General features: G+C 68.2%; 106 protein-coding genes and 2 pseudogenes (1 of these 108 only partly in view). 45 read left to right on the top strand and 63 right to left on the bottom strand.

The window, feature by feature from the left end; translation table 11 throughout:
• Positions 1-31: the 5' portion of a DNA polymerase III subunit beta gene (dnaN, locus tag A3ES_RS0116860; protein WP_020388017.1), read on the bottom strand. 1,121 nt of this gene lie to the left of the window's left edge; only the first 31 of its 1,152 coding nucleotides appear in the window; its start codon is at positions 29-31; its stop codon lies beyond the left edge, outside the window.
• A gap of 260 nt (positions 32-291) precedes the next feature.
• On the opposite strand from dnaN, the gene metG reads away from it, so the two are divergent.
• Positions 292-1,773: a methionine--tRNA ligase gene (gene metG / locus A3ES_RS0116855; RefSeq protein ID WP_020388016.1), complete on the top strand. Its 1,482-nt coding sequence runs from the start codon at positions 292-294 to the stop codon at positions 1,771-1,773.
• Here the strand turns inward: metG and A3ES_RS0116850 are convergent.
• From A3ES_RS0116850 to A3ES_RS47430, 3 genes are all read right to left on the bottom strand, one after another.
• Positions 1,766-3,007: an MFS transporter gene (locus A3ES_RS0116850; RefSeq protein ID WP_020388015.1), complete on the bottom strand. Its 1,242-nt coding sequence runs from the start codon at positions 3,005-3,007 to the stop codon at positions 1,766-1,768. The genes metG and A3ES_RS0116850 overlap by 8 nt on opposite strands.
• 147 nt (positions 3,008-3,154) lie before the next feature.
• A complete protein-coding gene (locus A3ES_RS0116845) occupies positions 3,155-3,403 on the bottom strand; it encodes a hypothetical protein (protein ID WP_020388014.1) in 249 nt (82 codons plus the stop codon).
• A 600-nt stretch (positions 3,404-4,003) separates the two neighbouring features.
• On the bottom strand, positions 4,004-5,458 hold the full coding sequence (locus A3ES_RS47430) for an amidohydrolase family protein (RefSeq protein WP_040454850.1): 1,455 nt from the start codon (positions 5,456-5,458) through the stop codon (positions 4,004-4,006).
• A 65-nt stretch (positions 5,459-5,523) separates the two neighbouring features.
• Here A3ES_RS47430 and A3ES_RS47425 point away from each other — a divergent pair, with 65 nt between their 5' ends.
• A complete protein-coding gene (locus A3ES_RS47425) occupies positions 5,524-6,048 on the top strand; it encodes a MarR family winged helix-turn-helix transcriptional regulator (protein WP_020388011.1) in 525 nt (174 codons plus the stop codon).
• Between the two features lie 206 nt (positions 6,049-6,254).
• Here the strand turns inward: A3ES_RS47425 and A3ES_RS0116825 are convergent, their stop codons facing one another.
• Positions 6,255-6,470: a helix-turn-helix domain-containing protein gene (locus A3ES_RS0116825; protein ID WP_020388010.1), complete on the bottom strand. Its 216-nt coding sequence runs from the start codon at positions 6,468-6,470 to the stop codon at positions 6,255-6,257.
• A 168-nt stretch (positions 6,471-6,638) separates the two neighbouring features.
• Positions 6,639-7,814, bottom strand: a complete 1,176-nt coding sequence (locus A3ES_RS0116820) for an acetoin utilization protein AcuC (RefSeq protein ID WP_020388009.1) — start codon at positions 7,812-7,814, stop codon at positions 6,639-6,641.
• An 823-nt stretch (positions 7,815-8,637) separates the two neighbouring features.
• Between A3ES_RS0116820 and trpS the strand changes: the two genes are divergently transcribed.
• Positions 8,638-9,606 carry a tryptophan--tRNA ligase gene (gene trpS, locus A3ES_RS0116815; protein ID WP_020388008.1) on the top strand — a complete coding sequence of 323 codons (969 nt, stop codon included), beginning with the start codon at positions 8,638-8,640 and terminating at the stop codon, positions 9,604-9,606.
• Entirely contained in the window at positions 9,603-10,358 is a 756-nt protein-coding gene (locus A3ES_RS0116810) for an endonuclease/exonuclease/phosphatase family protein (RefSeq protein WP_020388007.1), read from the top strand. Before trpS ends, A3ES_RS0116810 begins: the two co-directional genes overlap by 4 nt.
• Here the strand turns inward: A3ES_RS0116810 and A3ES_RS0116805 are convergent.
• Positions 10,355-11,257, bottom strand: coding sequence for a TIGR03560 family F420-dependent LLM class oxidoreductase (locus A3ES_RS0116805; RefSeq protein ID WP_020388006.1), 903 nt, complete (start codon positions 11,255-11,257; stop codon positions 10,355-10,357). The two genes, A3ES_RS0116810 and A3ES_RS0116805, sit on opposite strands and share 4 nt — an antisense overlap.
• 114 nt (positions 11,258-11,371) lie before the next feature.
• On the opposite strand from A3ES_RS0116805, the gene A3ES_RS54065 reads away from it, so the two are divergent.
• On the top strand, positions 11,372-11,581 hold the full coding sequence (locus A3ES_RS54065; RefSeq protein ID WP_157630567.1) for a hypothetical protein: 210 nt from the start codon (positions 11,372-11,374) through the stop codon (positions 11,579-11,581).
• On the opposite strand, the gene A3ES_RS0116795 is transcribed toward A3ES_RS54065, so the two are convergent.
• The 3 genes from A3ES_RS0116795 to proC are packed head-to-tail and all read right to left on the bottom strand — an operon-like array spanning position 11,578 to position 13,632.
• The gene (locus A3ES_RS0116795; protein ID WP_020388004.1) at positions 11,578-12,192 is read right to left on the bottom strand and encodes a hypothetical protein; all 615 of its coding nucleotides are present in this window, start codon (positions 12,190-12,192) and stop codon (positions 11,578-11,580) included. The two genes, A3ES_RS54065 and A3ES_RS0116795, sit on opposite strands and share 4 nt — an antisense overlap.
• Positions 12,193-12,242: 50 nt before the next feature.
• Positions 12,243-12,836, bottom strand: a complete 594-nt coding sequence (locus A3ES_RS0116790; protein WP_020388003.1) for a PH domain-containing protein — start codon at positions 12,834-12,836, stop codon at positions 12,243-12,245.
• Positions 12,823-13,632, bottom strand: coding sequence for a pyrroline-5-carboxylate reductase (proC, locus tag A3ES_RS0116785; RefSeq protein ID WP_026162936.1), 810 nt, complete (start codon positions 13,630-13,632; stop codon positions 12,823-12,825). The genes A3ES_RS0116790 and proC overlap by 14 nt, the downstream gene beginning before the upstream one ends.
• A 149-nt stretch (positions 13,633-13,781) precedes the next feature.
• Between proC and A3ES_RS54060 the strand changes: the two genes are divergently transcribed.
• Complete coding sequence (locus A3ES_RS54060; protein ID WP_157630566.1) at positions 13,782-13,961, top strand: hypothetical protein; 180 nt, start codon at positions 13,782-13,784, stop codon at positions 13,959-13,961.
• A 42-nt stretch (positions 13,962-14,003) separates the two neighbouring features.
• On the top strand, positions 14,004-14,237 hold the full coding sequence (locus A3ES_RS0116775) for a hypothetical protein (protein WP_020388000.1): 234 nt from the start codon (positions 14,004-14,006) through the stop codon (positions 14,235-14,237).
• On the opposite strand, the gene A3ES_RS0116770 is transcribed toward A3ES_RS0116775, so the two are convergent.
• Entirely contained in the window at positions 14,234-16,636 is a 2,403-nt protein-coding gene (locus A3ES_RS0116770) for a tetratricopeptide repeat protein (RefSeq protein ID WP_157630565.1), read from the bottom strand. The two genes, A3ES_RS0116775 and A3ES_RS0116770, sit on opposite strands and share 4 nt — an antisense overlap.
• Positions 16,637-16,931: 295 nt before the next feature.
• Between A3ES_RS0116770 and A3ES_RS57085 the strand changes: the two are divergent.
• Positions 16,932-17,309, top strand: a pseudogene (locus A3ES_RS57085) (class I SAM-dependent methyltransferase); the annotation flags it as partial.
• A 516-nt stretch (positions 17,310-17,825) separates the two neighbouring features.
• On the opposite strand, the gene A3ES_RS0116760 reads toward A3ES_RS57085, so the two are convergent.
• On the bottom strand, positions 17,826-18,755 hold the full coding sequence (locus A3ES_RS0116760) for a proline dehydrogenase family protein (protein ID WP_020387997.1): 930 nt from the start codon (positions 18,753-18,755) through the stop codon (positions 17,826-17,828).
• Between the two features lie 194 nt (positions 18,756-18,949).
• Between A3ES_RS0116760 and A3ES_RS0116755 the strand changes: the two genes are divergently transcribed.
• Together A3ES_RS0116755 and A3ES_RS0116750 are read left to right on the top strand one after the other, a co-directional pair.
• Complete coding sequence (locus tag A3ES_RS0116755) at positions 18,950-19,984, top strand: DUF695 domain-containing protein (RefSeq protein ID WP_020387996.1); 1,035 nt, start codon at positions 18,950-18,952, stop codon at positions 19,982-19,984.
• A 112-nt stretch (positions 19,985-20,096) separates the two neighbouring features.
• Positions 20,097-21,029, top strand: a complete 933-nt coding sequence (locus A3ES_RS0116750; RefSeq protein WP_020387995.1) for a hypothetical protein — start codon at positions 20,097-20,099, stop codon at positions 21,027-21,029.
• A 21-nt stretch (positions 21,030-21,050) separates the two neighbouring features.
• Here the strand turns inward: A3ES_RS0116750 and A3ES_RS0116745 are convergent, their stop codons facing one another.
• Genes A3ES_RS0116745 through A3ES_RS0116720 form a run of 6 tightly spaced genes read right to left on the bottom strand, consistent with a single transcriptional unit; the run spans position 21,051 to position 25,531 of the window.
• Positions 21,051-21,788, bottom strand: coding sequence for an ABC transporter permease (locus A3ES_RS0116745; protein WP_026162934.1), 738 nt, complete (start codon positions 21,786-21,788; stop codon positions 21,051-21,053).
• Positions 21,785-22,513, bottom strand: coding sequence for an ABC transporter ATP-binding protein (locus A3ES_RS0116740; RefSeq protein ID WP_026162933.1), 729 nt, complete (start codon positions 22,511-22,513; stop codon positions 21,785-21,787). The genes A3ES_RS0116745 and A3ES_RS0116740 overlap by 4 nt, the downstream gene beginning before the upstream one ends.
• Before the next feature lie 48 nt (positions 22,514-22,561).
• Positions 22,562-23,107 (bottom strand): HD domain-containing protein, encoded by a 546-nt coding sequence (locus A3ES_RS0116735; protein WP_020387992.1) that lies wholly within the window; start codon positions 23,105-23,107, stop codon positions 22,562-22,564.
• A complete protein-coding gene (locus tag A3ES_RS0116730; RefSeq protein ID WP_026162932.1) occupies positions 23,104-23,715 on the bottom strand; it encodes a TetR/AcrR family transcriptional regulator in 612 nt (203 codons plus the stop codon). Before A3ES_RS0116730 ends, A3ES_RS0116735 begins: the two co-directional genes overlap by 4 nt.
• Positions 23,712-24,575 (bottom strand): sugar phosphate isomerase/epimerase family protein, encoded by an 864-nt coding sequence (locus A3ES_RS0116725; protein ID WP_020387990.1) that lies wholly within the window; start codon positions 24,573-24,575, stop codon positions 23,712-23,714. Before A3ES_RS0116725 ends, A3ES_RS0116730 begins: the two co-directional genes overlap by 4 nt.
• Before the next feature lie 23 nt (positions 24,576-24,598).
• Positions 24,599-25,531: a Ppx/GppA family phosphatase gene (locus A3ES_RS0116720; protein WP_020387989.1), complete on the bottom strand. Its 933-nt coding sequence runs from the start codon at positions 25,529-25,531 to the stop codon at positions 24,599-24,601.
• Positions 25,532-25,666: 135 nt separating this feature from the next.
• Here A3ES_RS0116720 and A3ES_RS0116715 point away from each other — a divergent pair, with 135 nt between their 5' ends.
• From A3ES_RS0116715 to A3ES_RS0116705, 3 genes are all read left to right on the top strand, one after another.
• Positions 25,667-26,419: a DUF3109 family protein gene (locus A3ES_RS0116715; RefSeq protein WP_020387988.1), complete on the top strand. Its 753-nt coding sequence runs from the start codon at positions 25,667-25,669 to the stop codon at positions 26,417-26,419.
• A gap of 98 nt (positions 26,420-26,517) precedes the next feature.
• Positions 26,518-27,150 carry a VOC family protein gene (locus A3ES_RS0116710; protein WP_020387987.1) on the top strand — a complete coding sequence of 211 codons (633 nt, stop codon included), beginning with the start codon at positions 26,518-26,520 and terminating at the stop codon, positions 27,148-27,150.
• A complete protein-coding gene (locus A3ES_RS0116705; RefSeq protein ID WP_020387986.1) occupies positions 27,147-27,866 on the top strand; it encodes a Type 1 glutamine amidotransferase-like domain-containing protein in 720 nt (239 codons plus the stop codon). Before A3ES_RS0116710 ends, A3ES_RS0116705 begins: the two co-directional genes overlap by 4 nt.
• Before the next feature lie 323 nt (positions 27,867-28,189).
• Here the strand turns inward: A3ES_RS0116705 and A3ES_RS0116700 are convergent, their stop codons facing one another.
• Complete coding sequence (locus A3ES_RS0116700; RefSeq protein ID WP_020387985.1) at positions 28,190-29,668, bottom strand: WS/DGAT/MGAT family O-acyltransferase; 1,479 nt, start codon at positions 29,666-29,668, stop codon at positions 28,190-28,192.
• A 126-nt stretch (positions 29,669-29,794) separates the two neighbouring features.
• Positions 29,795-31,219 (bottom strand): beta-N-acetylhexosaminidase, encoded by a 1,425-nt coding sequence (locus tag A3ES_RS0116695; RefSeq protein WP_020387984.1) that lies wholly within the window; start codon positions 31,217-31,219, stop codon positions 29,795-29,797.
• Positions 31,220-31,427: 208 nt separating this feature from the next.
• Between A3ES_RS0116695 and A3ES_RS0116690 the strand changes: the two genes are divergently transcribed.
• The 10 genes from A3ES_RS0116690 (at position 31,428) to A3ES_RS0116645 (ending at position 44,080) form a co-directional block, all read left to right on the top strand.
• Positions 31,428-32,750 carry an MFS transporter gene (locus A3ES_RS0116690; protein WP_020387983.1) on the top strand — a complete coding sequence of 441 codons (1,323 nt, stop codon included), beginning with the start codon at positions 31,428-31,430 and terminating at the stop codon, positions 32,748-32,750.
• Between the two features lie 89 nt (positions 32,751-32,839).
• Entirely contained in the window at positions 32,840-33,538 is a 699-nt protein-coding gene (locus tag A3ES_RS0116685) for a class I SAM-dependent methyltransferase (RefSeq protein WP_157630564.1), read from the top strand.
• 97 nt (positions 33,539-33,635) lie between these two features.
• Positions 33,636-34,184: a P-loop NTPase family protein gene (locus A3ES_RS0116680; RefSeq protein WP_020387981.1), complete on the top strand. Its 549-nt coding sequence runs from the start codon at positions 33,636-33,638 to the stop codon at positions 34,182-34,184.
• Entirely contained in the window at positions 34,174-35,427 is a 1,254-nt protein-coding gene (locus A3ES_RS0116675; RefSeq protein ID WP_020387980.1) for an ABC transporter substrate-binding protein, read from the top strand. The genes A3ES_RS0116680 and A3ES_RS0116675 overlap by 11 nt, the downstream gene beginning before the upstream one ends.
• Positions 35,427-37,202: a hypothetical protein gene (locus A3ES_RS0116670; protein ID WP_020387979.1), complete on the top strand. Its 1,776-nt coding sequence runs from the start codon at positions 35,427-35,429 to the stop codon at positions 37,200-37,202. The genes A3ES_RS0116675 and A3ES_RS0116670 overlap by 1 nt, the downstream gene beginning before the upstream one ends.
• Positions 37,199-38,515 carry a hypothetical protein gene (locus tag A3ES_RS0116665; RefSeq protein ID WP_020387978.1) on the top strand — a complete coding sequence of 439 codons (1,317 nt, stop codon included), beginning with the start codon at positions 37,199-37,201 and terminating at the stop codon, positions 38,513-38,515. The genes A3ES_RS0116670 and A3ES_RS0116665 overlap by 4 nt, the downstream gene beginning before the upstream one ends.
• 184 nt (positions 38,516-38,699) lie before the next feature.
• Positions 38,700-40,112, top strand: coding sequence for a DNA repair protein RadA (radA, locus tag A3ES_RS0116660; RefSeq protein WP_026162930.1), 1,413 nt, complete (start codon positions 38,700-38,702; stop codon positions 40,110-40,112).
• Between the two features lie 138 nt (positions 40,113-40,250).
• Positions 40,251-41,189, top strand: a complete 939-nt coding sequence (locus A3ES_RS0116655) for a beta-ketoacyl-ACP synthase III (RefSeq protein WP_020387976.1) — start codon at positions 40,251-40,253, stop codon at positions 41,187-41,189.
• Positions 41,190-41,465: 276 nt separating this feature from the next.
• Positions 41,466-42,560, top strand: coding sequence for a DNA integrity scanning diadenylate cyclase DisA (gene disA / locus A3ES_RS0116650; protein ID WP_237744977.1), 1,095 nt, complete (start codon positions 41,466-41,468; stop codon positions 42,558-42,560).
• 17 nt (positions 42,561-42,577) lie between these two features.
• Positions 42,578-44,080 carry a DHA2 family efflux MFS transporter permease subunit gene (locus A3ES_RS0116645; protein ID WP_020387974.1) on the top strand — a complete coding sequence of 501 codons (1,503 nt, stop codon included), beginning with the start codon at positions 42,578-42,580 and terminating at the stop codon, positions 44,078-44,080.
• On the opposite strand, the gene A3ES_RS0116640 is transcribed toward A3ES_RS0116645, so the two are convergent.
• Positions 44,077-44,733, bottom strand: a complete 657-nt coding sequence (locus tag A3ES_RS0116640; RefSeq protein ID WP_020387973.1) for a hypothetical protein — start codon at positions 44,731-44,733, stop codon at positions 44,077-44,079. The two genes, A3ES_RS0116645 and A3ES_RS0116640, sit on opposite strands and share 4 nt — an antisense overlap.
• Positions 44,734-44,765: 32 nt before the next feature.
• Here A3ES_RS0116640 and A3ES_RS0116635 point away from each other — a divergent pair, with 32 nt between their 5' ends.
• A complete protein-coding gene (locus A3ES_RS0116635) occupies positions 44,766-45,671 on the top strand; it encodes an HhH-GPD family protein (RefSeq protein ID WP_020387972.1) in 906 nt (301 codons plus the stop codon).
• Positions 45,672-45,718: 47 nt separating this feature from the next.
• On the opposite strand, the gene A3ES_RS0116630 is transcribed toward A3ES_RS0116635, so the two are convergent.
• Both A3ES_RS0116630 and A3ES_RS0116625 read right to left on the bottom strand, forming a co-directional pair.
• Positions 45,719-46,672 carry a DivIVA domain-containing protein gene (locus A3ES_RS0116630; RefSeq protein WP_020387971.1) on the bottom strand — a complete coding sequence of 318 codons (954 nt, stop codon included), beginning with the start codon at positions 46,670-46,672 and terminating at the stop codon, positions 45,719-45,721.
• Positions 46,673-46,744: 72 nt separating this feature from the next.
• Positions 46,745-48,661, bottom strand: a complete 1,917-nt coding sequence (locus A3ES_RS0116625) for a coiled-coil domain-containing protein (protein ID WP_020387970.1) — start codon at positions 48,659-48,661, stop codon at positions 46,745-46,747.
• 420 nt (positions 48,662-49,081) lie between these two features.
• Between A3ES_RS0116625 and A3ES_RS0116620 the strand changes: the two genes are divergently transcribed.
• The 3 genes from A3ES_RS0116620 (at position 49,082) to A3ES_RS0116610 (ending at position 53,883) form a co-directional block, all read left to right on the top strand.
• A complete protein-coding gene (locus tag A3ES_RS0116620) occupies positions 49,082-50,050 on the top strand; it encodes a glycosyltransferase (RefSeq protein ID WP_157630562.1) in 969 nt (322 codons plus the stop codon).
• Entirely contained in the window at positions 50,047-52,590 is a 2,544-nt protein-coding gene (locus A3ES_RS0116615; protein WP_020387968.1) for a YfhO family protein, read from the top strand. Before A3ES_RS0116620 ends, A3ES_RS0116615 begins: the two co-directional genes overlap by 4 nt.
• Positions 52,591-52,707: 117 nt before the next feature.
• Positions 52,708-53,883, top strand: a complete 1,176-nt coding sequence (locus A3ES_RS0116610; protein ID WP_237744976.1) for a hypothetical protein — start codon at positions 52,708-52,710, stop codon at positions 53,881-53,883.
• A 1-nt stretch (position 53,884) separates the two neighbouring features.
• Here A3ES_RS0116610 and A3ES_RS0116605 read toward each other — a convergent pair whose 3' ends face one another.
• The 5 genes from A3ES_RS0116605 to lysS form a co-directional block, all read right to left on the bottom strand.
• Positions 53,885-54,994: a CU044_5270 family protein gene (locus A3ES_RS0116605; protein WP_020387966.1), complete on the bottom strand. Its 1,110-nt coding sequence runs from the start codon at positions 54,992-54,994 to the stop codon at positions 53,885-53,887.
• A complete protein-coding gene (locus A3ES_RS0116600) occupies positions 54,991-55,518 on the bottom strand; it encodes a SigE family RNA polymerase sigma factor (protein WP_020387965.1) in 528 nt (175 codons plus the stop codon). Before A3ES_RS0116600 ends, A3ES_RS0116605 begins: the two co-directional genes overlap by 4 nt.
• 148 nt (positions 55,519-55,666) lie before the next feature.
• The gene (locus A3ES_RS0116595; RefSeq protein WP_026162928.1) at positions 55,667-58,204 is read right to left on the bottom strand and encodes an ATP-dependent Clp protease ATP-binding subunit; all 2,538 of its coding nucleotides are present in this window, start codon (positions 58,202-58,204) and stop codon (positions 55,667-55,669) included.
• A 334-nt stretch (positions 58,205-58,538) separates the two neighbouring features.
• Positions 58,539-58,868, bottom strand: coding sequence for a histone-like nucleoid-structuring protein Lsr2 (locus tag A3ES_RS0116590; protein WP_026162927.1), 330 nt, complete (start codon positions 58,866-58,868; stop codon positions 58,539-58,541).
• A 274-nt stretch (positions 58,869-59,142) separates the two neighbouring features.
• On the bottom strand, positions 59,143-60,663 hold the full coding sequence (gene lysS / locus A3ES_RS0116585) for a lysine--tRNA ligase (RefSeq protein ID WP_020387962.1): 1,521 nt from the start codon (positions 60,661-60,663) through the stop codon (positions 59,143-59,145).
• A gap of 161 nt (positions 60,664-60,824) precedes the next feature.
• Between lysS and A3ES_RS0116580 the strand changes: the two genes are divergently transcribed.
• The 3 genes from A3ES_RS0116580 to A3ES_RS0116570 are packed head-to-tail and all read left to right on the top strand — an operon-like array spanning position 60,825 to position 62,825.
• Positions 60,825-61,271 carry an NfeD family protein gene (locus A3ES_RS0116580; protein ID WP_020387961.1) on the top strand — a complete coding sequence of 149 codons (447 nt, stop codon included), beginning with the start codon at positions 60,825-60,827 and terminating at the stop codon, positions 61,269-61,271.
• The gene (locus A3ES_RS0116575; protein ID WP_020387960.1) at positions 61,259-62,113 is read left to right on the top strand and encodes an SPFH domain-containing protein; all 855 of its coding nucleotides are present in this window, start codon (positions 61,259-61,261) and stop codon (positions 62,111-62,113) included. The genes A3ES_RS0116580 and A3ES_RS0116575 overlap by 13 nt, the downstream gene beginning before the upstream one ends.
• A gap of 46 nt (positions 62,114-62,159) precedes the next feature.
• Positions 62,160-62,825: a DedA family protein gene (locus A3ES_RS0116570; protein WP_020387959.1), complete on the top strand. Its 666-nt coding sequence runs from the start codon at positions 62,160-62,162 to the stop codon at positions 62,823-62,825.
• Here the strand turns inward: A3ES_RS0116570 and A3ES_RS0116565 are convergent.
• Positions 62,811-64,115: a fibronectin type III domain-containing protein gene (locus tag A3ES_RS0116565; protein ID WP_020387958.1), complete on the bottom strand. Its 1,305-nt coding sequence runs from the start codon at positions 64,113-64,115 to the stop codon at positions 62,811-62,813. The two genes, A3ES_RS0116570 and A3ES_RS0116565, sit on opposite strands and share 15 nt — an antisense overlap.
• An 84-nt stretch (positions 64,116-64,199) precedes the next feature.
• Here A3ES_RS0116565 and A3ES_RS0116560 point away from each other — a divergent pair, with 84 nt between their 5' ends.
• A complete protein-coding gene (locus A3ES_RS0116560; RefSeq protein WP_020387957.1) occupies positions 64,200-64,607 on the top strand; it encodes a TIGR03668 family PPOX class F420-dependent oxidoreductase in 408 nt (135 codons plus the stop codon).
• Between the two features lie 472 nt (positions 64,608-65,079).
• Here A3ES_RS0116560 and A3ES_RS0116555 read toward each other — a convergent pair whose 3' ends face one another.
• The 5 genes from A3ES_RS0116555 to A3ES_RS47420 are packed head-to-tail and all read right to left on the bottom strand — an operon-like array spanning position 65,080 to position 70,066.
• Positions 65,080-65,838 carry a type III pantothenate kinase gene (locus A3ES_RS0116555; protein ID WP_020387956.1) on the bottom strand — a complete coding sequence of 253 codons (759 nt, stop codon included), beginning with the start codon at positions 65,836-65,838 and terminating at the stop codon, positions 65,080-65,082.
• Positions 65,838-66,692 (bottom strand): carboxylating nicotinate-nucleotide diphosphorylase, encoded by an 855-nt coding sequence (nadC, locus tag A3ES_RS0116550; RefSeq protein WP_020387955.1) that lies wholly within the window; start codon positions 66,690-66,692, stop codon positions 65,838-65,840. Before nadC ends, A3ES_RS0116555 begins: the two co-directional genes overlap by 1 nt.
• A gap of 2 nt (positions 66,693-66,694) precedes the next feature.
• On the bottom strand, positions 66,695-68,353 hold the full coding sequence (locus A3ES_RS0116545) for an L-aspartate oxidase (RefSeq protein ID WP_026162926.1): 1,659 nt from the start codon (positions 68,351-68,353) through the stop codon (positions 66,695-66,697).
• Between the two features lie 22 nt (positions 68,354-68,375).
• The gene (panC, locus tag A3ES_RS0116540; protein ID WP_020387953.1) at positions 68,376-69,203 is read right to left on the bottom strand and encodes a pantoate--beta-alanine ligase; all 828 of its coding nucleotides are present in this window, start codon (positions 69,201-69,203) and stop codon (positions 68,376-68,378) included.
• Positions 69,200-70,066 (bottom strand): Rossmann-like and DUF2520 domain-containing protein, encoded by an 867-nt coding sequence (locus tag A3ES_RS47420; protein ID WP_020387952.1) that lies wholly within the window; start codon positions 70,064-70,066, stop codon positions 69,200-69,202. The genes panC and A3ES_RS47420 overlap by 4 nt, the downstream gene beginning before the upstream one ends.
• 121 nt (positions 70,067-70,187) lie before the next feature.
• On the opposite strand from A3ES_RS47420, the gene A3ES_RS0116530 reads away from it, so the two are divergent.
• A complete protein-coding gene (locus A3ES_RS0116530; RefSeq protein WP_157630561.1) occupies positions 70,188-70,769 on the top strand; it encodes a 2'-5' RNA ligase family protein in 582 nt (193 codons plus the stop codon).
• Positions 70,766-71,419 (top strand): annotated as a pseudogene (locus tag A3ES_RS55505) (SAM-dependent methyltransferase); the annotation flags it as partial. The gene A3ES_RS0116530 and the pseudogene A3ES_RS55505, both read left to right, overlap by 4 nt.
• A 98-nt stretch (positions 71,420-71,517) precedes the next feature.
• Here the strand turns inward: A3ES_RS55505 and A3ES_RS0116520 are convergent.
• Both A3ES_RS0116520 and A3ES_RS0116515 read right to left on the bottom strand, forming a co-directional pair.
• Positions 71,518-72,936, bottom strand: coding sequence for a PH domain-containing protein (locus tag A3ES_RS0116520; RefSeq protein ID WP_020387949.1), 1,419 nt, complete (start codon positions 72,934-72,936; stop codon positions 71,518-71,520).
• Complete coding sequence (locus A3ES_RS0116515; protein ID WP_020387948.1) at positions 72,933-73,421, bottom strand: PH domain-containing protein; 489 nt, start codon at positions 73,419-73,421, stop codon at positions 72,933-72,935. Before A3ES_RS0116515 ends, A3ES_RS0116520 begins: the two co-directional genes overlap by 4 nt.
• 190 nt (positions 73,422-73,611) lie before the next feature.
• Between A3ES_RS0116515 and A3ES_RS0116510 the strand changes: the two genes are divergently transcribed.
• Positions 73,612-74,817, top strand: a complete 1,206-nt coding sequence (locus A3ES_RS0116510; RefSeq protein ID WP_026162925.1) for an NADH-quinone oxidoreductase subunit D — start codon at positions 73,612-73,614, stop codon at positions 74,815-74,817.
• A 235-nt stretch (positions 74,818-75,052) separates the two neighbouring features.
• Here A3ES_RS0116510 and A3ES_RS47415 read toward each other — a convergent pair whose 3' ends face one another.
• The 15 genes from A3ES_RS47415 to dacB form a co-directional block, all read right to left on the bottom strand.
• Complete coding sequence (locus tag A3ES_RS47415) at positions 75,053-75,808, bottom strand: nucleotidyl transferase AbiEii/AbiGii toxin family protein (protein ID WP_020387946.1); 756 nt, start codon at positions 75,806-75,808, stop codon at positions 75,053-75,055.
• Positions 75,805-76,488 (bottom strand): helix-turn-helix domain-containing protein, encoded by a 684-nt coding sequence (locus tag A3ES_RS0116500; RefSeq protein WP_020387945.1) that lies wholly within the window; start codon positions 76,486-76,488, stop codon positions 75,805-75,807. Before A3ES_RS0116500 ends, A3ES_RS47415 begins: the two co-directional genes overlap by 4 nt.
• Positions 76,489-76,712: 224 nt before the next feature.
• Positions 76,713-77,153, bottom strand: a complete 441-nt coding sequence (locus A3ES_RS0116495) for a hypothetical protein (protein ID WP_051084732.1) — start codon at positions 77,151-77,153, stop codon at positions 76,713-76,715.
• Between the two features lie 11 nt (positions 77,154-77,164).
• Complete coding sequence (locus A3ES_RS0116490; protein ID WP_237744975.1) at positions 77,165-77,683, bottom strand: DUF3180 domain-containing protein; 519 nt, start codon at positions 77,681-77,683, stop codon at positions 77,165-77,167.
• 2 nt (positions 77,684-77,685) lie between these two features.
• Entirely contained in the window at positions 77,686-78,252 is a 567-nt protein-coding gene (gene folK, locus A3ES_RS0116485) for a 2-amino-4-hydroxy-6-hydroxymethyldihydropteridine diphosphokinase (RefSeq protein WP_026162924.1), read from the bottom strand.
• A complete protein-coding gene (gene folB, locus A3ES_RS0116480; protein ID WP_020387941.1) occupies positions 78,249-78,653 on the bottom strand; it encodes a dihydroneopterin aldolase in 405 nt (134 codons plus the stop codon). The genes folK and folB overlap by 4 nt, the downstream gene beginning before the upstream one ends.
• The gene (locus A3ES_RS0116475) at positions 78,650-79,114 is read right to left on the bottom strand and encodes a nuclear transport factor 2 family protein (protein WP_020387940.1); all 465 of its coding nucleotides are present in this window, start codon (positions 79,112-79,114) and stop codon (positions 78,650-78,652) included. The genes folB and A3ES_RS0116475 overlap by 4 nt, the downstream gene beginning before the upstream one ends.
• Entirely contained in the window at positions 79,111-79,908 is a 798-nt protein-coding gene (folP, locus tag A3ES_RS0116470) for a dihydropteroate synthase (protein ID WP_020387939.1), read from the bottom strand. Before folP ends, A3ES_RS0116475 begins: the two co-directional genes overlap by 4 nt.
• A gap of 141 nt (positions 79,909-80,049) precedes the next feature.
• On the bottom strand, positions 80,050-81,183 hold the full coding sequence (locus A3ES_RS0116465) for a S1 family peptidase (protein ID WP_020387938.1): 1,134 nt from the start codon (positions 81,181-81,183) through the stop codon (positions 80,050-80,052).
• A 138-nt stretch (positions 81,184-81,321) separates the two neighbouring features.
• Positions 81,322-81,894: a GTP cyclohydrolase I FolE gene (folE, locus tag A3ES_RS0116460; RefSeq protein ID WP_020387937.1), complete on the bottom strand. Its 573-nt coding sequence runs from the start codon at positions 81,892-81,894 to the stop codon at positions 81,322-81,324.
• A 3-nt stretch (positions 81,895-81,897) separates the two neighbouring features.
• Complete coding sequence (ftsH, locus tag A3ES_RS0116455; RefSeq protein WP_020387936.1) at positions 81,898-83,928, bottom strand: ATP-dependent zinc metalloprotease FtsH; 2,031 nt, start codon at positions 83,926-83,928, stop codon at positions 81,898-81,900.
• Positions 83,929-84,111: 183 nt separating this feature from the next.
• Positions 84,112-84,663, bottom strand: a complete 552-nt coding sequence (gene hpt / locus A3ES_RS0116450) for a hypoxanthine phosphoribosyltransferase (RefSeq protein WP_020387935.1) — start codon at positions 84,661-84,663, stop codon at positions 84,112-84,114.
• A gap of 4 nt (positions 84,664-84,667) precedes the next feature.
• Entirely contained in the window at positions 84,668-85,717 is a 1,050-nt protein-coding gene (tilS, locus tag A3ES_RS0116445; protein ID WP_026162921.1) for a tRNA lysidine(34) synthetase TilS, read from the bottom strand.
• A complete protein-coding gene (locus A3ES_RS0116440; protein WP_026162920.1) occupies positions 85,689-86,783 on the bottom strand; it encodes a zinc-dependent metalloprotease in 1,095 nt (364 codons plus the stop codon). Before A3ES_RS0116440 ends, tilS begins: the two co-directional genes overlap by 29 nt.
• Positions 86,784-86,856: 73 nt before the next feature.
• Positions 86,857-88,209 carry a D-alanyl-D-alanine carboxypeptidase/D-alanyl-D-alanine endopeptidase gene (gene dacB, locus A3ES_RS0116435; protein ID WP_020387932.1) on the bottom strand — a complete coding sequence of 451 codons (1,353 nt, stop codon included), beginning with the start codon at positions 88,207-88,209 and terminating at the stop codon, positions 86,857-86,859.
• 50 nt (positions 88,210-88,259) lie between these two features.
• Between dacB and A3ES_RS0116430 the strand changes: the two genes are divergently transcribed.
• Both A3ES_RS0116430 and A3ES_RS0116425 read left to right on the top strand, forming a co-directional pair.
• Complete coding sequence (locus tag A3ES_RS0116430; protein WP_020387931.1) at positions 88,260-88,748, top strand: inorganic diphosphatase; 489 nt, start codon at positions 88,260-88,262, stop codon at positions 88,746-88,748.
• 92 nt (positions 88,749-88,840) lie between these two features.
• Positions 88,841-90,448 (top strand): alpha/beta hydrolase, encoded by a 1,608-nt coding sequence (locus A3ES_RS0116425; protein WP_020387930.1) that lies wholly within the window; start codon positions 88,841-88,843, stop codon positions 90,446-90,448.
• Between the two features lie 601 nt (positions 90,449-91,049).
• On the opposite strand, the gene A3ES_RS54055 is transcribed toward A3ES_RS0116425, so the two are convergent.
• The 4 genes from A3ES_RS54055 to A3ES_RS0116400 form a co-directional block, all read right to left on the bottom strand.
• Positions 91,050-91,247, bottom strand: a complete 198-nt coding sequence (locus A3ES_RS54055) for a hypothetical protein (protein ID WP_157630560.1) — start codon at positions 91,245-91,247, stop codon at positions 91,050-91,052.
• A 107-nt stretch (positions 91,248-91,354) separates the two neighbouring features.
• Entirely contained in the window at positions 91,355-92,779 is a 1,425-nt protein-coding gene (locus tag A3ES_RS0116410) for a C40 family peptidase (RefSeq protein WP_020387927.1), read from the bottom strand.
• A gap of 234 nt (positions 92,780-93,013) precedes the next feature.
• Positions 93,014-93,844: an endonuclease/exonuclease/phosphatase family protein gene (locus A3ES_RS0116405; protein WP_020387926.1), complete on the bottom strand. Its 831-nt coding sequence runs from the start codon at positions 93,842-93,844 to the stop codon at positions 93,014-93,016.
• Between the two features lie 69 nt (positions 93,845-93,913).
• Positions 93,914-94,993: a WD40/YVTN/BNR-like repeat-containing protein gene (locus A3ES_RS0116400; RefSeq protein WP_020387925.1), complete on the bottom strand. Its 1,080-nt coding sequence runs from the start codon at positions 94,991-94,993 to the stop codon at positions 93,914-93,916.
• 88 nt (positions 94,994-95,081) lie between these two features.
• On the opposite strand from A3ES_RS0116400, the gene A3ES_RS0116395 reads away from it, so the two are divergent.
• Positions 95,082-95,969 (top strand): bile acid:sodium symporter family protein, encoded by an 888-nt coding sequence (locus A3ES_RS0116395; protein ID WP_020387924.1) that lies wholly within the window; start codon positions 95,082-95,084, stop codon positions 95,967-95,969.
• Positions 95,970-96,111: 142 nt separating this feature from the next.
• Here A3ES_RS0116395 and A3ES_RS0116385 read toward each other — a convergent pair whose 3' ends face one another.
• Positions 96,112-96,981, bottom strand: a complete 870-nt coding sequence (locus A3ES_RS0116385) for a helix-turn-helix transcriptional regulator (protein ID WP_020387922.1) — start codon at positions 96,979-96,981, stop codon at positions 96,112-96,114.
• A gap of 99 nt (positions 96,982-97,080) precedes the next feature.
• Here A3ES_RS0116385 and A3ES_RS0116380 point away from each other — a divergent pair, with 99 nt between their 5' ends.
• Complete coding sequence (locus tag A3ES_RS0116380) at positions 97,081-97,824, top strand: SDR family oxidoreductase (protein WP_020387921.1); 744 nt, start codon at positions 97,081-97,083, stop codon at positions 97,822-97,824.
• Here A3ES_RS0116380 and A3ES_RS0116375 read toward each other — a convergent pair whose 3' ends face one another.
• The 3 genes from A3ES_RS0116375 to A3ES_RS0116365 are packed head-to-tail and all read right to left on the bottom strand — an operon-like array spanning position 97,825 to position 100,428.
• Positions 97,825-98,124: a thiamine-binding protein gene (locus A3ES_RS0116375; RefSeq protein WP_020387920.1), complete on the bottom strand. Its 300-nt coding sequence runs from the start codon at positions 98,122-98,124 to the stop codon at positions 97,825-97,827.
• Between the two features lie 23 nt (positions 98,125-98,147).
• Entirely contained in the window at positions 98,148-99,731 is a 1,584-nt protein-coding gene (locus A3ES_RS0116370) for an MDR family MFS transporter (protein WP_020387919.1), read from the bottom strand.
• Between the two features lie 55 nt (positions 99,732-99,786).
• Positions 99,787-100,428: a TetR/AcrR family transcriptional regulator gene (locus tag A3ES_RS0116365; RefSeq protein ID WP_020387918.1), complete on the bottom strand. Its 642-nt coding sequence runs from the start codon at positions 100,426-100,428 to the stop codon at positions 99,787-99,789.
• Positions 100,429-100,563: 135 nt separating this feature from the next.
• Here A3ES_RS0116365 and A3ES_RS0116360 point away from each other — a divergent pair, with 135 nt between their 5' ends.
• The gene (locus A3ES_RS0116360; protein WP_157630559.1) at positions 100,564-102,192 is read left to right on the top strand and encodes a GMC oxidoreductase; all 1,629 of its coding nucleotides are present in this window, start codon (positions 100,564-100,566) and stop codon (positions 102,190-102,192) included.
• 23 nt (positions 102,193-102,215) lie between these two features.
• Positions 102,216-102,920: a transporter substrate-binding domain-containing protein gene (locus A3ES_RS0116355; RefSeq protein ID WP_020387916.1), complete on the top strand. Its 705-nt coding sequence runs from the start codon at positions 102,216-102,218 to the stop codon at positions 102,918-102,920.
• Here the strand turns inward: A3ES_RS0116355 and A3ES_RS0116350 are convergent.
• Positions 102,904-103,365 carry a methyltransferase family protein gene (locus tag A3ES_RS0116350; protein WP_020387915.1) on the bottom strand — a complete coding sequence of 154 codons (462 nt, stop codon included), beginning with the start codon at positions 103,363-103,365 and terminating at the stop codon, positions 102,904-102,906. The genes A3ES_RS0116355 and A3ES_RS0116350 overlap by 17 nt on opposite strands.
• Positions 103,358-103,837, bottom strand: coding sequence for a MarR family winged helix-turn-helix transcriptional regulator (locus A3ES_RS0116345; protein WP_020387914.1), 480 nt, complete (start codon positions 103,835-103,837; stop codon positions 103,358-103,360). Before A3ES_RS0116345 ends, A3ES_RS0116350 begins: the two co-directional genes overlap by 8 nt.
• A gap of 40 nt (positions 103,838-103,877) precedes the next feature.
• Between A3ES_RS0116345 and A3ES_RS0116340 the strand changes: the two genes are divergently transcribed.
• The 5 genes from A3ES_RS0116340 (at position 103,878) to A3ES_RS0116320 (ending at position 110,587) form a co-directional block, all read left to right on the top strand.
• Positions 103,878-105,134: a glycosyltransferase gene (locus A3ES_RS0116340; protein ID WP_020387913.1), complete on the top strand. Its 1,257-nt coding sequence runs from the start codon at positions 103,878-103,880 to the stop codon at positions 105,132-105,134.
• A gap of 3 nt (positions 105,135-105,137) precedes the next feature.
• Positions 105,138-105,458 carry a hypothetical protein gene (locus tag A3ES_RS55500; RefSeq protein WP_026162917.1) on the top strand — a complete coding sequence of 107 codons (321 nt, stop codon included), beginning with the start codon at positions 105,138-105,140 and terminating at the stop codon, positions 105,456-105,458.
• Between the two features lie 3 nt (positions 105,459-105,461).
• On the top strand, positions 105,462-107,918 hold the full coding sequence (locus A3ES_RS0116330; protein ID WP_020387912.1) for a GH116 family glycosyl-hydrolase: 2,457 nt from the start codon (positions 105,462-105,464) through the stop codon (positions 107,916-107,918).
• A gap of 1,593 nt (positions 107,919-109,511) precedes the next feature.
• Positions 109,512-110,063: a TetR/AcrR family transcriptional regulator gene (locus tag A3ES_RS0116325; RefSeq protein WP_020387911.1), complete on the top strand. Its 552-nt coding sequence runs from the start codon at positions 109,512-109,514 to the stop codon at positions 110,061-110,063.
• Between the two features lie 11 nt (positions 110,064-110,074).
• The gene (locus A3ES_RS0116320) at positions 110,075-110,587 is read left to right on the top strand and encodes a DUF2867 domain-containing protein (protein WP_020387910.1); all 513 of its coding nucleotides are present in this window, start codon (positions 110,075-110,077) and stop codon (positions 110,585-110,587) included.
• Here the strand turns inward: A3ES_RS0116320 and A3ES_RS0116315 are convergent.
• Positions 110,570-112,444, bottom strand: coding sequence for an FtsX-like permease family protein (locus A3ES_RS0116315; RefSeq protein WP_026162915.1), 1,875 nt, complete (start codon positions 112,442-112,444; stop codon positions 110,570-110,572). The two genes, A3ES_RS0116320 and A3ES_RS0116315, sit on opposite strands and share 18 nt — an antisense overlap.
• Positions 112,445-112,612: 168 nt before the next feature.
• Positions 112,613-112,911: hypothetical protein (locus tag A3ES_RS55050; protein ID WP_040454843.1), on the bottom strand; the 299-nt coding region annotated here is incomplete at its 5' end.

The following is a 112,911-nucleotide window of genomic DNA, read 5'->3' as shown; positions in this document are numbered from 1 at the left end:
CCAGCAGATCCCGCTCCACCCGTACCTTCATGCCAACCGCCTCCCAGCGCCTCACTGCCTCGCGCGCAACTACAGCTACTCAAGCACCCGCCACCGACAGTTTTGCGTGGGGTGAAACAGCAGAGACCTTCAGGTAGCCTGAAGGTATGAACAGCTTCTCGTCGCAGCAGATGATGCCCCGCTAGCCGGGGTGTAGCGACGGACGTTCGATCGATCCGAGGCCCCGAGTCGGGGCCTCGTTCGCGTTCACCGGGCGGCGTTCCGGCTCTCCTACTTTCCACAGGAGTTCCGATGACGCGTTCCTACCTGACCACCACCATTCCGTTCGTCAATGCCCGGCCACACCTGGGGTTCGCCCTCGAGCTGGTCCAGGCCGACGTGCTCGCCCGGCATCGCCGCCATCGTGGCGAAGAGGTCCGCTTCCTCACCGGTACGGACGAGAACTCCCTCAAGAACGTCCTCGCGGCCGAGGCGGAGGGCATCGCAGTACAAGAGCTGGTCGATCGCAACGCAAGAGCCTTCGAGGACCTCAAAGAGCCACTCGACCTGTCGTTCGACGACTTCATCCGGACCAGCAGCGACCCTCGGCACCGAGCCGGCGTCGAGCGGCTCTGGCAACGCTGCGCCGACGCGGGCGACCTCTACCTCAAGCACTACGAGGGCCTGTACTGCATCGGCTGCGAACAATTCTACCAACCGGAAGACCTCGCCGACGGCCGCTGTCCCGACCACGGCACCGAACCACAACTGGTCGCCGAGGAGAACTGGTTCTTCCGCCTCTCCCGGTACGCCGAACCGCTGCGCGAGCTGATCACGAGCGGCAAGCTCCGGATCGAGCCGGCCACCCGGCGCAACGAAGTACTGGGCCTGATCGACAGCGGGCTGCACGACTTCTCCGTCTCGCGCTCGCAGCGGCGGGCTCGCGGCTGGGGCATCCCTGTGCCCGGGGATCCCGACCAGGTCGTCTACGTCTGGTGGGATGCCCTGGGCAACTATGTCTCCAGCCTCGGCTATGGCACCGACAGCGAGGACCTGGAGCATTGGTGGCAGCACTCCGATCAGCGGATTCACCTGCTGGGCAAGGGAGTTGTCCGCTTCCACGCCGTCTACTGGCCTGCGACGCTGCTCTCGGCCGGCCTGGCGTTGCCGACCGAGATCCTGGTCCACGACTACCTCACCGTCGACGGCCGCAAGATCAGCAAGTCCGCCGGTACGACGATCGACCCGGCCGAGCTCGTCGACGAGGTCGGCACGGACGCCGTCCGCTGGTGGCTGCTCCGCGACGTACCGCGGATCGGCGACGCGGACTTCACCCGGGAGCGCCTGATCGCCCGCAGCAACACCGACCTCGCGGGCGGCCTCGGCAACCTCGTCAACCGCATCGTCTCACTGATCCACCGGTACTGCGACGGCCGCGTCCCGGCTGCTCCCACACCCGACGGCGCCGAAGAACTCCTGTACGCCGTCACTAACGCGCCCGGCCGGATCGGCGCAGCGCTGGCGAACTACGACTTCCGCCCGGCCGCCACCGCGCTCTGGCACATCGTCGAAGCCGCCAACCGCTACATCGAGACCACCGCACCCTGGAAGCTCGCCAAAGCTCAGGACCCTTTGCTGCAAGGAGTTTTGGCCACCCTTCACCAGGCCTGCCTTCAACTCGCCAGCGAACTGGAGCCCTTCCTCCCCAGCGCCGCCGCTCGCATCACCATCCAGTGCACTCCGGTCGACGGCACACTCCCAGCCGCCAGCCCACTGTTCCCCAGACTCACCTGATGGCAGGGAGCGATTTCCCCATTCGGGCAAGGGGCGACAGCCAGAGCGAGAGCGGCGACAGACACATCGCCAGAGCCGCAAGGAGATAAGCCGGACGTACGCCGAGGTGCGCGGCCAGGGCACCACCGAGAAGGGATCCGAGCGGCATCAGCCCCAGGCCGAGGAAGTTCATGGTGGCCGCCACTCTGCCTTGCAGGGGTGGCGGCGTGATCGCCTGGCGGATGGCCAGGGTGGCGATGTCGACCGACTGGCTGAAGGCGCCGAAGAGGAAGTTGATCACCATCAGAATTCCGACGGTGATCAGGCCGGAGCCCTCCAGGCCGAGGACGCCGAACAGGACGCCTTCAGCAGTCGCCGCTGCCCAGACCACCACCCGCCCGTACCCGAAACGTCTGGGCAACCAGCTCGACAGCAGGGAACCGGCCAACGTACCCGGGCCCAGCGCCGCCAGGACCAGACCAACCTCTGCACCGGAAAGGTCCAGCGATCGGGTCAGTAGGAGCAGATAGATCGTCATCAACGCGGCGAAGGAGAACTGGTAGATGCAGGAGGCGATCGCGACGGCGCGCAGCGAAACGTCGCCGGCCACCAACCGCAGACCGGCGCGGATCTGACGCAGCAGACCGGTCTCAGTTTCGGCCTGCGCCGGCACGAGATCCGGCCGCTGAATGCGCTGGATCGAGAACGCCGACAGTACGAAGCAGAACGTACTCACGATCACCGCGATCGGTGCCGAAAGCAACGACACGATGCCGCCGCCGAGCGCCGGCCCGCTGATCTGCGCCGCCGACCTGCTGCCCTCCAGCAGACTGTTGCCCTGGGTCAGCTGATCGCGCGCCACCAGTCGCGGCAACGAGGCTTGATAGGCGACGTCGAAGCAGACAGTCAACACGCCGACCACGAAGGAAACGACGTACAGCAAGGGGATTCCGAGTGAGTCGAGCAGATAGGCGATCGGTATCAGTGCGAGCACGCCGGCTCTGCCGAGGTCGGCGAGCACCATCACGGTCCGTGCTCGCCAGCGGTCGACCAGGACGCCGACGAGCAACGAGAACAACAGCACCGGTACCTGCTGAACGGCACGGAGAGCGCCTAGCTGGACAGCTCCGGCGCCGAGTGCGGTCACGGCGAGCAGCGGCAGGGTGAGCTGACTGGCCTGCGCACCGAGTTGGGAAGCGGTCTGGCCGATCCAGAACCGGACGAAGTCGCGGTCGGCCCAGAGGGTGGGTGACATGGGGATACCTTCGAGAAGCCCCGCCTGGGCAGGGAAAAGGGATCACGGTGCCACCAGAACTGGGCAGCACGCGGTGACGGACTGCGTCAGCGCGCGCTCGAACGACCGGGCATTCTCCTACTCCTCCAACTGTCGGCTCCCCGCAGGCTAATCGCCTGCTCTGACCTGGACAACCGGATAATCTGAGGGCTGGAGCGGTGCGGGCCTACTGAAGGCGAGGAGGCCTTCACCAGGCTTGTCGTCTACATCGTCCACACCGGCCTGGCTGCTGCGCAGGCACTGGCGCCGACGCGCGATCCGATCGACCTGCCCACTCCCGATCCGCAGCTCGACCTGATCCTCCCGACCGATCGCGATCAGGCCTTCCAATGGTTCGATCGCGAGCAGAACAACCACTTCGCCGTACTACGGGCAGCGGCCGGCCGCTACGACAAGAGGCTGTGGCAGCTAGCCTGGACACTCGCCGACTACCACGACAACAGCGGGCGGTGGACCTCCTGGTTGGAGAGCCGGACGCTGGCTCTTCAGGCCGCCATCCGGCTGGGCGCTCGCGAGTGGCAGGCGCACTCCAGGCGGAATCTCGCGAGGGCGCACCTACGGTTGCGGCGCTTGGACGAGGCCGTCCGGCAGCACGAGCTGGCACTCGGCCTGGCCGAGGAGCTGGGCGACGACGGCAGCCTCGCCCACTGTCACCCCGGTATCGCCCGAGTTCTCAGCCGCCAACGACTCCACCGCCGGGCGATCGACCACACCGCGAAGGCCCCGGCCATCTATGAACGGATCGGCCACCGCTCCGGCGCCGCGAACGCACTGAACGACATCGGCTGGTACCACGCGATCCTGGCGGAGTACGACCAGACGCTGGAGTCGTGCGGCCGGGCGCTGCGGATGTTCCGGGAGCTCGGCGAACTGGAAGGCGAGGCCGACACCCTCGACAGCATCGCCTACGCCCAGACCCATCTCGGCCGCCTGGACGAGGCGATCACCAACTACCACTCATCGATCGCTCTCCAACTCGAACTCGGCCGCCAGTACGAAACCGCGAGCACCCTGATCTCCCTCGGCGAGGCCCAGAAGAAGGCCAACGATCTCCCCGGCGTCCACACCAGTTGGCACCGAGCCGCCACCATCCTCGAAGCCTTGGATCACCCCGAGGCCGCCGCCGTCCACGCCAGACTCACCAGCCTCGCGATCTGAGCGCCGATCAGGCTGCGTGCAGTGGTCGGCGGTACGGCGTACTGCGGTGAGCGTGTTTTGCAGGTCGGGGTGGAGTAGGCGGCCATCGCGTTTTACCGGGTTGCCGGCGACCAGGACGGTGTCGACGTTGCCGGGGTGGGCGGCGGTGACGACGGTGCCGATCGGGTCGTGGAGGCCGCCGATCAGATTGATGTCGGAGGCGCGAAGCAGGATCACGTCGGCTTGTTTGCCGGGGCGGAGCGAGCCGATCTGGTCGGACATGCCGAGGGCCCGGGCGCCTTCCAGGGTGGCGATCTGGAGCACCTCCGCCGCCGTGAGGGTTTTGTAGCCGAGGGCAAGTAGTTCGCGCATCGCGCTGAACATGTCGCCTGGCGCGGTGGTCACGACGTCGATGCCGAGGCCGGTCGTCACGCCGGCCGCCTTCAGCCGTCCGGCCATCGGGGCGCCCATCTCCATCCGCGCCTCGACCGCGGGGGTGACGGCGACCGCGGCGCCGGAGTCCGCGATCAGTTTCAGCTCGGAGTCGGGCAAGTCGTTGCCGTGAACGAACAGCACGTTCGACCGCTGCAAACCCTCGTCCAGCAGGAGTTGCAGCGGATGGCTCGCCACCGGACCGCTGCTGATGTGCACGACGATCGGCAGTTCGAGCTCAGCCGCCAGCGCCCAGTCGGCCCGCACGACGTCGATCGGCGTGTAGGAAGGTCCGATCGCGGCGACGGCAGGAGTGATCAGCCCGGACGCCCGGTCCGCCACATGCCGCATCCCGGCCGGGTCGACCGGCGTACCCAGCATGGGCGACGGGCCATAGCCGAAGACGGCCCGGATCCCGCTCGACGCCAGCGCGTCCAGAGCCGCGTCGGTGTGCTCGCGGCTGTGCTGGACATGGGAGTAGTCCTGCACGGTGGTGATCCCCGCGTCCAAGCACTCCAACGCGCCAGCGAGGTTGCCTGCGGCAACATCTTCCGGCCGGTACCGCGTGCCGTACCCGCCGAGCACCTGCTGCAGGTACCAGCCCAGGTCGACGTCCACCGCGATCCCCCGCAGCGGCGTCTGCCACAGATGCCGGTGGGTGTCGACGAATCCGGGCAGCACGATCCGGTCACTCGCATCGATCACCTCTGCACCGGTGACGGCCAGCCCCGGCCCGACGGCGGCGATCCGGCCGTCCTCGATCAGTACGTCGGTATCCCGGTGGACGACGACGGTCGGCTCGGTGTCGATCACGAGCCCTCCCCGCAGCAACACTCGACTCATCCTGCGATCTCCTCACTAGAAAGCTTTCTAGAAAGCTATCAGCAACGCCACCTAGACTGTCAACCATGAGCACGGACCGGATCGACCAGCTGATCGAGGCCTGGCAGCAGGAGCTCCCGGCCGCGCTCTATCCGACTTCGGAGCTGACCAAGCGGGTCATGGTGCTGGCCGCCGCCCTGAACGAGGCGACCCGGCGGGTACTGCGTGAGCTGCAGCTGACGACCGCGGAGTTCGATGTACTGGCCACACTGCGCCGGTCCGGAGCACCGTACCGGCTGAAGCCGACGGATCTCAGTCGCAGCCTGTTGCTCTCCTCAGGCGGTACGAGCAACGTGGTCAATCAGTTGGTCAACCGCGGGCTGGTGGTGCGCGAGCCTGATCCGGAGGATGGCCGGGGGACGCAGATCCGGCTCACCGCCGCGGGGGCAGGGAAGGCCGAGGAGGCCGTGCTGGCCAGTGCGGCAGCACACGACCAGACCTGGGCTGAGGTCCCGCCGGAGGCGCTGGACGCCGCTACCGAGGCGCTTCGCGCGCTGACGCAGCCGAGCCTGCCGGCCGCCCGCCCCCGCCGCACACAGACCCGCAGCTAGCCGCAGAGCTGACACCGCCCGGCTCCGACCGAGCGCAGAGGGCGCCGACTCCGAGCCCGGACCGGCGCGAACGGCGCGGGCTCCGAGCCCGGACGGACGCGAACGGCGCGGGCTCCGAGCCTGGGCGGGCACAGACGGCGCCGGGCCTGAACCGGGCGAAGCGGCCGGTCCCTCGAAGGGAGTCCGGCCGCTTTCGCTTCTCGTGGTTATCCGGCCTGGTAGAAGGCGCCCTTGAGGTAGTCGTGCACGGCGTCCTCTGATACCCGGAACGACCGACCCACCCGCACCGCGGGCAGCTCTCCGGAGTGCACCAAGCGGTACACCGTCATCTTGGACACGCGCATGGCCGTGGCGACCTCCGCCACGGTCAGGAACTTCACCTCGGCGAGCGGCGACTCACCGCCGGACTTCTTTGATGCCATAACGCACCGCACTTCCAGCACGAGTCGTGCGCCGGCTTCCCCTCCGGCACCTCCGCCCGTGCATGAACCGAGCGTAGTGGCTGTTGGTGCGAATGGGAAAGAGGGTGTCTGGTGTGACTGGATGGTCAGGCCCGAATCAGTCCGGAATCAGTACGGAACGAGCCGGTTCTAGTAGGTCGGATCGAGCCCGAGGAGTGGAAAACTGATGTCCCGGGTCGCCTTGATCGAGCGGTCCAGCCAGGTGTCGGGGTTGTACCCGGTCGCCCAGGCGGCGTACTCCGGGGCGCAGCCGTCCGTCATCCGCGACGGCGCGACCCGCCCGTACCGGAGTTTCACGTCCTCGCGCCACGACTCGGGCACCGCCGTCTCCGGGTCGACCGGCTGGCCGGCCACGATCGCCAGCAGGTGCGTCCAGGCACGCGGTACGACGTCGACGATCGCGTACCCACCGCCACCGGTGGCGACCCATTTGCCGTCGCAGACCTCATGGGCGAGGTCGTGCAGAGCCAGGTACGCCGCGCGCTGCCCGTCGACCGACTTGGTTAGGTGCGCCAGCGGGTCCTCAACATGGGAGTCACACCCGTGTTGCGTCACCAGCACCGACGGCCGGAACGCCTTCACCACGTCGGGCACGATCGCGTGGAACGCGCGCAACCAGCCCGCATCCCCGGTCCCGGGCGGCAGCGGGACGTTGACCGCAGTACCTTCCGCGTCAGGTCCACCGGTCTCCCCCGCCGACCCGGTCCCCGGGAACAGCGTGGTCGGCGACTCGTGCAGGCTCACGGTCAGTACGCGCGGGTCGTTGTAGAACACCGTCTGTACGCCGTCGCCGTGGTGCACGTCGACGTCGACGTACGCGACCCGCTCGGCGCCGTGGTCGAGCAGCCACTGGATCGCCACGGCCGGGTCGTTGTAGACACAGAAGCCGCTGGCCATCGAGGGCATCGCGTGGTGCAGCCCGCCGGAGATGTTGGCGGCGTGCAGCACGTCGCCTTCCCAGACCGCCCGGGCCGCCTCGACGGACGCACCGACCACATGCGCCGACGCCTCATGCATCCGCGGGAAGCAGTAGGTGTCGTCGGTACCGAGCCCGTGCTCAGGATCCGGTTGATCAGGGTCTTCGCCGGCCCGCTTCACAGCCTCGATGTACTCGGCGGTGTGCACCGTCCGCAGCAGCGCGTCATCCGCCACCGGCGCGGGCACCACCTTCAAGAGATCGAGCACTCCGAGAGCTCGCGCCAGCCGGATCGTGAGATCCACCCGGATCGGACTCATCGGATGCCCATGCCCGAAGTCATACGCCGTCAGGCCGTCGTCGAAGACCAGCATCGCCTCACCGCTCATGCCCCTGACCTTAGCCCGCGCCCGCCGGCGACACCCCTACCCAACTGATCGGTTGTTGGGTCCGGCCCTCCGGCGGCCTGCGTCACGCGGTTGCGTGGTTGAGGCGGTTGGGTGGGTAGGGCGACTGTGGATCGCGTCGCCGGGCTGCTTGACGGTCCTAGTCGCAGCTATCCCGGAGCCGCTGGGAAGACTGGCCACAATCGGGGGCACCGCCACGCCCCCGGCCGACCACCATCGGGGTACCGATTGCGAGGGCGACTCGCCCGGGTCGCCGCCCATCTTCCAGCCGAGCAGGCCTCCAGTCGACCGACCGGCCTTCATCCTGCCGATCGGCGCCTACCTGTCTGCACCACTAGCGCCTTATGGGGCGACTGGCGTGCTATAGCGCGCCAGTCGCCCCATAAGGCGCTAGCGTCCCGGGACCAACCCGCTCCGCGCCGGCGAGACAGCACCGTCCCTGGCGCATGCACCTGTCGCGCCAAGACGGGACGGGGTTCCCGGACCGCCATGCACGCACCACCCGTCCCGGCCGCGCCGACACGCCGAGGTAATCGCTTGCCGCCGACCTGGGTATGCATAGGGCTTCGTTGCCCTCAGCAACTAGACAGCGGGGTCGGTCAGTCAGGGGTTTGGCGATGCTTGAGTGGCGCGCGGACCGGCGTACGGGCTATGGTTTTGGGGTGAACAAGCTGACTTTGCAGCAGTGGTGGGCCGCTTAGGCGGACCCGCTGCGTTCACACGCACCCAAAAGGCCGCCTCGCCGAGGCGGCCTTTTTCGTGTGCCCGTCAGTCGGTGAGGCCTCGACGAGAAGGACCGACTGAGATGACTTCGCTTTCTGGCATCACCCCGTCCGGACGGCTCACGCTGGGCAACCACCTCGGCGCGCTGCGGCGGTTCACCGACCCCGACGGGTTCTACTTCGTCGCGAACCAGCACGCGATGACGACCAAGCACGATCCACGCCGGCTGATCGCGTTGACGCGGGAGATGGCGACGCTGATGCTCGCGGCCGGGCTGCCGCCGGGCACGGTGTTCGTGCAGTCCGACGTACCGGCGCATGCGCAGCTCGCGTACCTGCTCGAGTGCACCTCGTACGTCGGGGAGCTGTCGCGGATGATCCAGTACAAGGAGAAGGGCCGGGACAGACCGATGACTCGCGCCTCGCTGTTCACCTATCCCTGCCTGATGGCCGCGGACATCCTGCTCTACGGCACGGATCGCGTCCCGGTCGGTGGCGACCAGGACCAGCACGTCGAGCTGGCCCGGGACGTCGCGATCCGGTTCAACCGGGAGTACGGCGAGACGTTCGTCGTACCGCAGCTGCAGAAGGCCGCGCTGGCGATGCGGATCAAGGACCTGCAGAATCCCACCAGCAAGATGAGCAAGTCCGACGAGGACAACGCCGTCGGGACGATCCGGCTGCTGGACCCGCCGGACGTGATCCGCCGGCAGGTCATGCGGGCGGTGACGGATTCCGACGGCGAGGTCCGCCACGACGAGGAGACCAAGCCCGGAATCACCAACCTGCTGGAGATCCTGGCCGCCTGCACGGACGGGGATCCGTTCGAGCTGGCGACCGCGTACTCGACGTACGGCGCCTTGAAGACCGATGTGGCGGACGCGGTGCTGGCGGTGATCGAGCCATTGCAGAAGGAGTACGCACGGCTTGCGTCCGACCCGAAAGCGATCGACGAGCTGCTCGCGCAGGGTCGCGATCGGGCGATCGCAGCCAGCGCACCCCGACTCCGGGCGGCGACCGTCGCGATGGGTTTGGCAGGATCTTCCGTGTGAGTCTGCAGCTGCGCGTGGCGACGTTCAACATCCGCAACTCCTCGGCCGACGACGGAGACGACTCCTGGGTACTGCGTCGCGAGGCGACGGCCCAGGCGATCGAGGCGTTGGCGGCCGACGTGGTCGGGTTGCAGGAGGTGCTGCCCGACCAGTTGGAGTATCTGCGCGAGAGGTTCGCGCAGTACGAGCTCGTCGGGGCCGGGCGGGATGACGGCGTGCACGCCGGTGAGCATTCGGTGGTGATGGTCCGGCCGGGCGATTGGCGGGTGGAGTCGGACGAGACGCGCTGGCTGTCCGGCGAGCCGACGACGCCCGGGTCCGTCGGCTGGGACGCGGACCTGACCCGGATCGCCACGTTGGCGCGGCTCGGGCACACCGATGGGACGCTGGTCGGGATCGCCAACACCCATTTCGACCACCTGGGCGAGGTCGCGCGAGTGGAGTCGTCCAAGTTGCTCGACCAATGGATGTCGGCTGAGCCCGATCGGCACTGGGTGCTACTCGGCGACCTGAACGCCGAGCCCGGATCACCTCCGCTGAAGGCGTTGACGGGTGCCGGCTGGCTGGACGCAGTACCGGCTGAGGCGGGTGGCAGCTGGCATGATTTCGGCGATGCGACCGGCCAGGAACGGATCGACCACATCCTGACCGCCAAGACCTGGCAGGTCATCGATGCCGAGGTATCGCACCACCGGCCAGACGGCCGCTTTCCGAGCGACCACTGGCCGGTAGTGGCGACGTTGCAGCTTTAAAGCTTGTTGAAGACTTCCTCGCGCAGGCGCTCGAGGGCGTCGAAGCGGCGGGACCCCGTGCCCAGGAAGCCATCTGGGACCAGGAACTCGTCGACACCGGCCGCGGGATAACGCGCGACCGTGTCCAGCACGTACTCGGCCGAGCCCATGATCGTCGGTTGACCGGCGGCCAGCCGCCGGTCGCGACGCTCTTCGGCCTCGGTGTCGCCCGGGACGAGGATCTCGATCATCGCCTGGGTCGAGCGGCGTACGGTCGACGGGTCGCGGCCGATCCGCTCACAGTGCTCGCGGAACACATTGCCCTTGTGCTCGGCGACTTCGGGCAGTCCCCAGTGGTTCCATTCGTCCGCGTACTTCGCAACGATGCCTAGGGCAACCTTTTCGCCGGAGGCGCCGATCAGGATCGGCAGCTTGGCCGGCTTCGGTTCCAGCGGCGCGTTGGTGAGCTGGTAGTACTCGCCGTCGAAGGTGGTCCGCTCCTGGGCCAGCAACCCGGTGATGACCTGGCAGGCCTCCTCGAACCGGGCCAGCAACTGCTTCACCGGCGGCAACTCGATGCCGTAGGCCTCGTGCTCGTTCACCTGCCAGCCGGCCCCGATCCCGAGCACGAACCGGCCGTTGCTCATCTGGTCGAGCGTAGCCGCCTGCTTCGCCACCACGGCCGGATGCCGATAGGTGTTGCCGAGCACCATCGATCCGATCCGCACCCGCTCGGTCCGCACCGCGAGACCGCCCAGCAGGGCCAGGCACTCGTTCATCGGCAGCGACAGATCGTCGCCGTTCACCATGAAGTGATCGGCCATCCAGACGCCGTACCAGCCGGTTCTCTCCGCGTACTCCGCGCCGTCGAGTACTTCCTGCCAGGTGCGGGCGGCGCTTGGCCACAGGGAAAAGTCCATGCCCCCGAGCTTAGGCACTCCGCGTTGGGCCGGACCGCCGCCACTCACAAACCTCAACTGATCGCACCCGGCCAGGCGTGCGCAGGCGTGCTCCCGGGCGGAAACGGGAGGTTTGTGAGTGGCGGAGGTCCGGAGATTCCGCAGGAGTGGGCCGAACTGATGGACAAGCAGTCGCACCGGTACCTCGGGAAGGACTTTCCGTTCGAGAATCGGTTGACCGAGACCGGGGTGATCGTGCGCGTGACACCGGAGAAGATCACCGGCGGGGGCCGCGCGGGGTTAGCCGAGCGCGGCAAAGACGGCCTGGTTAGGCAACGTGGTTAGACGAGTTGCCAGCGGTAGAGGAAGGCGCCGACGGCGAGGACCAGGTAGGCGAGAACACAGACGACGCCGATGCCGGGGCGCGGGCGAGTACGGCGTACCGGCTGGTTGTCGGCTGAGTCGCGAGCGGCCTGCATGACGGCGGCGGCGTACACGGTCTGGTCCTTGGCGATGCCGTTGATCTCGTTCTCGTCCTTGCCGCTGGCCAGGACGACCGAGCCGTCGACGATCTCGATGTCGTCGACGCCCTGCCAGGCCAGGCTGCGGACGAGCAGGCTGGTGCGGGCCTTCAGCGCGGTCGCGGTGATCTCGACGCGGTAGAGCACGACACCGCCGGCGACCCGGACGACCGAGGCGCCGATGATCGTGAACAGGCCGACCGCGAGGAAGTCGCGCGCGCCCATCCAGAGCCAGGAGTTCAGTGCCGGGACAGCGATGAACGGGGCGACGAACAAGGTCCAGGCCCACCACGGAGCCGGATCCAACGGCACCCGCCAGGGCAGCGCGGGCAACTGCGCGCCGACGTTGCTGCCAGTGTTGGCGGCAGCGTTCGTCTCAGCGGTGGTTCCAGGGCGTGCGGCAGCGTCATCGGTGCCGCTCGAACGGTTTCCCATGGGCGGGACCATAGACCCCTCAGCTCCGATCAGCTGACCCGACATCGGCGTTACCCCTCGATCAAGGCCCAGGCGGTCGCGGCGACGACCGCCGCCACCGCGGGCAGAAAGACCGCGGCGCCCCAGGATAACGACACCCGGTAACTGGTCAACGCCGAGGTGTTGTACCCGCGCAGCCGCTCGACCACACCGGCCACCAGATCCGCCGTCGGCGCGCCCTGCTTACCGTCGAACTCGAACGTCTTGGTGCCGCGATGACCGAGGTCCAGCGTCACCTTCTTCTGACCGCGGCGCTGCACCCCGTCGAGCGCTTTCCAGCTGTACCGGCGGCGCAGGAGCGGCCCTCTGACCACAAGACCGCCTTCGGTGACCGTCAGCCGCTCGAAGGCGATCTTCATGGCGTTCCACAGCAGGCCGAGCGCGATCGGCCCGGAGGCCCATCGCCACCACGGCACCTGGTCTGCCTGGATCAGATCATTGACCGTAAAGACGGTGCCGAAGACGAACAGCAGCCAGAGAGGTTCGCGAAAGAGGTGGTGCTCCAGCCGCGGTGACCAGGGCAGCGGTGGGACGGACTCGATCGGTGCGGGGGTGACCCGGACGGGCGGTTTGGATTCACGCTCGGCCGGTTTACTCGGCGGCAAGGTCCCGGGAACGGTTGCGGGCGGCTTCGATGGCTGACAGGAAAGCCGCGCGGACCTTGTGGTCCTCCAGCTCCCGTACTGCGGCCGCGGTGGTGCCGCCCGGCGACGTGACGCGCTCGCGGAGCACGGTCGGGTGCTCGCCGGTCTCGCGCAGCAGCTTGGCAGACCCGACCAGGGTCTGGACGACGAGCTCGGTGGCGGTGGTCCGCGGCAGGCCCATGTGCACGCCCGCCTCGATCATCGACTCCACCACGAAGAAGATGTACGCCGGACCCGAACCCGAGACCGCGGTCACCACGTCCTGCTGCTTCTCCGGCACCCGGATCACCCGGCCGGTCGCGGCCAGCAGGCTTTCGGCCAGGACCAGGTGGCTCTCGTCGCAGTGCGCGCCGCGGGAGATCGCCGCCATCCCTTCGTCGACCAGGGCCGGCGTGTTCGGCATCACCCGGACCACGGCCACCCCCGCGGGCAGCCGGGACTCGATGAAGCTGGTGGTGATACCGGCGGCCAGCGAGACGACCGTCTGGGATGGGCGGACCGCCGGGGCGATCTCGGCGAGCAGGTCAGGCATGTCCTGCGGCTTGACGACCAGAACCAGGGTGTCCGCCTTCGCAGCGGCATCCACGTTGGTCACCACGTCCACGCCGTACCGCTCGCGCAGCTCGGCCGCACGCTCCTCGCGCCGCTCGGTGATCAGCAACTCCTCCGGTCGCCGCCCGGCCCGCAGCAGCCCGGACAACAACGTCTCACCCATCACACCGGCGCCGAGAATGGCCACCTGTCCATTCGTACTCATGAGGTCAGATTAGACCTGTCCGCGTTCGAGTTCGTTCGAATTGTGGGGACCAGGCCAGTCCTCGGGATGCACGCTCGTCCGGCAACCGCCCTAGCCGGGAGGAAACTTCATGCCAAGACCACCTGCTACGAGTGGGCTGGGGACGACCAGTGGGTGATCGACGGCGACCCGAACGGGTGGACCGCGATCGCGCACCTCGAGACCAACTACGGCAAGACCCGCGAGTGCGCGGCGCCGCGGCAGGCGCACTGCTCCTGCTCGCCGGCACCGCCAGTACTGCTGCCGCGGCCGGGCCGGACCACTCGCAGTGCCGGATGTTCACCGCGTAGTACGGCGCCACCTGCTTCCAGTGGGTCGGCGACAAGCAGTGGGTGCTGGACAGCGACGAGAACGGGTGGGCGACCATCGTCCATGTGCAGACCAACTACGGCAAGGACCGGTACTGCCAGGCCTTGCCTGCCGCCGGAGGGTGGGACTACTGCAACTTCGACCACATAGAAGGCAAGTGCGTCCGCTTCAAGTTGTACGAAGCAAAGGGCAATGACACCCAGGGCGAGACCGCGTGGAGTCCTTGGTACGGAACGGAGTACGGCTCGCCCTGCTAGGTCACTTCGTGGGATGCGGACAGGGCTGCGGCTGCGCGGTCCTGTTCGTACCGGTCCTCGATGCGCTCCGCGTCCTCCAGAGCTATCCGGTGTTGCTCCATCGCCTCGGCGACTCGGCCGGCCGCGAAGAGGGCATGGCCGTAGTCGTTGCGGACCTCGATCGTGAACGGTCTGCTGCCGAGGCGGACAGCCAGGTCGAGTGCCTGCTGGTGGTACTCGATTCCCTCGTCGAATCGGCCGGCTGCAACGTGCATCCGGCCGAGGCAGTTCAGGCTGTCGCTCTCCCCGTTGACGAAGGACAGCCGTCGGGCCAGCTCCAGCGACTGCTCGAAGCCTTGCCACGCGTCGTCGAGCCGGCCGAGCGCCTCGTTTGCCGCCGCCAGGTTGTTGAGGGCGAACGCCTCCTCGAAGGTGTCCGTGCCCAGCTTGCGGCTGAGCTCGAGCCCGTGCTCGAACAGCTCCAGTGCCACCTCCGGCCGGCCGAGCCGCAACTCCGGCCAGCCCTGACCGGCCAGGGCCGACGTCATCCCGCTGAGGTTGCCCTCGGCAGCGAACAGCACGTACGCCTCCCGCTGGCAACCGAGCGCCGCCTCGTAGTCGCCCAGCCGGTAGTGGCCTAGGGCAACATTCGACAACCCGCTCGCCTCACCGACCCGATTGCCCGCCCGGCGGGCGAAGTCCAGTGCCTGCTGGTACGCCGTCCGGCCGTCGGCGTACCGGCCGAGTCGCCAGTACAGCGCGCCCAGGTTGTTGTACGAGCGGCCGCGTTCGTAGTCGGAGCGCGCACACCGGATCGCGGTCAGATGCAGGACCTCCGCGCCGGTAAAGAGGCTGGCCGTGCCGAGGTAGTACATCAGCATCGCGGACAAGCCGGTCGCGTACTCCGGCCGCCCGTGGTCCGCCGCATACAGCGCCGTGGCGATCAGGTTGGCCCGCTCCGAGTCGAGCCAGTCGCGGCCCCCGTCCCGGTCGGCGAACTGCACCTCCGACTGGCCGGCCTGCTGGGTCAGCTCGACTCGCGACTGATCATGCGGCGCGTACGCCGTCGCAGCTGTGGCGACCGTCCTCCGGTAGTACTCGAAGAGGCCGTCGAGCGCAGTACGCCGTACTGATGCCGGGTCCTCGTCACGCCCCTGATCGGAGGCCAACAGGCGGACCAGGTCGTGCAGCTCGTACCGCCCGGATCCGTGCTCCTCCAGGAGGTTCATCTGCACCAGCTTGGCCAACTGCTCTCGGGCGAGCACGACACTCGTCCCGGCCAGGGCAGCACCGGCGTACGCGTCGAAATCACGTCCAGGGTGGAGCGCCAGCAGCCGGAGCATGCGGCGGGCTGGGAACGGCAACGCCTGGTAGGAAAGGGAAAGCGAGGCCGAGACGCTGTCGTCGAGCCGCAACCGCGCAGTGTGCTCCTGTAGCCGCTCCAGATGATCACCGAGGGTCCATTCGGGCCGCGCCTTGATGCGTCCCACCAGTACTGCGAGCGCGAGCGGGAGATGCCCGACCAACTCCGCTATCAGCACAGCCGCCTCCGGCTCGCTGTCGACCGCGGGGCCGGCCGCACGTCGGATCAGCGCTGCCGACTCGGATGGCTCGAACACCTCCAGGTTGATCCGGTAGGCCTCCGGGGATCCGCTCAGCCGTCGCCGGCTGGTGACCAGCGTGAGCGCGCTGTCCGCAACCAGCGGCTGCAATTGGTCGTCAGAGGCCGCATTGTCGAGCAGTACTACAGTCCGGCGCCCAGCGAGCAGATTGTCGAACAATGCGGAACGGGCCGACAGGTCCAGGCCATGAATCCGGCTCCCGGGCACGCCGAGGCGACGCAGGAAGCCATCCAGCACCGCCGCCGGATCCGCGGGCGGCCGGGCAGGGTCATATCCGCGCAGATTCACGGAGAACTCGAGCTCGACGTCAGGCACCCGGCTCGCCACCCGCCCGGCCAGGCTGGTCTTACCCACTCCCGGCATCCCGTCGATCAGAACGAGCCGGTGCGTCTCCAACGCCGTCACCGCGGCAGCGATCGTGGAGGACCGCCCGATGAACGAGCCGGCGTCGCATTCCACCCGATCGGCGACCTGCACCACCGAGGCATCGGCGGCCAGCCCTGAGACCACTTGATGAGCCTGCCGCCACTCCGCCGCCCGCGACTCGTTCCCCAGCGCCGCCCGCGCGATGTCGACAACCAGCTCCACATCCAGCCTGGTCCGCCCCGGCATCAGACACCGGTACGTCGTGTTGAACGCGGGCAACTCAGCAGTCCCCCGCTCCTGCCGGGATCGGACGACGCGGCGGTGGATCTCCCGATACGACATCCCCGACCAGACCTGCAGATCCCGCAGCCGAGCCCCCAACTCCCCCACAGTCCGCACCCCACCCGGCGACGGCGCCTCACCCTCCACCACGCGCCTCCCAGGTCGGAAGTGGTCTAGTTTAGGGCGCCCTCACCCCCACCCCAGCCCGGGGTGAAAACTGCTCACTTGCCCACCACCCGAAGAACCCCACGCAGCCTCAGACGCCCGCTCTGCGTCGCGTTCTCGTTCGGCTGCTCCCACCCGTCCGGTGTTGGGCGCTCCTACGTCGCGCGAATCGACCACAACCGGCAGCAAGTGGATTGGTAGGCGAAAGGTGGCGAGGTTTGTCCCCACCACCTTTCGCTGCGATCTCCCGGGTCTGGCGTAGAAGGGAACGGTGAACTCGATGAAGCTGGCCGCTCGGTTGACCAGCACGAATCTCCTGTATCGGCGCCCCGATCTCTATGACCGGCTCGCATTTGCCGATGACGGACTTGTTGCCGTGGTCAACCAACTGACCAACGGAGCTACACCGGGCGCGGTACTGGATCTGGGCTGCGGAACCGGCCGGCAGTTGGCTGCACTCCAAGCCAGCTTTGGTTGCAAGGCGGTTGGAGTCGATGTGCAGCCCATGCTCATCGGACACGGCCAGGCGACCAACCCCGGCTTGGTGTTGCTCCTCGACGACATCAGGTCAATCCGTCTCGGCCGTCAGTTCGATCTGGTCCTCTGCCTGGGCAACTCGCTGTCCTACCAGCTCACCGATGCCGACCTCTGGGCTGTAATCGAGACACTCGGAGCACATACCAGCCTGGTGGGCACGTGCTCATCGGAGACAGCTCGTTCGTCGCTGCGCGTCAGGTCTAGGTCGAGGGATTTCCGACCAGGCCAAATCCGTTGGGGCATGCGCATCGGGTCAGCGGTTGGGGAGGGTTTTCGCCCGGCTCTGCGGTGGGTTTTCGCCTCAGGCGGGGGTATTTGTCTCCCCAACTGCCGTCAATCACGGCGTCGCCGGGTCGGCCGGCGTCCATGCCATCACTCCCACCGAAGCCCGCCCACCACCATCGTGGTCGTATCGCGCGACGCAGGAGTTCGCGCGTTCCAGCGCCGCGCACGCCCTCGTGAGCCGCGGGACTGTCCCGACCGACAGGACATAGTCGTCAAATCGGGCCGCGCAAACGTTTGCCCGACCCGAAAATCGCACTATGTCCTGTCGGTCGGGACGCTCACCCTCATTAGGAGCGCCATGCACGGGGCGGGCGCAGCCGAACAGCACGGGACGCAGGAGCGGGCGTCGGGGTTACTTCTTGCTGATCAGGGAGCGGGCGAAGAACTGGAGGTTGGCCGGGCGTTCGGCCAGTCGGCGGACCAGGTAGCCGTACCAGTCTTCGCCGTAGGGGATGTAGACGCGGACGGTTTGGCCGTCGCGGGCCAGGCGGAGTTGTTCTTCGGGGCGGATGCCGAAGAGCATCTGGTACTCGTAGCTGCCGCGCTGGCGGCCGGCGCGGTCGGCCAGGGAGCCGGCGATCGCGATCAGGCGTGGGTCGTGGGAGGCGATCATCGGGTAGCCGGCGCCGTTCATCAGCACCTTCATCGCCCGGACGTAGGCCTTGTCGACGGCCCGCTTGTCCTGGAACGCGACCGACTCGGGCTCCTTGTAGGCGCCCTTGCAGAGGCGGACCCGCGATCCGGCGTACGCCAGGTCGACGCAGTCGGCTTCGGTACGCCGGAGGTAGGCCTGCAGGACAGCTCCCGTCTCGGGGAAGTCCTGCCGCAGCTCGCGCAGGATGCTGAGGGTGGAGTCCGTGGTGGTGTGGTCCTCCATGTCCAGCGTCACCGTCGTCCCGGCGTTGCGGGCCGCGTGGCAGATGGACCGGGCGTTCTCCAGCGCGATCTTCTCGCCGTCGCCGGGCAGCGCCTGGCCCACGGCGGACAGCTTGACCGACACCTCAGCGTTAGCGGTCAGACCGGCGGCGGACAGTTGCTTGAGCAGTTCGAGGTAGGCGTCGGCCGTCGCGGTCGCGGCGGCGACATCGGTGACGTCCTCGCCAAGATGGTCGAGGGTGACGTTCAGGCCGTTGCTGACCAGCTTCTCGGTGGCCAGTACGGCCTCCGGAGCGGTCTCGCCGGCGACGAACCGGGCCACGATGCCGCTGGAGACCGGCATCGCCGAGACGGCCTTCTTGATCTGGGGGCTGCGGGACACGCCCAGCAGGACTCGCCGAAGCACTTTCGCGTTCCTCCTCGTTTCCCGTCCCACCCGGCCCCGGTGTGCCGCGCGATGAATCAGGGGTGTCAGCAGGCTACGCGCCTGAACCTGACCCGCCCTAATGGTCACCGCCGCAGTGTGGCCAGGACCACACCAGTAGGGCAAGTGGTCCTGGCTCGGTTTCGCTTGGCCTGGGTCCGAGAGAGGATGCGGACATGCGCTTGTTCAAACGCCCCAAGGCCCCGATCGGTGATCCGATCGGCGAGTTCTGGGCCTGGTGGGCGACGACCGGTTCGGACGCGGTGGCGACCGCGGTCGCGAACCAGGACCCGAGCGCGACCGCCGACGTACTGACGCATTACGTCTCCCGGATCCACGGCAACCTCGACTGGGAGCTCGGTCCGGGCCTGCACGCCAAGCACGTCCTGGTGGTGACCGCCGCCGGCGACCCAGGCACCCGCGCCATCGCCCGCCGCTGGCTCAGGGCCGCGCCGCCGTCGGACCGGACCTGGGAGTACGCCGATATGCGCCGCCCGGCCCCCGACGTCACCATCCGCTTCGAGGGGATGCCGCCGGTCCAGATCGACGCGGCCCTGGTCACGATCGAGGCGGACACCCGTGAAGCCGCGCTGCATGTCGGCGTACATCACCCGACCTTCAGCGAACTGCCGGAGGACCTGCAGAAGCGGGTGACCTTCCTGCTGCTCGACCTGGTGCTGGGCGAGGAACTCGTCGAGACCTGGGTCGGCGCGATCGAGACCGCGGTGGAGCGCCCGGCGGACGCAGTACCGATCGCTGAGCTGCTGCCTGCGGTTGCCGCGTTCGCCGCCGACCATGTCGCCGATGACGGTGGGCCGAGCTGGCGGCTGATGGAGGGTACGACGGCCGCCGGGCACCGGCTGGTGGCGACGGCGATGGTGCCGCTCCGCTCGATCCAGCTTCCGCATCTGGACACGCATGTCGCCGTCTCGGTTCCGTACAAGGCTGCTCGAGACGACGGTCTTCCGTTGGACGAGACGCTCAGCCACCTGCGCGACTTCGAGGATCACCTGTCGGACCGACTCGGCGACTCCGGGCGGCTGCTTGCCCACGAGACTGCCGAGGGCCACCGGATCCTGCATTACTACGTCGACGGCACCACCCCGGCCGCCGCCCAGGTCGAGGCCGCGGTCATCGGCTGGCCCGACGGTCCGGTCGCGGTCGACGTCTCCGCCGACGCCGGCTGGGAAGGCGTCCGCCATCTCAGCTGAACTTTTCACCGCCTCACTCCATCCAAGGCTCGCTGGGCCACCAGCCTGACCTCCGACCTGCTGAACGGCGAGTAGCCGCAACTTTCCGGTCGCCGGTGACATCGTGGTTGGTATGCGAACACTGCCAGTCATCCTGACCACGCTGGCCCTGGCGATCGGAGCCGCTGGCCCGGCCGTCGCGAGCACCGGATCCTCTACCGGAGCAACGACGACTACTGCGGCATGCAGCATGGTCGCGGGGAGTGTGACCGTCGGCGGCTACCACGTCTGGCAGCCGATCACGGCGACCAGCCCGCCGACGACCGGAGTCGGCCACTACCTCCAGTACACCTATCCGCGCGGCCAGGCACGCCTCAGCACCACCTTCGCCATCTGGCCGAAGCCGTCCGGCACCGCGCGGTTCGGCTGGGTTGTGTTCGGCGACAACCTCTATGCCCATCACTACTGGCTCACCCCAGACGGTGCAAAGGACCCTGCGCGACCGGCCAAGTACACAAAGGTTGGCGCCGGCTGGACCCGCTTCACCGCCGTGGAGGTGTCGAGCTACTACCGCGGCCAGACGCTTGCCCGACAGACCGCGTACGGGTTGCGTAACGACGGAACGCTGCTGCGCTGGTCGATCAGCAGCACCGGCAGGTGGACGCAAACCGGTTCGGCCAAGGGCTTTGCGGGCGTGAAGTCGATCTCGCTGATCAGCAGGACGGCGACGTACGAGACCTTCGTGGCGAACCTGCGAGGCGGTGGGCTCTACACGATCCACCTGCCGGTCGCGGCCCCGATGAAACCGGTGGTCAAGCAGGTTCGCGCCACCGGCTGGGCCCGCTTCGCCAAGCTGGTCGCTTCCCGCTGTGGCAAGGGTTCGCTGCTGATCGGCGTCGATCCGTCGACCAGGCTCGGGCACATGTACGCCGTCGGTCACGCCACCGGAACCTCGACACCGATCCAGAGTCTTGGCCAGGTGAACGGCGGGATGTTCCAGACGCCCGATCCGGTCTTCTTCCGGTGGGTCGGCAACCCGCCGACCGATGCCCTGGCCGGCGAGTAGCCACCCGGTACGCCGGCCGCCCTACGCGGTACGCCGTTTGAGGGTGGCCGCACCCAGGGCGAGGGCGCCGAAGATGAACGCCAGCACGATCAGCGCATCGGTCCCGGCGCCGTCACCGAAGCCGTTGCCCCTGGCAACTCCGGTGACGGCGTCGACGGCGTACGAGAGCGGCAGCACGTCGCTGACCGCGTTCAGTACGTCGGGCAACTGGTCGCGCGGGAGGAGGAGTCCGCAGAGCAACAGCTGCGGGATCATCACGGCCGGCATCATCTGGACCGCCTGGAACTCGGTGGCCGCGAACGCGCTCGCGAACAGGCCGAGCGCAGTACCGAGAACACCGTCGAGGACGGCGACGACACCGAGCTGCCAGGCGTCGCCGCGGATGTCGAGGTCGAGGGCGTAGAGCGAGATCGACACCACCACGACGGCCTGGACGACGGCGATCAGCGCGAACGCGATCGCGTAGCCGAGCAGGAAGTCCACCTTGCCCATCGGCATCGTGAACAGCCGGGACAGCGTCCCGCTGGACCGCTCGCGCAACGTCGCCACCGAGGTGACGATGAACATGATGATCGCCGGGAAGACCGCCAGCAGCGGCCCGCCGACCCGGTCGAAGGTGGCCGGCGCATCGTGGAACATCCACCACATCAGCGTGACCAGCAAGGCCGGCATCACGATCAGCATCGCCACCGTCCGGTGGTCCCGGCGCAACTGCGCGACCACGCGGGCCGCTACGGCGAAGGTCACTCGGGGAGTCATCGGGCACCAGCTCTCTGGTCGATCAGGGTCAGGAAGGCCTGCTCGATGTCGTCGGTCCCGACCGATTCGAGCAGCGCCTGCGGGGTTTCGTCGGCGAGCAGGTCGCCGTCGCGCATCAGCAGCAAGCGGTCACAGCGGACGGCTTCGTCCATGACATGGCTGGAGACCAGCAGCGTCGCGCCGTCAGCCGCGAGGCGATGGAACAACTCCCACAGGTCCCGACGCAGTACGGGATCGAGACCGACGGTGGGCTCGTCGAGCACGAGCAGTTCGGGGTTGCCGAGCAGTGCGGCCGCGAGCGAGGCCCGCGATCGTTGACCGCCGGACAGCCTGTCGACGGGTGCATCGGCATGACTGCGCAGGTCGACCGCATCGATGACCCGGTCGACGTCGTCGACCGGTTCACCCAGTACGGCGGCGAAGAAGCGCAGGTTCTCCGTGACGGACAGATCGCCGTACACGCTGGGCTCCTGGGTGACGTAGCCGATCCGCCCGCGCAGCTTGGCCGACCCGGCGGGCAGGCCGAGCACCTGCACGTCACCGGTGACCTTGGCCTGCAACCCGGCGATCGCCCGGATCAGCGTGGTCTTGCCGCACCCGGACGGACCGAGCAGCCCGGTCACCGACCCGGCTCTGAGGTCGAAGCCGACCCCGTGCAGTACCTCGCGGTCCCCGCGCACCACCACGACGTCTCGGCAGGTCACCGCCATCGCGTTTTTCATCATGTGATGAATTTAGCGCAGACGGGACCCGCTGGCAACATCTCGCGAAGGTCAGGCGAGCAGCCCGGGTTCGCCGTACCGCTCGACGAGCGTTGCGAATCTCGCACTCTTGTCCGCCCCGAAGCGCAGTACGGCGGCCTGGTAGGCGGCGGCCGTGACGAACTCGGGAGGACTGCTCTTGCTGTGGAACTTGTCGGCGTACATGACCAGCTCCTCCTCGACTGTCTCGGCGAGGTAGTCGCCGGGCGGAATCGGAAGCTCCTGCCGTACGACGTCGTCCCAGCTCAGCCCGACACCGGTGTGGTGCGAGCAGAACCGGCAGAGCGCCTCGGGAAAGCCGAGCTCGCGCAACAGCTCATACCCGAGTACTCCGTGGCGGATGTAGTGGGAGCCGTTGAGCCGGTAGAGCCCGATGTCGTGCAGCAGACTGCCGGCGCGGACCAGGTCGACGTCCACGTCGAGGTTGTTCCGGGCAATCACCTGTTCGGCGAGCCGGCCGACGATCCGGCAGTGGTCGTGGACGAGGTCGAAGGCCTCGCGGGTCGGCGCGTACTGCGCGTGCAGGTCGCGGATCTCCCGGTCGGTGGGGAGATTCACCCGGTGAGGTAGCGCTGGAGAGTGGGGGCCATCCGGTCGATCAGGTCGGGGACCTCGCAGGAGGCGATCGGGTCCAGCTCGATCACGTAGCGGGTCATCGCCATGCCGATCAGCTGGGTGGCGACCAGGGACACCCGGAACTGCGCATCCGGTACGCCGAGCGCCTCCGCGACCGGGGTGAGGATCAGCTGGCTGATCCCCTCCCGCATCAGCCGGGCAACCTCGTCGCTGCTGACCACGCTGCGCAGGATCGCCTTCATCCGTTGCTGGCCGTCGGGTGACTCCCAGACGCCGAGGAAGACGGTGATGATCCGCCGGCCGAGTTCCTCCGGCGGGCCGGACAGGACGTGCGCGGCGACCTGGCGCGGGTCGATCGGGAGCGCCATCGCCTCGATGAACAGCGCGTCCTTGCTGTCGAAGTAGTGGTGCACCAGGGCCGCGTCGACCCCGGCTTCGCGGGCGACCGCACGCATGGAGGTGGCGGTAAATCCCTTGTGCGCAAAGGATTCCCGGGCAGCACGGAGGATCTCGCCGCGAGTGTCAGGGCCACCGGGCCGCCGCCCGGGAGTACGCGACTTGGCCGCGGCTTTCGGCGTACGGGAGGTCACGTGTCGAGCTCCGACACCTCGCCGTCGCTGGTCACGGCGAAGGCGTGGCGCCGGGACGTGACGGCCTCGGCGGTCCGGACGAAGTGCTTGCGGGTGAACTCGAGCGACTCGATCAGGTCGACCTCGCGTTCGGACCGGCTGGTCGCGCGGCGGGTGTTGATCTCGATGATGATGTGACCGGCGAACTCCTGATTCGCCAGCCCCTGCAGCAGATCGCCGGCGCGCTGCGTACCGCGCCCAGGCACCAGGTGCTCGTCCTTCGCCGAGCCGGTGCCGTCGGTCAGGTGCACATGCTTCAGCGTGCTGCCCATCGTCGCGGCGAGCTCGACGCAGTCCTGCTCGGCGGTCGAGGAGTGCGACAGGTCCAGCGTGGTGTGCGCGTAGCTCTGCTCGGTCGGGTCCCAGCTCGGCGCGTACGCCTGCAGGCCCTTGCCCGGCGCGCGCCACGGGTACATGTTCTCGACCGCGAAGATGATCCCGGTCTCCGCCTCCAGCCGCGCGATGCCCTCGACGAATCCCCGGGCGTAGTCGCGCTGCCAGCGAAAGGGCGGGTGGACGACGACCACATCGGCCCCCAGCGCGCTGGCCGCCTCCGCGCTGCGTTCGAGCTTGCCCCACGGGTCGGTGCCCCAGACCCGCTGGGTGATCAGCAGGCAAGGCGCGTGGATCGCCAGGACCGGCAGGTGGTGATAGTCGACCAGCCGCTGGATCGCGTCGATCTGGGTGCTCAGCGGGTCGATACCCACCATCACCTCGACGCCGTCGTACCCGAGCCGGGCGGCCAGCTCGAAGCAACTGGCGGTCGACTCCGGGTAAACCGAAGCGTTGGAGAGGCCGATCTTCGCGGTGTCGCGGGTCATCTTCTACTTGCCTTCGCGCTTGTTCATCGGGGCTGCAACTGATCGAGGCGGGACAGGATCACGCCTTCGCGCAAAGCCCACGGACAGACCTCGAGTGAGGTGCGGTCGAAAAGGTCCATGACGGCGTCGGCCACGAGTGCTCCCGCGACCAGCTGGGTCGAGCGGCTCGCGGAAACGCCTGGCAACTCGGCGCGCTCGGCGGCCGTCATCGCGATGAGCTTGGGCATCCACTCGGCCAGGTCGTCGCGGCTGAGCGACCGCGGGACATAAGGCCCGTCGTCCGACGGAGCCGCCCCGCAGATCCTGGCCAGCGAGCGGAACGTCTTGCTGGTGGCCACTGCCCGCTGCGGTTTGCCGGCTCGCAGTACGTCGCCCGCGACGGCCGCCATCTCGACCCGGATCCGCTTGCGCAGCGCCTTGATCTCGTCCTTGTCCGGCGGATCGGCGGTCAGCGACTCGCGAGTAAGCCGCCCGGCGCCCAGCGGCACGGACACCGCCACCGTCGGTTCCTCGTCGGAGCCGGCCGCGATCTCCAGCGACCCACCTCCTATGTCGAAGACAGCCAGGCGGCCGGACGACCAGCCGAACCACCGGCGTACGGCGAGGAAGGTCAGCCGGGCCTCGTCCTGCCCGGTGAGCACCTGGAGGTCGACCGCGGTCCGCTCCCGCACCCGGTCCAGCACGTGTTCGCCGTTCGGCGCCTCGCGCAGCGCCGAGGTGGCGAAGGCGAGGACGGATTCGCAGCCCTTGTCCTCGGCCAGCTCGGCCGCCTCCTTGACGAAGGAGACCAGCTCGTCGGCACCGGACTTGGCGATCTTGCCGTCCTTCTCGAGGTGTTCGGCCAGCCTCAGCTCGGTCTTGTGCGAGTACGCCGGCAGCGGCGCGGCACCACGATGTGCGTCCACCACGAGCAGGTGGACGGTGTTGGATCCCACGTCGAGTACGCCGAGCCGCATACCCTCACGCTACTGGACTCCGGGTGTTGACCCGATCGGCCCATGAGCGTCTTCCCCCAGATTTGATCGGCCGGCGGCGGGCGCAGTACTGGCCGGGATGACCGAGTATCGCGCCGGACGACGTACGCTTTCGGGGTGCCTGAGGTATCACTTGACTTCCCCCGCGCCTTCGCCGAGTTCGTCGACCCCGATGACCCCGACCAGGTGTTCCGTTGCGACCTGACCTGGCTGACGTCCAACTGGACCTGCATCTTCGGCGGTGGCTGCCAGGGCATCTACAAGGGCCGCCCGAACGACGGCTGCTGCACGCTCGGCGCGCACTTCTCCGACGAGGACGACGAGAAGCGGGTCAAGGGCTACGTCAAGCAGCTCGGCAACGAGGACTGGCAGTTCCGCAAGGAAGGCAAGAAGAACGGCTGGGTCGAGACCGACGACGACGGCGACCGCAAGACCCGCGTCTGGGAAGGCGCCTGCATCTTCCTGAACCGGCCGGACTTTCCCGGCGGCGGCGGGTGCGCGCTGCACGGTCTCGCGCTGAAGCAGGGCGTGCACTTCGTCGAGACCAAGCCGGACGTCTGCTGGCAGCTGCCGATCCGGCGGACCTTCCGCGAGGTCGAGCGGCCGGACGGTACGTCGTACACGGAGGTCGGGATCGGTGAGTACGACCGGCGCGGCTGGGGGCCGGGTGGGCACGACCTGGACTGGTACTGCACCGGCAACACCGAGGCGCACATCGCGGTCGAGGCGGTCTTCGAGTCGAGCAAGGTCGAGCTGCAGACGCTGATGGGTGTCAAGGCGTACGACGTACTGGCTGAGTACTGCCGCCAGCATCTCGACGCGGGTCGTCAGCTACTCCCACACCCGGCGTCGAAGCCGCTGTTCTCCTGATCCCGCTCACTGCTTTTTCTTTGTTTTCGTAGTTAGGGTTGCCTTCCTTCGACACCCCGGATCCACGCGGCGGCCGGTTTGCCGACACAATGACTGGCATGCGCTTGGATCATCTTTCATATGCCGCCGGACCGGACGGGTACCAAGCGACGGTCGAGCGGCTGTCCGCCGTGCTCGGCGCGGACTTCGTCGATGGTGGGGTGCACCCGCGCTTCGGCACGGTGAACCACATCCTTCCGCTGGAGAACGACCGCTACATCGAGGTCGTCGACGTGCTCGACCACCCGTCCTCGGACAAGGCGCCGTTCGGTCAGGCGGTGCGCGCCCGTAAGGAACTCGGCGGCGGCTGGCTCGGCTGGGTGGTCGCCGTTCGCGACATGGCCCGGATGGAGCAGCGCCTCGGCCGCGACGCGGTCCCCGGCAACCGGCACCGCCCCGACGGGGTCAACCTCACTTGGCGGCAGATCGGCGTCAAGGGTCTGATCTCCGATCCGCAACTGCCGTTCTTCATCCACTGGGACGACCTGACCCAGCACCCGTCGGTCGGCGGCAAGGGCGTCAAGCTGACCGGGCTGGAGATCGCCGGCGACCCCACCCGGGTGACCGACTGGATCGGCCACCCGGCCGACCACCTGCTCGACGACCTCGACGTCGCCTGGGTCGGCCCCAACGGCCAGCCCGGCCTCGTAGCCGCCGTCTTCCAAACCCCGGACGGCATCGTCAGGCTGTGACACCCCCGCAGATCCTCGCCACCTCAGGAATCCTCGAGGGCGACCGATCTCGCACGCTCGACCTGATCCGGTACGCCGTATCGCTGGCCGGCGTCGCCCGCCCGGCAAAGCTCTGCTTCCTGCCCACGGCGGAGGGCGACAACCCGCACGCGGTGCAGTGGTTCGAAGATGCCTTCGGCAACGATCCCGCGATCGAGCCGAGCGTACTGACGCTGTTCACCCAGCCGAATGTGCCCGACGTCCGTAAACACCTGCTGGCACAGGACGCGCTGTGGGTCGGCGGCGGCAGCGTGGTGAATCTGATGGCGATCTGGCGGGCGCACGGCCTGCCCGAGATCCTGCATGAGGCATGGCAGAACGGCGTGGTGATGGCCGGCCAAAGCGCAGGCAGCCTGTGCTGGCACGTCGGCGGCCCGACCGACTCCTTCGGCGACTCACTAGATGCCTTCAGCAACGGCCTCGGCTGGTTACCCTGGAGCAACGGCGTCCACGACGAACTCAACGACCAGCCCCGGCGTACGACGTACCGGCAACTGGTTGCCTCAGGCGCCCTTCCCGCAGGCTACGCAACGGAGGGCGGCGTCGGGCTCCACTATGTCGGCGGCGCATTCCACGAGGCCGTCTCGGTGTTGCCGAATGCCCGTGCCTGGCAGGTAGAACCCGATGGCTCCGGCGGCTGGCGCGAAACAGAGGTCATTCCGCGCCTGCTGGGCTAGAGACGACCCGGGTCCCAGCGACCAATCGGTGTGCTTCGCCCCGCTAGGTGGGCATCACCCACTGGTAGAGCAGTGGGCGAACCCCACATCGAGGGGCGAACCCCTCCGTAGTACGGGTAACCCCACTCGGCCCATCCACCGGAAAACCAGCCACCGATAACCCAAGCGCCGAAGGCCCCGGCAGCGAAGGCCGGGCGAGCCACGGAAGGCGACCGGGCTAGCGGACCGCCACCACTACCAAACCCGCCCCCGGTGCCTCGACACGCCGAGGGAAGCGTTTGCTGCCGAGGTTTGATAGTGCTGGCCGCCCGCCCCCTTCGAGGCTAGAGGAATTCGAGTTCCCTAAGTGACGTCTCCAGGTGGGATAGGAGGCGTTGTAGGTGGGGGACGGTGCGGCGGCAGCCGGTTAGGCCGAAGTGGAGTTGGTGGTCGTAGCTGGTGACGCTGATGTTGAGGGCCTGGCCGTTGAGGACGATTGAGGCGGGGTACATGCCGAGCAGGCGGGAGCGGTTCCAGTACAGGGGGCTCTCGGAGGGGCCGGGGACGTTGGAGATCACCAGGTTGTACGGCGGTGGGGTGCGGCCGGCGAGGCCTGGGATGACCGCGGCGGGACCGGCTGAGCCGAGGCCGAGGGCGCCGATCATCAGGTTCTGCAGGGGGCTGAGCTGGGACAGGACGCCCTTGCCGTAGGTGGTGGAGTCCATGATCCGGCGGATCCTCGGCTCCGGGTCGATCTCATCCGTGGCCAGGTCGGCGATCAGGGTGGCCAGCGAATTGCCGCCGCCGGTACCGTTGCCGTCGGCACCTCTGAGGGAGACCGGGACCATCGCGGTCAAACCCTTGTCCGGAAGGGCGTTCAGCTCGAGGAGATAGTTGCGCAAGGCCCCTGAACACATCGCGAGCATCACGTCGTTCAGCGTCGCGCCGGTCATCACGCGCACCTTCTCCAGCCGCTCCATCGGCCAGGACTGCGCCGCGAACCGCCGGGCCCCGGTGATCGGCTGGTTGAAGATCGTCTGCGGCGCCTGGAAAGCCACCGAGGAATGCTCGGTCTGAAGCGCCCGCAACGCACTCTTGAGCCCAACCGGCGACAGCCCAGCAAGATCAGCCAGCACCCGCCCCACTCCCCCGACCGCCCCACCAACAGCCTTGCCAGCCTCACCCGGAAGCCGCCCCACGGCCGCAAACAACTCAGCCGCCGTCGGCATCCCACTCAGCGTCCTCGGCTGCTCTTCCACCGATCGATCGACACTCGCCGGCGCGTCCGGCAGCGCATAGGTCGCCGGCATCCCCGTCCGTACGGGGTCGGAAGTCAGCGTGTTCTGCATCCATTGCAACGCTGTGACGCCGTCGATCATCGAGTGATGGATCTTGCTGTAGACAGCGAAGCGACGCCCCTGGACACCTTCGATCAGGTGCATCTCCCACAGCGGCCGACGTCGATCCAAGAGAGTGCCGTGCAAGCGGCTGGTCAGTTCGAACAGTTCCCTGAAGCGCCCAGGACGAGCCAGCCCCGAAAGCCTGACGTGGTACTCGAGGTCGATCTCGCGATCCTGATCCCACGACCAGTAGCCCAGGTCGAGCGCCCGATTGCGCACCCGCCGGCTGAAGAGCGGGTTGACCGTCTGGTTCTCGACGATGTCCTGATAGAGCCGCGCGACATAGTCCCGGGTGCCGTCGGGAAAGACCTGATCGCGAGCACCCTCGGGCAACTCGAACAGCATCAGGCCGCCGACGTGCATCGCCTGCTCGCGCGTCTCGCCCAGCAGGAACATCGCGTCCAACGGCCCCACCGCCGTCATCCGTCCTCCCGCTCCCGATCTGACCCAGGCCGTCTACCCAGCTAACCGCCTGAGACGACTTTAGTTATCCCCTCAGCATCTGTGACGTCAGGGATAGGTCAAGATCGGGAGACCGGGAGGCAAAGCTCAGTCGAGCGGCCGGTAGTTGAGGCCCAGCGCCTCGATGCGGGCGAGGTGCGGACGCAGGCGGGTGAGGAACTCGTCGTACGACGCCTTCGGCGAACCCCAGGCGCGTTCGGCGAAGGCGGACAGCCGTGGCAGCAACATGTAGCCAACCCGCTCGGGGTCCTCCATGTACTCCGTCCAGATCTGGCACTGGGTGCCGACGATCCGCGCCTCCTCCTCGGCGGACAGACCGGCCGGGATCACCTCGAAGTCGTAGACCTTCTCCAGTGGGATGTTTCCGCCGATCGCGAGCGGCTCGGTGGCCGGGTCGCCCTGGTAGTAGTCGAAATACACCGACTCGCACGGCGCCATCACGGTCTCGTGCCCGGCCTTCACCGCGATCTCGCCGCGCTGGGCGCTCCGCCACGCCATGATGACCGCGTCCTTCGGGCAGTCGGTCTCGACCATCTCGTCCCAGCCGACCAGCCGCCGGCCGTCCTCGGTCAGCACCGCCGCGACCTGCTCGGTGAACCAGCCCTGCAACTGACCGGCATCGGTGAGCCCCAGCTCGGCCTGCCGCGCCTGCGCCACTTCCGAAGTACGCCACTGGACGTCCGGGCACTCGTCGCCGCCGAGGTGGATGTACGGGCTGGGGAAGATCTCCAGCACCTCGCGCAGCACGGTCCGGACGAACTCGACGGTCTCGTCGTTGACGTTCAGGACGTCGTCGCTGATCCCCCAGATCTGCCGGACCCCGAGCTGGCTGTCCGGGTTGTTGCCGAGCTCCGGGTACGCCGCGATCGCCGCCTGCATGTGACCGGGCAGGTCGATCTCCGGAACGACGGTGATGCCACGGTCGGCCGCGTACGCGACGATCTCGCGCAGGTCGTCCTTGGTGTAGAACCCGCCGTGCCGCTTCCCGTCGTAGCTGAACTCGGTCTGGTCGTGCGACATCTTGCCGACCATGGTCTCCGGCCGCCAGGCGCCGACCTCGGTGAGCTTGGGGAAGGCGTCGATCTGGACCCGCCAGCCCTGGTCGTCGGTGAGGTGCAGGTGCAGCACGTTCAGCCGGTGCAGCGCGATCGCGTCGATCACCCGCAGGACGAACTCCTTCGGCAGGAAGTGCCGGGCGACGTCCAGCATCACGCCGCGCCAGCCGAAGCGCGGCGCGTCGGCGATGTGCACGGCCGGTACGGCGACGCCGTCCTCGACCGGGGTGGCCGCGTCGACCAGTTGGCGGTAGGTCTGTTCGGCGTACCGCAGCGACTCCTCGGAGCCGGCCGACAGCCGGGCACCGTCCGGGGTCACGTCGATCCGGTACTCCGTCTCGCCGAGGTTCTCCACGACGGTACGGACGGCGTCGGCGGCAGGGTCGGTGCTGACCCACTGGCCGTCGCCGGCGACGAGCTCTCGGGGGGCGGGGACGATCGCGATCTGTTCGGACATCCGGACTCCAGGTGAGGGCAACGGAACTGACAAACGAAAGCTGACAGCGAAAGCCGCTGACGGCGACCCTACCTGCGGTTCAGGGGCCGCGCCCAGGGTGGGTCCACGCTCTGAACTGCACAAAACGGGCACTGAGGAGCACTATCGAGCACTTCGGTGGTGGAGAAACTGGCTGCCGCAGCAGCTTCCCGGGTGAGAAGGTAGGCCTGTGCCCGCCGACTCAGCCCCGCCCGAACCGACCGTCCCGCAGAACGCAGTCTCGGTGCCCGCCGCGCAGGACGCAGTACAGGCTCCTGCGCAGGGCGCAGTCCCGGCGACTGCTGCTTCGTTGCAGCGGGGCACCTTGTGGGTGCTGGTGATCAGCAATGTGCTGGGCGGGGTCGCGGTCGCGAGCGGGTTCGCGGTGGCGGGGCTGCTCGCCGAGGACATCTCCGGATCGACCTCGATGGCGGGGGTCGTCGCCACCTCGACAACGCTGGGCGCAGCGATGCTGGCTGTGCCGTTGGCGAGGCTGGCCCGCTCGCAGGGGCGGCGGATCTCGTTGACCGCCGGCTACTTGATCGCGCTCGCGGGTGCGCTGCTCAGCGTCGTGGCGGCACAGATCGACTCACTCGCACTACTGCTGTTCGCCGGCTGCCTGTTCGGCGGCGGCTCGGCCACCAACCTGCAGGCCCGGTACGCCGCGACTGACGCGGCTGACCCCAAGCATGTCGCCAGCTCCCTGTCGATGGTCGTCTGGGCGACCACCATCGGCGTTGTCGTCGGCCCCAACCTCACCGGCGTCGGCGGATCGGTCGGTACGTCGGTCGGCGTGCTCTCGCTGGCCGGCCCGTACCTCTTCTCCGTCGTCGCGTTCGCCCTCGCGCTGGCGACCGTGTGGTTCGGCCTGCGCCGCCTGCAGCAAGCGACCGTCAGAACCGCCCAGGAACGCCAGCCGCTGGCGGTCACCTTCCGCCGGGTGATGGCGATCCCGCACGCCCGGCTGGGCTTGCTGGCGATCGCGTCTGCCCACGCGGTGATGGTCGGCGTGATGTCGATGACGGCGGTCCACCTGAGCCACCACGGCGCCTCGCTGACGATCGTCGGCCTCGTCATCAGCGGTCACGTGGCCGGCATGTACGCCCTCTCCCCCGTGATGGGCTTCCTCACCGACCGGATCGGCCGCGTCCCGACCGTCGGCATCGGCGTGGCCATCCTGACGGGCGCGATGGCAGTGGCCGCGCTCGCCCCCGACGACGCGCACAGCCTCACGGCACTCGCCCTGGTACTGCTCGGCCTCGGCTGGTCGGCCTGTCTGGTCGCCGGCTCGACCCTGCTGACGCGCTCGGTCCCGGCCGACATCCGGACCTCTGCCCAGGGACTGTCCGACCTCACGATGGGCGCCCTCGCCTCCATCGCCGGCCTCGCCGCTGGACCGATCCTGGCCCAGTTCGGCTTCCACTGGCTCGCAGTGGTGTGCGGCCTGCTCCTCGTCCCCGTCGCCGTCATGGCAGCCACGACGAAGAAAGAACCTGTCGGTACGCCGGGTTAGCGTGAGCGGCATGAGTGAGGTCGGTGTTGCCTCAGGCAACGTCGGTCCGGCCGCATCGAGCATGCCGGGCGGGCGGTTAGGGTTTGGGCGTGGCGACTATCGCGGAGGGTGGGATTCCCAGTCCCAACATCTGGCACCATCCGGGTGTTTACGAGGTGGAGAACCGGGCCGTCGATCCGGATGGCGTGATCGAGCCGGCGATGCGGGCGATCCGGGACTGGGCCGGGGCGAGCGTGCTGGATCTGGGCTGCGGGACCGGGTTTCATCTGCCGATGTTCGCGGCCACAGCCGCCTGGGTGGTCGGAGTCGAGCCGCATGGCGAACTCGCGGCCGCTGCGCGAAGGCGTACCAGGGAGCTGGTGAACGTCGAGGTCCGGCAGGGTACGGCGCAGAAGTTGCCGGTCGCGGATGCGTCGATCGACGTGATGCACGCGCGCTGGGCGTACTTCTTCGGGCCGGGTTGCGAGCCGGGGCTGGCCGAGCTGGACCGGGTCATGCGCCGGGGCGGGACCGCGTTCGTGATCGACAACGACGGCAGCCGGTCCACCTTCGGCCGCTGGTTCAGCCAGTGCTATCCGATGATCAAGCCGCCCGAGGTGGATCGCTTCTGGACGCAGCGCGGCTGGCACCGGACCGCACTGGAGATGGGCTGGCGGTTCGAGCGGCGGGAGGATCTGGAGGCGGTGATCCGGATCGAGTTCAAGCCGGCCGACGCCGAGCGCATCATCGCCTCGCACACCGGCGTCGAGGTCGACTACGCGATCAACCTGTGGAGCAGGACCTACTGACCTTCTCCGGCCTGCCGCGGCGCGCGTAGGGCTGCAGAGACCCGGTCATCCCCCTAAGGTAAGCATTCGCACCGACAGTGGGAGGCGCCAGGCCGGGATGGACGGACTGCTGCTCGAAGGGCTGCCCGGCATGCCGCGGCGGCTCCAGATCGTCCGAGGTGAGCAGCGAGCCCTCGTCGTCCCGAACGCGACCACCGCGCGGCTACTGGCCGATCTGGTCAGCGGACTCGGCGAGCCACCCACAGACGCGATCATCAAGGCCAGCGGCTCCGTACGCCTCGTCCCTGCAGAGGGCGGCCTGCTCCCGCATCTCACGGTGCTCGGCAACGTCGTACACGGCCACACAGTCACTCACCGCGTCACCCGCCGGGCAGCAGCGGTGGAGAGCCAGGTCACCGCGACTCGCTGCGGGCTGGAAGACGTACTGGACTGCTACCCCCACGAGATCACCGCAGGCCGTCGCCGCCTGGCCGGCGTAGCCCGTGCACTCCGTGCACACCCCGCTGCGATCGTGCTCGAGGATGCGGCCGGCCTGCCTACCTGGGGATCGCTATTGCAGTTCGACAACCCCGAGCTGTGGTTTCCCGCCCTCTTGCTGATCACTACCGATCCAGCGCGTACCAAGGGGTTCCAGCATGCCGACTAGCCGCCGGGCCTTCCTCGGAGCCTCAGCCGCAGTACTAGCTGCAGGCTGCTCCGGTACGCCGGACGTCCTCGGCCTGCGGCGCAGCGTACGGATCGCCGTGAGCTGGAGCAGTGAGGAGCTGCGTGCCTTCCACTCGGTACTCAACGGGCTCGGACGCCTGGACTACCCGGTCGAGGTGGTCCCGCTCGGCGACGATATCTCCACCGCCTTCGGACCGCGTAATGCTCACCGGCCCGACCTGGTGATGCTCCCGCAGCCGGGACTCGTCCCCGAACACAAGAAGGATCTGGAATCGATGCCGGACGATCTGGCCGATCGGGGCCGAGCCCGGCTCTGGGACGAGCTCCTGGTCGTCGACGGTACGACGTACGGGCTGCCCTTCAAGACGGCTCACAAATCCGCGGTCTGGTATCGGCCGTCGGTGCTGGACAAGGCGGGACTCAAGCCGCCCACCCTGTGGAGCGAGTGGCTCGAGGTGAACAGGTCGCTGTCGTTCTCCGGCATCCGGCCGCTGGCACTGGGTGCTGGAGATGGCTGGGTGCTCACCGACTTCCTGGAGAACGTGCTGCTGGGGTCCTCTCCGCCGACGTACCAGGCATTGGCCGCCGCAGCCCATCCGCGGCCGTCCGAGCATCCGCAGTTCGCTGCGGCGCTCCGGTTGCTCGGGACGATGTGGTCGGCCCCTGGCACGTTGGCGGGTGGAGTCAAGCGGTCGCTGGTACAGCAGTTCCCGGACGCGATCGTGGAGGTCTTCGGGCATCGCCGCGCGGCCATGGTGCTCGCGCCCGACTTCGCCGAGCCAGTAGTGCGCTCCTTCGCCGCAGACCCCGACGACATCGGCATATTCACCTTCCCGCCGATCAGTCCCGGTGGTGCTGCCCCGGTAGTGGTGGGTGGCGACGTGATGGTGCTACCGAAGCCGACGACCGACGACGCCCGCGATCTCGTACGCCGGTTGGCCGCACCCGCCGCTGTCGACCCGTGGATCACAGCAGGCGGCTTCCTGGCCGATGGACGCGTTACCGGCTACTCCCCTGAGCTCACCCGGCTCGCTAAGCAACTGGTGGCGCCGGGGGCCTCGTTGCAGTTCGACCTGTCCGACCGGCTCGGACGGCTCGGCGCCATGAACGGGCTGTGGCACGTCCTGACCGACTTCCTGGAGCGGATCGGCAACCGCGGCAGCGACGTCGTACCGGATGCGGTCGAGATCGCCCTGGCCGACCTGAAGAAGGTAGAGAGCTGATGGGGTTGCAGAGCAACGGCCTGTCGCTCGAGATCGTCGGGCGGGAGATCAGCGGGCGACCTGTGCCGGGCAAGCCCCGGCGACCCGCAGGGCCTTATCTACTGGGGCTTCCGGCCCTCCTGCTGAGCTGCCTGCTGCTCATCCCGATCGGTGTGACCGTAGTGGCCGCCTTCACCCGCCCGGACGGCTCCTTCGGTCTCGGGAACTTCGCTGTGATGGGCGACCCGGGCGCACTGCGTGCTGTCGGCAACAGCCTCGCGTGGATCGCAGTAGCGCTCGGACTGGTCGTAGTCGGCTTTCTGCTGGCACTGGTGAGTTACCGCCTCCCTGGGCTGTCCACGTTTCTCCAACCAGCGTTGGTGATTCCGTTCGCGGTCTCTGTTCTGGTGTCGGGTGTGACGTTCCGGCTCATCTTCGACGCGACGCCGGAGCGCGGCACGGTGACGGCGGTGTGGACCAGCCTGTTCGGCTCCAGCCCGGTCTGGCTCGGTCCTGGGCTGTTCTGGCTGGTACTGGTGTCCGCGTTCGGCTGGACCTGGCTCGGGTACGTCGTTTCGCTGTTCCGCGCAGGCCTGGATGCCATCCCGGACGACGTGAGCCGGACCGTGGCGGCTGAAGGCGTCACCGGATGGCGGCGGCTGCTCGCACTGGAGCTGCCACTGCTCAGGCCGATCACCGGAGTGGTGACGCTGACTCTGGTGATCGCAGCGGTCCGGGTGTTCGACCTGGTGCTCATCGTCGTCCCCGGGCCGATGCAACGCGATGCTGACGTGCTCGGGCTGAACTGGTGGCGAGCAGCCGATACTGGCGAACCCGCAGGCCGTACTGCGGCCCTGGGCGTCGTGCTGTTCGCGATCGTGGCAGCTGTGGCGGTGATCGGCGTACGGGGACTGCGTCGCCGCCGATGGGCTATGCCGGTCAGTGTTGTTCGTGCTGATCCGGCGCTGACTCGGTCCAAGCCCAGTCGGCGAGCACGGCGTATCGGTTGGACAGTCGGGTTCGCAGTGAGCTTGATCTGGATCCTGCCGGCCGTAGTACTGGTGGCCACTGCTCTGCACTCACCGCGCGAAGCCGGGCTGCGTGGGTGGTGGTCTCTTGATGGGCTGGGCTTCGAGTCGTTTGCCGCTGCCGCCAACGCGGGGTTGCTGCGGGCGTTGCTGTCGACTGTGCTGATCTCCTCGGTGGCGACGCTTGTGTTGCTGGTGATCGCGGTCCCCACGGCGTACTTGGTGGCCTGGGGTGGGCTGCCCCACTGGTTGGGGCGAGTAGTCACTTCGGCCTTTGTGGTGCTCGCGGTGACGCCCGTGCAGATGTACGCCGCGCCACTGCGGGATGCGATCGGCTCGGCCGGGTTGGCTGGGTCACGGGTCGCGCTGGCCTTGGTACACGCGGCTGCTGGGTTGCCGTTCGCAGTACTGCTTCTGCGCTCGGCCTTTGCTTCGGCGCCACCCGCATTGGTCGCCGAGGCGCTTCAAGGGCCGGCCCGGCAGAGCGCAGTACTGGCTACTGTGCAGCGGACGTATCGGCCTGCGCTGGTTGCTGTTGCCGTGTTGGAGTTCGCCCTGGTGTGGAACGACTTCATCGTCGGCTTCCTGATCAGCGGACCCGGTACTACGCCACTGTCGTTGGTGCTGTGGGGAGAGGCGCGGCAGTTCTCGTCGTCAAGTGGGACGGTGGCTGCTGCAGCCGTCGTGGCATCGGTAGTGCCGGCGGTGTTGCTGCTGTCGTTCTGGCCGACAGTGGTGCGCGGGCTGACTGTCGGGAGCAAGCCATGACGCCGGCTGTCACGCCGCCTGTGACGCCGGCTGGCGAGCCGGAGAAGCCTGCCAAGCAGGAGCGGCGGCGGGGCGACTTCTTCGGGATCAGTGCTCTCGCGTCGGCGCTGCTGTCAGGTCTCGCGGGCGACAAGCTGTCGCAGAGTCTCGACAGTGGTGGCTGGATCAGCGTTGTGGGGATCAGCCTGACGGTCCTGTTCGCATTGATCTGGGCGATCTACAACGCGCCTATCGGCCTGCGTCGCTATCGCCGGTGGCGGGCTGGACCGCCTCATGAGCCCAGCGAACTCCACACTGCCGCAGAGGAAGCCGAGCAATGGCTGCTGTCCCTCGGCTCGGATACGGGCGGGCTGGCGGCTGCCGAGTGGTTCCAGCAGCACGAGCCGCAGCTGCGGAAGTTGCTGACCACGGAGAAGGCCTGCGAGGACAACGCGGACGACTTTGCCAGGGTCTGCGATGCGTTGGAGGCCTGGTACCTGCGCCGGCAGGACGCACGTGCGCTACTGGACCTCAGCGACTTGCTGGCGGCGGTGGCAGAGGGCTGCGGTCGGCGGGAGCTAGCGGAACTTGCCGCGGCGCGGGCGGCAACGGCGTACCGGCTGATGGGTGATTCGGAGACGGCTAATACCCGGCTTGGGGTCTCGGAGAAGTTCGCCACGCATGGCAGGACCGCTGCGGCTCTGATTACGCGCCGGCACGTGGAGCGGGCGTTGCTGCACCTTGCGCGGGCGGAACAGTCTCCGGCCGGCAGTAACCGCGACGAGGCCGTACTGAATGCACGGCGCCTGCTGAACGACGCGCGGCTGAGCAGACCCGGGCCTGATCTTGCCGGCGAGATGGCGATCCAGATCAACCTGGCGATAGTCCACCTCTATCAGCAGGACCCGGAGAGCGCTCTGGATCAGCTCCGGCCAGCCGCTGCCCGGGCCTTGATCGCTGGCGACACCAGCGCCCACGCACACGCGCTCGAACTGACCGGGGTAGCCGCGTGGATGCAGCGGAGCCCACGCGAAGCCAAGCGCTGGTGGCAACAGGCAGAACACCTGTACTCCGAAGTCGACGAGCAGGAGGGCCGCGCCCGCTGCCTGCAACACCTCGGCTCCGCAGAGGTCGTCGGCAAGCGCCTGGACAACGCCCGAGCCTTCCTCGAACAAAGCGCAGACCTCCGGGGTAGCGAATCAGGCCACCCCGTCCTGACCCGCTACCTAAAAGCAGCCCGAGAATCCACCGACCCCCCACCAGTCCCCGACGAAGCCCCCCACCGCACAGCAGCCAGCTGGCTCCGCCGAAAACTCGCCCGCTGGTTCCACTGACCCTTCCACCAACCACTCGCACCGGGAACCTCTCCGTTCATTCGCCCCCTTTTCACCCGTTTGGGTGTCGATCACCTCAGACGAGAGGGCGCGACGGGGTGAAAAGGGGACGAATGAACGGGGGGAGGTAGCGGCTGTGGATGGCGGACCGGGTTTGTCGGTGGGGTGAATTAGGTTGGGCGGCATGGTGAAGGCAGCGGGGTCGACCAGGTCGAAGGCGGCGGGGAAGTCGCCGTTCGCTTGTAGCGAGTGCGGGTGGACGACGGCGCGGTGGATCGGGCGGTGTGGGGAGTGCCAGGCCTGGGGCACGGTTGCTGAGGTCGGTGCGCCCAAGGCTGCTCGGATCACCGCCGGCCCGGTGTCTTCGCCCGCGATGCCGATCTCCAAGGTGTCCGCCGTTGAAGCCGAATCGAGGCCGACCGGGATCGGTGAGTTGGATCGTGTCCTCGGCGGCGGTGTCGTACCCGGCGCGGTCATTCTGCTCGCGGGCGAGCCTGGCGTCGGCAAGTCGACATTGCTGCTTGAGGTGGCTGCGCAGTCCGCCCGGCGTGGGCAGCGCACGCTCTATGTGTCAGGTGAAGAGTCCGCAGCTCAAGTCCGACTGCGCGCCGGACGCACGGACGCGTTGGTGGATGAACTGTTCCTCGCGGCCGAGACCGATCTCGGTGCCGTCGTCGGTCAGGTGGACGCCGTCGAGCCGACGTTCCTGGTGATCGACTCGGTCCAGACGATGGCGCACCCCGAGGTGGATGGCGCGCCGGGCGGTGTGACCCAGGTCCGCGAGGTGACCGGCGCGCTGGTCCGGCTGGCGAAGGAGCGCAACATCGCCGTCGTCCTGGTCGGGCACGTGACCAAGGACGGCGCGATCGCGGGCCCGCGGATGCTGGAGCACCTGGTCGACGTGGTGCTCGCGTTCGACGGCGACCGGCACTCCGGGTTCCGGATGGTGCGGGCGACCAAGAACCGGTTCGGTCCGTCGGACGAGGTCGGCTGCTTCGACATGGTCGACACCGGGATCGTCGAGGTGAGCGACCCGACCGGGCTGTTCGTCTCCGAGCACGCCGAGCCGGTCGCGGGCACCTGCGTGACGGTGATGATGGAGGGACGCCGGCCGCTGCTCGCCGAAGTACAGGCACTGGTCGGCCCGTCGGCGGCACCACAGCCACGTCGTACGACGTCCGGGCTCGAGTCGTCGCGGGTCGCGATGGTGCTCGCCGTCCTGGGCAACCGCGCGGGTCTCAAGCTGACCGACCAGGAGGTGTACGTCGCGACCGTCGGCGGGGTGAAGATCACCGAACCGGTCGCGGACCTCGCGGTCGCCATCTCGGTCGCGTCGTCGGTGATGGACAAGCCGATCCACCCCGGCCTGATCGCGATCGGCGAGGTCGGCCTCGCGGGCGAGGTCCGTCGCGTCGGCGGCCTGGAGAAACGCCTGGCCGAAGCCGCCCGCCTCGGCTTCACCAAGGCGATCGTCCCGGCCGACGTGCCGAACCGCTCGAAGGACTCCAAACCCCTCGACCTGCAGGCGAAGTACGGCCTGCGCACCTTCGCCGCCGGCGACATCCGCGCCGCCCTGTCCGCCGCCGGCCTGACCTGACCGATGTGTTCCGGCCCACACCCTCCGCCGTACTGCGGTGAGACGGGGTCTACCGACCGGTACGCCGGAACGTACTCTTGATGCGCCCCCAAACGCGGCCTCCGACCCAGGCCGCCCCCGACCGGAGGAGCACTCGAGATGACCGGTTCCAAAGTTGTCGCCCTCGGCCACTACCAGCCGGAGCGGGTGCTCACCAACGCCGAACTGTCCACCATGGTGGAGACCAACGACGAGTGGATCCAGAGCCGGGTCGGGATCAAGGAGCGCCGGATCGCGGCGCCCGACGAGCAGGTCGACGAGATGGCCTGGCGGGCCGCCGAGAAGGCCGTCGCGAACGCCGGCATCGACACCGCCGAGATCGACCTGGTCGTCGTCGCGACCTGTACGGCGATCGACCGCTCCCCCAACATCGCCGCGCGGGTGGCCGCTCGACTCGGGCTGGCCAGCCCGGCCGCGCTCGACGTGAACACCGCGTGCTCAGGCTTCAGCCACGCACTCGCGACGGCCGACCACGCGATCCGTGCGGGCGCTGCATCCAAGGCCCTGGTGATCGGCGTCGAGAAGCTGAGCGACTTCACCGACTGGACCGACCGGACCACCTGCGTACTGATCGGCGACGGTGCCGGCGCGGCCGTCCTGGTCGCCAGCGACGAGCCGGAGATCGGCCCGGTCGTCTGGGGTTCGGTGCCGGAGATGTCGGACGCGGTCCGGATCGAAGGGCGGGACGGCAAGTTCGCCCAGGAAGGCCAGAGCGTCTTCCGCTGGACCACCACCCAGCTGCCGGTGATCGCCCGGCAGGTCTGCGAGAAGGGTGGCGTGACCCCCGAGGAACTCGGCGGCGTCGTGCTGCACCAGGCCAACCTGCGGATCATCGAGCCGCTGGCCAAGCGCCTCGGCGCGGTCAACGCGGTGATCGCCCGCGACGTGATCGAGTCGGGCAACACCTCGGCGGCCAGCATCCCGATCGCCTTGTCCAAGCTGGTCGAACGCCGCGAGATCCCGGCCGGAGCTCCCGTCCTGCTCTTCGGTTTCGGCGGCGGTCTCTCCTACGCCGGCCAGATCATCCGCTGCCCGTAGACCCGCGACTTGCGACCGCGACGAGCAGCGACACGCGGTACGGCGACAGTTGGTCAGCTGTTACCTGATTGGTGATCACGGTGCGCTCTGTCCTCATCGGCAGCACCTTTCAAGCCCGCCGGGTAGCGAAATAACGCTCAGTCAGGGCTTGCACGGGCCACTGCACGATCCGATGCACGGGCGTTTGCAAACGCGACTGGATCGCCGCAGCCCGAGGGGCCGGATTGCTGGTGGATCGGTCACGCCCGCGCGCCGCGCCGCATAGACTCAGTGACCGTGGCCACGAATTCCGACAAGAACAGCACCGATGCACGGATGCGCGCGACCCTCGCAGCCGTGGCACCCGGTACCGAACTGCGCGAAGGCCTGGAACGAATCCTGCGGGGCCGTACCGGCGCCCTGCTGGTCCTCGGACAGGACAAGGTGGTCGACTCCATCTCGACCGGTGGGTTCGAGATCGAGGTGGAGTTCACCGCCACCGGTCTGCGCGAGCTCAGCAAGATGGACGGCGCGATCATCCTCGATCGCGACATGAGCCGGATGTTGCGCGCCGCCGTGCACCTGATGCCGGATCCGTCCATCCACACCGAAGAGACCGGCACCCGGCACCGCACCGCCGACCGGGTCGCCCGGCAGACCGGCTTCCCGGTCATCTCGGTGTCGCAGTCGATGCACATCATCGCCCTGTACGTCGACGACCAGCGCTACGTGCTCGAGGACTCCGGCGCCATCCTGTCCCGCGCGAACCAGGCGCTGGCCACCCTGGAGCGCTACAAGCTGCGCCTCGACGAGGTGTCCGGCACGCTGTCCGCGCTGGAGATCGAGGACCTGGTCACCGTCCGCGACGTCGCCGCCGTGGCCCAGCGGCTGGAGATGGTCCGCCGGATCGCCACCGAGATCGACGGCTACGTCGTGGAGCTCGGCACCGACGGCCGGCTGCTCACCCTCCAGCTGAACGAACTGGTCGCCGGTGTCGCCGGAGAGCGCGAGCTTGTCGTCCGCGACTACTTGCCACCGGCTGCCGGCCGCCGCCCCAAGACTGCCGACGACGTACTGCTGGAGCTCGACGCCGTCAGTCCGACCGACCTGCTCGACATCGGCCAGGTCGCCAGGGCCCTACAGCTCGGCGGTGCCGAGCAGCTGGACGCGGCCGTCACCCCGCGCGGGTACAGGCTGCTGGCCAAGGTGCCGCGACTCCCCGGCGCTGTCATCGACCGCTTGATCGAACACTTCGGCCACCTGCAGAAGCTGCTCGCTGCGAGTATCGACGACCTGCAGACCGTCGACGGCGTCGGCGAGAACCGCGCCCGTACAGTCCGCGAAGGCCTCTCCCGGCTGGCCGAGTCCAGCATCCTCGAGCGCTACGTCTAATCCACTGCGTACTACGCATGCAAGCGACGCCGGACATCCGCCCCTGGCCAGCGTTGTGGGCCCTGGTGCTGGGGTTCTTCATGATCCTGGTCGACTCGACGATCGTGTCCGTGGCGACGCCGTCGATCATGGAGGAGCTGCACGCCGACGTCGGCAACGTGGTCTGGGTGACCAGCGCCTACCTGCTCGCGTACGCCGTACCGCTGCTGATCACCGGCCGGCTCGGTGACCGGATCGGGCCGAAGAAGCTGTACCTGACCGGCCTGACCGTGTTCACTCTCGCCTCGGTCTGGTGCGGGCTGACGAACTCGATCGCGATGCTGATCGTCGCCCGGGTGTTCCAGGGCCTGGGCGCGTCGATGATGACGCCGCAGACGATGGCGGTGATCACCCGGATCTTCCCGCCGAACCAGCGCGGCAAGGCGATGAGCCTGTGGGGTGCCACCGCCGGCGTCGCGACCCTGGTCGGCCCGATCCTCGGCGGCGTGCTGGTCGACGGGCTCGGCTGGGAATGGATCTTCTTCGTGAACGCGCCGGTCGGCGTGCTCGGTTTCGTACTGGCCTGGCGGCTGGTGCCGGATCTGCCGACGCACGAGCACAAATTCGACCTGCTCGGCGTCGCGCTGTCCACGATCGGTCTGTTCTGCCTGGTGTTCGGCATCCAGGAAGGGCAGAAGCACGACTGGGGTCAGATCACCGGACCGATCTCGGTCTGGGGGCTGATCATCGCCGGCCTGGTGGTGATCGCGGCGTTCCTGTTCTGGCAGTCGCGGACCAAGAGCGAACCACTGCTGCCGTTGTCGCTGTTCAAGGACCGCAACTTCTCGCTCGCGAACACGGCCATCACCACAGTGGGCTTCGCGATCACCGCGATGGCGTTCCCACTGATGCTGTACGCGCAGAACGTGCGTGGACTCAGCCCTACCCGGTCCGCGTTGCTCTTGGTGCCGATGGCAGTCATCTCCGGCGCGCTGGCGCCGTTCGTGGGACGCCTTACAGACAAGGCACATCCGCGGTACCTGGCCGGGTTCGGCCTGCTCTGCTGCTCGGTCTCGCTATTCTGGCTCAGCCAGGTGATCGAGCCGACCGTGCCGATCTGGCAACTGCTGCTACCGATCGCGTTGCTCGGCGTCGCCAATGGTTTCATGTGGGCCCCGATCGGCAGTACTGCGACCCGGAACCTGCCGATGCGCCAGGCCGGTGCCGGTGCGGGCGTCTACAACACCACTCGTCAGGTCGGCGCCGTGCTGGGCAGCGCGGGCATCGCCGTACTGATGGAGTCGCGGCTGGCCTCCAACCTGCCCGCGATGCCTGCTGGTGCAGGGATGTCAGCGGAAGGTGCCGTAGGCAAGTTACCGGAGGCGTTACGCCAAGGCTTCAGCGACTCGATGGCGCAGGCATTGATGCTGCCGGCGGCGGTGCTGCTGATCGGGCTGATCGCGGCGATCCTGTTCGCCAAGCCGTCACACATGGACCGCCCGGCCGACATCACCGCAGCGACAGGGATTGCCGAGAGCTAGACGATCATGAAGGCTTGGGCGGCCGAGGCGCGGCCGTCGTAGACCGCCTTGACCACATAGGTTCCGGGCTTGGCCTGCAGCTGACCGGGCAGGCAGCCCGGACGGGAGCGGCGGCCGTCCCAGAGGATGAGCGCCGGCGATTGCTTGCCCTTGGCAAGAACCAGGGTGGCGCGCGGAATCACCTTCTCGCAGTGTTCCGTGGTCCAGATCTGGTCCTTGCCGGAGGTGATCGTCAGCGACAGCTCGGTCGGGTCGACCGCGGCCTTGCACCCGTCGCCGGTGGCGCTCAACTGGATCACCAGGTTCATCGAGTTGCCCGCGGCGAGCGTCCGGCTGGCCGGAAGGACGTCGATGGTCACGTCGTCGCCGGTGCACTTGACGTCCTTGGGCGGCTCGGTCGTCTTCGCCGTCTCGGAGGTCTGCTTGCCAGGCTCCGAGGTCTTCTCGCCCGGCGTCGGGGTCGGAGCGGTGGTCGGCCCGGAGGAAGGATTCTGCCCGGGCCCGGAAGCCGCGGAGTTCTTCGGATCGCTGCCGCCACCGAGCACCCGGATCAGGACGAGCACGAGCGCCACCAGTACGACGAGCACGAGCGCTCGCCGGAACCAGTACACGCTGGCGGGCAGATGCCCGACCGGTCGGAGCAGGCTGCTCATGCTCGCACCTTAATGTCAGGATTGTGCTCGACATGTCAGACTCGCCGCTCCCCCATGCATCAGACGCTGCATCAGCGCTGCACGAGCCCGTCCTCGACTGGTACGCCGGCAACGCGCGCACGCTGCCCTGGCGCGAACCCGATGCGGGTGCCTGGGCAGTGATGGTCAGCGAGTTCATGCTGCAGCAGACACCTGTCGCCCGGGTGCTCCCGGCGTACGAGGTCTGGATGAGGCGCTGGCCGAAGCCGGCTGACTTGGCCGCGGAGGCTCCAGGTGAGGCTGTGCGGGCTTGGGACCGGTTGGGGTACCCCCGCCGTGCACTGCGGCTCCATGCGGCGGCTAAGGCGATCGTGGAGCAGCACGGCGGCGTAGTACCGGATGACCACGCGGCACTGCTCGCTCTGCCGGGGGTGGGGACTTACACGGCGGCTGCGATCGCGTCGTTCGCGTACGGGCAGCGTCATGCGGTGGTGGACACCAACGTGCGGCGGGTGTTCGCCCGGGCGCTCACTGGGGCCGCCCAGCCGAGCATCTCGCCCACTGCGGCTGACCTGCGGCTTGCGGAGTCCGCATTGCCATCGGTTGAGTCCACTGCGGCTCGCTGGGCTGTCGCGACGATGGAGCTGGGCGCACTCGTCTGCACTGCCCGAACACCACGCTGCGCCGACTGCCCGATCCGCAGCCGCTGCGCTTGGGTCCTCGCCGGCAGTCCGCCGTACGACGGTCCGCCGCGCAAAGGCCAGACCTACGAAGGCACCGACCGCCAAGTGCGCGGCCGCCTCCTCGCAGTACTGCGTGCCGCGCACGGCCCGGTCGCCAAGAGCGAACTGGACGCGTGCTGGCCCGAACACGCGCAGCGTGAACGTGCCCTCGACGGTTTGGTCGCCGACGGCCTGGTGGACCCGGTCGCGAACGGCCAGTACCGCCTGCCCGGGTGAGGGTGCTGGCGGCCGGCCCGAGTCGGGCCGGCCTCAGCGGGTGGTGATCAGTTCTTCTTGCTGCTGTTCGCCGTCGCCTGGTCGGCGTCGTCGGTGAGCAGGTCCAGCGGCATCGCCGGGCTGCCGGACAACGTGGCCAGCATCTGCCGGACGTTGGTCAGCTGCGCGTTGATGCTGTCGCGACGCTGGGTCGCGGCGGCGAGCTCGCGCTCGGACTCGGCACGGATCCGCTCGGACTTGTCCTTCGCGGCCGCGACGATCTCCTGGGCCTGACGGTTGGCGTCGGCCAGCTGCTGCTGGGCCAGGCGCTCCGCCTCGGAGCGGGACCGGTCGGCTTCGCGCTGCACCTGGGCCGCACGGTCGGTGACCGCGGCCAGCTGCTGCTCGGCCAGGGCCGTCCGGGCGGCGAACTCCTGCTCGACCTTGCCCCGGCGCTCGGCCAGAGTGGTCTCGAAGGCGGCTGCTGCCTGGGCGGACTTGGCCCGCTCCTGCTCGTACAGAGCCTGGGCCTCGCTGCGGCGCGCGGTCGCGTCGCGCTCGGCCTCGTCGCGCATGTCGTCGGCCTGGGTGCGCGCCTCCTCGAGGATGCGGGCAGCCTCGGCGTCGACCTCGCTCTTCCAGTCCAGGGAGTACTGCTCGGCCTCCTTGCGGACCTTCTTCGCGTGCACGTCGGCGTCGGCGACGATCGCCTCGGCGTCGGCGCGGGCCCGGGTGACCAGATCGCGGGCCTCGTCGTCGGCCAGCGACAGGATCTTGGCGACCCGCTCACCGAACTCGGTGAAGGTGGGCGTGCGGTCCTTGTTGTCCTCCTGGGCGGTGATGACGGCCGACTCGGCCGCATCCGTCCGGGACTGCAGTTCCTGAACGTGGCGCTGCAGCTGCTCCGACTGCTGCTGCAGTGCGGTCAGCGAGGTGGTCAGCTCACGAACGTGCTGGTCCACCTGGGCAGGCTCGTAGCCACGCAGAACGGTACGGAACGGGGTTGGGGATTCACTGCTCATGTCTTCTGATGCTCACTTCGGTGGGTGGGTGGATCACACATTGTCACTGACAAGGATCTGACTGTCACGTCCTCATCCTGATTCCCCCGTGGAACCCTCGCTACCGGACATTCCACCACCTGCGCGAAATCCCGGCACAGCGAGTGCCTCGATCACACCCGAAAGCTGGGTGAGCTCCTTGGTGATCTCGTCGCGGCGCTGGTTCAGCGCAGCGACCCTCGCCTCGGCGTCGGCGAGAAGTTTCCGGGCCTGCGCGCGCAGCTCGTCGGCGTGCTCGCGGGCCTGCGCCTCGAGGCCCTGGGCCTCGGCGCGGGACTTGCGGATCAGTTCGTGCGCCTGCCGCTGCGCGTCGGCCAGATCCTTGGCCGCGCGCTCGCGCAGTACCTGAGTACTGGCCTGCGCCTCGGCCTCGCGGCGGTTGGCGCGGGTGATGATCTCCTTGGCCTCCGACTCGGCGGAGGCCTTCAGCCGGTCCACCTTCGCCTGGGCCTGAGCCGTCACCTTCCGGGCCTGCTGGGTCACGGAGCCCAGCGTCGCCTCCGCCTGCGCGTTGGCCGACGCGAGGGTCTTCTCGGCCAGCGCGGTCAGCTCGGCGTTCTCCTGGGCGATCGCGGTCTGGGTCTCCTTGAGCCGGCTGGTCGAGCGGCTGACCACGCGGCGCAGGTGGGCGCGCTTCTGGCGGGCCACCTCAGCGACGTCCATCGCGGCCCGGTCGCGGATCCCGCGGGCCTCCTGCTCGGCGGCGGCGACCAGTTCGTCGACCGTTTTCTTGCTCCAGGCGGTCTGCTTCTCGGCTTCGGCGAGGGCGACCTCGGCGGCCTTGTTCGCGTCCTCGACGATCCGCTGCGCCTCGGCGGCCGCGGTACGGCGGTCTGCCTCGATGCTGTCGACGACCAGCTTCGCCTGGGCCCGGGCGTCGGCCATCAACCGCTCGTTGGCCTGCTCGGCCTCGGCCTTCTGCTCGGCGATCTCCTCGACCGCGCCGGCGCGGAGCTTGTCGATCTCGAGCGAGATCGCGGCGAGCTTGGCCCGCTCGGTTTCCTCGAGTTCGGCCGTCCGGCGCTCCAGCTCGGCCCGGTTCTCACCGCGCAGGCGCTCGATCTCGGCGTGCGCCGCGGCGATCTGGGCCCGCGACTTCTCCCGGGCCGCTTCGGCCTCGCGCTCGACGGCGGTCCGTAGCTCGATGGCTTCGGACTCGGCCCGGGCGATCAGCTCGGCTTCGTTGCGGACCGCTGCCTGTGACACGAGCGCGGCCTGCTCGCCGGCGTCGGCGACAAGCTGCTGAGCTTCGCGGCTCGCGCGCTCCACGGTCTGGGAGGCGCCCTCGCGAGCCAGCCGGGCCTCTTCGACGATCTCTTCGGCTTCTTCCTTCAGCCGGGCGGCTTCCGCCTCGGCCGCGGCCAGCCTGCGCTCAGCCGCAGCTTGCGAGTCCTCGCGCAGCTTGTCGGCCGCGACGTGGGACTCGCTGCTCAGCTTCTCAGCCGCCGCCTCGATCTCACTGCGGCGCTGGGCCACCTCGGTCGCGACGGTACTGCGCAACTCCTCCGCGGCACTCTCGGACTCGACCTTCAGCCGCTCGGCCTCCGCCTGCGCCGCACCGCGAACCCGCTCCGCCTCGGCCTGCGCCTCGGACCGGAGCCGGTGCGCCTCGGTCTCGGATTCGGAGCGGAGTTGCTCGGCCGCGCGCTCGGCGTCGTTGAGCAGTCGCTGGGCGGCCGAGTTCGCGTCGGCGCGCAGCCGCCGCACTTCCTGCTCGGCCTCCGCGCGCAGGCTCTGCGCCGCCTGCTCGGTCTCTTCCCGCAGCCGGTCGGCCTCGGCGCGGACCCGCTCGGATTCGGCCAGCGCGGTGTCGTTCTCGTACTCCGCTTGCTCGCGCAAGGTGTCCGCGATCCGCTGCGCGCGCTCCAGCACACCGCCCGCTTGCCGCACGCCAAAGGAACCGGCGTCTGGGACCGGTTCCTGGGTCAGCGGCAGACGCGGGGCGTCCATGCGACGAGATGATTCCATCTCCGGCCCCCTCTCCAACAGTCCGGGTCCCAAAGCCGTGGTCACGTAGCTACAACGAGCGAGATGAGCGCACGGATGACATTTGGTGCCGCTGCGCGATCTTCCCACCGAATCGGAAGGCCGCGGCGGGCCTGCTCCGGACGGAAGAGAGTGGGCACCGAAGGACCTTACGACGAACTCAGTGGCAAGGCGTAGCCCTCGCGTGTCTTTCTGTTCCCGAATCCTGAGAAGGTGCTAAGAAAACCGGATCAGACCAGAATCCGATGCAGCGCATCGGCCGGCCGAACCGTCTTCCCCCATGAGACGCGTCGCCCGGCGGCTCGCCGCTCGGGTGGTTCGGGAACCAATCACCCCCGTCAGGACAGGTAGTGACTACAAGTGGACGGGCCGAAAGGGATGGACATGGGTGATGGGCAGGCCTTGGCCGGCTTGGAGATCGCGGTAATAGTTCCCTGCTACAACGAAGTCGTTGCCGTGGGCAAGGTTGTCTCCGAACTGCGGGTAGCACTGCCGTCGGCGACCATCTACGTCTACGACAACAACTCCTCGGACGAGACCGCCGGGAAGGCGCGGGCCGCGGGCGCCATCGTGCGGCACGTGCCGAGGAAGGGCAAGGGCAACGTCATCCGCCGGGCCTTCGCCGACGTCGAGGCCGACGTCTACGTCCTGATCGACGGCGACGACACTTACGACGCAGCGTGTGCCGGCGACCTCGTACTGGCCTTGCTCGACGGTCCTCATGACCAGGTCGTCGGCGTACGGCAGCACTCGTCGGTCGCCGCCTACCGGCCCGGACACACCCTCGGCAACCGGCTTCTCACCGGCGCCGCGGGGACTCTGTTCGGCCGGGAGATCACCGATATGCTCAGCGGCTATCGCGCGTTCTCGCGGCGGTACGTCAAATCGTTCCCGGCCCTGTCCCGCGAGTTCGAGATCGAGACTGAGCTGACCATCCACTCCCTGCACCTGCGGGTGCCGGTGGCCGAGATCCCGGTCGGCTACAAGGAGCGCCCCGACGGTGGCGAGAGCAAGCTGCGCACGTACCGCGACGGCCTGCGGATCCTGCACTGGATCCTCAGCCTGACCCGGCTCGAACGACCCACCCTCTTCCATGGCTTCCTGGCCGGCCTGCTGGGGATCCTGGCCCTGGTTCTCGGTCTCCCGGTGGTCCTGGAGTATCTCGACACAGGCCTGGTGCCGAGGTTCCCGACGGCCATCCTGGCCTCGTCGATCGGTCTGATCGCCATCTTGATCCTGTCGCTGGGCTATCTGCTCGACGCGATCGGCCGCAGCCGGCAGGAGGCCGCGCGACTGACGTATCTGCGGCAACCGGCCCCACCGCATCTGCCAGCCGTTTCCTCGGCCCGATGACCACGGCGCGCGCCGCGATCGCGGCCGCCGTCACAGCCGCCGCGACTTTCGTGGCGAGCGGGATCATCCGCGGCACCTACCCCTTCGGCGACGTTACGCGCAGTACCAACGACCTCGGTCAGCAAGTCATCCCGATGTACGCACACCTGCGCGACATCCTCACCGGTCAGGCTCCGGGCGATCTGCTCTTCAACTGGTCCGGCGGGTTCGGGGTGCCGTTCCTCGGCGACATCATGGCGTACCTCGGCACCACCCTGTGGTGGATCGTCTTGCTGCTGCCGCGGGACCGGATCGATCTGGCCGTGTTCGTCATCACCGCGGCCGCGCTCGCACTGGCGGCCGGCGCCATGACGACGTACCTGCGTCGCCTGCGCCCCACCGGGCCTGCCTGGCTGGCCGCTACGGCCGGCGTTTCGTACGCGACCTGCGCCTGGGCGATCGACGATGCGGCCTACATGACCGTGTGGCTGAACGGCATGGTCGCGTTCCCGGTGCTCTGTCTGCTCTGCGAATGGATCCTTCAGCGGCGGTCGATCCCGTCCATGCTGGTGACGCCGTTCGTCGTCGCGCTGATGTGGACCTCGCACTTCTACACCGTCTACATGGCGACGATCGGCGCGGCCATCGTCGTGCTGGCCCGCGTCCTGTCGTACGAGGCGGACGTGTCCTGGAGACATCGCCTCAGCGGCGTACTGCGGTGCTTGTTCGCCATGGCGGCCGGCATCGGGTTGGCGGCACCGCTGCTGGTGCCCACCTTCTGGCTGGTCCGGCAGTCGCGGCCGAGCCCAAGCACGGTCTTCCATCCGATCAGCTCAGTGGACTTCCTGTCGCGGCTGCTCCCTGGCAGCGAAGGCGTCGGGTCCACTCCGGGCCTGGCGGTCGGCACGCTGATGTTGTTGCTCGCGGTCAGTTTTCCGCTCAACCGGGCAGTCAGAGCGCGGGAACGGATCGTCTGGACCTCGCTCGTGGGGCTCGCCGTACTGAGCATGCAGGTCCGGTTCCCCCACGAGGTGTGGCACGGGTTCGACCCGCCGAACGGCAGTCCCTTTCGGCAGGCGTTCGTCATCGCTGGCCTACTGGTGATCGTCGGCTGGATGTCGGCGGCGTCGCGACCACGAAGCATCGTCAGTGTCGCGATACCTCTCGTGCTCGTCTTCGCCCTGTACGCCGTGGCGTACGACGCCCGCACCGTCACGGCGACCACTCACCTCGTCGTGCCGATCGTTGCCGCGGTGGCCTTGCTGGCATGGCTTCTGGTCCGCCGTTCGGTGCCGAAGTGGTTACAGCACGGCGCGGCGGTGCTGCTGGTGGGCGCAGTGCTGGTCGAGGTGACCCTGTCCTCGGTCGCGATCGACCAGGCCCGGTCGAAGATCCTGGGCGCCGCGCCGAGTTGGGGTCAGCGGCACGACGAGGTCCGTTCGCTGGTGCGGTCCGCGCCCGACTGGCCGCAGTACCGGGTGGCGCCTGGTGCGGAGCGGACGGTGAACGATCCGATGCTGCTCGGGGGCCAGGGACCGCAGTACTACTCCAGCACCATTCCCGACGACCTCTCGAGAGAGCTGATGGGGCTGGGCTTCGGGTACACCTCGTACGGGCGGGCGACCTTGGATCCGCAGAACCCGGTCGTCGACGCGGTGTTCTCCGTCGGCGCGCGGGTGGTCTCCGACGATGCCAAGGACCTGGGTCTGCGGCTCGCCAAGTACGACGTGGCGCCGCTCGTGACAGTGCGCCCGGCCGAGGCGTGGTCGTCCAATGACCCCGGGCCGTTTGGGCTGCAGGAGACCGCGCTCGGCTCCGACGTGTACGCCGTGCCGGCGATGAAACCGCAGCCAGCACAAGGCATTGCCATCTCCGATCAGCGGCCCGGTGCCCTGAAGCTCGTTCCGGTGCCGGGTGCCGCCAAGCCGATCGAGGTCCGGTTCACCGGCTCCTGCCGGCCGGGTTCGGAGATCTACCTCTGGGCGCCGACGTTTGTCGGTGAGGTGCTGGAGCAGTCAGGCGACTGGGAACCAGTGCTGCTCCCGGTGGCGAAACGGCCGGGCCTCTACACCGGAGCGCCGATGCGAAAGATCGGAACCACCGGGGCCAACGGTGTGGTCGAGTTGGCTGTCCGGATCAACCAGCAGGCGCAACTGCCGATCTCGGCGATCGGCTGCCTGGATCGCGATCGCCTGACCGCAGCCGTGGGGCGGCTGAGCCAGAGCAAGCCGGCCGTGGTGAACGTCGGTGGTCACAGCGTCGACGTCCGGCTCAACCGCGGGACAGCCGGAACGGTGGTCCTCGGCGTTGTACGCATCCCAGGATGGCGCTGCTCGGTCGACGGTGGCCCCAACCGCACTCCCGGCACGAGGGGAGGACTGATAGCGATACCTGTCGGCGCCGACGCCACCGACCTGTCCTGCATCTATCGGCCGACGGGCACGGTCATGGGACTAGCCATAGGAGCAACCGCATTGCTGGTCATAGCCGCTCTGGCCGGCGTGCTCGCACTGCGCCGCCGCCAGCGCCAGGTCGCCGAACCAGAGAAGACCACTCACTGATGTCACTCCCACGGGGGAAGGCGCTCAACCGTCAGCGTGAAGCGCATCGCGCCGCACTCGCCGAGGGTGGAAGGGCGGGCGACAGACGCCCGCTGCGGTGTGCGGAGGTTGATGGTCATGCAGAGAGAGCGGCTAGCCGAGGTCACGGCCGTCAGAACGCCAGCCTTGGTGGTGGCGGCCGGCTCGTTCGTGTTCGGGGCGTTGGGCCTGGCCTGGCTGATGGGTGCCGGTGGATATCCGTTCGGGACGGTGCCGCCCGACGGCGATCGGTTGTCGATCCTGGCGTACTTGCCGGAGCAGGTGGGGGCCGGGTTGGTCGCAGTACTCGGGTTTCTTGGAGTGCCGGCGGCCGTGGGGCATACCCGGACGGAGTGGAGCCCGTCGGCGTACCGGCCGTTGTTGTGGTTCACCGGGCTGCAGGTGGTGGTGTTCGGTTTGCTTGCGCCGAGCATCGTCGTCGTGATGGTCACCGGGTATCTGCTGGTACTGATCGGGCTGCCGGTGGCGGTGGGGTTGCTGGCCCTCGGCGCGTGGCGGCAACCGGCCACTCGGGTCATGTTGCTGGCGATCGTGCTGCTGGTTGCCGGGCTCGAGGTCAGTACCGGGCTGTTCGACTGGAGCGCCTTCAAGGACCTCGCAGCCGCGATAGCCGAAGGACCGGCGAAGGTCGGCTCCCGGCCGTTGTTCGTCTACGGCGCGTTCTTGCTGGGCCTCGGCTGGACTGTCCTCGGCGTACGGGGTCTGCGGAGCGCAAAGGGCCGCTGCAGCCGGTGTGGGCGTCCTGGTGGCCGATGGACGCGTCCTGAGGTCGCCAGCCGGTGGGGCTTCTGGGCGACCGTAGTGGCAGTCCTCTGCCCTCTCCCGTACGCCGTATTGCGGATGACCTGGTTGCTGCCGAACCCGATCGGCATGAGCGCCGCCGAGCTGGAGTCCCAGCCCGGCATCAAGCTCTTCGGCCTGGGACTCGGCCTGATCGCCATCGGTGCTTCAATCGCGACCCTCGGCCTGATCCGCCCGTGGGGTGAGACCTGGCCCCGGTGGATCCCGTACCTCGCCGGCCGGTCGATACCGGTCAAGGCAGTCGTCATCCCGGGTGCAGTAGCCGCCACCCTGCTTCTGGTCGGTAGTGCGTCTCTCATCCAGCTCATTTGGTCGCCAGACGCCTCCACCCTCACCAACGTCGGCCACCTGCTGGTGTTCCCCTTCCCGCTGTGGGGAGCTGCCGTCGGACTGGCCACGGCGGCGTACTACTACCGCCGCCGTGGCCAGTGCGTGGCTTGCCAGGAGCCTTAGCTCATTTGACGGTGGCAGGCGGGGCCTGCGGGCTGTCGTTGGTCCAGCCCGAGAGCAGGACGGTCCGGTCGCCGTTCTTGCCGCCGGTGTGCCCGCTGCTGAGCAACTTGCCGGTCTGCGGGTCGATGATCAGCTGCAGCTTGAGCTGGTACGCCGGGAACGCGAACGCGACCGCAGTACCCTTCCGGCCCACGAGATCGCTCACGCCCGGCTTGACCGTCGCACCCGGTAGACCTGCCAGCAGCCGGAACGCGGCTGCGCGGACCTTCGGCGGAGCCGGTGTGTCACTGAGCAGACCGGCCGAGATCTGAGCGAGCGCCGACACGTCGGAGGCAGCGGGGGCGCGCACGGCCTTCTCCTTGAGGAGCAACGCACGCAGAGCCTCCGGCGCGGCGGGCAGAGCCATCACATCCTGCAAGGTGGCTTTCAGGCTCAGCGCCGTGTACCGATCGGCATCGCCCTTCAGCTCGAGCAAGCTGCCCTTGCCTGGCTTGGTCGAGAGGATGAGGTCGTGCCTGTCCTGGGTGTCGCTCGGCCCGGTGTTCCAGCTGGTCGGCGACCCCGCGCGCTTCCAAGCCGCTACGTCGGCCGCAGTGGCGGGGTGCGCGCCCAGGGAGCGGGTGCCCTGCCAGGCGGTGCCACCCTTCAGCCCTGTCCACTTCTCCGTGATCTTCAGCTCCCGGAGCTTGTAGCCACCCGGCCCGGCCGGCTGCGACCCGCAGCACACCACCTTGCCGCCCGAGACCGTCCACTCGGCGCTGTAAACAGTCCGCACCCGGAAGTACTTGCCGGTCGTCGCTTCGGCCTTCTCCTCATGGGCTGCTGCGACCAGTAGGACCTCGCTGGCCGACAGCACCCGCTCCGGAGCAGCCGAGGTCGGTACTGCGTCAGGCGGCGCGGCCACAGTGGTACCAGAGCCACCTGACAACACCAGCGGTACTGCAAGGGCGGCGATAGTGACGACCGCGGCGCCCGTGGTCAGGCCGATCCCGGTCAGCCTGCGGCGACGAGCCGCCAGCCGGGCCCGGGTGAGGTCGGCGGCGACCTCGGCGTTCGTGACGGCCGGCTCGTGACCGGCGGCCTGGTTGAGAAGGTCTTTCAGATCAGTCATCGCACATGCTCCAGGGTGTCCAGGGGTTCGGCCATGAGGTCGCGCAACTTGTCCAGCCCACGGGCGGTCTGACTTTTCACGGTCCCCTGGCTGCAACTCATCAGCTCGGCGACCGCGGCCACGTCCAGGTCCGCGAAGAACCGCAGGACCACGGCGGCCCGCTGCCGCTTCGGCAGTTGGTCCAGCGCGGCCAGGACGTCCAGCCTGTCCTCGCGCCCGGAGCCGGTACCGCCGGTCGTCGACAGGCCCGGCTCGGCGAGCTCGTCGGTCAACGTCTCGCGATGACGCCAGAACCGGCGCTTCTCGTCGAGAAAGACGTTCACCAGGATCTTGTCGGCGTACCGGGCGGCTCCGACCTCCGGCCGGACCGCGGCCCACTTCAGGTAGAGCTTGGTGAGAGCGGTCTGGACCAGGTCCTCCGCCCAGTGCACGTCGCCGCCGGTCAGCAGCCGCGCCAGGCGCACCATCCGCCCTCGATGGGTGTGGACGTACCTGGTGAATTCCTCGTCGCGGTCGGTGGCCACGCATCCTCCGGGGGTTGGAACGGGTGCTTCCTCACCGTTAAGTACTGGGTGGCGCGAACCCCCGGTTGCATCACCCGGGATCGGTGGAAACAGCGACGAGCCCCGCGGACAGGATGTCCACGGGGCTCGTCGGCCGGTACTACGGAGCTCAGGTGTCCTGGAGGCCCGAGGTGCCGCCGCCGGCGATCTCGGTCAGTTCCAGGTCCGGGCTCGGTGCCTTCTGGGCGCCGGTGAAGGTGAAGAACTCCGGCACCCCGTCCGAGCTGAGCGTGCCCTCGGGAGCCACGTCGACGAGCACGATCTGGCCGGGACGCAGTTCCCCGAACAGGATCTTCTCGGCGAGCACGTCCTCCACGTCACGCTGCAGCGCGCGACGCAGCGGGCGAGCACCCAGGACCGGGTCGAAGCCACGCTCGGCGACCAGAGCCTTCGCCGCCGGGGTGAGCTCGATGCCCATGTCCCTGTCCTTCAGCCGCTCCTCCACCTGCGCGACCATCAGGTCGACGATCTTCACGATCGCCTCCTTGTCGTGCTGGTGGAAGACCACGATCTCGTCGACCCGGTTCAGGAACTCGGGGCGGAAGTGCTGCTTCAGCTCCTCCGTCACCTTCGCCTTCATCTTCTCGTACGAGCCAGACGTGTCGCTGGTCTGGGAGAACCCGAGGCTGCCCTTGGAGATGTCGCGGGTACCGAGGTTCGTCGTCATGATGATGATGGTGTTCTTGAAGTCGACCACGCGGCCCTGGGCGTCGGTCAGGCGACCTTCGTCCAGGATCTGCAGCAGCGAGTTGAAGATGTCCGGGTGGGCCTTCTCGACCTCGTCGAACAGCACCACGCTGAACGGCTTGCGGCGGACCTTCTCGGTCAGCTGGCCGCCCTCTTCGTAGCCGACGTACCCGGGAGGCGAGCCGAACAGCCGCGAGGCCGTGTGCTTCTCGGAGTACTCCGACATGTCGAGGCTGATCAGCGCCTTCTCGTCCCCGAACAGGAACTCGGTCAGCGCCTTGGACAGCTCGGTCTTACCGACACCGGACGGGCCGGCGAAGATGAACGAGCCGCTCGGCCGGCGCGGATCCTTCAGACCCGCACGGGTCCGCCGGATCGACCGGGACAGTGCCTTGACGGCGTCGGTCTGGCCGACGTACCGCTTGGCCAGCTCCTCCTCCATCTTCAGCAGCCTGGAGGACTCCTCCTCGGTCAGCTGGAAGACGGGGATACCGGTCGCGGTGCTGAGCACCTCGGCGATCAGCTCCTCGTCGACCTCGGCGACGACGTCCATGTCGCCGGCCTTCCACTGCTTCTCCCGCTCGGCCTTCGCGTTGATCAGCTTCTTCTCGTCATCACGAAGCGAAGCCGCCCGCTCGAAGTCCTGGGCGTCGATCGCCGACTCCTTCTCCCGGCGGACGTTCGCGATCTTCTCGTCGAAGTCGCGCAGGTCCGGCGGAGCCGTCATCCGGCGGATCCGCAACCGGGCCCCGGCCTCGTCGATCAGGTCGATCGCCTTGTCCGGCAGGAACCGGTCCGAGATGTACCGGTCGGCCATCTGCGCCGCGGCGACCAGGGCCGGGTCGGTGATGGTGACCCGGTGGTGCGCCTCGTAGCGGTCCCGCAGACCCTTGAGGATCTCGATCGTCTGCGAGATCGACGGCTCGGCCACCTGGATCGGCTGGAACCGGCGCTCCAGCGCGGCGTCCTTCTCGACGTACTTGCGGTACTCGTCGAGGGTGGTGGCGCCGATGGTCTGCAGCTCGCCACGCGCCAGCATCGGCTTCAGGATGCTGGCCGCGTCGATCGCGCCCTCGGCGGCACCCGCACCCACCAGGGTGTGGATCTCGTCGATGAACAGCACGATGTCGCCGCGGGTACGGATCTCCTTGAGCACCTTCTTCAGGCGCTCCTCGAAGTCACCGCGGTAGCGCGACCCGGCCACCAGCGCGCCGAGGTCGAGCGAGTAGATCTGCTTGTCCTTCAGGGTCTCGGGCACGTCGCCACGCACGATCGCCTGGGCCAGGCCCTCGACGATCGCGGTCTTGCCGACACCCGGCTCACCGATCAGGACAGGGTTGTTCTTGGTACGCCGGGACAGCACCTGCATGACCCGCTCGATCTCCATCTCCCGCCCGATCACCGGGTCGAGCTTGGATTCGCGAGCGGCCTGGGTGTAGTTCCGGCCGAACTGGTCGAGCACCAGGGAGCTGCTGGGGGCACCTTCGGTGGCCCCAGCACCAGCTGTCGCCGTCTCCTTGCCCTGGTATCCGCTCAGCAGCTGGATGACCTGCTGCCGGACCTTGTTCAGGTCCGCACCGAGCTTGACCAGGACCTGCGCGGCGACGCCCTCACCCTCGCGGATGAGGCCGAGCAAGATGTGCTCGGTGCCGATGTAGTTGTGGCCCAGTTGCAGGGCCTCACGCAGGGAGAGCTCCAGTACCTTCTTGGCGCGAGGGGTGAACGGGATGTGCCCGCTCGGAGCCTGCTGTCCCTGGCCGATGATTTCCTCGACCTGAGAACGGACAGCCTCCAGCGAGATACCCAGGCTCTCGAGAGCCTTGGCGGCGACACCCTCACCCTCGTGGATCAGGCCGAGCAGGATGTGCTCGGTCCCGATGTAGTTGTGGCTGAGCATCCTGGCCTCTTCCTGAGCCAGGACGACTACCCGACGGGCGCGGTCCGTAAATCGTTCAAACATCGCCAAAGCGCTCCTTGCCTCAGAGGAGTCGGACGTGCCGTGTAGGCCGACCCCCGTACCTGCATGCTAGTCCCCGGCACCGACGACCTCGCTCTCAGCGAACAAGCGACGACCTCCGGTACGGCCGCTCAGTGGGGATCACAAGGGAACAACCCCGCTGCCGGGCCCGGTGTTCCCGGCGCGCCCGATGTTCGCCACCAGCGAATTCATCCCTTTTGCTGCCCGGTCAGGCGCCGACTCGCGCCGGCCCGGCCAGCAGTGTCCACAGTGTGAAACGGCCGGAATGCGGACGGTCCCGGCGCCATCACTGGCACCGGGACCGGCAGTTCCGAATTTACTTGGCGTCGTTGTACGCCGCTCGCACCTCGGCCGAGATCCGGCCGCGCTCGCTCACCTCGTAGCCGTTGTCCTTGGCCCACGCGCGGATGTCGGCGGAGTCGGTCGCGGACCGGCCCCGTCCGCGTCCACGGCCGGCGCCACCACGGCGGCCCGCGACCCGGCGCCCGGCGCCGACATAGCCGGCCAAGGCGTCCCGCAGCTTGGCGGCATTCTTTTTGGACAGGTCGATCTCGTACGTCGAACCGTCCAGCCCGAAGGTCACGGTCTCGTCGGCCTTACCGCCGTCGAGATCGTCCTCGAGAACCACCTGAACCCTTTGCGCCATCGATGACAGTCCTTTCCGCGCCCGCCACCGGGCACAATCCCCCTGCCGAATTCTTGTTACTGATTTGTACAGCACAAACCGGTACCGTGTCATTCAACAGGCGGAATGGAACCTAAAGATGTGACAAAACACTCCGGCTGGATCGACGCTGTGCATCCATCGTGACGATGGGTATTCATCGGCATCTGCGACCGGATCGCGGAACAAATCGGACCCGGGAATGGATTTGACCGTTGGTTGTGCTATGCAACGGCTCCCGGGCCCGATTTAGTGATCACTCCGGACGCAGCAGCGGGAACAGAATCGTCTCCCGGATCCCGGCCCCGGTGAACAGCATCACCAGCCGGTCCAGGCCCATCCCCATGCCACCGGCCGGCGGCATGCCGAACTCCATCGCGCGGAGGAAATCCTCGTCCAGCTCCATCGCCTCGGGATCGCCGGCCGCGGCCAGCAACGACTGTGCCACCAGGCGATCACGCTGGATCACCGGGTCGTTCAGCTCCGAGTAGCCGACACCCAGCTCTACTCCGTTGATGATCAGGTCCCATGCCTCGACCAGGCCCGGAACTTCGCGGTGCGGCTTGGCCAGCGGCCGCACCGACTCCGGATAGTCACGCACATAGGTCGGCTGGATCAGCGTGTGCTCGACCAGCTTCTCGTAGATCTCCAGTGCGATCTCACCGGCATTCCAGCCCGGTTGCAGTTCCACCTCGTGCTGCTCGGCGATCTTCGTCAGCCGGGCCGTCTCGGTGCTCGCGTCGACGGTCTCGCCGACCGCTTCGGAGACCAGCTCGAATAGCGTCGCGTGCCGCCACGGCTGGTCCAGATCGATCTGCGAACCGTCGCGCGCGGTGACCACACTGCGGCCGACCGCACGGGCCGCGTTCCGGATCAGCTCCTCGGTCAGTTCGGCGATGGAATCGTAATCACCGTAGGCCTGATAGGACTCGATCATCGAGAATTCCGCCGCATGGGTCGAGTCCAGCCCTTCGTTGCGGAAGGTCCGGCCGATCTCGAACACCCGGTCGACGCCGCCGATCATCGCGCGCTTCAGATCCAGCTCGAGCGCGATCCGCAGCTTCATCTGCTGGTCGAACGCGTTCAGGTGGGTCGAGAACGGCCTGGCCGCGGCACCGCCGTTGGTCAACTGCAGGACCGGCGTCTCCACCTCGATGAAGTCGTTCCCGTCGAAGGTGGCGCGCAGCGACTTCAGCACGGCCGCCTTGGTGCGGACCATCTCCCGCGCCTCCGCGCGCACGATCAGGTCGACGTACCGCAGCCGGACCCGGGCTTCCTCGTTCAGCGGCTTGTGCTCGTTCGGCAGCGGCCGCAGCGTCTTGGCCGCCATCTGCCAGCCGGTCGCCTGCACGGACAGCTCGCCGCGGCGACTCGTCACCACCTCGCCCTGCACGGACAGCAGGTCGCCGATGTCCACCAGCGCCTTGAACCGGGCCAGCTCCTCCTCGCCGACGTCCGCCAGCGACAGCATCACCTGCAGCTCGGTCCCGTCACCCTCCCGCAGCCGGACGAAGCAGAGCTTGCCGGTGTTGCGCAGGAAGATCACCCGGCCGGCCACCGCGACCTGCTCACCGGTCTTGCTGTCCGGCTCGAGCTCCTGCCCGTCGTACCTCGTCCGCAGATCCTTCAGCAGGTGCGTCCGCGGCACCGACATCGGGTAGGGCTGCACCCCCTCGGCCAGCAGCCGGTCACGCTTCTCCCGGCGTACCCGGATCTGCTCGGGCAGGTCGTCCTGCCCGCTGTCGGGGGTCGCCGGGTTCTCACGTGGTTCAGTCATACCCCAAAGGCTAGTGACTCCCCGCCCAGACCAACGAATCCTTTGTCCGTACTCCGCCCGCGCAGCCGCCGGCCAGAAGAAAGCCGAACCGTTAGGACCACAAGCGGGCTAGCGGGAGTACCGTCGAGAGAAGAGGTAGTTCCGCCGGCGCAGGTGATCTTATGCAGTCTTGGCTTCTGTGGTTGAGTGTCGCGGCCGTGCTCGGTATCGCCGAGTTGATGACGGCCACTCTTGACCTGCTGCTGCTCGCTGTTGCGGCGCTGGCCGGTGCCGGGGTCGCGGCGCTCGGGCTGGGTATCGGGCTGCAGTTGCTCGCTTTCGCCGTCACGGCGGCGGCGATGATCACCCTCGTCCGGCCGATGGCTCGACGGCGCCTGACGGCGTACCCGCAACTGCGGTCCGGTGTGGCCGCACTGATCGGGCGCGAGGCCGTCGTTCTGAAGCCGGTCGGGCGCGAGCCCGGCCTGGTCCGGATCGGTGGCGAGGAGTGGACCGCCCGGTCCTACGATCCCGACCTGATGATCCCGGCCGGGACCACTGTCGACGTCTTCGCCATCGAGGGCGCCACCGCCCTCGTGCATCCCAGGGAGGATCCATGGCCGAGCTGATCGTGGGCGTGATCGTCGCTCTGCTCGCCGTCGTTCTCGTACTGCGTACCGTCCGGATCGTGCCGCAGGCCAGAGCCAGCAACGTCGAGCGTCTCGGCCGCTACCTGCGCACCCTCGAGCCGGGCCTGAACCTCGTCATCCCGTTCATCGACCGGCCGCGCGCGCTGATCGACCTGCGCGAACAGGTCGTCTCGTTCGAGCCGCGGTCGGTGATCACCGAGGACAACCTGGTCGTCGACATCGACACGGTGCTGTACTTCCAGGTCACCGATCCGCGCGCGGCGGCGTACGAGATCTTCAGCTATCTGCAGGCGATCGAGCAACTCACTGTCACCACACTGCGCAACGTGATCGGGAGCATGGACCTGGAGGTGACGCTGACGTCGCGCGAGTACATCAACTCCCAGCTGCGCGGGGTGCTCGACGAGGCCTCGGGCAAGTGGGGCATCCGGGTGAACCGGGTCGAGCTGAAGGCGATCGATCCGCCGCCGTCGATCAAGGAGTCGATGGAGAAGCAGATGCGCGCGGACCGGGAGAAGCGGGCCGCGATCCTCACCGCCGAGGGCCAGCGGCAGGCCCGGATCCTGACCGCGGAGGGTGACCGGCAGGCCGCGATCCTGCGGGCCGAGGGCCAGGCGAAGGCGATCGACACCGTCTTCGAGGCGATCCACCGCAACGACCCGGACCCGAAACTGCTGGCCTACCAGTACTTGCAGATGCTGCCCGAGCTGGCCAAGGGCCCCGGCAACACGTTCTGGGTGATCCCGTCCGAAGTCACCTCGGCGCTACAGAACGTGACCAGGGCGTTCAACGGGAAGAACCCTGAAATTCCCCCGGATTAGCTCGACAATCAGGTAACTAGTTGTCCCCGGATGCCAGGATGGTCGTATGGGGGCTACGACGATGCACGCGCTGGCGATCGTGATTCCGACCGGGGGGTTCGCCATCTTGGCCTATCTCGTGGTCGGCCTGGTGATCGGTGTCGAGAGTATGGGCGTGCCGTTGCCCGGCGAGACGACTTTGATCGCCGCGGCGCTGCTGGCTTCGCAGGGTGACCTGAACCTGGTCTACGTGATCGGTGCCGCCGCGACCGGCGCGATCATCGGCGACTCGATCGGCTACATGATCGGCCGCAAGGCCGGTCGCGGGCTGTTCGAGCGGCTCGGCCGCCGGTTCCACCACTTCTCCGAAGAGCGGATCGTGAAGGCGGAGAAGTACTTCCACAAGTACGGCGTCTGGACGGTCTTCTTCGGCCGGTTCGTCGCGCTGCTGCGGATCTTCGCCGGCCCGATGGCGGGCATGCTGCGGATGCACTACCCGCGCTTCCTGGTCGCCAACGCGGCCGGCGGCATCGCCTGGTCCACCACGATCGGCATCGTCGCGTACAAGATCGGCGACAACGCGGACAAGATCTTCGGCGCGCTCTCGATCTGGGCGCTGGTGGCGACCGTCGCCCTGCTCGTCACGGCGTACGCGATCTACAAGCTCCGGAAGCGGCGCGGCGCGGTACCGGTCGCGGTAGACGTCGTCCAGGTCGAGTCAGCGGATGCTTAGCGGCAGGTTCTGAGTGACCCGGCCGAGCATCGGGCGGCCGAGCAGGGTCGCGTTGGGGATCACGAAGCGGTAGACGTAGATCCCCGGCACGGCGACCTTGAAGCTGAACGACGCCTGGCCCCTGCGCATCGGGAGAGCCCTGACTGCTGCCCATCTCCTGGCCTGCCGGTTCCAGGACTGCAGCATCACCGTGGTGTTCATGGCCGGCTTGACCACGACGACCGCGGTGACGTTCTCGCCGCGTTTCTTGCTCGAACCGCCGAGGTATCCCGTCGACTGGAGCCGCACGATGGTGCGGGTCAGTTGCGCCCTGCTGGTCGACTGCGCGGCGACCTGGCCGACCTGGCTGTAGTTCGGCACCATCACCTTGTAGGGACGGCTCGCACCCGTCGCGACCGGGATGTCGTAGTGCCCACCGGAGGTCGTCGAACCCCGCGCGGCCGGCGTCCAGCGCGCGCCGGGCGTCGCCTGGGTCAGCACCACCACGGGCAGCCCGGCCGACGTCGTCCGTTGCCGCACGCAACTACCTTCGTCGGCGCAGACGACCTGCTGCAGGATGGCCCGGCCGCGGATCCGGATCGGTATGCCGTACTGCGCCAGCGCGGGGATCGCCGCGCTGGTCGAGCTGGTCCGGGCCGAGATCTGACCGCCGATGGCCGTCGACCACTCGTTCTGGGCCCGCAGCTGGAAGATGTACGGCGGCTTCAGGTTCTTGATCACCTGCCGCGTCGAGGTGGTACCCGAACCGGCCGTGCGCAGCGGCTCGCCAGGACGGCCGACCACCGGTACATAGCGCTGGGTTCGGCCGGTCACGTCGAGCGGGTCGTTGGGGCTGAAGTCCTGTGGTTGCGGCGGTACGGTCCAGCGGACCAGGACGTCGCGCTTGCCGGTCGGGGTCGCGGTCGCGCCATTCGGCCGGACGGGTCCGTCGGTGTCGAAGATCGGCGAGCTGGCGAGCTTGCTGGTCATCGGACCGGTCGAGGTCCCGACGCCGACGGAGACCTTGTAGTTACCGTCGGACGGGAAGGCCGAAGTCGGGATCGCCCAGGTGTTGGGTTCGCCCGCCGGCAGGTACTTCACGTACGACGGGCTGGTGCTGAGCACGCCTTCGATGGTGATCCGGTTCGGGGTGCCGGAGTCGTCCCAGCTGACCCGGACCGCCTCGCGGCTGCTGTCGGCCCAGCCGACTGTCACCTTGGTCGGTGTCGGGTCGGAAGAACACGCCGTCAGCAACGATGCGCCCACACCGGCCGCGAGAGCGGCCGACAAGACGCTGCGCAACCCCACCATCTCGCCTCACCAACTCTCGGACGTGCAACCGCGTGAACCTTACATAACGAGCGTAGCCACGCGCCCGGCAGTAGGGTCGGAACCGTGCGACTGGCCGAGGATATCTGCCGCGAACGGCTGACCAGAGCCGATCGCGTGTTCCTCGCCACCACCGGCGAGGACCTCCGCCCGCACGTCGTACCGGTGGTGTTCGCCCTGCGCGGTGACGAGCTGGTGATCGCGATCGACCAGAAGCCCAAGTCGACCACCGACCTGCGCCGCCTGCGCAACATCAGCTGGAACCCGTACGTCGCTGTGCTCTGCGACCAGTACGACGCCGACTGGCAACAGCTCTGGTGGGTCCGCGCCGACGGGCGGGCGCGCGTGGACGCCGAGAACCCGGCGGCGATCGCGCTGCTGGCCGGCAAGTATCCGCAGTACGAGCTCGATCCGCCGCGCGGACCGGTCATCACCATCACCATCGAGGGTTGGTCCGGCTGGTCTTTCAGCTAGTGGGCTTGGGCCGGAGTTCGTGATGTTCAGCGTGCGGTCGTCGCGTTGGGCCGGACCGCCACCACTCACAAACCTCAACTGATCGTATCCGGCCGAGCGTGCGCAGGCGTGCTCCCGGGTGGAAACGGCAGGTTTGTGAGTGGTGGCGGTCCGGGCTTGCCGCCCAACATCACGAACCCCGGCTGTAGTACCAGTCCCTGCGTCCGAAGTTGTTTGATTGATTGCGTGTCCAGGTGCGTGCATCGCGGTACTGAAGGAACGTCCTCGTACGGCGTACTCATAGAACCCCTCGCCCGTCCGGGGAGGAAAATGTCCCCAGACCGGGCCAAAATCCGCCTCAGGTCCAGCGAAAATCCTCCCCACCCCCGACCGACAGGCAGGCGAGCAGGGATCCAGGGAGACGGCCGGGGTTGGCGGGGGCTGCCGGGGCGGCTAGCGCCTTGCCGTAGCAATATTCAGCGGAGAGTGACCGTCAGTGGTTCCGGGCGAAGGCGTGATGCAGGCCCTGCAGGGTGAGGAACGGCTCGTGGTGCTGGATCTGGCTCGACTCGCCGACCACCAACGGCGCCAGCGCACCGGTCGCCACCACGGTCACCTGCTCGAAGCCCTGCTCGGCGATGATCCGCGTGATCAGCCCGTCGACGAGCGCCGCGAAGCCGAAGATCGCCCCGGACTGCAGCGCCTCGACGGTGTTCTTGGCGACCACCGAGCGCGGCCGCACCAGCTCGACGCGCCGCAACTGAGCCGCCTCCGCGCCGAGCGCGTCGACGGAGGTCTCGATCCCAGGAGCGATCGCGCCACCGATGAAGGCGCCACTGGCGTTCACGACGTCGACCGTGGTCGCAGTACCGAAATCGGCGACGATGCAGGGTGCGCCGTACCGGTGGACGGCCGCGAGGGCGTTGGCGATCCGGTCGGTACCCACCTCGCGCGGGTTGTCGACCAGCACCGGGAGCCCGGTCTTCACCCCGGGTTCGACGACCACACTCGGTACGTCGCGGTAGTACCGCGCGACCACATCGCGCAGCTCGTGCAGGACATGCGGTACCGCGGAACAAACCGCGATCCCGGACACCGGAGACTCCCCGGTCAGCAGCCCGCCGAGCAGGACGGCCCACTCGTCCGCAGTACGGCGTGGATCCGTCCCCACCCACCAGTGCCGCTTGACCGTGCCCTCGAAGATCAGGCCGACCAGAGTCCTGGAGTTCTCAACGGCGACGGCTAGCAGCATCAGGCGGCCTGAAGGTCCATCGCGATATCGAGCACTGGCGCCGAGTGGGTCAGCGCGCCGACGGCGAGGAAGTCCACGCCCGTTTCGGCGACCTCTCGGGCGACGTCGAGGGTCAGTCCGCCGGACGCCTCGAGCCGGGCCCGGCCGGCCACCTTCTCGACTGCCTCGATCAGCTGCGGCACCGGCATGTTGTCGAGCAGGATCAGCTCGGCCCCCGACTCGACGGCGATCAGCGCGTCCTCGACGGAGTCCACCTCGACCTCGACGGACAGGTCCGGATAGGCCTTGCGGACCAGCCGGAACGCCTCCGCGACGCCACCCGCGGCGATCACGTGGTTGTCCTTGATCAGCGCCGCGTCGGACAGCGCCATCCGGTGGTTCTGGCCGCCACCACAGCGGACGGCGTACTTCTCCAGCAACCGCAGCAGCGGCATCGTCTTGCGGGTGTCCCGGATGACCGCGCCGGTGCCGGCGACGGCCGCGACCCAGCGACTGGTCAGCGTGGCCACGCCGGACAGGTGGCAGAGCAGGTTGAGCGCCGTGCGCTCGGCGGTGAGCAACTGCCGGGTCTTGCCGCGGACTGTCAGCAGGACGTCACCCGTCTTCACCTGAGCGCCGTCGGTGACGGAGTGCTCGATCTCGACCTCGTCCTTGCCCACGATCAGCCGAATCACCAGTTCGGCGATCTCCAGGCCCGCGACGACGCCGTCGGCCCGGGCCACGAACTCCGCGACCGAGACCTGGTCCGCGTCGACCGTGGCCGTGGTGGTGACGTCGACTCCGCCGGCCAGGTCCTCCTCGATGGTGGCCCGGACGAGGTCCTCGACCCACTGCCTGTCGAGTGTGTCATCCATTGCTAGTTCCCCTCAGGTGGTGCTTGTGCCACGAAGGTCGCGGCGGGCCGGGCCGAATCATCCTCGGCCGGCAGTGTCAGGTCCAGACTGCCCGACCACTGCTGGTCGTCGCGATCCGGGTGGTCCTCCCGCCAGTGCGAGCCGCGGCTCTCCTCGCGGATGGTGGCCGCCTCGATCAGCGCGGACGCCACCGTGGCCAGGTTCGTCGCCTCCCAGTCGGGGGTGCCCGGATGGTCGGCCGGTTGCCCGATCAGCTTGGCGAGTCTGTCACCAGCCTCCGACAGTCCGCTGGCGCTCCGGATCACGCCGGCACCGACGGTCATCACCCGCTGCAACTCCGGTACTACGTCCGCGTCCACCAGTCCGGGCACCCGATGGTCGGCCGCCGGCTCACGCAGTACCGGGAGGTCCTTGGCCAGCGACGCGGCGATCCGGCGGGCGAAGACGAGTCCTTCGAGCAACGAGTTCGAGGCGAGCCGGTTCGCACCGTGTACGCCGGTGCAGGCGACCTCCCCGCACGCGTACAGCCCGGGCACCGACGTCTGGCCGTGCAGGTCGGTCCAGACCCCGCCGGACGAGTAGTGGCAGGCCGGTGCGACCGGGATCAGCTCGTGCACCGGATCGATACCGTGCGAGCGGCAGGACGCCAGGATGGTCGGGAAGCGGACGCGCCACTTCTCGTCACCGAAGTCACGGGCGTCGACGAACATATGATCCTTGCCCAAGGCAAGCATCTGGCGCATGATCGCCTTCGCCACGATGTCGCGCGGCGCCAGGTCGGCCAGTTCGTGCTGCCCCTGCATGAACCGCTTGCCCTCGTGGTCGACCAGGAACGCGCCCTCACCACGGACGGCCTCAGACACCAACGGTTGCTGGCCTTTGGCGCCCTTGCCGAGCCACAGCACGGTCGGGTGGAACTGCACGAACTCGAGATCGCGCACCTTCGCCCCGGCCCGCAACGCGAGCGCCATCCCGTCACCGGTCGAGACGCTCGGGTTGGTCGTCGCGGCGTACAGCTGGCCGAGTCCACCGGAGGCGAGGATCACCGCGCGGCTGCGGATCGCGCCGACGCCGTCCAGTTGTCCCTCACCCATGACGTGCAGCGTGACGCCCGCGATCGCGCCGTCGTCGGCCTTCAGCAGGTCGAGCACCAGCGCGTGCTCGATGATCCGGATGTCGTCCGCCCGCTTCACGGCGGCGACCAGCGCTCGCTCGATCTCCGCGCCGGTGGCGTCCCCGCCTGCATGTGCGATGCGGTTGCGGAGGTGGCCGCCCTCACGGGTCAGCGACAGGTCTCCCCCGGCACCGGTGTCGAACACGGCTCCGAGCTCCATCAGCTCCCGTACTGCGTCCGGCCCCTCCGTCACCAGCACCCGGACGGCCTCAGGGTCCGACAGGCCGGCCCCGGCAACCAGGGTGTCCTTCAAGTGGTCCTCAGGCGAGTCCTCCGGGCTGAGCGCCGCGGCGATCCCGCCCTGGGCCCACTGGGTCGACCCTGACGCGAGGACATCCTTCGTCACCACCAGCACCGACCCGAGCTCACGAGCCCTCAAGGCAGCCGTCAGCCCCGCTATGCCCGAGCCGACCACCACCACGTCGACCGTTTCGGTCCAGCCCGGTTCAGGCGCAGCAAGCCGCTGCGGCACAGCAGGTGCAGTCATCCTGCGACCGTATCAACCGATTTCAGCGGAGGGTTATGGAAATGTTGTCAATGAGACGGGTGCTACCCACTCGGGCAGCGATGAGCATCCGCGCCTCGCCTGGGCCGATCACCGGGCCGAGGTCGGGCGCCCGCAGCGCGAGATAGTCGATCTGCACCGACGGGACGGCCTCCAGCTCGGCGTGCGCGGCAGCCAGTACTGCGTCCGGCCCGTTCATCCCCGCCTTGGCGCCGGCGGTCAGTGCGCGGTACAGGACGAGCGCCTCGTCACGCTCGGTCTCGTCCAGGTAGCGATTGCGTGAGGACAGCGCGAGCCCATCCGGCTCGCGGACGGTCTGCACCGGCACGATGTCGACGTCCATGTCGAGATCGCAGACCATCTCCCGGATCAGCGTCAGCTGCTGATAGTCCTTCTCCCCGAACAGCGCCAGATCCGGCGAGGTCAGGTGCAGCATCTTCGACACCACCGTCAGGACGCCGGCGAAGTGCCCCGGCCGGACCATCCCCTCCAGCTCGTCGGCCAGCGGGCCGGGATGCACGGTGATGGACGGCTCGTTCGGGTAGAGCTCGTCGCGGGACGGGTTGAAGACCAGGTCGACGCCTTCGTTCTTGGCGATCGCGAGGTCGCTGGCCAGCGTGCGCGGGTAGCGGTCGAAGTCCTCGGTCGGCCCGAACTGCAAGGGATTCACGAAGATCGTCAGCACCACGCTGCCCTCCGGCCCGACGCGTTCCCGGGCCTCGGCGAGCAGTGCCGCGTGTCCCTCGTGCAGCGCGCCCATCGTCATCACGACGGCGCGTGGCCGGATCGCCGCGGCCGCCCGCAGCTCGGCCTTCGTCTGGGTGAGTCTCACCGTGGTGCCTCCCCTGTTCGATCCTGCTCAAGCACCTCTGCCTGTTGCCGCTCCAGTACCTGGTGAAACCGCTCGGCCGTACTGCGCTCCAGTCGGCCGTCCGCTGCCGCCAGGTCCACCGTCGCCCGGGCCAGCTCGGCGTACGTGCTCGCGGTGCGCCCCCGCAGTACCGCCAAGTGGGCTGCCACCGTCTCGACGTCGCCGCGCGCGATCGGCCCGGTGAGCGCATCATGACCGGACCGCAGCGTGTTGTCGAGAGTTGCGGTCAGCAAGGGTCGCAGTGTCGCCGCCGGGTCGGTGACGCCGGCTTCCCGCAGTACTGCGAACGCCTGTGCGAGCAAGGTGGTCAGGTGGTTCGCACCATGCACCAGACCCGCGTGGTACTGCGCCCGCGACTCCTCCGCGACCCACTGGAGATCAGCGCCGAGCGCCTTCACCAGCCGCTCGACGACCGGCCTGGCCTGGTCCGGCGCGGTGGCCGTGAAGGTGACGCCACTGAGGTCCGGCAGGTCGCCAGTGAAGGTCATGGGCGGGTGTAGCGCCACGGGGATCGCCACTGTCGGCTGCAGCACGGACAACCCGTGCGCGCCGGACAGGTGGACGACGTACTGCTCCGCTGTCAGCGGGAGACTCCGGGCAACCTCACCGATCGAGCCGTCCGGTACTGCGACCAGCACGATGTCGGCGCGAGCCGTGACCTCGGCAGGCGACAAGATCGGGACGTCCGGAAGGAGCCTCGCGGCGCGGTCGAGCGACCCCTGCGAGCGTGCCGTGACGCCGGTGACGGGATGTCCGGCAGACGCCAAGGCTGCTCCCAAGGCGCTACCGGCCCGGCCGGAGCCGATGATGCCGATGCGTTCCATGTCCACTCTCTGCGTTCCAGTCCTCACGCGAGGTACCAGACGGGTTGTGCGGTCCAGGACAGCGTAGTGCTGATGGGTGTGGTTGAGTCGAGTCCTTCGTCACAGGTGGGACGATGAGGCGGTGAGCGGACTAGCTGACCCCTGGCCGGTGCCGACAGGACTAACGGCGATCTTGATCGCGGTACCGGAGCTGACTGAGTTCACCGATCGATGGCGGTCGGTGTCCTACTCGCCGGCACGACCGACTGCCGCCCTGACCGAGCTGATCCCGCCGCACGTGACCGTGCTCATCCCCTGGCTGCGGGACCCCGAGCCGGAGGACGTCCAGCGGCTGGAGGACGCCGTCGCGGCCATCGAGCCCTTCGACCTGACCTTCTCCAGTGCGGGCCAGTTCCCCAACGGCACGACGTGGCTGCGGCCGGAGCCGTTCGACCAGGTCCGCGAACTGATGGCGACCGTTCTGGCGGCCTTCCCCGAGTGCCCGCCGTACGGCGGGGACCACCCCGACCCGCACCCGCATCTGACCATCTCGTCGTCGGCCCAGGGCAGCCCCGCCCTGGTCGCCGAGGCCGAGGCCGCGCTCGCGTCCGAGGAGGTCCCAGCCATCCGGCTCGACGACCTGACCATCTGGCGCGAAGCTGACGACGGCGTCTGGCAGCTGACCGGCTCGGTCCCCCTGGGCCCACAACCCGACTTGCGATGAGGTTCCGGCAGGCCTGGGACACCGCGCTCTACGGCCCGGACGGCTTCTACCGCCACGAACGTCCCGCCGCGCACTTCCGTACTTCGGTCCACGCCTCGCCGCTCTTCGCCGGTGCGGTCGCGCGCCTGGCGCAGGCGATGGATGTGTCCCGAGTGACCGACATCGCCGCTGGCGAAGGGGAACTGGGCCGCGTACTACGGCCGCTCGGGCTCGACGTCGTCGACGTTGAGCTGGACGACTCATTGCCGGCTGAGCTTGCGGGACTGGTGATCGCCAACGAGTGGCTGGACAACGTGCCCTGCGAGGTGGTCGAGCTGGACCCGGCCGGCTCGGTTCGGTACTTGCTGGCCGACCAGACGCTCGGGGATGTTGTCGAGGGCAAGGATCTTGCCTGGCTCGAGGAATGGTGGCCGTTGGCGGAGCCGGGCGACCGGGCTGAGATCGGGCTGGCCCGCGAGTCTGCGTGGGCAGGGGTCGTCGAGCGGCTGACGGACGGTGTGGCGGTCGCGATCGACTACGGGCACCTGCGCGCCGGGCGGCCGCCGTACGGGACTCTGACGGGCTTCAGGGGCGGCAGGGAGTGCGAGGTGGCGCTGGACGGCTCCTGCGACATCACCGCGCACGTTGCGCTGGATTCACTCGCCACTGCCGTCTCCGGCCAGCTCACGACGCAGCGAGAGGCTCTGCGGGCACTCGGCCTGTCCGCCGAGCGTCCTAGCCAGGAGCTCGCCCGTGCTGAGCCGCTGCGCTACCTGGCCGAGTTGTCGTCTGCCGGAGAGGCTGCCGAGCTGTTGAACCCGTCCGGGCTCGGCTCGTTCGGGTGGGTCTGGGCCGGCACCGACTCCGCAGTACGGCGTGCCTCGCGGGCCCTGTTGGCTTGAGCCTCTACCAGCGCTGCGGCCTCTGCCTGGTCGCGGTGGAGGGCGATGGCGTCGGTCGGACCCTCTGGGGTGTCTACGTGGACGTTGGCCAGGCCTAGTCGGCGCTGGAGCGGTCCCTGCTGCAGGCGGACCGACTGGGTCTTGTGGTGGAGCACGATCGACGTACGGCGGCTCACCCAGCCTCGGGTGGTCACCAGCACGTTGTCGTCGACGCCATAGGCCAGGTAGCGCCAGCCGACCGGCCGCAACCATTTCACTCGCTCCGGCGCCTGGTGCATCTCGATAGCCGACAGGTCGAAGCCGGGCAGCACTCTCGCGAGCACTCCCGCCACCTCCTGGCGCTCGCCGACCGGGAGCAGTTGGGCGCCCTCGTTCTCATCCTCGCCATCAGCCTTGGAGCCCGCGACTCCGGCGATGTCCAGGTCGACCCGGGACCAGCCGAGCAGCCGCCAGATCAACGGCTCGGTGATCAGCAGGCCCTGCACACGTCCCGGCGGCACGGTCTGCCGCTGTACGTCGAACAGCCCGCGCTTGGTCCGCAGCCCTTCGTGCGTCTCCGACAAGGTGAACCCGTGGTTGCCGACCACCTGCTTCCAGATGGGCTGCACGACACCGAGCAGCAGCGGCAAGCCGGCGAACAGACCGGTGTGGGCCTCCAGCACAGTGGTCGACACGATCAACGCGACCAGGCCACCGGCGCTCGCGAGCACTGTCGACGACAGCAACGTTGCACCGAGCAACCGGCTGGTCGGGACCACCAGCAGCGGCTCGGGCTCCACGTCCGGTGCCTGGTGCTGGACGGCGTGCTTGCCCTTGGCCCTGAGCAGCAGGGTGGCCCGTAGCCTCTGCGCTTCGTCGTACGTGAAGTAGCTCAGCCGGCCGTCGCTCTTGCCGCCGCCGGCGACGTCCATCCGCAGCTCGGCCATCCCGAACAGCCGCGCCACGAACGGCTGCGCCACGTCGATCGTTTGGATCCGGTCGAACCGGATGATCCGGGTCCGGCGGAACAGAAAGCCGCTGTCGACCCGGACCGCGTCGACGGTGAGCTGCCACTTGGTGAACCACCACGACAGCGCGCCGAGCAGGATGCCGCCGACCAGGACTCCGGCCAGGCCGAGACCGGCGATCTTCAGGTTGCTGCGCAGACCCTCGTTGTTGGCCATCGCGAACGCGGCGACGACGAAGTACCCCCAGCCCTTCACGAACGGGGTGAGTGGATGCAGCCGCGCGCCCATGACGGGCTCGGTGATCGGGGGCGCCTCGGGCGGCGCGGACGGCTCGGTCACAGGCCCCACGCCTGCGCCTGGCCGAGAGCCGACAAGCGGTCGCGCAACCGGCTCGCCTCGTCCGGATGCAGCCCGGGGATCTTGGCGTCCGTCGCCGGAGTGGCCGTGTGCAGCTCAACCGTGGCGATCCCGAACGCACGCTCCAGCGGGCCGGCCGCGACGTCGACGAACTGCATCCGGCCGTACGGGACCACGACCAGCTGGCGGAACATGATGCCGTGGCTGACCAGCAGCTCGTCCTCGCGTTCGGCGTACTTCCAGGACCGCTGGTTGCGGCCGATCAGCACCCACGCCCACAGGTAGCCGAGCGCGATGAGCACCAGCGCCAGTACGCCGTACAGCCAGTCCAGCAGCATCCCGAACGACACGAGCCCGACGATCGCCAGCACACCGAGAGCAATCGCCGTACTCACCCGCCGCACCGCCGCGAGCTTCGGCGAAACCGGCGTCCAACTGACATCGGAAGGTGCAAAGAGGTCGTCCACAGGACCAGCCTGTCACGACAGTGTGCCGTGAGCGACGTAGCTTGAGCGATGTCGGCGTCCAGGTGCGTGCATCGGTGCGTTTGAGGAGCGTCCTCGATGCGGAGCATCGTGGACGATTCTCAAAGGTGCCGAGGTGCGTGCCTGGGCGCCGACAGCGCCAAGCTACGTCGCTCACGGCACACTAAGGGTTATGAGTGTGGAACGAGTGGTGGGTATCGGGGCGGGGGCTGCTGGGCTCGATCCGGTGTTCGAGCGCGGCGGGACCGGTACGGGTTCCGAGCTGCCGACCACCGACATGGTGCTCAACATCGGCCCGCAGCACCCCGCGACGCACGGCGTACTGCGGCTGCGGCTGACCCTGGACGGCGAGCGGATCGTCGGCTGCGAGCCGATCATCGGCTACATGCACCGGGGTGCGGAGAAGCTCTTCGAGGTCCGCGACTACCGGCAGATCATCGTGCTGGCGAACCGGCACGACTGGCTGTCCGCGTTCTCCAACGAGCTCGGCGTGGTACTCGCCGTCGAACGGATGATGGGGCTGGAGGTCCCGGTCCGGGCGGTCTGGCTGCGGACCCTGCTGACCGAGCTGAACCGGATCCTCAACCACCTGATGTTCCTCGGCTCCTACCCGCTGGAGCTCGGCGCGATCACGCCGGTCTTCTACGCGTTCCGCGAGCGCGAGACGATCCAGGCGGTGATGGAGGAACTGTCCGGCGGCCGGATGCACTACATGTTCAACCGGGTCGGCGGGCTGAAGGAAGACCTCCCGTACGGCTGGCTGGACCGCGCCGGCGCCGCCTCGACCGCAGTACGGCGGCGGCTGCCCGACATCGAGAACCTTGTCCTCGGCAACGAGATCTTCCGGGCCAGGACCGTCGGCGTCGGCCGGCTGTCCCCCGAACTGATCGCGGCGTACGGCGTCTCCGGCCCGATCGCCCGAGCCTCCGGCGTCGACGCCGACCTGCGCCGCGACGAGCCCTACCTGGCCTACGAGGAACTCGCCCGCGACGGCGTACTCCGTGTCGTCACCCGCACCGACGGCGACTGCTTCTCCCGCTTCTCCGTCCTGCTCGAACAGGTGAAGGTCTCCCTCGACCTCGTCGACGCCTGCCTGGACCGCCTGCGCACCCTCCCGGCCGGCCCGGTCAACGTCCGTCTCCCCAAGATCCTCAAGGTCCCCGAAGGCCAGACCTACTGCTGGACCGAGAACCCCCTCGGCATCAACGGCTACTACCTCGTCTCCCGAGGCGACAAAACCCCCTGGCGCCTCAAACTCCGCTCAGCCAGCTTCAACAACATCTCAGTCCTCCCCGAAATGCTCCCCAACACCATCGTCGCCGACATGATCGCCATCCTCGGCAGCATGTTCTTCGTCGTAGGCGACATCGACAAATAGCCCCGGTACGACGCCCCACGCACCCCGAACCGGCACTCCTCCGTCGCGCCTCAACAACCTGCGGTGGCCGGCGAAGTCGTCAAACGCACCCCTCGTGAGCAGCAGCCGGCGTCTGTGATGCTTGCCCCCGCTCGCCCGCTCATCGCCGAGCGACCCACTGTTCGTGCAGCAGCAAGTCGGCCACTCCTAGGCGTCGACTCCATACGTCGGTGGCGTCAGATCAGCTGCAGGGTCGTCAGTTAAGAGTGAGGCCCCGCCAGCGGGCAAACGCGTCCTCGCGAGATTCACCCAAAAGCAACCAGGCCTCGTGATGGGGGTCTGCCAGGACCTCGTCGAGAGCGCGTAGACGCTTCCGGTCGCTGCCTTTGAGGGTTGCGCGCGTTGCGATCGGGTCCGTGATGAGTGAGGCGAGGAACGCCGCGTCATAGGCGTGCCGTTCGCGGTCTCGGCTGTCCGCTCGGTATGCCGCGCCCTTCAACACCAACGCGCCGAGCGGGGACGGCGCTGGTACCTCGACCGTACGGCCCGCCCTCGTGACTGAGATCGTGCCGGCGCGTTCCAGGGCCTGACGCCCGCCGTCGATTTTGATCGTGGCGCGGGGCGGGATGGTCGTGGCTTTCCACGTCGGTGGCGTGTGGTCCGGGGCAAGGATATCGACGATGGCTTGGTCGGAAGGCCGCACGAAGCGATGGAGCAGGTCTCGCTCGTTGGCCTCGAGCGGCTCGAACCCGAGCCGCAGCACAACACGAACGCACTTTCCGACCGCGCCGCTCGAGGTGAGCAGGTCGGCGAGCAGGTCAATATCACGACTCGCACGGGTTGCGACCCGGCCTGCCGCCAGACCGTGGAGCATCACCATTTGACCTCCCACAAGAACCCATCCGCTGGAACCGAGGTCGATGGCGACATCGAAGATCGCATCCCACAACGAATCCAGGTCTGGCGTCAGCGCAGGCAAGACACACTCACCCAGTTGCGGCAAGGTCGTCATCGAGACGCCGTGAGTAGACCGCCGAGCAGATCGCGGCCTGCCCGCACCGCACGCGGCTCAGTCGAGCCGAGCAGATCAGCCGCAACGACTGCCGCGGGCATCACCTCGCGGCCCTCCAGCAGCGGCAGATCCCCCTCGGGGACACGCAGCACCACGTTCGGATTCGAACTGGTCAAGTCGATGCCGTACCGAGCAACGAGGTCAGATCGCAACGAGGCACCGCAGTACAGGTCGATCTGGCCAGTACCGATCAGGTCCGCTCCGGCCGCCGCGGCCGCGCTCATCCCGGTCCGGACCACACCATCGGTCTCGACGAGCCGCTCCAGATACTCCGGCAATACGCGACCTGCCTCGACGCCCGCGCGCCGGCGCGTAGCGATCACCAGACCGTCGGCCGAGATCTCGTCCAGCTGCGCTCGCAGCCGCCACATCTCTCCTGTGCTCAGCCAATCGACTGGCAGCCCGGACAACCGCCACAGAGCCGCCCAGGCCTTCGCCGGAATCCACGGCCGCCCGCGTCCTGCGCCGCGCGCCGCGCGCAGCCGCACCGATGCCTCGTCGAGCGACCATGACCGCTCCCCCAATCGCTCCGCGGCAAGTTCACCCGCGGCGATCAGTCGCCGCACCTCCTGCGGGGAGACCTGCAGGAGGCGCGCTGCCCGCTCGACGCTCAGCGACAAGTCGACCTCTCAGCATAAATACTTCGGTACCGCATTATTTATGCGACCCTAGCATAAATACTGCGGTAGCGAACTATTTATGCGCGCAGAGATAGTCCGTCTGCCGCAGGCGCCGGCCACCGGCAGCAGACCCGCACCCGGGCGCGAGCCGCGACGCAGGAGCGGCAGGCGTGGGGGGTGGGTGGGAGCTGCGACGTAGGAGCCGCGTGGGGCGTAGTACCGGGTCAGCTGGCGGCGAGGCCGCGGAGTTTTAGGTCTACTACCGTGGGGGCGTCGGCCTGGGAGTGCTTGTCGCCGGCGGCTACGACCGTGGCGACCTCTTCGTCGATCTTGTCGAGGCGTTGGTCGATCTTGTCCAGGCGGCGTTGCATCAGGTCGACGAACTCGGCGTTCTCGACGACGCGGGCGCTGGTGATGCGGGAGTACTCCTGGGCTACCTGGGCGCGCTCGTCGCTGTGCTTCAGGCGCTCGATCAGGAGCTGGTGGCGGGTCAGGGCGGAGGCGCCGATCGCCACCGCGACGGCGGCGACGGCGGCCGCGCGGAGGATCCACTGGTTCTGCGAGAACAGCGAGATACTCACGGCCAGGCAGATCACCACGAGCAGCACGTTGGCGACCACGAGAACCGTGGCCCTGGTACGACGGCGGCTACCCCTTGACCCCATGGACCGACATGTTAGGGGGTGTCTTCGGGGTCATCGGGGATACGACACGCCCGTTCGAGGAGCAATCCGGCCGTGACGACCAGCACTGAGATCACTGCCGCAGCACCGGCTGTGATCACGCGGTTGCGTGGGCCCGAGGAACTGACCGCACCCAGGAAGGATAACGCGAACCCTGCGTAAACACCGGCACACAACGCGCCGACGAAAGCGCTCGCTTTTCCGATCATCAACAGGAAGACCGCGCGGGACGCCTCGACCCGTTCATGCCGGACCTGGATCCGCTGGTGGGTGTTCCGGGCGGCGGCGAACAGCAGCGCGGCCAGAAAGCTCCAGGCGACCAGGGTGAGCCAGGAGACCATCGGCGCGACCCCGCCGCCCGACTCGACCGCCTTGACCAGCGTCCAGCCGATCGCCGCCCCGAGGACGACGATCGCGATCAGGAGCCGGCGAGAGGTCGGCCGGACCGACCCGGGACGCGGCGGCTCCTTGCCGGCCCCTGGTGCCCGGCCCGGACCGGTACCGCCTGACACCACTACTGCAGCTCGATGGTGAGCTCGTCGACCCGCTTCACGCCGTCGGTGCCGACCTTGGCGAGCAACTCCGCGACCGGGCCCACACCAGGCAGGACCGCGTCGGGCTCGATGTCCAGCCAGGGAGCCAGCACGAAGGCGCGCTCGTGGGCCCGCGGGTGCGGCACCGTCAGCTCCTCGGACTCGATCGTCTTCTTGCCGTAGGTGATCAGGTCGACGTCGAGCGTCCGCGGCGCACCCGGCACGCTGCGCTCCCGGCCGAACGCCTGCTCGACCGCGTGCGCACGATCCAGCAGCGTGTCGACCGACAGCGTGGTGTCGGCGAGCAGCACGATGTTCAGGTACGGCCCGGACTCGTCCGGTCCGCCGATCGGCTCGGTCTCGTAGACCGGCGAAACGTCGACGACCACGACGTCGGGGGTGTCCCGCAGTGCGTCGACGCCGCCCTGCAGGTTCGCTTCCCGGTCGCCGAGATTGCTACCGAGCGACAGGATCACCTGCCGGATCGGCTTGAGGCCACCGCTGAGGGTGTCCGCGTCGATCACGTGGGGACTAGGGGTCTCAGTCACGAGGATTCTCCGGCTCTGCGCTGCACGGTCAGGACAACGTCGTCGAACGGCACCGTGATCGGCGCCGAAGGTTTGTGGATGGTTACCGCGGTTCCCGTCACCCGCCGGTCGGCGAGGCACAGATCCGCGATCCGTTGTGCCAGTGTCTCAATCAGGTCCACCGGGTCGCTCTCGATGGCCGCGTGCACCTGCTCGGCCACCAGGCCGTAGTTCACAGTGTCTGCCAGCTGGTCGGAAGCAGCCGCGGGTCTGGTGTCCAGCTCGAGCCGGACGTCCACCACGAACTCCTGCCCGTCGGCCCGCTCGTGGTCGAACACCCCGTGCCGCCCGAAACCACGGATGCCACGGATCTCGATCACGTCAGGAGGCCGGACCTCAGGGGGCAGTGCGGGACCGCTCACTCTGCCTCCTCTTGTCGACCCCCAGACGACAGTACCGGGGACGCGTGGTGGATCCACAACCGCCAGCCGGTAGTCGTCTTGCGGAAGACGTTCGTCGCCAGCGCCTTACCCCCCGCGAAACCTTCCTCCGGCGCCCCTTCGCCGGACGACAGGACATTCTCCGTACACGTGACATAGGCCACGTCTTCATCGACTCTTACCTGGACGTCGGTCAGGAAGAACTGGATGTACGGCGTATTGGCGAAGATCATCGCCCAGGCGCGCATCAGCTCGGCGTACCCGTAGATCGCCGCGTTGCCCGGATGGATGCAGACCGGATCGGGTTCCGGCAGCCAGACCGCCGCCATCAGGTCCAGGTCGCCCGCCTCGAACGCGTTGTAGAACGCGGTGTTGGCGTTCAGCACCACGGACTCCGCGGAGACACCCGCACCTCGTCGCGTACCGCCCGGCTCTTCGCTCATACCGCTCCCCACCGGCGCGCAACCCGCACCGCATCCGCACTCGGCGCCACCGCGTGGGCCCTGACACACCAGGCGCCGGCAGCGGCGGCGAGGGCGGAGACGGCCGCGCTGGCGTCGTCTCGTCGTACGGCCGGTCTCGGCTCGCCGGTCTCCTCGTCGGCGAGCAGCCTACCCAGGAACGCCTTCCGCGAGGCACCGATCAGCAAAGGCTGTCCCAGTACCGCGAACTCGCGCAGCCGCCGCAGTACCTCCCAGTTGTGTTCCGAGTTCTTGGCGAAGCCCAGTCCGGGGTCCAGCGCGACCCGGTTCAAGTCCACTCCAGCTTCACTGATCGCCTCCAGTCGCACCGCGAGCTCGGCGACCACCTCGGCCACCACATCGTCGTACTGCGCTCGCTGCTGCATGTCCGCGGAGTGCCCGCGCCAATGCATGCACACGTACGGCGTATTGCGGGCGGCCACCAGGCCGAGCATCTCCGGGTCGGCCAGCCCGCCGGAGACGTCGTTCACCATCACGGCGCCGGCGTCCAGCGCGAGGGCGGCGACGTCGGCGCGCATCGTGTCGATCGAGATCAGCGCGCCTTCGGCGGCCAGCGCCTCGATCACCGGCAGCACCCGGCGGAGCTCCTCGGCGGGCGCGGGCCGCTCGGCACCCGGCCGGGTCGACTCGCCGCCGACGTCGAGCAGGTCGGCTCCTTCGGCCAGCAACTCACGGCCGTGCTTGATCGCGGCCGACGGTTCGAACCACTCACCGCCGTCGGAAAACGAGTCCGGGGTCACGTTGACGACGCCCATCACCAGACAGCGATCCGGTGCAGGCAGGCCTTCGACATGATTCGGTGGGGCAGTTCGCACTCGACCACCGTAGTGGCCGCGCCCGAACTACCCCACCTAGGTACCAGGCCCCCATCGGCTCCGGGCTCCTGCCCGGGGCCGCTAACCCAGTACCAGCGAGGCGCCGCTAGCGGACAGCGCCTCACCGATCGGTTGTGAGTAGGACTCGTTGGCCTGTCCATGTTTGTCGAGGCACTGCCCGCTGATCAAGGCCGCGCCACTGGTGATTCCCTGCGCGTAGTCGCCGGTCATGTTGGCGCCGCCGGAGTCACCGGACTCGACGCACGCCGTGTGCTGGATGAGACCGCGGACGACCTTGTTGCCGCCGTAGTTCACGGTCACGTTGCGCGCCACGATCTTGCCGCAGGTCCAGCCGGTGCTCTTGCCGGACTTGCACAGCTCGGCCCCGACCATCGCGTCCGCGACGCCGCGGACCTGGACGTCGTTCGCACCCCAGCGCTCGACCCGGCCCTGCTGGTCCCAGCCCTCGATCACGCTGACCGTGCCGAAGTCGTTGCCGGGGAAGCTGGAGCTGCGGGTGTTGCCGATGACGTAGCCGTTGCGGGAGAAGGACGGCTTGCCCGCCGTACAGTGCCCCGCGGTGAGGAAGATCCGGCCGCCGTCGTTCGTCTGGGCGTTGAAGCCGAGTGAGCAGGTGTAGCCGGTGTTCTTGTCGACCTGGTAGCCGCCCAGCAGCCCGAACTGCTCGTCGGTGGTGGTGACGGCACCACGCGTCCGGCGCAGCGTCACCTTGCCGCCGTTGGCCTTCGCCTTGCGGAGGAACCGCTGGGTGATCGAGTCCCGGACGCCACTCGGCGCGGTGACCACGACGGTGCCGCTGATCGGGTCGACGTACCAGGACTTGACCCGGCCCGCGCTCGAACTGGTGGCCACGTCGTCGAGCTCGGCCTGCACCTTGAGCAGCTGCTCGAGGGTGTAGTCGACGAGTTTGGGGATCGCGCCGGCCTGCCGGACCAGGTCCGCGGTGGCCTGGTCGGAGACCGAGACCACCAGGTCTCCGGCGCCGTCGAGATAGCTGCCGACGACCCGGGAGCCGAGTTGGCCCTCCAGCGCCTGCGCCTGGTCCTGGACCTGCAGCAACTGCTGGTCCGCGGTAGGCAGCTTCGGAGTACCGACCGGGGCATCCGCCTGCGCGCCGTTCGCCGCGATCAGTCCGGCGGCCGTCAGTACAACGATCCCCGTAAGCGCGGCGCCGACCCGAAAACGCCCTGACATACCGTCCTCCTCACGCTGGCGCCCTGCACCCGAGTCAGAACGCCACTACGGACCGTAGGCGTTCGGACACGGAATGTCCATGGGCAACAGCTTCGGAAGTTCAACGAGCCGGGGCCCGTCGAGGCTACGGACGACCTGTCAGCCGACGATCAGGCTCATCGCCTCGGCCCGGGTGACCGGGTTGCGGAGCTGGCCGCGGACCGCCGAGGTGATCGTCTTGGCGCCCGGTTTCCGGACGCCGCGCATCGTCATGCACAGGTGCTCGCACTCGATCACGACGATCACGCCGCGCGGCTTCAGCAACTCCACCAGCGACTCCGCGACCTGGGTCGTCAGCCGCTCCTGGACCTGCGGGCGCTTGGCGTAGACATCCACCAGCCGGGCCAGCTTCGACAGCCCGGTGATCCGCCCGTCATCGCCCGGAATGTAGCCGACATGAGCCACCCCGGTGAATGGGACCAAATGATGTTCGCAGAGGGACCAGACCTCGATGTCCTTGACCAGGATCAGTTCGTCGTGGCTCAGCTCGAACGTGGTGGTGAGGACGTCTTCGGCGGCCTGCCCCAGCCCGGCCGCGATCTCGGCGTACGAGCGCGCGACCCGGTCCGGGGTTTCCTTCAGGCCTTCTCGATCCGGGTCCTCGCCGATCGCGATCAGCAGCTCCCGGATCGCGGCCGCGGCCCGGTCGTGATCGAATTTCGGCGAGGTCACCGACTACTCCACTGGCGGAGTAGGTCCACCACCGTAGTTCGGGCCCTTGGCGGCCTCGTCCGGGCCGACCGAGCCACCGGGGATGACGTCGGACAGCGAGCCGTTCTGCTCACCGGCGGTCGGCAATGGCATCACCGGCGGCTGCTCGGACGGCACCCGGGTCGAGGACCCGGTCCAGGACGGCCGCATGTCGCGCTTCTGGATCGGCTCGAACACCCGGGCGATCTCCGCCTTGTCCAGGGTCTCCTTCTCGAGCAGCTCCTCGACCAGGGTGTCCAGCACCGCGCGGTTCTCGACCAGGATGTCGAAGGCCTCCTGGTGTGCGTTCAGGATCAGCTTGCCGACCTCCTCGTCGACCGCCGCGGCGATCTCCTCGGAGTAGTTGCGCTGGCTGCCCAGGTCGCGGCCCAGGAACGGCTCACCGGAGTCCCGGCCGTACTGGATCGCGCCGAGCCGCTCGGTCATGCCGTACTGCGTGACCATCGCCCGGGCGAGCGCGGATGCCTTCTCGATGTCGTTGCTGGCGCCCGTGGTCGGGTCGTGGAAGACCATCTCCTCGGCGGCGCGGCCACCGAGCATGTAGGCGAGCTTGTCGAGCATCTCCGACCGGGTGGTGGAGTACTTGTCCTCGTCGGGCAGCACCATCGTGTACCCCAGCGCGCGACCGCGCGGCAGGATCGTCACCTTGTGCACCGGGTCGGAGTGCGGTAGCGCCGCGGCCACCAGGGCGTGCCCGCCCTCGTGGTACGCCGTCAGCACCTTCTCCTTGTCCGACATCAGGCGGCTCCGGCGCTGCGGTCCGGCGATCACGCGGTCGATCGCCTCGTCGAGGGCGGACTTGTCGATCTGGCTCCTGTTCAGCCGGGCGGTCAGCAGGGCCGCCTCGTTCAGTACGTTGGCCAGGTCCGCGCCGGTGAAGCCAGGAGTCCGGCGGGCGACGGCGGTCAGGTCCGCGTCCTCCGACATCGGCTTGCCCCGGGCGTGCACCTTCAGGATCTTGTCGCGGCCCGGCAGGTCCGGCGCGTCGACCGGGATCTGCCGGTCGAACCGGCCCGGCCGCAGCAGCGCCGGGTCGAGCACGTCGGGACGGTTGGTCGCGGCGATCAGGATCACGCCGCCGCGGACGTCGAAGCCGTCCATCTCGACCAGCAACTGGTTCAGCGTCTGCTCGCGCTCGTCGTGGCCACCGCCGAGGCCGGCGCCACGATGCCGGCCGACGGCGTCGATCTCGTCGATGAAAATGATCGCGGGCGCGTTGGTCTTGGCCTGCTCGAACAGGTCGCGGACCCGGGAGGCACCGACACCGACGAACATCTCGACGAAGTCCGAACCGGAGATCGAGTAGAACGGCACGCCGGCCTCACCGGCGACTGCTCGGGCCAGCAGCGTCTTACCGGTACCGGGCTGACCGTAGAGCAGCACGCCCTTGGGGATCTTCGCTCCGACCGCCTGGAACTTGCCCGGCTCCTGCAGGAACTCCTTGATCTCGCCGAGTTCCTCGATCGCCTCGTCGGCCCCGGCCACGTCCGCGAAGGTCGTCTTCGGGGTGTCCTTGCTGACCAGCTTGGCCTTCGACTTGGCGAAACTCATCACCCGCGAGCCGCCGCCTTGCATCGAGTTCATCAAGAAGATGAAGACGACCGCGATCAGCAGGAACGGGATCAGCGTCGAGAACACCTGTCCGATGAAGCTCGGCTTGGGGTTCTCCACGTCGTACTTCTCGATCTTCTTGTCGATGAACAGACCCTGCAGATCGTTACCGAGCCCGTTGGCCTGACCGTCGACCCAGTAGGCCCGGACCTTGGTGCCGTCGGTCTTCTCAATCCGGATCTCCTGCTTGGGATCGATCAGCGTCACCGTCTTGATCGATTTGTCGCTCGAGGCCTTGGCTTCCTGGATCAGTTGCACCACCTTGCCGGTGGGCTCGGTCTTGTATCCGGTCGAGCCGGTCAGGAGCTGTCCGATCACCAGCACGCCCACGAAGGCCATGAGGATCCAGAAAATAGGTCCGCGGAAGATGCGCTTCACGTCCATGATCAGGGCTGGCGCCCCGTCCCTCCTAGCTCAGCAGGCCCGGGATAACGGCCTTGTGACGGTAATACCAGTCCAAGTGTCTCGTGCCGGGCAAGCGTGCCCACCACGAGGGTCACCGAACGACGGTACGACCCTGTCTACAGCCTGTCACCAAGCGCCTGACGGGTCAGCCCGTAAGGGTAGTCAGGAGTAGACGTGCGGGGCGAGCGTCGCCACGCAGCGCAGGTTGCGGTACTTCTCCGCGTAGTCGAGGCCGTAGCCGACCACGAACTCGTCCGGCAGCTCCAGTCCGACGTACTTCACCGGGACCGCCATCTTGGCCGCGTCCGGCTTGCGGAACGCGGTGCAGATCTCCAGCGAGGCGGGCTTGCGGGACTGCAGGTTGCTGACCAGCCAGGTCAGCGTCAGGCCGGTGTCGATGATGTCCTCGACGATCAGCACGTGCCGGTTGGTGATGTCGGTGTCCAGGTCCTTCTGGATCCGGACCACCCCGGACGACTTCGTTCCGGAGCCGTAGGAAGAGACCGCCATCCAGTCCATCTCGACACTGCGGCTGAACGAACGGGCGAGGTCGGCCATCACCATCACGGCGCCCCGCAGGACCCCGATGATCAGCAGGTCCTTGCCCTCGTAGTCCTGCTCGATCCGCCGGGCCAGCTCCTGTAACTTCGCCTGGATCTGCTCCTCGGTGAAGTGAATCTGGGCCAGGTCCTTCTCGATGTCCGACGCATCCACGAGCTCAGCCTGTCACACCTGCACCCAAGAAGAGGAATCCAGCCCTACGAACCGCGCGAACCCCTTGCGGGAGGTCGATCCAGCGCTGGCCGCGCCAGTCGGTGATGAGCGCGTCGACCGCCGCGACGTGTCCCGCGCTGAGGTCATTGGCACGGCAACCAGCTTCCAGGGCTGCCTGCCGTAGTACTCGGGTCCGGAGTGCCGTGGGCTCCCCCTCCAGCGCCCCGACGTCGCAGACCACTTCCGACTCGGCATGCCGTACGGCGGTCTCTGCCAGGTCAGCAGCCAGTACGTCGAGCGCGTCCGCGTCGGCGCGCAACAGCCCCGCAGTACGGGCCAGTGCTTCCGTCACGCCGGGCCCTAGCGCCTCTTCCAGTACCGGTAACACCTCGTGACGCACCCGGACCCGCCTGTACTGCGGGTCGTCGTTGTGCGGGTCGTGCCACGGGCGCAGACCCGACGCGATGCAGGCGGCGGCCGTAGTACTCCGGGGGACCTCCAGCAGCGGTCGACGGAGCAGCCCGGCCACTGGTGCCATCCCGGCTAGTGAGCGGGCGCCCGAACCACGGGCAAGACCGAGCAGGACGGTCTCTGCCTGGTCGTCGCGGGTGTGAGCCAGCAGGACGACGTCTGCGCCAAGCTCGTCGGCCGCAGCCCGCAGGGCGTCGTACCGGGCTGTCCTGGCGGCTCCCTCGGGTCCCCCGTCAGTCCCGACCTCTACTGCCCGCACCTGCACCGGCTCGAGCCCCAAGCCTCGACACTGCTCAGCAGCTATCTCCGCAGTCTGCTTGGAACCCACCTGAAGCCCGTGGTCGACAACCACAGCTCCAGCGGTCACTCCAAGCTTCGGAGCCTCGAAGGCGGTCGCTGCCGCCAACGCCAACGAGTCAGCCCCGCCGGAGCAGGCAACCAGCACAGTCGTCCCGTGCGGCAAGTCGGCCAGCGCGCTACGCACGGCCTCGCGCACCCGCGCTACAGAGGGGTGCAGGCGAGCCCGCGGCGCAGCGGGCTCGCCATGCCCTCCTTCAGCCGTGGAGTCTGGTGATCCAGGCATCGGGGTTGGCGATCTCGTTCTTGGTGGGAAGCGTGTTGGGCCCGGTCCAGATCCGGTTGAAGCCGTCCATCCCGACACGGTCCACCACTTGCCGGACGAAGGCGGCACCGTCCTGGTACTGCCGCATCTTCGCGTCCAGCCCGAGCAGCCGCTTCAGCAACTGGTCGAGCGGGCTGCCGCCCGTCCGGCGCGAGGTGAATTTGGACCGGATCGTGTCGACGGTCGGGATCACACTCGGCCCGACACCGTCCATCACGAAGTCCGCGTGCCCTTCCAGCAACGACATCACCGCCGTCAGCCGGTCCAGCACCGCCCGCTGCTCCGGCGACTGCATGAGGTCGACCAGGCTCAGCTCGGCCTCGCCCTTCACCGACCGCCCCAGCCGCTGCACGGCCTCCCGGAACATCGCCGCGTACGCCGACGCGTCCAGCTCCGCCTGATCCAGGAACAACGCGATCTCCGACCGCAGGTGATCCCGCAGCCACGGTACGGCGGTGAACTGCACCCGGTGCGTCTCCTCGTGCAGGCAGACCCACAACCGGAAGTCCCGCGGCACTACGCCCAGCTCGGACTCCACGTGCATGACGTTCGGCGCGACGAGCAGCAGCCGCCCGGTCAGGTCGGGACGAGCCGGGTCAGGCTCCGACGGGTAGAACGGATCGAACTGCCCGAGCACCCGGGAAGAGAGGAAGGCCAGTAGTGCGCCGGCCTCGATGGCGGTGACGCGGGAGCCGACAGCGGACGACAGCCCGCCGGTGCGCTCCTGCTTCTCCCGCAGCTTGTCGGCCAGCGGCTTCAACACGGTCCTGAACCCGTCAGCGTTAGCCTGCACCCAGCCCGGGCGGTCCACGATCACCACGGGCGCCGTGGCGGAGGTCGCCTGGAGCCCGGTGAAGTCCCGCACGTGGTGCTCCGAGTCGGCCGCGAACTGCCGCAGCTCGGCCACCACCTGGTCCGCTTCGGCTCGACTGACCGCCGGCCCCGGCCGGAGCAGCTTGCGAGCCACACCTGTCGCCAGCTGCCAGTCGACCATCTCAGCCGCGGTACTACCTTCAGCCGTACTCATACATCGACCCTAGTGGCATGTCCCAACATGCGCCTTGTCGTGTGTCTGGTCCTGCGCCCTGTGCTGCACATGGTCAGCAGCCGCAGGCAGCCAGTGCGGCTGCTGCCCGGTCCAGCGCCGCGCGGGCGTCCAGCGCCTTGGCTGCTGGGGAGCTGTCCGTGGCTACTGCGAAGACCAGCAGGGTCCCCGCCTTGTCCCGGACATAGCCGGCCAGCGAGTGGACGCTGGTGAGAGTGCCTGTCTTCGCCCGAACCATCCCAGTGCCGGCAGCAGTCCCCGGGCCCGCGAAGCGCTCTTCGAGGCTCCCGTTGAACCCAGCAACGGGCAGCCCGGTCAGCAGGTGCCGCAACTGCGGCTTGTCCTCAGCGGTCGCCACCCGAACAGCCCCAGCCAGTACGTCGAGCGGCACCAGGTTCGTGCGGGACAGGCCGCTGCCGTCCTCGAACCGCGCCTTGCTGACATCCAGACCGAGCTTGGTGAGTGTGGCGCGCAGCCCGGCGAGACCGCCTGCATAGGAGCCACCGTTCTTGGTCGCCAGCCCGACGTGCCGCAGTAGTACCTCAGCGCCGTCGTTGTCGCTGTGCAGGTTGACGTGCTCGACGAGATCCCCGAGCGTCGCCGAGTCCACCTGAGCGACAGCCGTAGCACCGGCCGGAGCTACTACCGGCTTGAGCCCGGTCGCCTTGATCCCCAGGGTCCGCAGCTCGGCCGCGAACGCTGTCGCTGCCGCCAGGGCCGGCGAGTCAGCCCGTTTCGCCATGCCAGGAGTCAGGCGCCCCTGGTTCACCCAGAGCGCCGACGTCCGAGCAGCGATGCCCTCGGTGAGGTAGTTCGGCTCCCACTTGGCGTTGGCCGCAGGGCCGGTGAAAAGGCTCGCGTCGTACCCGAGCGTGACGCTGGCCACTCCAGCAGCGCGCAGCGCCTTCGCAGTACTGGCTGCGAGGTCCTGGAGGGAGGCGCGGGCCGGGAAGGCCAGTGGGTCCTTCGGCCGCTTGGTCACCAGCAGCGGGTCGCCGCCGCCGACCAGGACGATCGAGCTGCCGGAGCGCACCACCTTCGTCGTGAAGCGGTGGTCCGGGCCGAGGGCCTCCAGTGCCGAGACGGTCGTCAGGAGCTTCATCGTCGACGCAGGGACGAACGGACGCGCAGTACCGACCGAGAAGACCGGCTTGCCGCGTGACGCGTCGTACACGTAGATACCGAAGTGCTTGCCGAGCGACGGGTCCTTCAGAACAGCTGCCAGTGCCCTCTGTACTCCGGCGGCGGTCGGCGCGGCTCCCTCTGTCTTGGCAGGCTCGAGTACTAGCGGTGCTGCAGCGGTACCGCTCTGCGACGAGACGGGTGCAGCTTGCGCACCACCGACCAGCCCGGCCAGTACGCCGGCGGTCAGCAGCGTGACGAAGACCGCACGGGGAGGACGGGCCACCTGGCTGCTCCTGTCATTTCATCGGTCCGAACCGTGACAGTATCTGCCGTATGGAGTTCGACGTCTTCATCGAGATCCCCAAGGGCACCCGCAACAAGTACGAGCTGGACCATGTGACGAACCGATTGCGGCTCGACCGCACCCTGTTCACGGCGACTCAGTACCCGTCCGACTACGGGTTCATCGAGGACACCCTGGGCCAGGACGGCGACCCGCTGGACGCGCTCGTGCTGCTGCCCGAGCCGACCTTCCCGGGCTGCCTGATCAAGGCCCGGGCGATCGGCATGTTCCGGATGACCGACGAGAAGGGCCCGGACGACAAGGTCCTCTGCGTCCCGGCCGGTGACCCGCGCCAGGAGCACCTGCGCGACATCCACCACGTGCCGGAGTTCGACCGGCTGGAGATCCAGCACTTCTTCGAGGTCTACAAGGACCTCGAGCCGGGCAAGTCCGTCGAGGGCGCCACCTGGGTCGGCCGCGCCGACGCCGAGGCCGAGATCACCGCCTCCTTCGCGCGACTGAAGACCGAGCACCACTAGAGCCTGCTGCAACTAGCTGCAGGCACTCTGCCGCTTGCACTCCGCAGCCGGTAGGTTCCGCACCGTCAGGCACCCCGACGGAAGGACCGCCCATGCCGAGCCGGACCACCAAGCGACAGCCGACCAGGTCGGGGCTGAGCCTGCGGGGGCTAACTGCCGCCGGAGCAGGGCTACTGCTGCTCGCCGGCATCACCACCCCTGCGACCGCGGCGGCCCCCTCCACCGCCAGCGAAGCGGTTCGCTCGATCACCTGGGCTCCCTGCCCTGAGGTGCCTGCTATCTCCTGCGGCAAGATCACTCTGCCGGTCGACTGGAGCAAGCCCGACGGCGCGACCTTCGTGCTGGCGCTGGCCAAGCGGCCGGCCGACGACCCCGCCACCTCCAAGGGCCCGCTGTTCATCAACCCCGGCGGTCCTGGCGGCTCTGGCGTCGGCATGGCTCTGGCCGCGACCGCCCGCTTCAGCCCAGAGATCCTCCGCAGCTTCGACATCATCGGCATCGACCCCCGCGGCGTCGCCCGCAGCCACCCGGTGGTCTGCTCGGCCGACGCCTTGTCCCAGCCCGGCGAGACGATACTGCCGCGATCCAGCGCGGAGTACGCAGCCCTGGTGAAGTTCAACCGCCAACTGGCCGCCGACTGCCGCCAGCAGACCGGGCCGCTCTACGACCACGTCGACTCCATCTCTGTCGCCCGCGATGTCGACGCGGTCCGCGCCGCGCTCGGTGCCGACAAGCTCAACTGGTACGGCGCGTCGTACGGGACTCTGATGGGCCAGATGTACGCCGAGCTCTTCCCGCACCGCATCCGCTCGATGGTCAACGACGGCAATATGGACCACAGCCTCGGCACCTGGCGCTTCCTGCTCAGCGAGAGCGGCTTCGCCGAGGACGCGTTCCAGCAGTTCGTCGACTGGTGTGGCAAGAGCACCAACTGCGCCCTGCACGGCCAAGACGTCTCCAAGGTGTACGCCGAGCTACTGGCGAAGGCCGACGCCGGCACCCTGGTCGACCCGGCCGACGGCAGCAAGGTGAGCACTTGGTACCTGCTCGACCTCACTCAGTTCTTCTTCAGCCGCCCGCGCTGGGTGCAGCTCGGTGAGTACCTCAGCTCCCTCCACACCGGTACGCCGTCCGCCGTCGCGCGCACTGCCCGTGCGGAGCTCACCGCAACCCGGCAGCCCGCAGTACCGGCTGCTGCTAAGCGCAGTGCGAGCAATGTCGAGTTGGTGGAGGATGTGCGGCCGCAGTTCTGCCAGGACTGGTCGCTGCCGATCCACGGGTACGCCGAGCTGGACGCCTTGTACCGAACCAGCCTGAAGGTGGCTCCGCGGATGCGTGCGTCCGTACTGGCGCTGCAGTCGATGACCCAGTGCATCGGCTGGCCGGGCAAGGTCAACAACCCTCAGCACCGGCTCGACGTGGAAGGCGCGCCGACCATTCTGATGATGAACGGCCTCCACGACGCGGCCACTGGCTACTCCTGGGCCGTCAGCGCCAGGCGTCAGCTGGGCAACGCAGTACTGGTCACCTACGAGGGCTCCGGCCACGTCGTCTACCACCGGACCGCCTGTACCCGCGCAGCAGCCGACAACTACTTCCTCAACCTGACAGTGCCGACCGCAGACACCCGCTGCGCAGCCAACGACCCCGCACTCGCTCCCCAGCGAACCGCCAAGGAGTTGGGCGCCGGCCGCTGGTGATCCCCACGCGGCCTCCGCCAGTCGCTCCTGCGTCAACCACTCCCACCCACCAGCCGGACCTCATGATGTTGGGTGGCGGGCCCGGACCGCCACCACTCACAAACCTGCTCTACACAGCCCAAGGCACGCCCATCCACGCCTGGCCAGGACCGGCCAGGCGAGGTTCGTGAGTGGCGGCGGTCCGGGCCCGACCACGGCATGCCGCACCCGCCCTTGCCGAGCGGGCGACGGAGGAGCCTGCGATCGGGGCGACGGAGGAGCCTGCGATCGGGGCGGCGGCAAGACCTTCGACCAAGGCCTGCAGGCACTCGCACCACTCGGCCGGATGGTCACGTACGCGCGATCAGCGGCGAACTCCCAACGGTCCCCGCGAGCAGCCTCTTCAGCCTGAAGTCCGTCACCGGCGTCTCCATGCTCGCTTGGCGAGCCGCCCGCCCGGCCGAAGCGAAAGCCGACATCGCCCAAGTCGCCCGCCTCTAGCGGTCCGGCGCACTCCGCCCCGTCACGCACACCCAGTTCTCTCTCGCCGAGGTCAGCCAGCTCCACAAGGTGCTCGACAGCCGCACCAACCTCGGCCGCCTGATCGCGATGACCTAAGCCTCTACCAACCGATCAGTGAGTACGACGTCGGCGCCGCCCGGTCCGAGAGCGAACTGGCGCCACTGTGGGTCAACGCCAGCTCGCCGGGCTGGGTGGTCGCGGGTAAAACGACACCAGCCGCGATGGCGCGCCGCCTGCCACCCGTCCGGATCCAGGACATCGCGGACGCGATCATCCCCAAGCCACGCAAAGCGTTCATCACTCACACCGTCCTGCGCGCCGACGGGCGGACACCGGCTGGTCTAGTCGTTCACGAGCTGAGCTGCCTCACGCTGTACTGCCTCACGATGGGCCGGCGGCCCGTGCTCAGGGCCGGCCGAAGAAGTCTGGTGTCTCCCAGTAGTAGACGCTGTCGATCGTCACCGGCCGGCCGGCCCGCGGCGCGTGCACCATCCGGCCACCGCCGAGGTACATCGCGACGTGGAAGATCCTGCCGGGGTCGCCCGCGACCTCGGACCAGAAGATCAGGTCGCCGGGCCGCAGCTCGTCCTCGGAGATGTGCTTGACCTGCTCGTACTGCGCGACGCTGTAGTGCGGCAACTGAACTCCGCCGCGCTTCCAAGCGCCCATCGTCAGACCCGAGCAGTCCCAGGCGTTCGGACCGGCCGCCGCCCAGATGTAGGGGTCGCCCAGCTGCGAGAGCGCGAAGTCGATGGCGGCTCGGGCGCCGCGCGAGTTGCGCCCGGAGCCACCATCGTCCCGCTTTCCGCCGGTGCCCTTGTCGGGCCGGTGCTTCTTCGGCGGCTTCTTGCTGTCGTTCTTGTCGTTCTTCTCCTCGCGTTCCTTCCGGGCGGCCTCCTCGCGAGCCTCCCGGGCGGCATCTTCGCGAGCCTCCCGGGCTTCGCGAGCACGGTCGGCGGCTTCCCGGGCGGCGATCCGCTTGCGCAGCTCCTCCGCCTTCTTCGCGGCCAGCGCCGCGGCCCGCTGCCGGGCCAGCTCTTCCAGCCCGCGCTGCCGCTGCTCGGCCACCTTGACCGAGGTGTTGCGCAAGGTGGCGAGCTGAGCGATCTGCTGCTTGCGCTGTACGCCGATCGACGTGACCGCCGCCCGCTGCTCGGCCTCCGCTGCCTCAGCGGCCGCCTTGGCCTTCGCTGCCTCGTCGCTCGCGGCCTTCACCTTGGTGACGGCCTGATCCTTCTGCATCTTGAAGGCGTTGCTGACCACCTGCGACGCCGTGTAGCGCAGGTACGAGCCTTGCATCGCCTGCGACACCGAACGAGCAGCACCGGCGGAGTCGAGCAGCTGCTGCGGACCTTCCGCGGTGAACAGCGGCCCGATCTTGGCGAGGTCACCGCCACCCTGGTACGACGCTGCCGCAAAGCGGCCGATCTGCTGCCGCTGGGCGGTCAAGGTCTTCTCGGCTCTGGCGGCCCGGTCCGCGGCGGCCTTGGCCTCGCCCTGCGCCTGCTGAAGCCGGTACATCGCGCCGTTGTAGATCTCGCCGGCCTTGGCCGCCTGGAGACCGAGCTGCTCGAGCCGGGCACTCGCGCCGGCGAGCTGCTGCTCGATCGCGGCCACCTGGGCGGCCTTCGCGGCGGCCGCCTTCTTCGCGGCGTCGACAGTGGACTGAGACGGAATGACCGGCGGCTTGGGATCAGCCTGGGCCGGAACGGTGATCAGGGCCATAGTGCCGGCCAAGGAGACCGCGAGCACTCCGGAGAGCAGTGCTCTACCGGTCTTCCCAGTGCCCGTGTCCCGCTTGCCGGACGTGGCCCCGGAGGGCGTCCGCATCGGGTTCAACCTTTCCGCCGGTCACGAACCCCTTCCCCAGGGTTCGTGATCTTTTGGTCCTGCTGGACCACATACGTGACACTAGTTGCCTACAGCCCCATTGGGAACACCTTTCACACTAATAACTTTGTTGCACGTGCGTGTCGGCTTGACAAACTACAAGCTTGTAATTCGCGCGCGGCAAAACCGGCGCCCACCTTCCACAGGTGGACGCCGGTCTGGTGGAGCTGAGAATTACCGCAGGACGTAGCTGCCGGTGACCGGGAGATGGTCGGAGGCGTTGGTACTGATCACCTCGGCGCCGGTCGGCCGGATCTTCGCGGAGTGCAGGAGGTAGTCGATCCGGGCGGTCGGGTTCTCGACCGGGATGGTGTAGCCGGGGCCGGCCCCGACCGCGTCCCAGGTGTCGGGCCAGACCTCGGTCAGCATGGTGATCTCCGGCGTCGTCGGGCGAGCGTTCAGGTCACCGACGAGCATCGTCGCGGTCTTCGAGCCGGCCAGCAGCTCGACCACTTTCTTCGACTGCTCGAGCCGCTCTTCGTTGTTGTTGTGGGTCAGGTGCGTGTTCGCGAACCGCAGGTCGACTCCGCGCACCTTGATCGTCGCCACCGCCAGCCCACGCTGCTCACCGGCCGGGTAGCGCGGCAGGAAGGTGTTCTTGAAGGACTTGATCGGGTACTTCGACAGCACCGCCGTGCCGTACTGCCGACGGGGCTCACCCGGGTTGAGCGGCGGCAGGTCGAGGTTCGCCGCGTAGGCATAGTGCATCTTCAGCCGCTTCGCGAACCACGCCGCCTGGTTCTCCCACTTGCTGCGCTCGCTCCAGTGGTTGTCGACCTCCTGCAGCCCGACCACCTCCGCGCCGGCCTTCTCGATCACCAGCGCGATCCGCTCGAGATCCAGTACGCCGTCGGTACCCGCGCCGTGGTGGATGTTGTAGGTCATCACCTTCAGCGGGCGACCCGGCCGGTTGTCCTCGTGCCCGGGATTCGCGGCGGCAGCCGTCGGCAACACCATCAGCAGCCCCACGCAGGTAGCCAGCAGTCGCTTCGGAAGTTTGCGCATGCCTTCATCCTGTCCAGAGCTGGCCGACTCCCGCACGACAGACGGGTGTCGGCCAGCTGAATTCGCGGCTTAGTGGCCTTGGGCCAGCCGAACGACCAGACCCTTCGCGCCCGAGCCCCAGCATGCCGCCTTGGGACCGTGGCCGGCGCACTCCACGCTGTCGAGGTTCGCGTCGGAGAACTGCGACCAGCTGCGACCGCCGTCGAGGCTCACATCGCTACCGGACGGGCCGACCGCGACCACGGTGGCCGGCGTCCACGGCACGAAGGCTGAACCGCTGCGATACCCCTTCGGCGCCTTGTCGGCCGGGACGAGCTTCCAGCTGCGACCACCGTCGTACGTGATCGAGGCAGCCTTGATCGCCTCGGTCGGCTTCAGGAAGTCACCGCCGACAGCGACCCCGAAGAGCGGTCCGCGGAACGCCAGGCTGAAGATCCCGGCGGCCGCCCCACTGGCCATTGGCGAGTCGGTCACCTTCCAGGTCCGGCCGCCGTTGCTGGTCCGGAACACCCGCGGCCTGTCCCCGCCGCCGGTCGCGAACCACGCGGTCTGGCCCGGGCCGGCGACCAGGCAGGTCCCGCTCGCCGCGAAGGCGAACTCACCCGGCAACGCCGCCGGCATGCCCTTGGTCGACTGGACCTTCCAGGACTTGCCGCCGTCGGAGGTGGCCGCGATCCGGAACTTCCCGTCGACCGGGTCGCTCAGCGCGAGCCCATCACGCCCGTTGTTGAAGTCAAGACAGTCATAGAACGCGACCGGGTCGGTGTTGCGGAACGTCTCCGTCCAGGTCTTGCCGCCGTCAGCGGTCCGGAAGATCCGCGAGTCCTCGCCGGACCCGATCGCGAGGATCACCGCACGCTGCGCGTCGAAGGCCTCGACGTCACGGAACAGCAGCGTCTGGCCGGGCGGGCTGACGTTCTGCCACTGCTTGCCACCGTCAACGGTTCGCAGTACCTGCCCGTTACTCCCCGCGACCCACGCCACGTCCGCACTGACCGCGGCCAGCCCGCGGAACTGCGACGTACTCCCGGTCGGTTTCACATCCCACTTGTACTTCGGCTCAGGGTGGCCGGCCGCCTGGGCCGGTACGAGCTGGGACATGGCCAGCAAAACTCCAGCCGCGAGGGCGGCGATGCGCAGGGTCTTCATGCCCGGAAACGTAATACAAAGGCGAGGTCTTGCCGAGACCTCCGGCCACTGTCACTCTGAGCATCCATTTCAGAAGGAGCAGCAAACGATGAACGACTCTGTACTCACCTCGGTGCTGCTGCCGATCGCCCTCGCGATCATCATGCTCGGGCTCGGCCTGACCCTGACGGTCGCCGACTTCACCCGGGTACTGCGGATGCCCCGGGCCGTCATCGTTGCACTGGGCACCCAGGTGCTCCTGTTGCCGGCGATCTGCTTCGGTCTGGTGAAGCTCTTCGACCTGGCTCCCGCGCTGGCCGTCGGGATGATGCTGCTGGCGGCCTCCCCCGGCGGCACCACGGCCAACCTCTTCAGCCACCTGGCCGGCGGCGATGTCGCGCTCAACGTGACGCTGACCGCGGTGAACTCGGTCCTCGCCGTGATCACCCTGCCGATCGTGGTCAACCTGTCGCTCGCGCACTTCGTCGGCGACGGCGAGATCGGCTTGCAACCGGCGAAGATGCTGCAGGTCTTCGCGATCGTGCTGGTCCCGGTCGCGCTGGGAATGCTGCTCCGCAACAAGAAGCCGGACTTCGCCGAGCGGATGTCCCGCCCGGTGAAGCTCGGCTCGATCCTCGTCCTGGCCCTGGTGGTCTTCGCCGCGATCTACACCGAACGCGACAACTTCCTCGACTACCTCGCGGCCGTCGGCGTGATCGCAGTCCTGCTGAACATCCTCAGCCTCGCCTTCGGGTACGTCGTCCCGAAGCTGGCCAAGCTCGGTGAGCGCCAGGCCATCGCCTGCTCGATGGAGATCGGCATCCACAACGCCACCCTGGCGCTCACCATCGCCCTCAGCCCTTCCCTGCTTGGCAACAGCGAGATGGCCATCCCAGTAGCCATCTACGGCATCGTCATGTTCATCCCCACCGCAGCCTTCGCCTTCTACCTCAGCCGCCGGTCAACCACGGACAAAAGCCGGCTAGGTACGAGCTGACCCGAGGATCAGGCCTCGTCGCCGCCTTCACCGTCCAGTGCCTGGGCTCTCCTGACGCCGCTTGTCCCGACCGACAGGACATAGTCGACCGTTCGGCCGGGCGCCACGCTCAAGAAGGCGGCGGCCGACCGCCACACAGGCACTATGTCCTGTCGGTCGGGACACCCATCCGGTCGCCGAGCAGTCGCTGACTGCCGATCACGGACAGGAGCTCGAGCCGCTCGGCGCTCACACTGCCCGGAGCGGCGGTGAAAACCAGCAACGTCTGCTGCTGTTCCAAGTCGTCGAGCAGCTGGCAGTGCAACTCGAGCCCGCCGACCACCGGGTGCACAAACCTCTTGATGCCGTGCCGGATCCCCACCTCGTGCACTTCCCACAGCCGGCGGAACTCCGCGCTCTCGTCGAGCAGCGCGCGAACGAGCCGGCCCGCCGGCGATCTCTCTCCGTCGACGGCGTACGCGGACCGCAGCGACGCCACCAGGACCCGGCTGTGCTGGGCGCGCACCGCTTCATCGGCGTACAGATCCCGGCCACCCTCGGTCAGGAACCACCGGTAGACGCCGCTTCGCTCGTGTCCCTCGAAGTTCGTCAGCTCACCCTCGAAGGCCACGTCCGCAGGCGTCTGCAGCAACGTCTCGCCAAGCCGGTTGAACACCTGGGCGGGGGTGTCTGCCAGCCGGTCCATGATCCGCTGCAGCCCCGGGCTGACGTGGTCGCCGCCTGCTGTTCGTGGCGGAACTCCGTGCCTGGCCAGCAGATACAGGTGGTCCCGCTCATCCAGTGTCAGCCGCAGGGCGCGAGCGATCGCCGCCAGTATCTCCGTCGACGGCTGGGGACCGCGCCCGCCCTCGAGCCGACCATAGTAGTCCGTGGACATGACGGCCAGGGCCGCGACCTCCTCGCGGCGCAACCCCGGCGTCCGCCGCCTACGCCCGCGAGGCAGCCCGACATCCTCGGGCTGCAACGCCTCGCGACGCTTGCGCAGGAAGTCCGACAGTTCCTCGTAGTCCATGAACCCATTCTTCAGCAGTTCGCCGCGTTAGCCATGGTTCGCCGAGCAGTGGCTGAGCGGGGCCTGGTTGCCCGCTCAGCTCCGGCCAAAGCTGGAGCCATGAAAACGACAGGGAACACGATCTTCATCACCGGCGGTACTTCGGGTCTCGGGCTGGGCCTGGCGTTGTGCTGGCGCGAGGCCGGCAACAAGGTGATCATCGGCGGCCGTCGCAAGGAGCTGCTGGACCAGATCGCGGTCGAGCACCCGGGCATCGACACCGTCGTCCTCGACGTCGACGACCCCGCGTCGATCCAGGCAGCCTTCGACGACGTCACCACCCGATACCCCGACCTGAACGCCGTCATGACGATGTCCGGAATCATGCAGCCCGAGAACCTGCTGGACCCGGAGCACCTGAAGACGGCCGAGGCGATCATCACCACGAACCTGCTCGGCACGATCCGTACGGTCACCCAGTTCGTGCCGTTCCTCGCGGACAAGCCGGACGCCGCGATCCTGACGGTGTCATCGGGTCTGGCGTACGTGCCGCTCGCGATCACGCCGACGTACAACGCGACGAAGGCGGCCATCCACAGCTACACCCAGAGCCTGCGGATCCAGTTGACCGGCACCGGCATCCAGGTCATCGAAGTGATCCCGCCCGCCGTCCAAACCGCCCTGATGAACCAGGAGAACGACGACCGCGCGATGCCCCTCGACGAGTACCTCACCGAGACGATGAGTCTGCTCGCGGACCACCCCGACGCAGGCGAGATCGCCGTCCAGCGAGTCGGCGTCCTGCGCGATGCCGAACGCGAGAACCGCTACGAGCAGACGCTCGCAATGCTCAACTCACACTGATCAATCCGCGAGCGCCTGCTCTATCCGCTCGACCTTGGCGGTGAGCTGGCCGGTGTAGCCGGGGCGGATGTCTGCCTTCAAGACCAGGCCGACGCGAGGTGAGACGGCGGTGACAACCTCGACGGCCTGTTTCACCACCGCCATCACCTCGTCCCACTCCCCCTCGATGTTGGTGAACATCGCGTTGGTCTCGTTCGGCAGCCCGGAGGCGCGAACGACGCGGATCGCCTCGGCGACCGCCTCGCTCACGCCACCGGTCTCGTCCCCGGCAGCCGGGCTGATGCTGAATGCAACGATCATGCGTCCAGCTTGCCAGGCCGGTCTCAGACGTCGTCCTGCACCAGCTTGCCGGCGGCCTCTTCCTCGGCCCGGCGCTCGGCGCCGCTGGTGGTCAGCAGCGCCTTCTCCTTGATGAAGAGAACGGCGAGCAGAGCCAGCACCGCGAACGGCACCGACATCATGAACAGGTCCGCCGTTGCAGCGCCGTACGCGTTCTCGACCGCCACCCGCGCCTGCTCCGGCAGTTCCGCCACATTCGGCACCGCACTGCTGCCACCCGACGCCCCACCCGGGTTCAAGGTCTCGGTGACCTTGTTCGCCAGGATCGCCCCGAGCACGCTGACCCCGATGGTTCCACCCATACTGCGGAAGAAGCTCACCGCCGACGTCGCCGCACCCAGCTCCCGAGCCGGTACGTCGTTCTGCGCGGCCAGCACCAGGTTCTGCATCACCAGACCGATGCCAACACCGAGCACGATCATGAAGGCCCACAGCATGTACTTCGACGTGTGCGCGTCGATCGTGCCGAACAGGGCCAGCCCGATCGGCAGCAGAATGCTCCCGACCACCAGGTAGATCTTCCACTTGCCGTACTTCGTGATCAGCCCACCCGCGATCGTGGAGGCGACCATCATGCCCAGGATCATCGGCAGGCTCATCAGCCCGGCCTTGGTCGGCGAGTAGCCCTGCGCGATCTGGAAGTACTGCGCCAGGAACACCGAGCCACCGAACATCGCCACCCCGACCAGCGCGCTGGCGACGATGGACAGGGTCACCGTGCGGTTGCGGAACAGGTCCATCGGGATGATCGGCTCAGGGTGCCGCCGCTCGACCAGAACCGCGGCCACCAGCGCCGCCAGGGCCACCGCGACCAGTACGAAGCTCCAACCGGAAGCCCACTCGAACTTGCTCCCGGCAAACGAAGACCAGACCAGCAGCGTGCTCACCCCGGCGGTGATCAGGAACGCACCCCACCAGTCGATGTTCACCTCGCGGCGTACGGTCGGCAGCTTCAGCGTGCGCTGCAGCAGGACGATCGCCGCGAGCACGAACGGCACGCCGACCAGGAAGCAGGCCCGCCAGCCCAGCGGCGAGTCGACCAGGAAGCCACCGAGCAACGGTCCACCGACGGTCGCCGACGCGAAGATCGCGCCGAAGATGCCGGAGTACCGGCCGAGCTCGCGCGGCGGGATGATCGCCGCCATCACGATCTGCACCAGCGCGGTCAGGCCACCGGCGCCGAGCCCCTGCAGGACCCGGCTGCCCAGCAGTACTTCGATGTTCGGGGCGAGCCCGGCCACGACCGAGCCGACCACGAAGAAGCCCAGCGACAACTGGACCAGCAGCTTGTTGTTGTAGAGGTCGGCCAGCTTGCCCCACAACGGCACCGTGGCCGTCATCGCGAGCAGCTCCAGGGTGACGACCCAGGTGTAGGACGACTGGCTGGCACCCAGGTCGTGGATGATCCGCGGCAGCGCGGTCGACACCACGGTGCCCGCCAGGATGGCGACGAACATCCCCATCATCAGGCCGGAGATCGCCTGCACGGTCTGCCGCGGCGTGAGCTGGGCGATCGGAGCGGCCTCATCTTCAGCCGGAACCGGCGTGGGCGAAGAGGTCGTTGTCATGCTTGACCTTTCTGGTCGGTACTGAACCTCGCCCCGAGCGGAGCGAGGGGGATCCTCAGCGCGGTGAGGGATGAGTGTCGGGCTGGTGGTAGGCGGGATCGAGGCCGTCGGCGATCAGGCTGAACGCCTCGTCGACCAGTGCACCCAGCGGACGGTCCGAGCCCGCCTTGCGCTGCTCCATCGCGACCTTGACGGCCATCGTGGTGGCCCCGACGATCAGCGCCGGCCGGGGCGATCCGGTCGGCTCCCCCATCCGCTCGGCCAGCGCCGCGGCGAGTTCGCGCTCGTCCTCGGCACCGAGCACCACGAACTGGGTCAGCAGGGTCGGCGACTGCATGATCAGCCCGATCCGCTGGGAGATGGGCGTCTCGTGGTGCTCCAGCTCGTCGATCACGTGCGCGACGATCAGCCGCATCGTGGTGAGCGGCGACTCGCCGTCGGGCGCCTCGCGCACCCGGCGCAATGCCAGCGCCAGGTCATCCGGGTCGCGACCGAGAATGGCGTGTTCCTTGTGCGAGAAGTAGTTGAAGAAGGTCCGCACCGAGACGTCGGCGGCCTCGCTGATCTCCTCGACCGTGACGTTGTCCGGTCCCTTCTCGACCGCCAGCCGGAGCGCGGCCGCCATCAGCGCGTCGCGCGTCTCGCGCTTCTTGCGCTCCCGCCGGCCGGGTGCCACGGCGCCGTCCTCGATCTGCATCACGCCTCCACGATAGACAAACTTGCAGTGAGTGCAACTTATTATTACTGCAACTTTGCAGACCTGCACGATGGGGCAGGTGACGCTGCTCACTCGGATAGTTACATCGAGCAGTCGGGCCGCTACGGTGCGTCGATGACCGCCTTAATCGAGACTGACCCGTCCGTTATGTCCCGGCGCCGGTTCACCGGCCTGGCAGCCTTCACCTCCGCGGCCACCCTCAGCCTCACCCAGATCGGCACGGCCCGCGCGGCCGGCCGGCGCGACTTCGTCCCAGCCGTGGTGATCGGCACCGGCTACGGTTCCGCCGTCACCGCGCTCCGGCTCGGCGAGGCCGGCATCACCACGACGATGCTGGAGATGGGCCGGCTGTGGAACAAGCCCGGCAAGGACGGCAAGATCTTCTGCTCGACCCTCACCCCGGACTCCCGCTCGATGTGGTTCAACCGCCGCACCAAAGCGCCACTGGACACCTTCCTCTGGCTCAACGTGGTCAACCGCGACATCGGTACGCCGTACGCCGGTGTGCTCGACCGGATCGACTTCCCCAACATGGGCGTGTACGTCGGACGCGGCGTCGGCGGTGGCTCCCTGGTCAACGGCGGGATGGCGCCGACACCACGCCGCTCGTACTTCGAACAGGTGCTGCCGCAGGTCAACGCTGACCAGATGTACAAGCGCTACTTCCCACTCGCCAACCGGATGCTCGGCGTCACCACGATCGACCCTCGCTATCTCGAGAGAACACCCGTCTACCGCTACGCCCGGGTGTCCCGCCGGCATGCGCACCAGGCCGGATTCAAGACGACCGTGATCCCCAACGTCTACGATTTCCGTTACCTGCAATGCGAAGAGCGCCGCGAGGTACCCCGGTCCGCACTGGCGGGCGAAGTGATCTACGGCAACAACCACGGCAAGCAGAGCCTCGACAAGACCTATCTGGCCGACGCGGTCGGCACCGGCAAGGTGACGATCCAGACCCTCACCCGGGTCACGGCGATCCGGCAGGACCGCTCCGGCTACGTGCTCACGCTCGAGAAGATCGATGCCTCAGGCAAGCTCCTTCAACGGAGCGAGCTCGGTTGCCGGTACCTCTTTCTCGGCGCCGGCAGCGTCGGCACCACCGAGCTGTTGCTCAGGGCCCGTGAAACTGATGCCCTTCCCAACCTTTCCGAGTCGATCGGCACCGGCTGGGGAACGAACGGCAACGTGATGACATCCCGGGCCAACCACCTGTGGGATCCGACCGGTCTGCTCCAGTCGACCATCCCGACCCTTGCCATCGACAACTGGAACGACCCGGTCCATCCGGCCTTCGCGGAGATCGCACCGTTGCCGATCGGGCTGGAGACCTGGGCGAGCCTCTACCTGGCGATCACCGTCAACCCCGAGCGCGGCCGGTTCAGCTACAACGCCGCCAAGGATCGCGCCGACCTCAACTGGGGAGCCCGGCAGAGCAACCCGTCCATCGCCTCCGCCCGGGCGCTGTTCGACAAGATCAACCGCGTGACCGGTACGACGTACCGGCGGGATCTGTTCAGCGGGAACCGGGAGTTCGCGGCCGACTTCTGTTACCACCCGCTCGGTGGTTGCGTGCTGGGCAAGGCGACCGACGACTACGGCCGGGCGCGCGGCTACCGCAATCTCTATGTCACCGACGGCTCACTCATCCCGGGCTCGATCGGCGTCAACCCCTTCGTCACCATCACAGCACTTGCCGAACGCAACATCGCGCGGGTGATCGCGACGGATCTGCGGGCCTGACCGGGGTTATACGCTCGGGCCTCATGACCTCCATCTCCGCGGATCTGGCCCCCACCGGTGTACTGCGAGCCTCGATCAACCTGGGCAATCCGGTCCTCGCGCAGGGCACCCCGGACGAGCCGGCCGGCATCACGGTCGACCTCGCCCGGGAGATCGCGGCGCGGCTCGGCGTACCGGTGGAGTTTCTCTGCTTCGACGCGGCGCGCAAGTCGTTCGAGGCGATGGTCGAAGGACGTGCGGACCTCTGCTTCCTGGCGATCGATCCCGCCCGGGAGGCCGAGGTCGCCTTCACGGCGCCGTACGTCGAGATCGAGGGCGTGTACGCCGTACCGACGGACTCGGCGCTGACCACGGTCGGCGAGGTGGACAGTCCCGGGGTCCGGATCGGGGTGAAGCAGGGTTCGGCGTACGACCTGTTCCTGACCCGCACGCTGGAGAACGCGACGGTTGTCCGCGGTTCCGAAGGCGTCGACGTGTTCCTCGCCGAAGGGCTGGAAGCGGCGGCGGGGATCCGGCAGCCGATCACGGCGTTCGCCTCGACACAGGCCGGCATCCGGGTGATCGACGAGCGCTTCATGCAGATCCAGCAAGCGGTCGGCACGACGAAGAACCGGCAGCCCGAAACCGTACGGTTCCTCAGCGAACTGGTCGAGGAACTGAAGGCCAATGGCTTCGTTGCCGAGTCCCTCCAACGCGCCGGCCAGTCCGACGCTACGGTCGCACCTTAGGAATCCAGGCCGGCACCGACTTGCGGTACTCGTCGTACTGCGAGCCGTAGCGACGCCGGAGTACGGGCTCTTCGTACCAACGGACGAAGGACGCCATCACTGCCCACGCCAAGACCGCATAGCCGAACAGCCAAGCATCGAGGAAGAGCAGGGCCTGACCGAGTACGGCCGCCACCACCCCGACGTACATGGGATTGCGGACAAAGCGGTAGTCGCCGCCGATCACCAGTTGCTCCGTCGGCGCGATCGGAGCCGGGGTGCCGCGGCCTTCGCGCACGAAGCGGACGAAGGCACGCAGCAGGATCACCACGCCGCCGATGATCAGCAGCAACGCCGGCCAGAACTTCACGTCGGACCAGCCGTTGATCCACCACGGGATCACGCCCGCGACCACGCAGGGCGCGGCGAAGAAGAACGCCGTACTGCCGAGCGCTGCCTTAACCATCGGCGAGCCTCGCGATCACGCGATCGGACAGCTCACAGAAGGTCTTGAGCTCGGCCGGACTGAGGTCGCCGAACCACCCGGCGACGGCCGCATGGTCGCCGACGTCTCGTTGCTTCCAGAAGTCCGCACTGTGATTTGTTGCCGAGAGCAACTTGCGGCGTTTGTCAGCCGGGTCCGGCTCGACTCGGAGGAGATCCTTGCGGACCAGGGCCGCGACGATCTGCGCGACATTCTGATGGGTGCTGCCCAGTGCCGCCGCTGCCTCGGCCAGCGACGGCTTGCCCGCGGCAACCACGACGGTGATCAGTGCGGCCTGCTGGGTGGTCAACCCGTCCTCGCGCAACCGCTCGTCCATCGCGTAGCGCAGCCGCTGGGCCAGTGTGAGCGTAGTCCGGAAGGCACGGATCGACGGCTCCAGCGCCGAGTCCGGCCCGATCCCGAGCAGTTCCTCGGTCTTGCTCCCTGGTGACATAGGCAATATATTACCTATCACTGTCGAAGGGGGCAAGATCGTGATCTGCTTACTGCCGCACTGCGCCTACCTGTCCGAGACATCCCGGATGCTGGAGCTCCACCGAGCCCTGACCGAGCTCGGCCTCCCGGTCCGCGTCGCCATCCACGGTGGCCCGCACGAACGCCTCCTGGCCGGCCTCCCGTACGACGTACTGGGTCCTGGCCTGTCGTCAGCCAGAGCGGCGCGTTTCGTCGGTTCGGCCGTCGGGCTGGGCGATCCACGGCAGAGCATGTACGACGATGACGAACTCCGGTCCTACGTGCAGGCGGAAGCGGAGTACTTCAGAGCGCACGGCATCACGGTCGCGGTCACCGGCTTCACGCTCACCACGCTCCTGTCGTCACGGCTGGCCGGAGTGCGGGTGGTGACCGAACACGCAGGCAGCTTCGTGCCGCCGGTCTTCGAGAGACGGTTGCTCCCGGCACCGACTTATCCGGTGGATCCGCGCTTGAGGCGCGCGCCCAAATGGCTCAGCCGATTCCTCATCAACCGGACCTCCAACCGCACGACGGCGTACTGCGGCGGCTTCAACCGCGTGGCCGAATCGCTAGGAATAGAAGGCGTTCCCAGCCTGTCGGCGCTCCTGCTCGGCGATCTCTCACTGGTACCTGAAGTCCCCGAAGTACTGGGAATCTCAGCCGCCGACCTCGCCACCTGGACTCCCGAGGGCAGGGTCGGCTACCGCCCCGGCTCGCGACTCACCGCCGTCGGCCCACTCTTCGCGCACCTCGACCTACCGCTGCCGGACCGAGTCCGGAAGTTCCTCAACCACCCCGGCCCGACCATCTACCTGGCCATGACGTCAACGCCATCCACCCAGGTCCGCGCCGCGATCACCGCACTCAGCACCCTCGACACCCGCATCCTCGTCGCCGGCACCATCCACGACCTCACCGACCTGGGCACCGACCGCATCCTGATCGAAGGCACTCTCCCCAGCCACCTCGTCATGCCCCAGGTCGACCTGGCCATCACCACCGGCGGCCAAGGCAGCACCCAGACAGCCATGGCCGCCGGCACCCCACTCCTCGGCATCCCGCTCCACATCGAACAAGACCTCAACATCGCCCTCCTCGAACGCCTCGGCGCGGCTCGGCGGGCGGCACCCACTGACAACCTCGCCACCATCGCGGCCCAGATGCTCGACAACCCGAGCCACCGCGAGTCCGCAGTACAGATCCAAAAGCTGTACGCCGCCGCCGACGGCCCCGCCGAAGCCGCCCACGCGATCGCCGGCGTGGCCGGCGTCCGCTGAGTAGTGCCTGCCGCTCCGGTCGAACGCGGCACCACCTCGGCGGCGTACAGCTTCGTGCGGTTCTCCGGCGGCGCGGTCGCGCCATGGCTGGCCAGCAAGCTCGGCGAGGAGATCAACCTGCAACTCCCCTTCTACGTCGGCGCCTTCGCGGTCGTGCTTGCTGTCGGAGTACTGGCCACCGGCTGGAAGCCTCTCCCACCTGCGCACTCCCACCGCGCACTCCGAGGCCGAGGCCGCGGCCCTCACCACGGCCGACGCCTGAGTGGTCTACCGCGCTTCGCAGATATCGATTTCCACCGCGGCGGCCAGCATCTAGGCTGCTGAGGTATGACGAGAGCTGACTGGCCAGGTCTGCGGTCCTACACCGGCGACAACCTGCGACGGATCGCCCTTCCGCTGGGAGGCATCGGGACCGGCACAGTCAGCCTCGGCGGCCGGGGCAATCTCCGCGACTGGGAGATCGTCAACCGGCCCGCCAAAGGCTTCCACCCCGGTACTGCGTTCTTCGCCGTCCGCACCGAGACGCCCGACGGCACCGTCACCACCCGCGCAGCCGAAGGACCACTGGACCTCAGCGAGTACGAGGGCGCCCATGGCAGCGCCGCCCAGAACCACGGCCTGCCCCGCTTTCGCCAGGCAGCTTTCGAAGCCGCGTATCCCTTCGGTCAGGTGATCCTCTCCGACCCGGATGTCCCGATCGGCGTTCAGGTGCAGGGCTTCAACCCGCTAGTCCCCACGGACGTCGAGGCGAGCTCGTGGCCGATCGCCGTACTCCGCTTCGAGGTCACCAACCGGACGGCTGAGCCACTCCGGGTGGCATTGGCCGGCTCCCTGCAGAACTTCATCGGCCGCGACGGCACTGCAGATGTTGCTGCGGGCAATGGGAATGTTGTTGCCGAGGGCGACCGACTGAGCGGGGTACTGCTTCGGAGTAGCGGAGTCGATCCAGCCGCTGAGCAATGGGGATCGATAGCTTTGGCGATCCTGGACGGCCAGGACGTCAGCCGCCGTACAGGCTGGTCGGACCGGACCTGGGGTGACAGCCTGCTCGACTTCTGGGACGACTTCAGCGCCGACGGCCGGCTCGACGAACGAGTCAGTACCTCGGCGACACCCAACGCCTCCGTCGCCGACCTGCGAACCATCGCGGCCGGCGCCACCGAGTCGTTCACCTTCTTGCTGGGCTGGCATTTCCCGAACCGTCTCGCCTGGGAGAATGACGTTGTCGTCGGCAACCACTACACGACACTGTCGGCTGATGCTTGGGATGCGCTGACCCGTTTCGCTCCCCAGCTGGCGGATCTCGAAGCTCGCACTCTTGCCTTCGTCAACGACTTCCTTGATAGCGATCTGCCGGCCCAGGTCAAGGAGGCTGCGCTCTTCAACCTGAGCACCCTGCGAAGCCAGACCGTCTTCCGTACGCCGGATGGCAGGTTCTTCGGTTGGGAAGGATGCTCCGATCATGTCGGCAGCTGCTTCGGCAGTTGCACTCACGTCTGGAACTACGAACAGGCCACGCCGTACCTGTTCGGTTCGCTGGCCCGGTCGTTGCGAGAGGTCGAGTTCGCCCATGCCACCGACTCGGATGGCCTGATGAGCTTCCGGGTCGGCCTGCCGCTATCGACCGCCGCTACGGATTGGCGAGTGGCCGCGGCGGACGGTCAGCTCGGTTGTCTGGTCAAGCTGTACCTCGACTGGCGGCTGAGCGGCGATGACGAGTTGCTGCGGTCGCTTTGGCCGGCGGCTCGACGCGCGCTTGAGTTTTGCTGGATCCCCGGCGGCTGGGATGCGGATCGCGACGGCGTGATGGAGGGCTGCCAGCACAACACGATGGACGTCGAGTACTACGGCCCGAATCCGCAGATGCAGTCGTGGTACCTCGCCGCCCTGCGCGCCTGCGAGGAGATGGCGCGCTATCTCGGCGAAGACTCGCTGGCCAAGGACTGTCGCCGGTTGTTCGAGCATGGCAGCGCCTGGATGGGTTCACAGCTGTTCAACGGCGAGTACTTCCGGCACGAGATCCGCCCACCCTTGTCAGCCGACGACATCGCCGACGGCCTCCGCGAACGAATGGGCGCCGCCGACCCGACCAAGCCCGAACTCCAGCTGGGCGATGGTTGCCTCATCGACCAATTGGTCGGGCAGCATGTCGCGCACATCGCGCAGCTCGGTCACCTTCACGACCCAGCGCAGGTGACCACGACGCTGCGCAGCATCCTGAAACACAACGGCCGCAGCGGCTTCCACGACCACTTCAACCACATGCGCAGCTACGTCCTTGGCGACGAGTCTGCGGTCCTGATGTGCAGCTACCCCCGCGGCAACCGGCCCGAGCGGCCGTTTCCGTACTTCGCTGAGGTGATGACCGGCTTCGAACACATCCTCGCCGTCGGCCTGATCTCCGAAGGGTTGGTCGAGGAGGGTCTTCAGGTCATCGCCGATGTTCGGGCGCGGTATGACGGCGCGCGGCGCAATCCGTTCGATGAGGCGGAGTGCGGGCATCACTACGCGCGGGCGATGGCGAGCTGGGGTGCGGTCGTCGCGTTGAGTGGCTTTGACTATGACGGGCGCAGCGGGGTGATGCGCTTCGCGCCGCAGTACGGGTCGAGGCGTCACTTCTGGTCGACGGGGGATGCCTTTGGAACTCTTGTTATCGACGACGGGGTGGTGTTGACGGTTCGCGATGGGGCGGTCCGGATCACTAAACTGCAGCTGCCCGACCGGACGCCGATCCGACTGGATGGCTCCACGCTGCGGGCCGGCGCTGTCTTGCGACTGTCCTGAAACACGTCCGCCGCAACGCTCGCACGCCTGCTCCGCGCCGTCGACTGCATCGCTGGTGTCACAGCTGGCGCTAACGCGTGCGACCGGACGTAGAGAGCCGAGCCAGGCTCGCATCCTCATCGGGCGCATCGTCCTCGGCGCACATCCTCCTCGGCGCGCACATCCTCCTCGGCGCACATCCTTCTCGGCGGGCGCATCCCCCAGCAGGCACAGCCTCAGCCCGGCACATCGGCGGCAGCGGCCGCCGACAGTGTGGCTAACCCCCTTTCGCGGGGTTCACCCCCTGGCAGAACAAGAGGCCAACCCCCATACGAGGGGCTAACCACACCAACGGTGCCGACCGCCCAGCCGGCGCGTCCCCGGACGGAACTGCCTCGGCGTGCACCAGCAGACACGATCTCAGCCCGGTACGCCCGGCGGCAGCCGTCGCCGACTGCGGGGTTAACCCCAAAGCCGGTTAGTTAAGCGGTTCCGGGACGGTGTTTCGCCGAGGTCGGCCCGCCGCAGGGCCGGAAGGTGCGGACGGCTGTGCACGCACGACCCGGCGCCGATGCCCCGACACGCCGAGGGAAGCGTTTGCTGACCGGAGCTGGGTATGCGCTGGCGCCCGGCCCCCGCCAGGGCGGGCGGGGCGAGCACCCGTCCAGGCGGGTACGCCGGGTTGCGGGGTGCCGATGGCCGGTTCCGGTGCCGATGGCGCGCTGTAGCCGGCTATTGGTCGGATCAGGCGCTATCGACCAGACCGCGAGCGCCGCGTGGCCGGCCAGCACGCCGCTCCGCACCGCGCGGGACTCGGCCACCACCCAGATGTCCTTGACGAAGTGACACTCCACCTAACTAACCGGCTTTGGGGTTCCCCCCTTCGCCGGGGTTCACCCCCTGGCAGAACAGGAGGCCAACCCCCATACGAGGGATTAACCACATCGATGGCGCCAGTCGGCCTCAGCCGGCGCGTTCGCGGCGCGGGTGTGGGCGGGCTCGCGACGCCGGCTCCGCTTCACTACGCCGGGCTGCATCGCTGCTGGTAGCTGGCGCTGTCCTGCGTTCCCGGCATGAGGGGAGGTGGGTGAATGGGTGGAGTAGGGCTCGGACGCCTGCTCCGCTTCGCTACGCCGGCTGCATCGCTGGCGATGCGTCGGGCCAAGGAGTTGGCTGGGCGGCTTGATAGTGCCGCGACGCCTGGGGCGATGCTGGATATCGTCGAGGCCGCGCTCGTGGATCAGTTGAGGCCGGTGGCTGGGCTTGGGCTGGTGCGGGATACGAGCAGCCAGATCGTTCGGAGTGCAGGCAGCCTTTCGATCGCGAGGTTGACTGAGAAGGCTGGTGTCAGCACCACGCATCTCGCTAAATCCCGGCATCCATCGCCGGGCGAATGTAGTCGGGCCCGCCCCGGATGCCGGGCTATCGCGCGAAACACGCGATCAGCGGCGGGCGACGTCGTACTCGCCTCGCCCACCGCCGCTCTCTCCAGCGATGCACCCGGCGCAGCGCCAGCTTTTACCCGCGATGCAGCTGGCGTAGCGTAGCGGAGCAGGCGTCGCGAGCCCACCCNCCCCNCCCAGCCATACCAAACAGTATGGTACGGTCTCCATCATGGTGACGAAGACCGACTGGCTCGACGCCGGCCTGAAGGTACTGGCCGACGAAGGCTCCCTCGCGCTCACGATTGAGCGGCTGACGACCGAGCTAGGGCTGAGCAAGGGCTCCTACTACCACCACTTCAAAGGCACCGGCGGCTTCCGAACCGCTCTCCTCGAGCACTTCGAAGGGAAGTTCACCACCCGCCTCATCGACGCCGTCGAGCGGCGCCCCGAGGCCGACGCCTCGACCAAGCTGACCGAGCTGATGAACCTCGTCCTAGCCGACCCCGACAGCGTTCGGCTAGAGATCGCAGTACGCGCCTGGGCCCTACAGGACCCCGAAGCCCGGGCCGCACAAGAGCGCGTAGACCACGCCAGAACCGCCTATTTACAAGCGCTTTGCCGCGGCATCGGCTCAGTCAAGGAGCCGGATCACCTGGCCAAGCTCCTCTATCTGATCCTGATCGGCGCCGAGCAGATCGTCCCACCAGTGCCCGCGGCCGAGTTGCGCGCGCTCTACGGAACCACCCTGAGCCTCGCGACCGGCGCACCGTTCCTCATCTAGAAGGAGCCCCGATGCCGACCCACACCGACCTCCCCGAACTGGCCGATCTGCTCCCGACCTCCGACGTCATCGATGTAAAGACAGTGCCTGCCGGGTCCGTGACCCTGCGCGAATTCGTCGCCGGCGCGCTTGGCAGTGGCTCGGTCGCAAGCAGAGCCCTGTTCGCGATCCGGGTCCCGCTGGCACGCCTGCTGCGGTTGGACACGGCGGGGATGCCCGACAAGACGAGACTCCGGCCCGAGGATGTCAGCTTCACACCGGGCGACCCGCTCTCCTTCTTCACGGTGCATCGCGGCGAGGAAGACCACTACCTGTTGCTGAAGGTCGTCGACAACCATCTGGTCGCCTACCTCGCGATCATCGTCGACGAGTCCGGACCGGAGCGGAGGTTCAAGGTCGTCACGCTCGTGCGGTACCTGCGCAAGGCAGGACGCGTGTACTTCGAACTGATCCGGCCGTTCCACCACGTGGTCGTCCGGTTCATGTGCCGATCGGGTCTGCGCAGGTCATTCCCGCCCGCCTAGCAAGGAGATCGGGCGGGTCCGGGTCGCGGTCCAGGCCGTTCCGGCGGCGGTCGCGCCGACTACGACGAGCGAGCCGCCGAGGATGAGCCCGATGAGGCGCCAGGGGATCGCGACCACGATGACGCCGTAGGTGTTCGCAGTACCGGAGGCGACGCCGGCGAGTGCTGCGGCTGCCACTACACAGCCGAGCAGTACGCCGATCAGGACGACGGTCAGCGACTCGATCAGCGCCACCACGATCACCTGGGCCCTGGTCAGCCCGGCCATCCTGGCAAGCGCGAACTCGCGTCGCCGGTCCGCCGACGCCATCACGATCGCGTTCACCACGGCGACCGCGGCGTAGACGCCGGCCAAGCCCATCAGTACGGCGAAGATGCCCGTGTTGCCACGTTGCTGTGCCGCCCCGCGACCTTCTGCCCAGTCGGCGATGGACTGGACGGTACCGTCCATCCGGCCGGCGACAACTGCCGGATCGATGCCATCGGCAACCTTCACCAGCGTTTCGGTTCGCCCATCCGGCGTCAGCGCGCGGGGTACGAAGAAGTTGTCGCCGACATCGAGTGTCTCGGGGAGGATCGCGACCACCTTCAGCTTGACCGGTCGCGAATTGATGGTTGCTGCTAGCACCGATCCGAGTTTGTAGCCCTCGGCACTCATTCCCGGTCCGATCGCGATCGTACGGCCGGTCAGTCGATCCAGCGAGCCCTTGCGCGGGCGCAACTTGTGGGTGCGTTGCCAAGCGGCCGGGTCGATGCCGATCGCTTCGGAGTACACGGTGTGGCCCTTGCGCCGGACGGTGATCGGCACGCTGATCTGCGGTGAGGCGACCTCGATGTCGGGTGCTGGAGCGACCGGGCCACCGACTACGAGGTCAGCCGTGACGAGTTGGCGCTGCTCTTCGCCGACGGCTTTGGCCAGCGAGCCGAAGGTTCCCCACAGGCCGACCAGGAGTCCGACCAGCACGATCAGCGGAGCCGCGGTCGCCGCGCTACGCCGTACGGCGTGCAGGACGTTGGAGCGTGCGAGGTCGGCCACCAGGCTGCCGCGCAGGACGAGCGCAGGGAGGCGGCCGACCCACGGTACGGCGATCGGACTCAGCTGGCTCAGCGCGACGGAACCGCTGACCATCACCAGCAACGCGATCATCATCCCCGCAACGAGATCAGCCGCAGCCTGGGCGGTGATGACGAGCAGGACGGTGAAGCCTGCGGACGACAGCCCCCAGAACCAGCGCCAGCCGGTCATCACCGGTTGCGTCCCGGGCAGATCCGACAACGCCTCCAACGCGGTGATCCGCGACGCTCGCCAAGCGGCTGCCAGTACTCCGCTCAGCGCGGTGGTGACGCCGACGACCGCGGCGGCGTACAGCGAACCGCTGTCCCAGGGAGCGTGGAACCACGGTGGCAGCATGTCCAATGAAATAAGGAGTTTCGACTGCGCATAGGTGCCAAGGAATCCGATCGGGATGCCGGCCGCAGTCCCCAGTACGCCCAGCAGCAGCGCCTCGCAAAGCAGCATCAGCCGGAGGCTCCCGCGCTGCGCCCCGACCAACCGAAGCAACGCAAGCTCGCGCCGCCGCAGCACCACGGTGAACCCGAAGGTCGTACTGACGATGAAAACCGTCAGGAAGACCGCAAGCATCACCGTCATCCCCAGCAACGTCGCGGCGCCGGCGTACCCCTCCCGAATACGAGCCCGCTCGATCCCCGAAAGCCCATCCGGCAACTGCGGCCGATCGGTCGCCGCCATCACCTGCAACGCGGACTGCACCAGCGCCACTCCCAGCGCCACCGCAACCACAGCCCCGGCGAACAACTGCCACCGCTCCCGCAACCCACCCACAGACAACCTCAGCATGCCCCCAACCCAACCGCCCCAACTCCGCCCACACCCTCCCCCCGACGCCCAACCGAGGTAGCGCCAGCACTACCCCCAGACCAGCCGACCAGTCGCCCCACCGCTCCCCATCCCGCGCCCTCCCCCGACCTTGTGCACGACGTGAGCGAATTTGCCGCAGCGGAACGCTCACGCCGTGCCCAAAGTGGGGGGCGCGCAGTGCGCTGAGCCCGCCGGGTCGCCCGAGTCGCCGGTCGCCGGACCGCCGGAGGCGGCGGAGGCGGCGGAGGCGGCGGAGGCGGCGGAGGCGGCGGAGGCGGCGGAAAGTGGCGGCGGGCGGCGGAGGCGGAGGCGGCGGAGGCGGCGGAGGCGGAGGCGGCGGAGGCGGAGGCGGCGGAGGCGGAAAGTGGCGGGGATCTCGTCCACACCCTTGCCTGCCGCGATCCGCTTGCTCAACGCGGGATCGCCGACCGATCGCAGGTCGCGGG

The sequence above is a fragment of the Kribbella catacumbae DSM 19601 genome, from assembly GCF_000372465.1.
Lineage (GTDB): Bacteria > Actinomycetota > Actinomycetes > Propionibacteriales > Kribbellaceae > Kribbella > Kribbella catacumbae.
Note: the sequence above shows the minus strand (reverse complement) of the source record. Positions and strands in the feature narration are given on the sequence as shown.

What these genes read in the sequence shown, in the direction of transcription:
- metG (WP_020388016.1), top strand. Translation starts at nt 292, where the DNA reads ATGACGCGTTCCTACCTGACCACCACCATTCCGTTCGTCAATGCCCGG.
- A3ES_RS0116850 (WP_020388015.1), bottom strand. Translation starts at nt 3,007, where the DNA reads ATGTCACCCACCCTCTGGGCCGACCGCGACTTCGTCCGGTTCTGGATC.
- A3ES_RS47430 (WP_040454850.1), bottom strand. Translation starts at nt 5,458, where the DNA reads ATGAGTCGAGTGTTGCTGCGGGGAGGGCTCGTGATCGACACCGAGCCG.
- A3ES_RS47425 (WP_020388011.1), top strand. Translation starts at nt 5,524, where the DNA reads ATGAGCACGGACCGGATCGACCAGCTGATCGAGGCCTGGCAGCAGGAG.
- A3ES_RS0116825 (WP_020388010.1), bottom strand. Translation starts at nt 6,470, where the DNA reads ATGGCATCAAAGAAGTCCGGCGGTGAGTCGCCGCTCGCCGAGGTGAAG.
- A3ES_RS0116820 (WP_020388009.1), bottom strand. Translation starts at nt 7,814, where the DNA reads ATGAGCGGTGAGGCGATGCTGGTCTTCGACGACGGCCTGACGGCGTAT.
- trpS (WP_020388008.1), top strand. Translation starts at nt 8,638, where the DNA reads ATGACTTCGCTTTCTGGCATCACCCCGTCCGGACGGCTCACGCTGGGC.
- A3ES_RS0116805 (WP_020388006.1), bottom strand. Translation starts at nt 11,257, where the DNA reads ATGGACTTTTCCCTGTGGCCAAGCGCCGCCCGCACCTGGCAGGAAGTA.
- A3ES_RS0116795 (WP_020388004.1), bottom strand. Translation starts at nt 12,192, where the DNA reads ATGGGAAACCGTTCGAGCGGCACCGATGACGCTGCCGCACGCCCTGGA.
- proC (WP_026162936.1), bottom strand. Translation starts at nt 13,632, where the DNA reads ATGAGTACGAATGGACAGGTGGCCATTCTCGGCGCCGGTGTGATGGGT.
- A3ES_RS0116755 (WP_020387996.1), top strand. Translation starts at nt 18,950, where the DNA reads ATGCGCTTGTTCAAACGCCCCAAGGCCCCGATCGGTGATCCGATCGGC.
- A3ES_RS0116750 (WP_020387995.1), top strand. Translation starts at nt 20,097, where the DNA reads ATGCGAACACTGCCAGTCATCCTGACCACGCTGGCCCTGGCGATCGGA.
- A3ES_RS0116745 (WP_026162934.1), bottom strand. Translation starts at nt 21,788, where the DNA reads ATGACTCCCCGAGTGACCTTCGCCGTAGCGGCCCGCGTGGTCGCGCAG.
- A3ES_RS0116740 (WP_026162933.1), bottom strand. Translation starts at nt 22,513, where the DNA reads ATGATGAAAAACGCGATGGCGGTGACCTGCCGAGACGTCGTGGTGGTG.
- A3ES_RS0116725 (WP_020387990.1), bottom strand. Translation starts at nt 24,575, where the DNA reads ATGACCCGCGACACCGCGAAGATCGGCCTCTCCAACGCTTCGGTTTAC.
- A3ES_RS0116720 (WP_020387989.1), bottom strand. Translation starts at nt 25,531, where the DNA reads ATGCGGCTCGGCGTACTCGACGTGGGATCCAACACCGTCCACCTGCTC.
- A3ES_RS0116710 (WP_020387987.1), top strand. Translation starts at nt 26,518, where the DNA reads ATGCGCTTGGATCATCTTTCATATGCCGCCGGACCGGACGGGTACCAA.
- A3ES_RS0116700 (WP_020387985.1), bottom strand. Translation starts at nt 29,668, where the DNA reads ATGACGGCGGTGGGGCCGTTGGACGCGATGTTCCTGCTGGGCGAGACG.
- A3ES_RS0116695 (WP_020387984.1), bottom strand. Translation starts at nt 31,219, where the DNA reads ATGTCCGAACAGATCGCGATCGTCCCCGCCCCCCGAGAGCTCGTCGCC.
- A3ES_RS0116680 (WP_020387981.1), top strand. Translation starts at nt 33,636, where the DNA reads ATGGACGGACTGCTGCTCGAAGGGCTGCCCGGCATGCCGCGGCGGCTC.
- A3ES_RS0116675 (WP_020387980.1), top strand. Translation starts at nt 34,174, where the DNA reads ATGCCGACTAGCCGCCGGGCCTTCCTCGGAGCCTCAGCCGCAGTACTA.
- A3ES_RS0116670 (WP_020387979.1), top strand. Translation starts at nt 35,427, where the DNA reads ATGGGGTTGCAGAGCAACGGCCTGTCGCTCGAGATCGTCGGGCGGGAG.
- A3ES_RS0116665 (WP_020387978.1), top strand. Translation starts at nt 37,199, where the DNA reads ATGACGCCGGCTGTCACGCCGCCTGTGACGCCGGCTGGCGAGCCGGAG.
- radA (WP_026162930.1), top strand. Translation starts at nt 38,700, where the DNA reads ATGGTGAAGGCAGCGGGGTCGACCAGGTCGAAGGCGGCGGGGAAGTCG.
- A3ES_RS0116655 (WP_020387976.1), top strand. Translation starts at nt 40,251, where the DNA reads ATGACCGGTTCCAAAGTTGTCGCCCTCGGCCACTACCAGCCGGAGCGG.
- A3ES_RS0116645 (WP_020387974.1), top strand. Translation starts at nt 42,578, where the DNA reads ATGCAAGCGACGCCGGACATCCGCCCCTGGCCAGCGTTGTGGGCCCTG.
- A3ES_RS0116640 (WP_020387973.1), bottom strand. Translation starts at nt 44,733, where the DNA reads ATGAGCAGCCTGCTCCGACCGGTCGGGCATCTGCCCGCCAGCGTGTAC.
- A3ES_RS0116635 (WP_020387972.1), top strand. Translation starts at nt 44,766, where the DNA reads ATGTCAGACTCGCCGCTCCCCCATGCATCAGACGCTGCATCAGCGCTG.
- A3ES_RS0116630 (WP_020387971.1), bottom strand. Translation starts at nt 46,672, where the DNA reads ATGAGCAGTGAATCCCCAACCCCGTTCCGTACCGTTCTGCGTGGCTAC.
- A3ES_RS0116625 (WP_020387970.1), bottom strand. Translation starts at nt 48,661, where the DNA reads ATGGACGCCCCGCGTCTGCCGCTGACCCAGGAACCGGTCCCAGACGCC.
- A3ES_RS0116620 (WP_157630562.1), top strand. Translation starts at nt 49,082, where the DNA reads ATGGGTGATGGGCAGGCCTTGGCCGGCTTGGAGATCGCGGTAATAGTT.
- A3ES_RS0116615 (WP_020387968.1), top strand. Translation starts at nt 50,047, where the DNA reads ATGACCACGGCGCGCGCCGCGATCGCGGCCGCCGTCACAGCCGCCGCG.
- A3ES_RS0116610 (WP_237744976.1), top strand. Translation starts at nt 52,708, where the DNA reads ATGCAGAGAGAGCGGCTAGCCGAGGTCACGGCCGTCAGAACGCCAGCC.
- A3ES_RS0116605 (WP_020387966.1), bottom strand. Translation starts at nt 54,994, where the DNA reads ATGACTGATCTGAAAGACCTTCTCAACCAGGCCGCCGGTCACGAGCCG.
- A3ES_RS0116595 (WP_026162928.1), bottom strand. Translation starts at nt 58,204, where the DNA reads ATGTTTGAACGATTTACGGACCGCGCCCGTCGGGTAGTCGTCCTGGCT.
- A3ES_RS0116590 (WP_026162927.1), bottom strand. Translation starts at nt 58,868, where the DNA reads ATGGCGCAAAGGGTTCAGGTGGTTCTCGAGGACGATCTCGACGGCGGT.
- lysS (WP_020387962.1), bottom strand. Translation starts at nt 60,663, where the DNA reads ATGACTGAACCACGTGAGAACCCGGCGACCCCCGACAGCGGGCAGGAC.
- A3ES_RS0116580 (WP_020387961.1), top strand. Translation starts at nt 60,825, where the DNA reads ATGCAGTCTTGGCTTCTGTGGTTGAGTGTCGCGGCCGTGCTCGGTATC.
- A3ES_RS0116575 (WP_020387960.1), top strand. Translation starts at nt 61,259, where the DNA reads ATGGCCGAGCTGATCGTGGGCGTGATCGTCGCTCTGCTCGCCGTCGTT.
- A3ES_RS0116570 (WP_020387959.1), top strand. Translation starts at nt 62,160, where the DNA reads ATGGGGGCTACGACGATGCACGCGCTGGCGATCGTGATTCCGACCGGG.
- A3ES_RS0116565 (WP_020387958.1), bottom strand. Translation starts at nt 64,115, where the DNA reads ATGGTGGGGTTGCGCAGCGTCTTGTCGGCCGCTCTCGCGGCCGGTGTG.
- A3ES_RS0116555 (WP_020387956.1), bottom strand. Translation starts at nt 65,838, where the DNA reads ATGCTGCTAGCCGTCGCCGTTGAGAACTCCAGGACTCTGGTCGGCCTG.
- nadC (WP_020387955.1), bottom strand. Translation starts at nt 66,692, where the DNA reads ATGGATGACACACTCGACAGGCAGTGGGTCGAGGACCTCGTCCGGGCC.
- A3ES_RS0116545 (WP_026162926.1), bottom strand. Translation starts at nt 68,353, where the DNA reads ATGACTGCACCTGCTGTGCCGCAGCGGCTTGCTGCGCCTGAACCGGGC.
- A3ES_RS47420 (WP_020387952.1), bottom strand. Translation starts at nt 70,066, where the DNA reads ATGGAACGCATCGGCATCATCGGCTCCGGCCGGGCCGGTAGCGCCTTG.
- A3ES_RS0116510 (WP_026162925.1), top strand. Translation starts at nt 73,612, where the DNA reads ATGAGTGTGGAACGAGTGGTGGGTATCGGGGCGGGGGCTGCTGGGCTC.
- A3ES_RS47415 (WP_020387946.1), bottom strand. Translation starts at nt 75,808, where the DNA reads ATGACGACCTTGCCGCAACTGGGTGAGTGTGTCTTGCCTGCGCTGACG.
- A3ES_RS0116495 (WP_051084732.1), bottom strand. Translation starts at nt 77,153, where the DNA reads ATGGGGTCAAGGGGTAGCCGCCGTCGTACCAGGGCCACGGTTCTCGTG.
- A3ES_RS0116475 (WP_020387940.1), bottom strand. Translation starts at nt 79,114, where the DNA reads ATGAGCGAAGAGCCGGGCGGTACGCGACGAGGTGCGGGTGTCTCCGCG.
- folP (WP_020387939.1), bottom strand. Translation starts at nt 79,908, where the DNA reads ATGGGCGTCGTCAACGTGACCCCGGACTCGTTTTCCGACGGCGGTGAG.
- A3ES_RS0116465 (WP_020387938.1), bottom strand. Translation starts at nt 81,183, where the DNA reads ATGTCAGGGCGTTTTCGGGTCGGCGCCGCGCTTACGGGGATCGTTGTA.
- ftsH (WP_020387936.1), bottom strand. Translation starts at nt 83,928, where the DNA reads ATGGACGTGAAGCGCATCTTCCGCGGACCTATTTTCTGGATCCTCATG.
- tilS (WP_026162921.1), bottom strand. Translation starts at nt 85,717, where the DNA reads ATGCCTGGATCACCAGACTCCACGGCTGAAGGAGGGCATGGCGAGCCC.
- A3ES_RS0116440 (WP_026162920.1), bottom strand. Translation starts at nt 86,783, where the DNA reads ATGAGTACGGCTGAAGGTAGTACCGCGGCTGAGATGGTCGACTGGCAG.
- A3ES_RS0116430 (WP_020387931.1), top strand. Translation starts at nt 88,260, where the DNA reads ATGGAGTTCGACGTCTTCATCGAGATCCCCAAGGGCACCCGCAACAAG.
- A3ES_RS0116425 (WP_020387930.1), top strand. Translation starts at nt 88,841, where the DNA reads ATGCCGAGCCGGACCACCAAGCGACAGCCGACCAGGTCGGGGCTGAGC.
- A3ES_RS54055 (WP_157630560.1), bottom strand. Translation starts at nt 91,247, where the DNA reads ATGAACGCTTTGCGTGGCTTGGGGATGATCGCGTCCGCGATGTCCTGG.
- A3ES_RS0116410 (WP_020387927.1), bottom strand. Translation starts at nt 92,779, where the DNA reads ATGCGGACGCCCTCCGGGGCCACGTCCGGCAAGCGGGACACGGGCACT.
- A3ES_RS0116405 (WP_020387926.1), bottom strand. Translation starts at nt 93,844, where the DNA reads ATGCGCAAACTTCCGAAGCGACTGCTGGCTACCTGCGTGGGGCTGCTG.
- A3ES_RS0116400 (WP_020387925.1), bottom strand. Translation starts at nt 94,993, where the DNA reads ATGAAGACCCTGCGCATCGCCGCCCTCGCGGCTGGAGTTTTGCTGGCC.
- A3ES_RS0116395 (WP_020387924.1), top strand. Translation starts at nt 95,082, where the DNA reads ATGAACGACTCTGTACTCACCTCGGTGCTGCTGCCGATCGCCCTCGCG.
- A3ES_RS0116385 (WP_020387922.1), bottom strand. Translation starts at nt 96,981, where the DNA reads ATGGACTACGAGGAACTGTCGGACTTCCTGCGCAAGCGTCGCGAGGCG.
- A3ES_RS0116380 (WP_020387921.1), top strand. Translation starts at nt 97,081, where the DNA reads ATGAAAACGACAGGGAACACGATCTTCATCACCGGCGGTACTTCGGGT.
- A3ES_RS0116375 (WP_020387920.1), bottom strand. Translation starts at nt 98,124, where the DNA reads ATGATCGTTGCATTCAGCATCAGCCCGGCTGCCGGGGACGAGACCGGT.
- A3ES_RS0116370 (WP_020387919.1), bottom strand. Translation starts at nt 99,731, where the DNA reads ATGACAACGACCTCTTCGCCCACGCCGGTTCCGGCTGAAGATGAGGCC.
- A3ES_RS0116365 (WP_020387918.1), bottom strand. Translation starts at nt 100,428, where the DNA reads ATGCAGATCGAGGACGGCGCCGTGGCACCCGGCCGGCGGGAGCGCAAG.
- A3ES_RS0116360 (WP_157630559.1), top strand. Translation starts at nt 100,564, where the DNA reads ATGACCGCCTTAATCGAGACTGACCCGTCCGTTATGTCCCGGCGCCGG.
- A3ES_RS0116355 (WP_020387916.1), top strand. Translation starts at nt 102,216, where the DNA reads ATGACCTCCATCTCCGCGGATCTGGCCCCCACCGGTGTACTGCGAGCC.
- A3ES_RS0116350 (WP_020387915.1), bottom strand. Translation starts at nt 103,365, where the DNA reads ATGGTTAAGGCAGCGCTCGGCAGTACGGCGTTCTTCTTCGCCGCGCCC.
- A3ES_RS0116345 (WP_020387914.1), bottom strand. Translation starts at nt 103,837, where the DNA reads ATGTCACCAGGGAGCAAGACCGAGGAACTGCTCGGGATCGGGCCGGAC.
- A3ES_RS0116330 (WP_020387912.1), top strand. Translation starts at nt 105,462, where the DNA reads ATGACGAGAGCTGACTGGCCAGGTCTGCGGTCCTACACCGGCGACAAC.
- A3ES_RS0116325 (WP_020387911.1), top strand. Translation starts at nt 109,512, where the DNA reads ATGGTGACGAAGACCGACTGGCTCGACGCCGGCCTGAAGGTACTGGCC.
- A3ES_RS0116320 (WP_020387910.1), top strand. Translation starts at nt 110,075, where the DNA reads ATGCCGACCCACACCGACCTCCCCGAACTGGCCGATCTGCTCCCGACC.
- A3ES_RS0116315 (WP_026162915.1), bottom strand. Translation starts at nt 112,444, where the DNA reads ATGCTGAGGTTGTCTGTGGGTGGGTTGCGGGAGCGGTGGCAGTTGTTC.